This window comes from Eisenbergiella sp. OF01-20 (genome assembly GCF_003478085.1).
Taxonomy (GTDB): Bacteria; Bacillota; Clostridia; order Lachnospirales; family Lachnospiraceae; genus Eisenbergiella.
Window position 1 is genome coordinate 76,286 of record NZ_QUES01000010.1, and the last position, 100,388, is coordinate 176,673.

General features: G+C 49.9%; 104 protein-coding genes and 3 pseudogenes (1 of these 107 cut by a window edge). 75 read left to right on the forward strand and 32 right to left on the reverse strand.

Going from position 1 to position 100,388, the window contains the following annotated elements; genetic code table 11:
- The 4 genes from DXA36_RS13655 to DXA36_RS13670 all read left to right on the forward strand — a co-directional run.
- Positions 1-90: the 3' portion of a fluoroquinolone export ABC transporter permease subunit gene (locus tag DXA36_RS13655; RefSeq protein ID WP_118680100.1), read on the forward strand. The gene continues 597 nt to the left of window position 1, outside the view; only the last 90 of its 687 coding nucleotides appear in the window; the start codon falls outside the window, past its left edge; it ends in the stop codon at positions 88-90.
- Positions 87-815: an ABC transporter permease gene (locus tag DXA36_RS13660; RefSeq protein ID WP_118680102.1), complete on the forward strand. Its 729-nt coding sequence runs from the start codon at positions 87-89 to the stop codon at positions 813-815. Before DXA36_RS13655 ends, DXA36_RS13660 begins: the two co-directional genes overlap by 4 nt.
- A gap of 74 nt (positions 816-889) precedes the next feature.
- Positions 890-1,156, forward strand: coding sequence for a TfoX/Sxy family protein (locus DXA36_RS13665; protein ID WP_118680104.1), 267 nt, complete (start codon positions 890-892; stop codon positions 1,154-1,156).
- An 89-nt stretch (positions 1,157-1,245) separates the two neighbouring features.
- Entirely contained in the window at positions 1,246-2,121 is an 876-nt protein-coding gene (locus DXA36_RS13670; RefSeq protein ID WP_118680106.1) for a CAP domain-containing protein, read from the forward strand.
- Positions 2,122-2,335: 214 nt separating this feature from the next.
- On the opposite strand, the gene DXA36_RS13675 is transcribed toward DXA36_RS13670, so the two are convergent.
- Positions 2,336-2,842, reverse strand: coding sequence for a hypothetical protein (locus DXA36_RS13675; protein WP_118680108.1), 507 nt, complete (start codon positions 2,840-2,842; stop codon positions 2,336-2,338).
- Between the two features lie 287 nt (positions 2,843-3,129).
- On the opposite strand from DXA36_RS13675, the gene DXA36_RS13680 reads away from it, so the two are divergent.
- On the forward strand, positions 3,130-5,751 hold the full coding sequence (locus DXA36_RS13680) for a hypothetical protein (RefSeq protein ID WP_118680110.1): 2,622 nt from the start codon (positions 3,130-3,132) through the stop codon (positions 5,749-5,751).
- An 82-nt stretch (positions 5,752-5,833) separates the two neighbouring features.
- Here the strand turns inward: DXA36_RS13680 and DXA36_RS13685 are convergent, their stop codons facing one another.
- The gene (locus DXA36_RS13685; protein ID WP_182479069.1) at positions 5,834-6,715 is read right to left on the reverse strand and encodes a helix-turn-helix domain-containing protein; all 882 of its coding nucleotides are present in this window, start codon (positions 6,713-6,715) and stop codon (positions 5,834-5,836) included.
- Positions 6,716-6,946: 231 nt separating this feature from the next.
- Here DXA36_RS13685 and DXA36_RS13690 point away from each other — a divergent pair, with 231 nt between their 5' ends.
- The 9 genes from DXA36_RS13690 (at position 6,947) to DXA36_RS13730 (ending at position 15,980) form a co-directional block, all read left to right on the forward strand.
- Positions 6,947-7,732: a sugar phosphate isomerase/epimerase family protein gene (locus DXA36_RS13690; protein ID WP_118680114.1), complete on the forward strand. Its 786-nt coding sequence runs from the start codon at positions 6,947-6,949 to the stop codon at positions 7,730-7,732.
- 53 nt (positions 7,733-7,785) lie between these two features.
- A complete protein-coding gene (locus DXA36_RS13695) occupies positions 7,786-8,958 on the forward strand; it encodes a Gfo/Idh/MocA family protein (RefSeq protein ID WP_118680116.1) in 1,173 nt (390 codons plus the stop codon).
- A 123-nt stretch (positions 8,959-9,081) separates the two neighbouring features.
- The gene (locus tag DXA36_RS13700) at positions 9,082-10,107 is read left to right on the forward strand and encodes a Gfo/Idh/MocA family protein (protein ID WP_118680118.1); all 1,026 of its coding nucleotides are present in this window, start codon (positions 9,082-9,084) and stop codon (positions 10,105-10,107) included.
- Between the two features lie 32 nt (positions 10,108-10,139).
- On the forward strand, positions 10,140-10,994 hold the full coding sequence (locus DXA36_RS13705) for a sugar phosphate isomerase/epimerase family protein (protein WP_118680120.1): 855 nt from the start codon (positions 10,140-10,142) through the stop codon (positions 10,992-10,994).
- A 398-nt stretch (positions 10,995-11,392) separates the two neighbouring features.
- Positions 11,393-11,944: a TetR/AcrR family transcriptional regulator gene (locus DXA36_RS13710; protein ID WP_118680122.1), complete on the forward strand. Its 552-nt coding sequence runs from the start codon at positions 11,393-11,395 to the stop codon at positions 11,942-11,944.
- 11 nt (positions 11,945-11,955) lie between these two features.
- Entirely contained in the window at positions 11,956-12,621 is a 666-nt protein-coding gene (locus DXA36_RS13715; RefSeq protein WP_118680124.1) for a hypothetical protein, read from the forward strand.
- A 101-nt stretch (positions 12,622-12,722) separates the two neighbouring features.
- Positions 12,723-13,136, forward strand: a complete 414-nt coding sequence (locus tag DXA36_RS13720) for a DUF2871 family protein (protein WP_118680126.1) — start codon at positions 12,723-12,725, stop codon at positions 13,134-13,136.
- A gap of 149 nt (positions 13,137-13,285) precedes the next feature.
- On the forward strand, positions 13,286-14,959 hold the full coding sequence (locus tag DXA36_RS13725; RefSeq protein ID WP_118680128.1) for an alpha-glucosidase: 1,674 nt from the start codon (positions 13,286-13,288) through the stop codon (positions 14,957-14,959).
- Between the two features lie 133 nt (positions 14,960-15,092).
- Positions 15,093-15,980, forward strand: coding sequence for a fumarylacetoacetate hydrolase family protein (locus tag DXA36_RS13730; RefSeq protein ID WP_118680130.1), 888 nt, complete (start codon positions 15,093-15,095; stop codon positions 15,978-15,980).
- Between the two features lie 63 nt (positions 15,981-16,043).
- On the opposite strand, the gene DXA36_RS13735 is transcribed toward DXA36_RS13730, so the two are convergent.
- The gene (locus DXA36_RS13735) at positions 16,044-17,072 is read right to left on the reverse strand and encodes an AraC family transcriptional regulator (protein ID WP_118680132.1); all 1,029 of its coding nucleotides are present in this window, start codon (positions 17,070-17,072) and stop codon (positions 16,044-16,046) included.
- 195 nt (positions 17,073-17,267) lie between these two features.
- On the opposite strand from DXA36_RS13735, the gene DXA36_RS13740 reads away from it, so the two are divergent.
- The gene (locus DXA36_RS13740) at positions 17,268-20,390 is read left to right on the forward strand and encodes a glycosyl hydrolase (RefSeq protein WP_118680134.1); all 3,123 of its coding nucleotides are present in this window, start codon (positions 17,268-17,270) and stop codon (positions 20,388-20,390) included.
- A gap of 179 nt (positions 20,391-20,569) precedes the next feature.
- Here DXA36_RS13740 and DXA36_RS13745 read toward each other — a convergent pair whose 3' ends face one another.
- On the reverse strand, positions 20,570-20,815 hold the full coding sequence (locus tag DXA36_RS13745; protein ID WP_118680136.1) for a permease of phosphate ABC transporter: 246 nt from the start codon (positions 20,813-20,815) through the stop codon (positions 20,570-20,572).
- Positions 20,816-21,106: 291 nt separating this feature from the next.
- On the opposite strand from DXA36_RS13745, the gene DXA36_RS13750 reads away from it, so the two are divergent.
- The 13 genes from DXA36_RS13750 (at position 21,107) to DXA36_RS34025 (ending at position 32,792) form a co-directional block, all read left to right on the forward strand.
- The gene (locus DXA36_RS13750) at positions 21,107-23,032 is read left to right on the forward strand and encodes an NADH-quinone oxidoreductase subunit 5 family protein (RefSeq protein ID WP_118680138.1); all 1,926 of its coding nucleotides are present in this window, start codon (positions 21,107-21,109) and stop codon (positions 23,030-23,032) included.
- Entirely contained in the window at positions 23,032-23,898 is an 867-nt protein-coding gene (locus DXA36_RS13755; protein ID WP_118680140.1) for a respiratory chain complex I subunit 1 family protein, read from the forward strand. The genes DXA36_RS13750 and DXA36_RS13755 overlap by 1 nt, the downstream gene beginning before the upstream one ends.
- Before the next feature lie 24 nt (positions 23,899-23,922).
- Complete coding sequence (locus tag DXA36_RS13760; protein ID WP_118680142.1) at positions 23,923-24,396, forward strand: NADH-quinone oxidoreductase subunit B family protein; 474 nt, start codon at positions 23,923-23,925, stop codon at positions 24,394-24,396.
- Positions 24,393-24,731, forward strand: coding sequence for an NADH-quinone oxidoreductase subunit C (locus DXA36_RS13765; protein WP_118680144.1), 339 nt, complete (start codon positions 24,393-24,395; stop codon positions 24,729-24,731). Before DXA36_RS13760 ends, DXA36_RS13765 begins: the two co-directional genes overlap by 4 nt.
- Before the next feature lie 31 nt (positions 24,732-24,762).
- Positions 24,763-25,842, forward strand: a complete 1,080-nt coding sequence (locus tag DXA36_RS13770; protein ID WP_118680146.1) for a hydrogenase large subunit — start codon at positions 24,763-24,765, stop codon at positions 25,840-25,842.
- A gap of 22 nt (positions 25,843-25,864) precedes the next feature.
- The gene (locus DXA36_RS13775) at positions 25,865-26,308 is read left to right on the forward strand and encodes a 4Fe-4S binding protein (RefSeq protein ID WP_118680148.1); all 444 of its coding nucleotides are present in this window, start codon (positions 25,865-25,867) and stop codon (positions 26,306-26,308) included.
- Positions 26,305-28,725 (forward strand): carbamoyltransferase HypF, encoded by a 2,421-nt coding sequence (hypF, locus tag DXA36_RS13780; RefSeq protein WP_118680150.1) that lies wholly within the window; start codon positions 26,305-26,307, stop codon positions 28,723-28,725. The genes DXA36_RS13775 and hypF overlap by 4 nt, the downstream gene beginning before the upstream one ends.
- Positions 28,695-28,925 (forward strand): HypC/HybG/HupF family hydrogenase formation chaperone, encoded by a 231-nt coding sequence (locus tag DXA36_RS13785; RefSeq protein WP_118680152.1) that lies wholly within the window; start codon positions 28,695-28,697, stop codon positions 28,923-28,925. The genes hypF and DXA36_RS13785 overlap by 31 nt, the downstream gene beginning before the upstream one ends.
- Positions 28,909-29,958 (forward strand): hydrogenase formation protein HypD, encoded by a 1,050-nt coding sequence (gene hypD / locus DXA36_RS13790; protein ID WP_118680154.1) that lies wholly within the window; start codon positions 28,909-28,911, stop codon positions 29,956-29,958. Before DXA36_RS13785 ends, hypD begins: the two co-directional genes overlap by 17 nt.
- 16 nt (positions 29,959-29,974) lie before the next feature.
- On the forward strand, positions 29,975-30,961 hold the full coding sequence (hypE, locus tag DXA36_RS13795; RefSeq protein WP_118680155.1) for a hydrogenase expression/formation protein HypE: 987 nt from the start codon (positions 29,975-29,977) through the stop codon (positions 30,959-30,961).
- A 184-nt stretch (positions 30,962-31,145) separates the two neighbouring features.
- A complete protein-coding gene (locus tag DXA36_RS13800) occupies positions 31,146-32,072 on the forward strand; it encodes a 30S ribosomal protein S1 (RefSeq protein WP_118680156.1) in 927 nt (308 codons plus the stop codon).
- A 39-nt stretch (positions 32,073-32,111) separates the two neighbouring features.
- Positions 32,112-32,381 carry an acylphosphatase gene (locus tag DXA36_RS13805; protein ID WP_118680157.1) on the forward strand — a complete coding sequence of 90 codons (270 nt, stop codon included), beginning with the start codon at positions 32,112-32,114 and terminating at the stop codon, positions 32,379-32,381.
- A gap of 183 nt (positions 32,382-32,564) precedes the next feature.
- Positions 32,565-32,792: a Txe/YoeB family addiction module toxin gene (locus DXA36_RS34025; protein WP_118680158.1), complete on the forward strand. Its 228-nt coding sequence runs from the start codon at positions 32,565-32,567 to the stop codon at positions 32,790-32,792.
- A 21-nt stretch (positions 32,793-32,813) separates the two neighbouring features.
- On the opposite strand, the gene DXA36_RS34400 is transcribed toward DXA36_RS34025, so the two are convergent.
- Entirely contained in the window at positions 32,814-33,518 is a 705-nt protein-coding gene (locus tag DXA36_RS34400; RefSeq protein WP_330425032.1) for a hypothetical protein, read from the reverse strand.
- Between the two features lie 294 nt (positions 33,519-33,812).
- Here DXA36_RS34400 and DXA36_RS13825 point away from each other — a divergent pair, with 294 nt between their 5' ends.
- The 3 genes from DXA36_RS13825 (at position 33,813) to DXA36_RS13835 (ending at position 35,692) form a co-directional block, all read left to right on the forward strand.
- Entirely contained in the window at positions 33,813-34,523 is a 711-nt protein-coding gene (locus DXA36_RS13825) for a YcxB family protein (protein WP_118680159.1), read from the forward strand.
- A gap of 45 nt (positions 34,524-34,568) precedes the next feature.
- The gene (locus tag DXA36_RS13830; protein ID WP_118680160.1) at positions 34,569-34,865 is read left to right on the forward strand and encodes a hypothetical protein; all 297 of its coding nucleotides are present in this window, start codon (positions 34,569-34,571) and stop codon (positions 34,863-34,865) included.
- A 302-nt stretch (positions 34,866-35,167) separates the two neighbouring features.
- A complete protein-coding gene (locus DXA36_RS13835) occupies positions 35,168-35,692 on the forward strand; it encodes a class I SAM-dependent methyltransferase (protein ID WP_279221549.1) in 525 nt (174 codons plus the stop codon).
- Between the two features lie 38 nt (positions 35,693-35,730).
- Here the strand turns inward: DXA36_RS13835 and DXA36_RS13840 are convergent, their stop codons facing one another.
- Positions 35,731-36,336: an HD domain-containing protein gene (locus tag DXA36_RS13840; protein WP_118680162.1), complete on the reverse strand. Its 606-nt coding sequence runs from the start codon at positions 36,334-36,336 to the stop codon at positions 35,731-35,733.
- A 346-nt stretch (positions 36,337-36,682) separates the two neighbouring features.
- Between DXA36_RS13840 and DXA36_RS13845 the strand changes: the two genes are divergently transcribed.
- The 17 genes from DXA36_RS13845 (at position 36,683) to DXA36_RS33860 (ending at position 48,124) form a co-directional block, all read left to right on the forward strand.
- Positions 36,683-37,093 carry an ester cyclase gene (locus tag DXA36_RS13845; protein ID WP_118680163.1) on the forward strand — a complete coding sequence of 137 codons (411 nt, stop codon included), beginning with the start codon at positions 36,683-36,685 and terminating at the stop codon, positions 37,091-37,093.
- 122 nt (positions 37,094-37,215) lie between these two features.
- Positions 37,216-37,920, forward strand: a complete 705-nt coding sequence (locus DXA36_RS13850; protein ID WP_118680164.1) for a GNAT family N-acetyltransferase — start codon at positions 37,216-37,218, stop codon at positions 37,918-37,920.
- Positions 37,921-38,107: 187 nt separating this feature from the next.
- Positions 38,108-38,890 carry a uridine phosphorylase gene (gene udp, locus DXA36_RS13855; protein ID WP_118680205.1) on the forward strand — a complete coding sequence of 261 codons (783 nt, stop codon included), beginning with the start codon at positions 38,108-38,110 and terminating at the stop codon, positions 38,888-38,890.
- 145 nt (positions 38,891-39,035) lie between these two features.
- Entirely contained in the window at positions 39,036-39,746 is a 711-nt protein-coding gene (locus tag DXA36_RS13860; RefSeq protein ID WP_118680165.1) for an HAD family hydrolase, read from the forward strand.
- A 146-nt stretch (positions 39,747-39,892) separates the two neighbouring features.
- On the forward strand, positions 39,893-40,342 hold the full coding sequence (locus DXA36_RS13865; protein WP_118680166.1) for an SRPBCC family protein: 450 nt from the start codon (positions 39,893-39,895) through the stop codon (positions 40,340-40,342).
- A gap of 4 nt (positions 40,343-40,346) precedes the next feature.
- Positions 40,347-40,757, forward strand: a complete 411-nt coding sequence (locus tag DXA36_RS13870; protein WP_118680167.1) for a DUF3795 domain-containing protein — start codon at positions 40,347-40,349, stop codon at positions 40,755-40,757.
- 52 nt (positions 40,758-40,809) lie between these two features.
- Entirely contained in the window at positions 40,810-41,328 is a 519-nt protein-coding gene (locus tag DXA36_RS13875) for a flavodoxin family protein (protein ID WP_243114651.1), read from the forward strand.
- The gene (locus DXA36_RS13880) at positions 41,325-41,963 is read left to right on the forward strand and encodes an NAD(P)H-dependent oxidoreductase (protein WP_118680168.1); all 639 of its coding nucleotides are present in this window, start codon (positions 41,325-41,327) and stop codon (positions 41,961-41,963) included. The genes DXA36_RS13875 and DXA36_RS13880 overlap by 4 nt, the downstream gene beginning before the upstream one ends.
- Positions 41,964-41,986: 23 nt before the next feature.
- On the forward strand, positions 41,987-42,376 hold the full coding sequence (locus tag DXA36_RS13885; protein ID WP_118680207.1) for a nuclear transport factor 2 family protein: 390 nt from the start codon (positions 41,987-41,989) through the stop codon (positions 42,374-42,376).
- Between the two features lie 43 nt (positions 42,377-42,419).
- Positions 42,420-43,289 carry a DUF4261 domain-containing protein gene (locus tag DXA36_RS13890; RefSeq protein WP_118680169.1) on the forward strand — a complete coding sequence of 290 codons (870 nt, stop codon included), beginning with the start codon at positions 42,420-42,422 and terminating at the stop codon, positions 43,287-43,289.
- Positions 43,290-43,339: 50 nt separating this feature from the next.
- Positions 43,340-44,173 (forward strand): HAD family hydrolase, encoded by an 834-nt coding sequence (locus tag DXA36_RS13895; protein ID WP_118680170.1) that lies wholly within the window; start codon positions 43,340-43,342, stop codon positions 44,171-44,173.
- 4 nt (positions 44,174-44,177) lie between these two features.
- A complete protein-coding gene (locus DXA36_RS13900; RefSeq protein ID WP_118680171.1) occupies positions 44,178-44,807 on the forward strand; it encodes a CatA-like O-acetyltransferase in 630 nt (209 codons plus the stop codon).
- Positions 44,808-44,811: 4 nt separating this feature from the next.
- On the forward strand, positions 44,812-45,627 hold the full coding sequence (locus DXA36_RS13905) for a sugar nucleotide-binding protein (protein ID WP_182479071.1): 816 nt from the start codon (positions 44,812-44,814) through the stop codon (positions 45,625-45,627).
- Positions 45,628-45,702: 75 nt separating this feature from the next.
- Positions 45,703-46,173 carry a hypothetical protein gene (locus DXA36_RS13910; RefSeq protein WP_118680173.1) on the forward strand — a complete coding sequence of 157 codons (471 nt, stop codon included), beginning with the start codon at positions 45,703-45,705 and terminating at the stop codon, positions 46,171-46,173.
- Positions 46,174-46,192: 19 nt separating this feature from the next.
- Positions 46,193-46,915, forward strand: a complete 723-nt coding sequence (locus DXA36_RS13915; protein ID WP_118680174.1) for an SGNH/GDSL hydrolase family protein — start codon at positions 46,193-46,195, stop codon at positions 46,913-46,915.
- A 52-nt stretch (positions 46,916-46,967) separates the two neighbouring features.
- A complete protein-coding gene (locus DXA36_RS13920; protein WP_118680175.1) occupies positions 46,968-47,582 on the forward strand; it encodes an NAD(P)H-dependent oxidoreductase in 615 nt (204 codons plus the stop codon).
- A 275-nt stretch (positions 47,583-47,857) separates the two neighbouring features.
- Complete coding sequence (locus DXA36_RS33860) at positions 47,858-48,124, forward strand: oxaloacetate decarboxylase (protein ID WP_118680176.1); 267 nt, start codon at positions 47,858-47,860, stop codon at positions 48,122-48,124.
- 25 nt (positions 48,125-48,149) lie between these two features.
- Here DXA36_RS33860 and DXA36_RS13930 read toward each other — a convergent pair whose 3' ends face one another.
- Both DXA36_RS13930 and DXA36_RS13935 read right to left on the reverse strand, forming a co-directional pair.
- Positions 48,150-49,448: an acyl-CoA reductase gene (locus tag DXA36_RS13930; RefSeq protein ID WP_118680177.1), complete on the reverse strand. Its 1,299-nt coding sequence runs from the start codon at positions 49,446-49,448 to the stop codon at positions 48,150-48,152.
- Between the two features lie 24 nt (positions 49,449-49,472).
- A complete protein-coding gene (locus tag DXA36_RS13935; RefSeq protein WP_243114652.1) occupies positions 49,473-50,603 on the reverse strand; it encodes a LuxE/PaaK family acyltransferase in 1,131 nt (376 codons plus the stop codon).
- Between the two features lie 205 nt (positions 50,604-50,808).
- Here DXA36_RS13935 and DXA36_RS13940 point away from each other — a divergent pair, with 205 nt between their 5' ends.
- The 4 genes from DXA36_RS13940 to DXA36_RS13955 all read left to right on the forward strand — a co-directional run bounded on the left by DXA36_RS13940 (position 50,809) and on the right by DXA36_RS13955 (position 53,497).
- Entirely contained in the window at positions 50,809-51,270 is a 462-nt protein-coding gene (locus DXA36_RS13940; protein ID WP_118680178.1) for a GNAT family N-acetyltransferase, read from the forward strand.
- A 203-nt stretch (positions 51,271-51,473) separates the two neighbouring features.
- A complete protein-coding gene (locus DXA36_RS13945; RefSeq protein ID WP_118680179.1) occupies positions 51,474-51,839 on the forward strand; it encodes a VOC family protein in 366 nt (121 codons plus the stop codon).
- Entirely contained in the window at positions 51,836-52,627 is a 792-nt protein-coding gene (locus DXA36_RS13950) for a class I SAM-dependent methyltransferase (RefSeq protein WP_118680180.1), read from the forward strand. The genes DXA36_RS13945 and DXA36_RS13950 overlap by 4 nt, the downstream gene beginning before the upstream one ends.
- Before the next feature lie 93 nt (positions 52,628-52,720).
- Positions 52,721-53,497: a GNAT family N-acetyltransferase gene (locus DXA36_RS13955; protein ID WP_118680181.1), complete on the forward strand. Its 777-nt coding sequence runs from the start codon at positions 52,721-52,723 to the stop codon at positions 53,495-53,497.
- A gap of 50 nt (positions 53,498-53,547) precedes the next feature.
- Here DXA36_RS13955 and DXA36_RS13960 read toward each other — a convergent pair whose 3' ends face one another.
- A complete protein-coding gene (locus DXA36_RS13960) occupies positions 53,548-54,711 on the reverse strand; it encodes an SAM-dependent methyltransferase (RefSeq protein ID WP_118680182.1) in 1,164 nt (387 codons plus the stop codon).
- Positions 54,712-54,982: 271 nt separating this feature from the next.
- On the opposite strand from DXA36_RS13960, the gene DXA36_RS13965 reads away from it, so the two are divergent.
- Together DXA36_RS13965 and DXA36_RS13970 are read left to right on the forward strand one after the other, a co-directional pair.
- Positions 54,983-55,381 (forward strand): BlaI/MecI/CopY family transcriptional regulator, encoded by a 399-nt coding sequence (locus tag DXA36_RS13965; RefSeq protein ID WP_118680183.1) that lies wholly within the window; start codon positions 54,983-54,985, stop codon positions 55,379-55,381.
- Complete coding sequence (locus DXA36_RS13970; RefSeq protein ID WP_118680184.1) at positions 55,378-57,825, forward strand: M56 family metallopeptidase; 2,448 nt, start codon at positions 55,378-55,380, stop codon at positions 57,823-57,825. The genes DXA36_RS13965 and DXA36_RS13970 overlap by 4 nt, the downstream gene beginning before the upstream one ends.
- 141 nt (positions 57,826-57,966) lie before the next feature.
- Here the strand turns inward: DXA36_RS13970 and rpsT are convergent, their stop codons facing one another.
- Entirely contained in the window at positions 57,967-58,230 is a 264-nt protein-coding gene (gene rpsT / locus DXA36_RS13975; protein WP_009253119.1) for a 30S ribosomal protein S20, read from the reverse strand.
- Between the two features lie 246 nt (positions 58,231-58,476).
- Here rpsT and gpr point away from each other — a divergent pair, with 246 nt between their 5' ends.
- The 17 genes from gpr to DXA36_RS14055 all read left to right on the forward strand — a co-directional run bounded on the left by gpr (position 58,477) and on the right by DXA36_RS14055 (position 78,792).
- Complete coding sequence (gene gpr, locus DXA36_RS13980) at positions 58,477-59,388, forward strand: GPR endopeptidase (RefSeq protein ID WP_118680185.1); 912 nt, start codon at positions 58,477-58,479, stop codon at positions 59,386-59,388.
- Between the two features lie 41 nt (positions 59,389-59,429).
- Positions 59,430-60,749: a stage II sporulation protein P gene (locus DXA36_RS13985; RefSeq protein ID WP_118680186.1), complete on the forward strand. Its 1,320-nt coding sequence runs from the start codon at positions 59,430-59,432 to the stop codon at positions 60,747-60,749.
- 94 nt (positions 60,750-60,843) lie between these two features.
- Positions 60,844-62,658, forward strand: a complete 1,815-nt coding sequence (gene lepA, locus DXA36_RS13990; RefSeq protein WP_118680187.1) for a translation elongation factor 4 — start codon at positions 60,844-60,846, stop codon at positions 62,656-62,658.
- Positions 62,659-62,814: 156 nt separating this feature from the next.
- On the forward strand, positions 62,815-64,035 hold the full coding sequence (gene hemW, locus DXA36_RS13995; protein WP_118680188.1) for a radical SAM family heme chaperone HemW: 1,221 nt from the start codon (positions 62,815-62,817) through the stop codon (positions 64,033-64,035).
- A 75-nt stretch (positions 64,036-64,110) separates the two neighbouring features.
- Positions 64,111-64,764, forward strand: a complete 654-nt coding sequence (gene sigK, locus DXA36_RS14000; protein ID WP_118680189.1) for an RNA polymerase sporulation sigma factor SigK — start codon at positions 64,111-64,113, stop codon at positions 64,762-64,764.
- Positions 64,765-64,980: 216 nt separating this feature from the next.
- The gene (locus DXA36_RS14005; protein WP_118680190.1) at positions 64,981-66,534 is read left to right on the forward strand and encodes a YifB family Mg chelatase-like AAA ATPase; all 1,554 of its coding nucleotides are present in this window, start codon (positions 64,981-64,983) and stop codon (positions 66,532-66,534) included.
- Positions 66,527-67,654: a DNA-processing protein DprA gene (gene dprA, locus DXA36_RS14010; protein WP_118680191.1), complete on the forward strand. Its 1,128-nt coding sequence runs from the start codon at positions 66,527-66,529 to the stop codon at positions 67,652-67,654. The genes DXA36_RS14005 and dprA overlap by 8 nt, the downstream gene beginning before the upstream one ends.
- Before the next feature lie 225 nt (positions 67,655-67,879).
- Positions 67,880-69,964 (forward strand): type I DNA topoisomerase, encoded by a 2,085-nt coding sequence (topA, locus tag DXA36_RS14015; protein ID WP_118680192.1) that lies wholly within the window; start codon positions 67,880-67,882, stop codon positions 69,962-69,964.
- A 146-nt stretch (positions 69,965-70,110) separates the two neighbouring features.
- A complete protein-coding gene (codY, locus tag DXA36_RS14020) occupies positions 70,111-70,896 on the forward strand; it encodes a GTP-sensing pleiotropic transcriptional regulator CodY (RefSeq protein ID WP_118680193.1) in 786 nt (261 codons plus the stop codon).
- A 308-nt stretch (positions 70,897-71,204) separates the two neighbouring features.
- Positions 71,205-71,969 (forward strand): 30S ribosomal protein S2, encoded by a 765-nt coding sequence (gene rpsB / locus DXA36_RS14025; protein WP_118680194.1) that lies wholly within the window; start codon positions 71,205-71,207, stop codon positions 71,967-71,969.
- A 48-nt stretch (positions 71,970-72,017) separates the two neighbouring features.
- Positions 72,018-72,947, forward strand: a complete 930-nt coding sequence (tsf, locus tag DXA36_RS14030; protein ID WP_118680195.1) for a translation elongation factor Ts — start codon at positions 72,018-72,020, stop codon at positions 72,945-72,947.
- A 143-nt stretch (positions 72,948-73,090) separates the two neighbouring features.
- Positions 73,091-73,174, forward strand: coding sequence for a DUF6783 domain-containing protein (locus tag DXA36_RS34405; RefSeq protein ID WP_412249795.1), 84 nt, complete (start codon positions 73,091-73,093; stop codon positions 73,172-73,174).
- 118 nt (positions 73,175-73,292) lie between these two features.
- Positions 73,293-75,557 carry a glycoside hydrolase family 3 protein gene (locus DXA36_RS14035; RefSeq protein WP_118680196.1) on the forward strand — a complete coding sequence of 755 codons (2,265 nt, stop codon included), beginning with the start codon at positions 73,293-73,295 and terminating at the stop codon, positions 75,555-75,557.
- 158 nt (positions 75,558-75,715) lie between these two features.
- Positions 75,716-76,393, forward strand: a complete 678-nt coding sequence (gene sdaAB, locus DXA36_RS14040) for an L-serine ammonia-lyase, iron-sulfur-dependent subunit beta (protein WP_118680209.1) — start codon at positions 75,716-75,718, stop codon at positions 76,391-76,393.
- Positions 76,394-76,461: 68 nt separating this feature from the next.
- Positions 76,462-77,346 (forward strand): L-serine ammonia-lyase, iron-sulfur-dependent, subunit alpha, encoded by an 885-nt coding sequence (gene sdaAA / locus DXA36_RS14045; protein ID WP_118680197.1) that lies wholly within the window; start codon positions 76,462-76,464, stop codon positions 77,344-77,346.
- Positions 77,343-78,137 (forward strand): polysaccharide deacetylase family protein, encoded by a 795-nt coding sequence (locus DXA36_RS14050; RefSeq protein WP_118680198.1) that lies wholly within the window; start codon positions 77,343-77,345, stop codon positions 78,135-78,137. Before sdaAA ends, DXA36_RS14050 begins: the two co-directional genes overlap by 4 nt.
- Before the next feature lie 205 nt (positions 78,138-78,342).
- The gene (locus DXA36_RS14055; protein ID WP_330425033.1) at positions 78,343-78,792 is read left to right on the forward strand and encodes a DegV family protein; all 450 of its coding nucleotides are present in this window, start codon (positions 78,343-78,345) and stop codon (positions 78,790-78,792) included.
- Between the two features lie 58 nt (positions 78,793-78,850).
- Here DXA36_RS14055 and DXA36_RS14060 read toward each other — a convergent pair whose 3' ends face one another.
- The 7 genes from DXA36_RS14060 to DXA36_RS14100 all read right to left on the reverse strand — a co-directional run bounded on the left by DXA36_RS14060 (position 78,851) and on the right by DXA36_RS14100 (position 83,684).
- Positions 78,851-80,527, reverse strand: coding sequence for a recombinase family protein (locus tag DXA36_RS14060; RefSeq protein ID WP_002569190.1), 1,677 nt, complete (start codon positions 80,525-80,527; stop codon positions 78,851-78,853).
- A 100-nt stretch (positions 80,528-80,627) separates the two neighbouring features.
- Entirely contained in the window at positions 80,628-80,855 is a 228-nt protein-coding gene (locus DXA36_RS33865; protein ID WP_004613661.1) for a transposon-encoded TnpW family protein, read from the reverse strand.
- Between the two features lie 417 nt (positions 80,856-81,272).
- Positions 81,273-81,533, reverse strand: a complete 261-nt coding sequence (locus tag DXA36_RS14080) for a helix-turn-helix domain-containing protein (protein WP_002569189.1) — start codon at positions 81,531-81,533, stop codon at positions 81,273-81,275.
- A complete protein-coding gene (locus DXA36_RS14085; RefSeq protein ID WP_002569188.1) occupies positions 81,514-81,954 on the reverse strand; it encodes an RNA polymerase sigma factor in 441 nt (146 codons plus the stop codon). Before DXA36_RS14085 ends, DXA36_RS14080 begins: the two co-directional genes overlap by 20 nt.
- A 101-nt stretch (positions 81,955-82,055) precedes the next feature.
- Positions 82,056-82,241, reverse strand: coding sequence for a hypothetical protein (locus DXA36_RS14090; RefSeq protein WP_009243795.1), 186 nt, complete (start codon positions 82,239-82,241; stop codon positions 82,056-82,058).
- 250 nt (positions 82,242-82,491) lie between these two features.
- The gene (gene rlmN / locus DXA36_RS14095) at positions 82,492-83,481 is read right to left on the reverse strand and encodes a 23S rRNA (adenine(2503)-C(2))-methyltransferase RlmN (RefSeq protein ID WP_002569187.1); all 990 of its coding nucleotides are present in this window, start codon (positions 83,479-83,481) and stop codon (positions 82,492-82,494) included.
- Positions 83,482-83,504: 23 nt separating this feature from the next.
- On the reverse strand, positions 83,505-83,684 hold the full coding sequence (locus DXA36_RS14100; protein ID WP_002588768.1) for a cysteine-rich KTR domain-containing protein: 180 nt from the start codon (positions 83,682-83,684) through the stop codon (positions 83,505-83,507).
- A gap of 384 nt (positions 83,685-84,068) precedes the next feature.
- Here DXA36_RS14100 and DXA36_RS14105 point away from each other — a divergent pair, with 384 nt between their 5' ends.
- The 4 genes from DXA36_RS14105 to DXA36_RS14120 all read left to right on the forward strand — a co-directional run bounded on the left by DXA36_RS14105 (position 84,069) and on the right by DXA36_RS14120 (position 86,641).
- Positions 84,069-84,422, forward strand: a complete 354-nt coding sequence (locus tag DXA36_RS14105) for a helix-turn-helix transcriptional regulator (RefSeq protein ID WP_002569186.1) — start codon at positions 84,069-84,071, stop codon at positions 84,420-84,422.
- Between the two features lie 267 nt (positions 84,423-84,689).
- Positions 84,690-85,019 (forward strand): plasmid mobilization protein, encoded by a 330-nt coding sequence (locus DXA36_RS14110; RefSeq protein WP_002569185.1) that lies wholly within the window; start codon positions 84,690-84,692, stop codon positions 85,017-85,019.
- Positions 84,980-86,326 carry a relaxase/mobilization nuclease domain-containing protein gene (locus tag DXA36_RS14115; RefSeq protein WP_002569184.1) on the forward strand — a complete coding sequence of 449 codons (1,347 nt, stop codon included), beginning with the start codon at positions 84,980-84,982 and terminating at the stop codon, positions 86,324-86,326. The genes DXA36_RS14110 and DXA36_RS14115 overlap by 40 nt, the downstream gene beginning before the upstream one ends.
- 63 nt (positions 86,327-86,389) lie before the next feature.
- Positions 86,390-86,641 carry a helix-turn-helix domain-containing protein gene (locus DXA36_RS14120; RefSeq protein WP_002569183.1) on the forward strand — a complete coding sequence of 84 codons (252 nt, stop codon included), beginning with the start codon at positions 86,390-86,392 and terminating at the stop codon, positions 86,639-86,641.
- Positions 86,642-86,818: 177 nt separating this feature from the next.
- Here DXA36_RS14120 and DXA36_RS14125 read toward each other — a convergent pair whose 3' ends face one another.
- The 15 genes and pseudogenes from DXA36_RS14125 to DXA36_RS14195 form a co-directional block, all read right to left on the reverse strand.
- A complete protein-coding gene (locus tag DXA36_RS14125) occupies positions 86,819-87,184 on the reverse strand; it encodes a cysteine-rich VLP domain-containing protein (protein ID WP_002569182.1) in 366 nt (121 codons plus the stop codon).
- Positions 87,181-87,393: a transposon-transfer assisting family protein gene (locus DXA36_RS14130; protein ID WP_004607965.1), complete on the reverse strand. Its 213-nt coding sequence runs from the start codon at positions 87,391-87,393 to the stop codon at positions 87,181-87,183. The genes DXA36_RS14125 and DXA36_RS14130 overlap by 4 nt, the downstream gene beginning before the upstream one ends.
- Positions 87,390-88,094: pseudogene (locus DXA36_RS14135) on the reverse strand (hypothetical protein); the annotation flags it as partial. The gene DXA36_RS14130 and the pseudogene DXA36_RS14135, both read right to left, overlap by 4 nt.
- Positions 88,081-88,998, reverse strand: a pseudogene (locus DXA36_RS14140) (antirestriction protein ArdA); the annotation flags it as partial. The pseudogenes DXA36_RS14140 and DXA36_RS14135, both read right to left, overlap by 14 nt.
- A 212-nt stretch (positions 88,999-89,210) precedes the next feature.
- Positions 89,211-91,301 carry a DNA topoisomerase 3 gene (locus DXA36_RS14145; RefSeq protein WP_002569178.1) on the reverse strand — a complete coding sequence of 697 codons (2,091 nt, stop codon included), beginning with the start codon at positions 91,299-91,301 and terminating at the stop codon, positions 89,211-89,213.
- A 15-nt stretch (positions 91,302-91,316) separates the two neighbouring features.
- A complete protein-coding gene (locus DXA36_RS14150; RefSeq protein WP_002569177.1) occupies positions 91,317-91,505 on the reverse strand; it encodes a hypothetical protein in 189 nt (62 codons plus the stop codon).
- Positions 91,502-92,203 carry a DUF4366 domain-containing protein gene (locus DXA36_RS14155; protein ID WP_002569176.1) on the reverse strand — a complete coding sequence of 234 codons (702 nt, stop codon included), beginning with the start codon at positions 92,201-92,203 and terminating at the stop codon, positions 91,502-91,504. Before DXA36_RS14155 ends, DXA36_RS14150 begins: the two co-directional genes overlap by 4 nt.
- Positions 92,196-92,474 (reverse strand): DUF4315 family protein, encoded by a 279-nt coding sequence (locus tag DXA36_RS14160; protein WP_002569175.1) that lies wholly within the window; start codon positions 92,472-92,474, stop codon positions 92,196-92,198. The genes DXA36_RS14155 and DXA36_RS14160 overlap by 8 nt, the downstream gene beginning before the upstream one ends.
- Positions 92,475-92,508: 34 nt before the next feature.
- Positions 92,509-94,578 (reverse strand): C40 family peptidase, encoded by a 2,070-nt coding sequence (locus tag DXA36_RS14165; protein WP_002569174.1) that lies wholly within the window; start codon positions 94,576-94,578, stop codon positions 92,509-92,511.
- A 35-nt stretch (positions 94,579-94,613) separates the two neighbouring features.
- On the reverse strand, positions 94,614-95,573 hold the full coding sequence (locus tag DXA36_RS14170) for a DNA-methyltransferase (RefSeq protein WP_002569173.1): 960 nt from the start codon (positions 95,571-95,573) through the stop codon (positions 94,614-94,616).
- Entirely contained in the window at positions 95,570-98,008 is a 2,439-nt protein-coding gene (locus tag DXA36_RS14175; protein WP_002569172.1) for a VirB4-like conjugal transfer ATPase, CD1110 family, read from the reverse strand. Before DXA36_RS14175 ends, DXA36_RS14170 begins: the two co-directional genes overlap by 4 nt.
- Positions 97,959-98,360, reverse strand: a complete 402-nt coding sequence (locus DXA36_RS14180; protein ID WP_002569171.1) for a PrgI family protein — start codon at positions 98,358-98,360, stop codon at positions 97,959-97,961. The genes DXA36_RS14175 and DXA36_RS14180 overlap by 50 nt, the downstream gene beginning before the upstream one ends.
- Positions 98,361-98,537: 177 nt before the next feature.
- Positions 98,538-99,407, reverse strand: a complete 870-nt coding sequence (locus tag DXA36_RS14185) for a VirB6/TrbL-like conjugal transfer protein, CD1112 family (protein ID WP_002595174.1) — start codon at positions 99,405-99,407, stop codon at positions 98,538-98,540.
- A gap of 19 nt (positions 99,408-99,426) precedes the next feature.
- Positions 99,427-99,510: pseudogene (locus DXA36_RS14190) on the reverse strand (Maff2 family mobile element protein); the annotation flags it as partial.
- Between the two features lie 90 nt (positions 99,511-99,600).
- Positions 99,601-100,388: recombinase zinc beta ribbon domain-containing protein (locus DXA36_RS14195; RefSeq protein WP_118680210.1), on the reverse strand; the 788-nt coding region annotated here is incomplete at its 5' end.

Here is a 100,388-nt window from a genome sequence, read left to right on the forward strand (position 1 = left end):
GCGGCGGGAACGTCCCTGCTGCTTTGTGCATGGGCGGCCTGGCTTTGTATGGAGAAAATGTGGAAACGGTTGGGAGGAGTGAAATTATGAGGGCACAGAAAGCCGCTTTTTTACAGATGCTCAAAAGTATTGGGAGAGATGGGATGCTGCTTTGCGCCTGCCTTCTACCGATATTGTGCGGAATCCTTTTTAAAGGGGGTGTGCCGCTTCTGGAAGAAATGCTTTGCGGATATTTTAATAAGAAGGTAGTGCTTGTTCCTTATTACAGGCTGATTGATATCGGATATTCCCTGCTGGCCCCGGCAATGTTCTGCTTCGTATCTGCAATGGTGGTGCTGGAGGAGCGGGACGAAGGGCTTGCTTCCTATTCTGCGATAACACCTCTTGGAAAAAAAGGGTATCTGCTATCCAGGCTGGGAATTCCCGCCGTATGCGCTACAGTGCTTACCGGCCTTTTGCTCCTTCCGTTTTCTGTAAGCAGGCTGCAGATAGGGATAATTGCAGGCCTGGCGGTATCCGGCGGAGGCTTCGGCCTGGTATATGCGCTGTTGATTATCCGGTTTTCCGAAAACAGGCTGGAGGGGATGGCGGCGGCAAAACTGGCCTCCCTGACCATGCTGCCGGCTTTTTGTCCCTTTTTTATCCGGGGAGGGGCGGAATATTTCCTGTGGCTGTTCCCCGCATGGTGGGGCGGTGCGGCGGTGGCCCGGAACCAGCCGCTGCTGGGTGCGGCCGGTGTCTTATGCGGGCTGGCCTGGATCTGGGGTCTGGGAAAAAAGAGAGATAAGGCCGGCGGAAGCTTTTCTTCCCTGTAAAGAAGGAGTATACTGGAAGGGAAGAAATTGACAGATCGCATAGCTGCGTTGCAGCAAAAACGGAGGGACAGCGTATGGGAGAACTCAGCAAGCTTCCGAATATTGGAAAAACTGTGGAAGAACAGTTAAACCAGGTGGGGATTTATACCAGCCGGCAGCTGGCCGGCCTGGGAAGCAGGCGGGCCTGGCTGATGATACAGAATATTGATGAATCCGCATGTATCCACAGGCTTCTGGCTTTGGAAGGGGCCATCCGGAATGTGAAAAAAACGGAACTGCCGGAGGATGTGAAAAAAGAATTGAAAGAATTTTATCAGGAACATAAGCTGCCGCTTCCATAACTTTCCACGATCAGAATGCTGTTTTTTATATTATTATAGGTTTGTAACATAAATGTAATAAATTTGTAATAATTGTAAAGGAGACAGCAATGAAAAAACTTACATTACTTACAGCAGGAGCAATTACCGTATCCGCATTGGGAATGGCGGCCGGCATCGGGCCGAATACAGTTCTTACCGCTGAAGCTGCCGGAAGCAGCCAGGGGAATTATAAAAATGTAGTGGTGGTCAATGGGAACTCCATTGGTGAAATAAAAGATAAGCTGGAAAATATGGGGAACTCTTTTGGGTCCATTCAGTGGGGAGACTGTCCGGTAGTAATACCTCCCTGCGATACCCTGCCGGATGACAACCAGGGAGGCGGAAAGCCTGACACCGGCCTGCCTGATACGGACAAACCGGATACAGACAAGCCCGGCACAGACAAACCGGATACGGATAATCCCGGTACAGACAAGCCTGACACGGACAAACCGGATACGGATAAGCCGGATGCAGACAAACCTGGCCAGAAGCCGGATGAGAATAATCCGGATCAGAACAATCCGGGCGGTTCGGAAGAGAATAAACCGGGAGACAATGACAGTCAGCTTTCCTTTGCGGCCCAGGTAGCAAAGCTGGTGAATGAGGAGCGTGCCAAAGTTGGACTTTCCGCCCTTCAGGTAAACCAGAACGTTCAGGCCGCAGCCCAGGTCAGAGCGGTGGAAATCAAGACCTCCTTTGCCCATACAAGACCGGACGGAAGCAATTTCAGCACCGCGTTAAAGGAGCAGGGCGTCAGCTATAATGGTTCCGGAGAAAATATAGCATGGGGACAGAAAACGCCGGAGCAGGTTATGGAAAGCTGGATGAACAGCGCCGGGCACAGGGCCAATATCTTAAATGAAAAGTTCACATCCATTGGAGTGGGCTATTACCAGGATGGGAACGGCGTGAATTATTGGACACAGCTCTTTACCTATTAAAAGAATTTGGCGGTTGCGCTCCGCGAGCTATGCCTATATTCATAACAACGGATGCCATGCTCCGCGGGCCATCCTTAAGTTTAAGAAGAATCAGCCTCAGAGGTATCTGAGGCTGATTCTTTCTGTATAGAGGAAACGTAACAGTTCAGACTTGTCTGAACTGTTATAAGGATACAGAAAACGTTGCAGTACGGTATGGCAGCAGGTTTGTGCCTCAGAGAATGGGCCTGCGGCTGCGGCCGATCTCATCTCCCAGGGGGAGATCTTCATACCCCGGACGTGAATAGGTCTGTCCCGGCGCAGAGGTGCTTGGGCAGGAAACAGGACGGAAAGAAAAATAAGCATGGAGGAAGCACAGGATTCCGCCCAGAAGCAGTACAAGAAAGAAAAAACAAATGGCTATGCCGAGCGCAAACAGCACTCCGTTAAAGACAGGGCTTAAGGATGTAAGAAATGCGGCCAGAATCAGGCAGGTGCCGCCGGTGGTGGCAAGATTGCCGCAGCAGGAATAAGCCTCCCTCAGCCGCGGTTCGTTTTTAGCAGACAGTGAGCCTATCAGCAGGGAAACAAGCATAGCACCGGCGAACAGGATAAGCAGGATGAAAAACGGGGATGAAGTATCCAGTGACAGCAGACCATTTGCAAACAGCGTAAAAATGGTAAAAGCCAGCAGCATACCGATAACAATGGTGATGATGCAGAACTTAGTGGCATTTTTCATAGGTATCCCTCCTTTCGTTAGAGATATATTGACGGGAAATGAAAGCTCCTAAGATTATGATATGCCGGAGACGAAAAGGTGTGGCTTGTGGATGTGGGAATAACTCAAACTTTACAGATAGCGGGGAGGATAGAAAACGACGCCAAAAAAAGGGGAAAAAGGAAAAATTTTACAAAAGGCATGTTTTGCAATGAAAAGTAACGGTTTTTGTAACATGCGGAATAGTAAAATTAATTCAATGGTTCAATCCCGGATAATGGAAAAGGGAAATGAGGAAGGAGTAGTTCATGAGACATTCTAATAGGAGCGGACGGGGAAAGAAAGTACTGGCGGCATTTTTAGTGGCGGCAATGATAACCGGAAATACATTGACCGTTTTGGCTGAGGATGTAAGCGGTAATACTGTAGAAACCGTTGAAGAAAAGACGGAAGAGACAAGCGGAGAAAACACAAGCGGGGAAAACACAGACAAAGAGAATACAGATAAAGAGAATGCCGGGGAGGCTTCGGAAGAGGAAAGCCACACCCGTGAGAGCGAGGAAGGATCCACAGAGAGTAAAGAGGGAGAGACGGAAGCTGTCTCTGAAACAGAGTCCACGGACGAAACACAGACAGAGTCCGGTCTGGAGCAGGATACAGAAACAGAGGATCCTGAGACGGAGGTCGAAACAGAGACCGAAACAGGAACGGGCAGTGTCTCCGGTAACAGTGTTTCCGGCAACGATATTACGGAAGAAGCAGGTTTTGCATTAACATATACATATGATGAAAAGGCTGTTTCTGTAGAAGGCCCGGTACGTGTGGAAAAAGAGGAAACCTTTTCCTTCCGGGTAACCGTAAAGGAAGGCTATACCCTGCTTGAGGTGACCTGCGGCGGGGAAGTGCTGTCAGCAGAGGAACCGGAAGCTGAAGAACCATATATTTTTCCTTATACCTGTGATATGGTTACAGAGGATACGGAAATTGTAATAAGGACGGAAAAACAAGCCGGGGAAGAGCAGATTTTTGAGAAAAAGGATGTTGCTGTGGGAAACGGCAGGGCAACAATTACCATAAAAGCAGCGGCGGATGATGAAAACCTGAAGGGCGCTGAGCTGGTGGCTGATAAGGAAGCTGCGGATACCGGTCTGCTGGAAGAATATGCACAGAAAAATGGAATGACATATCTGAGCCATATGGATTTCGGCCTTCATTTTGAAAAGAAAGGGGAGGACGGGACGGCAGAAGTGGTACAGCCCTCCAAGCAGGTAAAGGTTATCATTACATTTACGGAAGCGCCCGCCTTTGACGGCGGCGTACAGAAGGCAGAGCTGCTTCATGTATCCGCCGGAGACGGAAAGCAGGAAAAGGTGGAAAAAGCGGCGGATCTTTATGAAATGCCGAAGGCAGAATACAGGAGTGCAAGGAGCGCGGAAACAAACGCAGTGCAGAAAGAAATATCCTTTGAAACCGATAGTTTCAGCCCGTTCCCGATTGTCCTTCTTTCCTCCGGGAATATCTATACCCCTCTTTCCTGGGCAAATAAAGGGACCTACAGCTATACCTCCGGTAACAGTAAGTGGAAGGCTAATCCGGTAGATATTACAGAATCCACTACAGACGGGATTCTTGTTGATGTATCGCATGTATCAGATGAAGGCTATATAAAATATACGATACCGGATGGTTTTAATAAAAAAGAGATCAATATAAATGCAATTAATGACTTAAATACACTTCTTAACGGGACATATATGCCAGGATGCAAGGTGAACTTCAAGATCAAGTTGGTAAATAATTCCGGTACAGATTATTCTTATGTAAATAATTCATTTTATATTGCATCTGAAAGTTTGGCCGCACAATATGAAGAAACGGATGAAAAATATAGCTATACCTGGAATTATGCTACATCAAAACCGGATATTGTAATAGGATGGGTAGACGGGGCAATAGGGTTTGACGGTTCTCCATTACTTGTACTCAGTAATACGGCTTGGTCGCCAAACCGTACGTCTAATAAAGCTCTCCTTTTTCTTTTGAGTGAATATGCAGAAGAAAGGGACCTGGAAAAGTTTAATGATAAAGGTGCACCTCTTAAAGATTTACCGTATAGTGTGGCTAATAGTAGGTATTTGACGGATGGTTATTTAGATGGGGTGCTGAAGAGAGCAGGATATGAAGGGATAAAAGAATTAAACCATTACTATTTAGATTATTATAACCGGCACTATGGTACAAATGCGGCGTCTCTTGAGGAACTTCCTTTAGAAGCATTGGTATCAGGCTCTAATAAGGCGGGGATTTTTGGTGGGAACCGCTTCAAAATGCGGGAGACAAATCCGGAGGTTGCGGAATGCGGCTATAATTTCTTCTATAATTATTGTCTTAGTTTGCTTCCGGATGGAGTTTCTCAAGCAGAGAGCAGAAATTATTCGATTGGTAATTGGATGCGTGGGGAAACCGGATATGAAGAGACGGTCAGGGCGTCATTTGCTGGTTTTAACAACGGTACGGAAGTGGAACTGCTTGGTCTGAATATGATGATAGATGGGCCATATACAGCTAATGTGTATATGGATATGAATTTTGGCTGGTCGCTCGGCTTAAAATTAACCAGTAATGAACAGACGACCCCTCCCACACCGCCTACCCCTCCCACTCCGGAGGAACCTACACCCGGTAATCCGACACCGACACCGGATACACCTGCCCCCGTGGCAACGACCGCAGTGCTGGGGATAAGCGCAGCGCCTGATGTAGCGGTGCTGGGAGAGGCATTTCCCCCTCAGTCAGGGGTGCTTGGGGAAAGCAAAGGCCCCGGAACCGGGGACAGTTCGCCTGTCATCGCCTGGAGTCTGGCCGCCCTGGGAGCGGCTGTCTGTCTGGCCGGCTTTGCCGTAAAGAAAAAGAAGAAAAAGCAGAAATAAAATAAATAAGCAGAAAAGAAAGCCGTCTCGGTAAGAGGCGGCTTTCTGTTACATATGGAGGAATCCGGGAGAGGGAACGTTGTTAAATCCGTAAATTTACATCTTCAAACACTTTGCCGGCATTGCTTCCGAGAGATGGCAGCACACCCCGGTCCTGCAGGGGGGAATGCCCCAGTATTTTGGTATAAGCCCGGTAAAAGGAAGAGTAATCCCCGAAGCCTGCTTCTGCCGCAGCCTGCTGTGCGCTGCTTCCCTCAATCAGAAGCTGCTGGGCCAGGGTCACCCTTTTATGAAGAAGATAATCAAATACCGTGGTTCCGGTAGCCTTCCGGAAAACCTTATTCATATGATGCTTGCTGAGAAAAAATCGTTCCGAAAGCTGATCCAGTGTGATTGTTTCCTTCAGATGCCGGTTCAGGTACAGCAGGATACCGGTGATGGGATCCGGGGATGGCGGCCGCAGACCGGTTCCCGTAGCATCGGACATGGAAACGATGCGCGCAAGCAATGCCTCCACACATACCGGCAGCAGCTGTTCCTGCAGGGCGGTATCCTTCAGGGCACAGTCCTCCAGCGCGTCAAAATAAGCGGGTATTCCAAATTGCTCCACCTGTTCATAATAAATTTTTTTCCCTGTCTGTTTTTCGAATGCCGGAAAGGCGGACAGAAGGAAAACACGCCGTTCCACGGACAGGATATCCGGATGGAAATGAATGGAAAAACGTTTGTAAGGCCTGCTGCCATTGATTTTTACCCCATGGAATACATTGGGGGACAAAAGCAGGAGGCTGTTGGGAGTAGGCTTATATTGCATGCCTTCCACGAGATAATCCACATCCCCGTCCAGAAAAAAATAAACCTCATAAAAATTATGGCAGTGCAGGGCGTATTCCTCCGTGGGGGTTTCACTTTCGTTATAGCCGAAGCGCACCTGCTCCTTATTGACATAGGCTTGTCTGTTCATGATGTCCGGTACTCCTTGCCGATTTCTTTTGTATTCCTTTCCCTCACAGAAACAGCATAGCTCAGCACCGCTATATTTGCAATAAGAAAGTACTTCTGTGCAATGGCTTTTTTTCCCTGCTCCGGCTATAGTAATGGAAGCGTAGCATTCCATGGAAGCAGGGCTATCTGCTTTCAGGGCGGAAAAAGCCTAAATCAGTATCATAAAACCGAAAAGAGAGGGATAAAAGACATGAGGACAGGAGCGCAGGCTTATACGGTAAGGGCCTATACCCAGAATGAGAAGGATTTTTCCTTTACCATGAAGAAAATTGCAGATATGGGCTATCAAACAGTGCAGATTTCCGCAATAGGGAAGGATATCAGGCCGGAACGGGTCAGGGAGATCTGTGATGAGGCAGGGCTGGAGATTGTCCTGACACACAGTGATGCCAACCGCATCCTTTACGATACGGAAAACCTGATCCGGGAGCACGATATCCTGGGCTGCAAGTACATAGGCCTAGGCGCCATGCCGGACAAATACCGCACCAAGGAGTGGATCACCCACTTTATGGACGACTACCGGGAGCCTGCAAAGAAAATAGCGGCTGCAGGAAAGCTTCTCATGTATCATAACCATAATTTTGAATTCCAGAAGCTGCCGGGCTGCCCGGAAAATGGGGCGGACAGGCCGAAACGGATCATGGAATTTTTGATGGAAGGGTTTGGCGCCGAAGAAATGGGCTTTACGCTGGATACCTATTGGGTTGCTGCCGCTGGCTGTGATGTGTGCCAGTGGATCACGCTGCTGAAAGACAGGATCCCCTGTGTCCATCTGAAGGATATGTCGGTGGAAGGTTTCAGCCAGCTGATGGCGCCGGTAATGGAAGGAAATCTGAATTTCCCCGCCATACTGAAGGCACTGGAAAATACAAGCTGCCAATATATCCTGGTGGAGCAGGATACCTGCCAGGGAAGCCCATTTGACTGTCTGAAAACAAGCTACGATAACCTGGCGGCAGCGGGCTACCGGTAAAAAGGGGCCATCCGCAGGAAAGCAGCGGAAATAAAGGAGATTAGGAGCTTTTTATGGAAAAGGTGAGATTAGGAATTATAGGAATCGGTAATATGGGAAGCGGCCACTGCGGCACGATTCTGGAAGGAAAGGTGCCGGATATGGAGCTTGCGGCCGTGGCGGATCTGCGGGAAAGCAGAAGAGACTGGGCCAGGGAAAACCTTCCTGAACGCGTGCGTATATTTGAAAATGGAGATGAACTGATAGCTTCCGGCTGCTGTGATGCGGTTCTGGTGGCTACGCCCCATTATGATCATCCCAGGCTTGTTATGGAAGCCTTTGCCCACGGGCTTCATGCCCTCTGTGAGAAGCCTGCCGGGGTTTATACCAGACAGGTCAGGGAAATGAATGAAGCGGCATCCCGGTCGGATAAGGTGTTCGCCATGATGTTCAACCAACGTACCAACCACGTATACCGTAAAATGTATGATATTGTACATAGCGGTGAATATGGCAAAATAAAGAGAGTCAACTGGATCGTAACCGACTGGTACCGGACCCAGGCATATTATAACTCAGGCGGCTGGCGTGCTACCTGGGCAGGGGAAGGCGGCGGGGTGCTGCTCAACCAGTGCCCGCACAACCTGGATCTTTTACAGTGGATTTGCGGAATGCCTTCCAGGGTGCAGGCTTTCTGCCATATCGGAAAGTGGCATGACGTGGAAATTGAAGATGATGTTACAGCATATCTGGAGTTCCCCGGCGGAGCGACCGGCGTATTTGTGACAACCACGGGAGATGCGCCCGGCACCAACCGTTTTGAAGTGACACTGGAAAGAGGCAGGCTGGTATGTGAAGAGGAAAAGCTTACCTTCTATGAACTGGATGTGAACGAAAGAGAGTACTGCTTTACCGCGACGGAAGGTTTCGCAAAACCCTCCGGCCATTACACAGAGCTTGCTACCGACGGGGAAAATCCGCAGCATGCGGGAGTCCTCCGGGCTTTTGCCGCCAATATATTAAGAGGGGAGCCTCTTGTGGCGAGAGGGGAAGAAGGTATAAACGGGCTCACCCTGTCCAATGCCATGCATTTGTCCAGCTGGCTCGGAAAGATGGTGGAAATTCCTTTTGATGAAGATCTGTTCCTGGAAAAACTGAACGAGCTGCGCGCCAATTCCCGGATAAAGGATAACGTGCAGGAGGTAACCTTCAGTACGGCAGGAAGTTACGGTTCAAAAGTAAAGTAAATTCCATGCCCGGTCCGCCGGGCAACGCCATGAATGAAAGCAGCCGGGCCGAATGGCCATCAATACTGTGGAAGCCGGGCTTCCGCAGTCAAAGCCTGAAATCAAGGGCAGGAGGGGCATCGTATGAAAGCAGCGATTGTTGGATGCGGCAGCATAGCATCCGTACATGCCGCAAGCATAAGCCAGCTGACGGGCAGCGAACTGGTAGCATTTGCGGATAATAAAAAGAATAGGGCGGCGGATTTTGCCGCCCGCTATGGAGGGAAGGCATACGGCAGCCTGGAGGATATGCTGGAACAGGAAAAACCGGATGTCCTGCATATCTGTACGCCGCATTATCTTCATGTGCCGATGGCGGTTTACGGACTTTCTCACGGAGTCCATGTCTTTATGGAGAAGCCTCCCGTTATTTCCCGGCAGCAGCTGGGAGAGCTGGAACAGGCCTCTGCACAGTCGGACAAAAAGCTGGGTTTTTGTTTCCAGAACCGTTATAATCCAAGCGTCATAGAGGTGAAGGAACTGCTTGCCTCCGGAAAAGCCGGAAAAATACGGGGGGCAAGAGGAATCGTTACCTGGAGCCGGGGAAAAGAATATTATACCGAAAGCGGCTGGCGGGGGAGTCTTGCCACCGAGGGCGGCGGGGCGCTGATCAACCAGTCCGTACATACCATGGATTTGCTGGCTTATTTTCTGGGAACGCCGCTGTGGGTGGAAGCCGGGATACAGAACCATCATCTGAAGGGGATTATTGAGGTGGAGGATACGATGGAGGCTTATATCCGCTTTGCGGACAGTTCCGCGTGCTTCTATGCCACCACGGCTTATTGCGATGATGTGCCGCCTCTGATAGAAATTGCCTGCGAAGACAGGACAATCCGTATAGAAGACCTGGAGGTGACCTATTATTTCATGGACGGACATGTGGAAAAGCCCGTTGTGGGTAAAAAAGGAGACGGGCATTCCACGGAATGCTTGGGAAAGAGCTACTGGGGCTGCGGCCATAAGGACTGTATCGCCGATTTTTACCGGTGTATCAGGGAAGGACAGCGGTTTCCACAGGATCTGGATGGAATGAAGGAAACCATCCTTCTCATGCTGGGAGCCTATGAATCGGCAAGAGGTGCAGGTGTGGTGGAGATCGTCAGATAAGCGACGGAGTAAAGGAAGGATTGGGATTGGATATGGAAAGGAAGATTTTAACGAATTGTCCTGTCAGCTGTTTTGCGGACGAGATTGATCCGTCAGTGGATAAACAGACGGCCCTGCTTAAGGAGCTTGGGATCGGCTGGATTGAATTCCGCAGCGGTGACGGCAAAGGGGTGGCGGATTATACGGAAAAAGAAGCGGAAGCATTGATGCGCCGGCTGTCTGCGGATGGCATCCGTATATCCGCAGTGGGTTCCCCGATAGGGAAAATAGATATTACGGCGGATTTTGCGCCTCACTTTGAAATCTACCGGCACGTTGTGGAACTGGCAGGTATTTGGGATACCTCATTTATCCGTATGTTCAGTTTTTTTATCCCCCAGGGACAGGAGCCGGGCAGCTTCCGGGATGAGGTAATGCGCAGGATGGACCGCATGGTGGAATATGCGGCCCGAAGAAATGTGGTACTCCTTCACGAGAATGAAAAGGATATATACGGGGATACGGCGGAAAGATGTCTGGAACTGATGAAGGCTTTTTACGGTGAACATTTCCGCTGTACCTTTGACTTCGCTAACTTTGTACAGTGCGGGCAAAATACGCTGGAAGCTTATGACATGCTGCGCCCTTATATTTCCTATATCCATATTAAGGACGCCCTCTGGGAAAGCGGGGATGTGGTTCCGGCAGGAGAAGGGGATGGAAATGTGGCGGAAATCCTTTCGAGGCTGGATCGAGAAGGATATGCCGGCTTCCTGAGTTTGGAGCCGCATCTGGCTGATTTTGCAGGACTGAAGGCTCTGGAAAAGGAAGCAAAGGAAAGAGGACGTACAGACGGAGAGTCGGCATTCTGTACCGCTTATCAGGCTCTTACCAAGCTTTTGGGCTGAGACGGCTTCTGATAATGACAGGGATATGACAGGGAAAGGCATCTGCGCCTATGGTAGGTAAACCATAGGCGTTTTTTTCGGGTTATAGCCGCTCCTTTCGATTATCTGTGTCGGTAGTTGTCCCGGACGGAAGGAAGGAGGGAATTATGTTACTGTTCACTCAGTACTGTGCATTTACTGCACAGTACGTGAGAAAGTGATTCAAGAGTGCATAAATCTCATCGCCGCAGGCGATTTTAAATGGATTTATGCAGGTTGCTGGTCACGGAGTGAACAGTAACGGAAATATAACCTGAAAGGGAACGTGTTCAGAAATAGATTGACATCAGAGAATGGAGACTCTATAATATAAATGAACATGTTCACTTAAGGCGATCGCGGAAAGAAAGGATGCCAATATGCGAAGGAAGGATGATACCCTGCGGGATACTTTGCTTGCGTATGCGCGTGAGCTTGCGGATACAGACGGGCCGGAAGCGGTCAATATCCGTTCTATCGCCGGGAAAGCCGGGGTAGCGACAGGTACCGTATACAATTACTTCGCGGGCAAGGACGAAATCCTGCTTGCACTTACGGAAGAATACTGGAAAAATACGCTTTTGGAGATGAAGGAGAAGATAAAGGCAGATAACTTCTGCAAACAGATGGAAGAAATCTATTCCTTTCTGCGCAAGCGTATCGACAGTTCGGCCGGGATGCTCATGCATAGTCTGGGAAACGTAGAAGATGCCGGGCTAATGAGGATGGAATCCATGAAAGCCGTGTTGGAGAAGGGGATTGTCCAAAGACTGGAAGCGGATGATAAGGTGCGTGCGGATATCTGGAATGAAGCCTTTACCAAAGAACGATATGCACGCTTCATCATGATGAATATGATATTGCTTCTGAAGGCGGATATGCAGGATTTTTTATTTTTTCTGGAAATCGTTAAAAAAACCATCTATGAATAAGGAGATTTATTATGGCACAGGCAATTGCAGAGACCGTTTTTGATTGTCTTTATCTAAGCTTTGCTCTGATAGCAGGGCTTACCATGCTGATTAAGGGAAAAGGGCCGTTGGTGAAAAAGGCGGGCCTGATGTCCGCACTGCTCGGAGCTGGGGACGCGTTCCACCTCATTCCCCGTTCCTATGCGCTATGGACTACCGGGCTGGAAGCGAATGCGGCGGCACTTGGTGTGGGGAAACTCATCACCTCGATTACTATGACTGTCTTTTACTTGATTCTGTACTATATCTGGCGGGAACGTTATCAGATAGAGGGCAGAAAAGGGCTTACCGGCACGATGTGGGCGCTTTCTCTTCTCCGGGCCGCCCTTTGCCTCCTTCCCCAGAACCGGTGGCTGGAATACCGCCAGCCTTTGCTATTTGGTATCTTACGTAACATCCCTTTTGCTGTTATGGGCGTTATTATCATTGTTATTTTTGCCAGGGAAGCCGGGAAAGGGAAGGATCCGGTATTCCGTTTTATGCCGCTGGCCGTGGCGCTTTCTTTTGGTTTTTATCTGCCAGTGGTCCTTTTTTCCGGCGTGGCGCCGGCTGTAGGGATGCTGATGATTCCTAAAACATTAGCGTATGTGTGGATTGTATTTATGGGCTGGCAGCTTTACCGGCAGGAAAAAAAATAAGCTATCCAAACTTCACAGGTGCCAAATGGCCCTCCGTCCGCTGCCAGAGGGCCATTTGGCACCTGCGAAGTTGGATAAGCTATACGAAAGAAGGGGCGGATATGAGTAAAAAATATGCGGATACGGCACTTATTTATGCACTTACTGCATTGGTTTCCGGTGTGTTTTACCGGGAGTTCACTAAATTCAACGGTTTTACAGGCAGGACGAACCTGGCTTTTATGCATACCCATTATTTCCTTTTGGGGATGTTTTTCTTCCTGGCCCTCCTGCTGCTGGAGAAAAATTTCCTGTTTTCGGATGGAAAACGGACGAAAAGGGCGCTGCTTTTATACCATGTCGGATTGAATATTACCGGTGCAGGCTTTCTTTTAAGAGGGCTGACACAGGTATGGGGCATGGCATTAAGCAGGGGAATGGATGCTTCCATAGCAGGGATAGCAGGAATTGGACACATTCTTCTTGGTATCGGGCTGGTACTTCTTTTGCTGCAAATCAGGAAGAAGGCAGCATAATCAGGCGGCTGAAAGGTTTGCGGCAAAGCTGATTCTGGGAAAGATAAGATATAAATCCTGGAATTGTGTTAGTTTTTCATATTTTTATGCAAGAAATCCCTTCGTTTCCATGCTATTCTTTAAAAAGCAGGAAATGGAGGGATTTTACGATGGTTAGAAAATGGTGGCATGACAAAGTGGCATATCAGATTTACCCCAAGAGCTTTCTGGATACGGACGGTGACGGCATCGGGGATCTGCGCGGCGTGATCCGCAAGCTGGATTATCTGAAAGGGCTGGGAGTGGACATTATATGGCTTTCCCCTGTGTACCGGTCCCCTTTTGTGGATCAGGGCTATGATATATCGGATTATTATGCAATTGCGCCGGAATTCGGTACAATGGAGGATTTCGATGAACTGCTGGCGGAAGCGAAAAAAAGGGACATGTATCTTATTATGGACCTGGTGATTAACCATTGCTCCGACCAGCATGAATGGTTCCGCAGGGCGTTGGCGGATCCGGATGGCGAATATGCGGATTATTTCTATTTTCGAAAGGGAAAGGACGGGAAGGCTCCCAGCAATTACCGTTCCTATTTTGGAGGGAGTACCTGGGAGCCGGTGCCGGGAACGGATCAATATTATCTGCATATGTTCGCAAAGGAACAGCCGGATTTGAACTGGAATAACCCCAGGCTTAAGAAAGAACTTTTTGATATGGTGAACTGGTGGCTGGAAAAAGGAGTTGCCGGCTTCCGGATAGATGCGATAATCAATATTAAAAAAGACACGGCATTTCCGGATTATCCCGCGGACGGCACAGACGGCCTTGTGAGCTGCACCAGGATGGTGGAAGAGGTTGACGGCGTCGGGGAGCTTCTGGAAGAACTGAAAAAGGAAACCTTTGAAAAATACGGGGCCTTCACGGTTGCGGAAGTATTTAATATGAAGGAAGACGAACTGCGGGAATTTATCGGGGATAACGGCCATTTTTCCACGATGTTCGATTTCTCGGCAGCCGTGCTTTCCGGCGGGGAAAAAGGCTGGCATACAGCCGGAGAGATATCCTTTGAGGAATGGCGGTCGGCCCTCTTTGCATCGCAGATGGAAGGGCAGAAGGTCGGTTTTAAGGCCAATATTATAGAAAACCATGACGAACCCAGAGGGGCGTCCCGCTATCTGCCGGATCATGCCCGGAATACGCGGGGGATCCAGATGCTGGGGACCACCAGCGTGCTGCTTCGGGGAATTCCCTTCCTTTATCAGGGACAGGAGCTGGGAATGACAAACTGTCTGTTCGACAGCATAGAAGAATATGATGATATCAGTACGAAGGATCAGTATAAGGTGGCGCTGGAGGCGGGGCTTACGGAAGCGGATGCCCTGAAGGCGGTAGCGCGCTTCAGCAGGGACAACAGCCGGACCCCCATGCAGTGGAGCGATGAAGAAAACGCAGGCTTTACCTGCGGTAAGCCATGGCTGAAGGTGAATCCCAACTATACGCAGGTCAACGCCGCCAGGGAAGAGAAAGACAAGGATTCGGTGCTTCATTATTACAGACAGCTGCTTGCTTTACGCAAATCGGATGCTTACAGAGAGACCTTTACGTACGGCGAATTCCGTCCGGCTTTTGAGGAGGAGAAAGATATCTTTGCTTTTTACCGTATTACGCCGGAGCAGAAAATTCTGGTTGCGGCTAATTATGGAACCGTTGAGCGGAAATTGGTGCTGCCTTCCGGGATAAAGAAGCAGTTGTTATGCAACAATGGCAGGATAAATGCGGCGGGCAGCAGGATAGGTCTGGGCAGCTGTGATGCTATTGTTTTGGAACTGGATTGTTAGTTACTGTTCCCTCCGTGACCAATAACGATTGATAACCGCTTGTCAAACTGCTCCCTTCCTTTTCGTTGACACCGTCCTGTCCGGGAAGTAAACTGGAAAAAGGAATGGAATATTTTTCCGGAGAGGAGCCGCAATGAAATTTATTCGATATGAAAAGGCCGGAAAGGCCGAAATAGGCATTTTCAATAAGGAAGAAAATGGGATCCTGCCCTTGTCCCGGATTTTTCCGGGTTTTGGGATCTCTATCATGCAGCAGGTAATAGAAGGCGTGGGAGAGAACGAAGAGCATCAGCTGCGGCAGGCATATTGCGGGGAGACGGACTGCCCTGTACTCCCTGTGGGAGAGGTGAAGCTGCTGGCGCCGATAGAAAGGCCCGTCCATGATATTCTTTGTGTGGGAGTGAACTATCAGGATCACAGGGAAGAAGCAGCGGAGGCCCTGTCTGCTTTCCAGGCAGGTCCGGAAACCGTTTATTTTACCAAACGCGCGATCCGTATTCTGGGAAGCGGGGAGGCCATAAAAGCGAGGCCGGATTTGGACGAGCAGCTGGATTATGAGGTGGAGCTGGCTGTGATTATCGGAAAGGAAGGAAAGGATATACCCGCCGATAAGGCGGAGGAATATATTTTCGGCTACTCTGTCTTTAACGATATCTCCTCCAGAAGGATTCAGAACCGCCACGGACAGTGGTTCAAGGGCAAAAGCCTGGATACTTATACCGCAATGGGCCCGGTGGTTCTGCATAAGTCCGCCCTGCCTTTTCCCGTGGAGGCAGATGTGAAAAGCTTTGTGAACGGGGAAAAACGGCAGGATTCCAATACCCGGTTTTTCCTTGCGGATATTCCCCAAATAATCGAAGATTTGTCAAAGGGCATGACTTTGGAACCGGGGGATATCATCGCCACAGGAACGCCTGCGGGGGTGGGAATGGGAAGCAATCCGCCCCGCTTTATGAAAAAAGGGGACGAGGTGGTCTGCGAGATACCGCAGATAGGAAGGCTTGTTAACCGGGTGGAGTGAAAAACAGGGACACAGGCATCCGAAAGGAAGGTGCGATATCGCATGCAGCAGGGAGAGCGGGCATTACCAGAAAAATGCCTGCTCCCCCTGTTTCATTTCATCCAGGTGCCCGTAAGCTTTCCTGTATTTGCCGGGAGTGATGCCGGTCAGCCGTTTGAATACCTTGGTAAAATAAAATTTATCCTGAAAGCCGGTGCCGGAGGCGATTTGTTCCAGCGGACTGTCCGTGTGGGCGAGCAGGTGTTTGGCATTGCGGATCCGGATGCCGGTCAGGTATTCCCGCACGGTGAAGCCGGTCTGTTCCCGGAAAAGCCGACCGAAATATTTAGGGGAAAGGCCGGAGTGGGCGGCTAAAAGGGGGAGGGAAATATCCTCCGTATAGTATTCCTGGATATAATTGACGGCCTCACTGATGGTTTTCTGATGGAACAGCCCGCAGGAATCCCTGGACGGTGAGGTGAGGCCGCAGACTTCGGCGGCCAGCTGGAGGAAAAGGGCGCGTTCCCGCAGCCTTGCGCCGATGCCCAGCTGGGAATAGCTTTGGTACAGTTCTTTAAAGAGGGGGGCTGTGGTATCGTAATCCAGCCCGGTGATCAGGGGAGGAAACAGGGCGGGATCCACTTCCGGGTTCGGCCGCTCCAGCAGCCGTTCTTCCTTTATGGGAGGAAGTGTATTTTGGGACAGGTTATTTGTCTCAAAGGTTTTCCCGGACAGGGGATCGGGTGCTTCTGCGTGGGCAGGCAGGTTTTCCTTGTGCAGATATACCTGCTCCGCGCGGAAATCATACCGGGCTTCCGGGGAAATCCAGTCGAAGTGGACGCAGTGTACCCGGAAGGTTTTCCCTTCCGGTACAATCATTGTGTTGTGAAGGCGGGGGCATATATAGAACAGCTCCCCTTTTTTAACCGTGTAGGTTTCCCCTGCGTATAGAAAACATGCCTCCCCGCTGAGGCAGTAAATAAATTCATGATCATAAATGATACGTTCCGGGAGAAGCGTACCTCCGTCGAAAATCTTATAATTCACATATCTAACATAAGGGGCGATCCGGTCCAGGGCGATTATATTTTTGGTTTCCTTTTCTGTTCCCATAGCTGTCCTTGTCCTTTCAGGAGAAAATAATGGCTTTTATTTTTTATGTAATTTAGTGTTCCAAATTACAATTTTGTTCCTTCTTCCCATTTACTTTTTCTGTATATTTCCTATGATAATCTTACAGAATCTGAAAGCAGAATGCAATGTGAAATTGCCGCTTTATGGGAAGAAAAGGAGAAGGGAAGGAAAGAAATGTATCAGAAAAGCAAAGAAAAAAGCCTGAGCAGGGAATTGTTCCAAAATCCAACAAATGAATACCGCGGGGCACCGTTCTGGGCATGGAACCAGGCGTTATCCCCGGAAGTGCTGGTAAGGCATATTGATTATTTTAAAGAAATGGGAATCGGGGGATTCCATATGCATTGCCGTACCGGTCTGGATACGCCTTATATGGGAGAAGAATATAAGGAATGTGTCCGTGCCTGTGTGGATAAGGCGAAGGCGGAGGGCATGTATGCCTATCTGTATGATGAGGATCGCTGGCCCTCCGGGGCAGCGGGCGGAAAGGTGACGAAGGACGTGGAATACCGCAGCCGGTATCTGGTGTTCACACCGGTTTCCAACGAAGACCGCCAAAATAAGGATTTGGGTTTTGATTCCTCCAGCAAGGCTGCCGTTCAGGGGAACGGAACGCTTCTGGCCCGTTATGACATCACCCTGGAAAACGGCTGCCTGAAGGAATACCGCCGTCTGGCGGACGGGGAACAGGGAGAGAACATATGGTTCCTGTATGAGGAAATCGCACGGGAAAGCCCATGGTATAACAACGAAACCTACGTGGATACGCTTAATCCCAAAGCTATTGAGCGGTTTATTGAAGAAACCCACGAGCAGTATCTGGGCTGTGTGGGAGAGGAATTCGGAAAGACCGTTCCGTCTATTTTTACGGATGAACCGCAGTTTTCCCATAAGACCACACTGAGCTTTGCGGAATCCGGGGAGGATGTGATCCTTCCCTATACGGACAGCCTGCCGGAAGGCTATAAAGCAGCTTATGGAGAGGATTTCTTTGATACCATACCAGAGCTTATCTGGGAGATCCCGGAGGAAAAGGTATCGGCGCCCCGTTACCATTATCATGATTTTGTGGCGGAACAGTTTTCCTCCTCCTTCGCGGATACCATTGGAAACTGGTGCAACGATCATGGGATTATGCTCACCGGCCATATGATGGAAGAACCTACGCTCACTTCCCAGACAAACGCTCTGGGTGAGGCAATGCGTTCTTACAGAAGCTTCCAGATGCCGGGGATTGACATGCTCTGTGACTGGAGGGAATATACCACGGCAAAGCAGGCGCAGTCCGCGTCCCATCAGTATGGATGCCCGGGTGTTCTCAGTGAGCTTTACGGGGTGACCAACTGGGATTTTGATTTCCGCGGGCATAAGCTGGCGGGAGACTGGCAGGCCGCACTGGGCGTTACCCTGCGCGTGCATCACCTTTCCTGGGACAGTATGAACGGAGAAGCCAAACGGGATTATCCGGCCTCTATTTTCTACCAGTCCCCCTGGTACAGGGAATATGGAATGATAGAGGATCACTTTGCCAGAGTGAATACCGCGCTGACAAGGGGAAAAGCACATGTGCGCATTGCGGTGGTTCATCCGATTGAAAGCTATTGGCTCCATTACGGGCCGAAGGAGCAGACCGCTTTGATTAGAGAGGAGCTGGAGAGCCGGTTCTCCAATGTGACGGAGTGGCTTCTTTTCTCCCAGCTGGATTTCGATTTCGTTGCGGAATCCCTTCTGCCCGCGCAGTATCAGGCGCTGGAGGATGGTAAATTCCATGTGGGAGATATGGAGTATGATGCGGTGGTGGTTCCCGGCAATGAAACGCTGAGAAATACCACGGTTTCCTGTCTGGAGGAATTCCGGAAGAACGGCGGGGATGTCCTCTTTATGGGAGAAGCCCCTTCCCTTGTGGATGCAAGGCCGTCGGAAGCAGGAAAGGAGCTTTACGGGAAATGCCGTCATATCGGCTTTTCCAGGAGCGCACTGGTGAAAGCGCTGGATCCTTACCGGGATGTGGAGCTGCGCACGGAAGCAGGGAATCTTTCGGAACAGCTGATTTACCAGATGCGTGACGACGGGGATACCCGCTGGCTGTTTGTCTGCAACGGCAGAAAAATGAAGAATCCGGATATTCCCAAAAAAGAAAGGATTACTTTCCGGCTGAAAGGAAACTGGAAGGTGGAAGAGTACGATACCATGACAGGGGAAATATATCCGGCAGCCACGGAAAGTAACGGCCACGTCACCAGCTTTTTACATAACATGTATGATCATTCCAGCGTTCTGCTTAAACTGTCGCCGGCCGAAGGGTGCAAAGAAGCTGCGGAAAACGCCGCAGAAGAGGAATATACGCAGGAAGAAGGGACTCATCTGTCCTCCCGCATGCCTTACCGGCTTTCCGAGCCTAACGTGCTGCTTCTGGACATGGCGGAGTACCGTTTTGACGGAGGCGGATGGCAGGAAAGGGAAGAAATCCTGCGCCTGGATAATGTCTGCCGGGAAACTGCCGGCTATCCTCTGCGTATGGAAGCCTTTGCCCAGCCCTGGACCAGTGAAAAATCCGCGCCGGAGCATATCCTGGAGCTTCGCTTTACCATTGATTCGGAAATAGAGGTGGAGGATGCCTTCCTGGCTCTTGAGGAACCGGATGCCACTTCCATATGGCTGAACGGAACCGAGGTGGAGAAAAAGGACGCGGGCTATTTTGTGGATGAGTGTATCCGTAAAACGGCACTGCCCCACATTCCGGCGGGACGTTCGGAACTTATCCTGAAGATCGCATACTCCAGAAATACCAATGTGGAATGGTACTATCTGCTGGGAAGCTTCGGTGTCAGGGTGACAGGAAGCAGAGCGGTGCTGACCCCTCTGCCGGAGCAGATCGCATTCGGCGATTATGTGGATCAGGGCTTCCCCTTCTATGCCGGGAATATGATTTATGAAACGGAATTTACGGCGGAAGAGGCTGGGGAGTATATCCTTGCCGCAGAAAAATTCAGGGCGCCCCTTCTTAAGGTTATGATTGACGGAAAGCAGGCGGGAAGGATTGACCTGGCTCCTTATCAGGTACCGCTGGGCCGTCTGGAAAAAGGAAAGCATAACATCACCATTATTTCTTATGGCAACCGGGTGAATGCCTTTGGTACGGTGCATGCCTGCAATGAATATGAGCATTGGGTGGGGCCGAATGCCTGGAGAACGTTCGGGGCCGGCTTCAGCCATGAATATCAGCTGAAACGCATGGGCGTGCTGTCGGCACCCAGGATTATCCCGGTAAAACAGGCGGATGCCCTGCATAAATAAGGAAACGGTTCCGGCCGCAGATCCTAAAACCGGCCCTGCAAAGTCATTCTGCAGGGCCGGTTTTGTGACTGTGAAAGCTTCGCTTCCACAGTATGGATGGCCATTCGGCCCGGCTGTTTTCATGCATGGTGTTGCCCGGGGAACCGGGCATGGAAGTTTACTTTTACGGTTACCGGTTGTTATTCACATTCACAAGCTTCCCCGTCATCCTTGCGGCATACAATCCGAAGGAATTTTGTCATCAAAGGGATATAGGTTGCAGTGAAAATGACGGCGGCGATCAGGAAGGGGACTTTCTTTTTCTTCCTGGGGATGGAAAGACCGATCATGACGCCGATGGCACACAGGCAGAATTTAACCAGCGCCAGATCCTTCCAGTCCGATTCTTTTACATATTGATTGGCACAGCTGAACAGACATTTCATACGGAAACCTCCTTTATACAGTAAGGGAATCATGCGGTGAACGGCAGTTTCCCTGCCGGCCGTAACAGCAAGGGTAAGTAGTGCTGCCTATATTATACCACACAAAAACAGCATTTGGATTTTCTTTCTACATTTTTTTCCTACTTGTCACTTGACACTTTCGGACAAGAGAAGTAGGATGGATAAGGACTGATTCAAACTTTGTTAGATGAGCAATACGTCCGGCACACGTACTACCCACCTATGAGCCTGAGTAAAAGTCCAATAAGGCGAAAGCGGGGGAAATTCCATATGGGAATGATAGGTTTTTTGATTCTGTTTCCTTTCTTTGCTGCGCTCGTTATGTCATGCATGAGAAAGAGCGGACTGGTCAGAAGATGCGTCCAGTTTACTCTCTGCGGGATCTTAGTAGCGGCAGTTATTATCTTTGCGGTGACCAGCCTGATATCTGGCGAAACCGTTTCCTACCTGCCTCACACGCACGGTATCGATATGCTGATGCTGGCGGTGGAATGGGCTTTGGTAGTTCTTGTATTTTATTACAGCTTTAAATTTAAAAAGTATTATTGTGCATTGCTGTCTCTTGCACAGACGGGGTTGATGACCTGGCTGGAGCTTACCGGCCGTACGGAAATTCCCGGAAACCATATTTATGCGGACAAGCTGACGATTGCCATGAGCTTAATCATCGGAATTGTGGGCTGTCTGATCTGTGTGTATGCCCTGGGTTATATGAAGGACTACAACAGGCACCATCTGGATTACAAGGACAGAAGGTACTTCTTTTTCGGAATGCTGTTTCTGTTCCTGGGAGCTATGATGGGACTGATTTTCTCCAGCAATCTGATCTGGATTTATTTCTTCTGGGAGATTACCAGTATCTGCTCCTTCCTGCTGATTGGCTACAACCAGACGGATGAGGCCATGGAGAATTCCTTTAAGGCCCTGTGGATGAACCTGCTGGGCGGCCTGGGTTTTGCCGTGGCCATTGCTTATGCGGCAATTTCCCTTCAGGTCATCAATATCCAGGATCTGGTTGCCCTTGCTGTCAGCGCGGATGCGAAGGCAGGGCTTGCCCTGATACCGGTGGTATTCCTGGCTTTTGCGGGGCTGACCAAGAGCGCCCAGCTTCCTTTTTCCGGCTGGCTTCTCGGAGCGATGGTGGCGCCTACGCCTACCAGCGCACTGCTGCATTCCGCGACCATGGTTAAGGCCGGCGTGTATCTGCTGATCCGCCTTGCACCTGCCATGGAAGGCAATCTGGCAGGTATGATGGTGACCACCATAGGCGGCTTTACCTTCCTGGTAACCTCCATGCTGGCGATTTCCCAGGATGACGGGAAAAAGGTTCTGGCATATTCCACGATCTCCAATCTGGGGCTGATTACAGCCTGTGCCGGCGTGGGAATGCATGAAGCGGTATGGGCGGCCATCCTCCTGATGATGTTCCATGCCGTATCCAAATCCCTGATGTTCCTTTCCGTAGGCGCGGTGGAAAACTGTACAGGGAGCAGAAATATTGAAGATATGCACGGGCTGATTGTAAAGCTGCCCGGACTGGCTTACGTAATGATTATCGGTATCGCGGGTATGTTCCTTGCACCCTTCGGCATGCTGATTTCCAAGTGGGCGGCACTGAAGGCCTATGTGGATTCCGGAAGTATCCTGCTGGTTATTTTCCTGGTATTCGGCAGTGCTACCACCTTGTTCTACTGGACCAAGTGGCTGGGAACACTGGTGGCGGTCCATCATCATTCGGAGCAGCTTACCAACGTGACCAAGAAGAGCGAATGGACTTCCCTGATATCCCTGAGTGTGCTCATGGTAGCTCTGTGCCTTTCCTTCCCGCTGGTATCCACATACCTGATTGAGCCTTTCCTGATGGATATGTATCACCAGTATGTGCCTAACCTCATCGGAACCGGCAACCTGTATATTATGATTATGATGCTCTGTACCATCCTGGTGCTGCCGGTGGCGGTGCGTATACTGACCCTGGGCAAGAAAAACAAGCTGGTTATGTCCTATATGGGCGGAGCCAATGCAGGGGATGACAGGAATTTTACGGACTCCTTCGGGGAAGAAAAGCACATGTATCTGGCTAACTGGTACATGCCGGATTATTTCGGGGAAAACAAGCTTCTCCTGCCGTCCCTGGTGCTTGCTTCGGGAGCACTGATTATTCTTATGATTATGACGATAGGAGGTGCGCTCTGATGTCCGTATATTTCTTACTCGCTGTTTTGTATATTATCTGCGCACCTTTTCTGGGCGGCCTTCTGGAAGGCATCGACCGTAAGGTGGCGGCCCGCATGCAGGGAAGGAAAGGGCCTTCCGTGCTGCAGCCTTTTTATGATATCAACAAGCTGTTCGCCAAACAGTCCGTTGTGGTGAACAGCGTGCAGGATTTCCTGGTGTGCGGATTCCTGGTATTCGTGGTCTTTACGGGTGCTTTGTTTTTCTGGGGCGGCGATATCCTGCTGGTATTCTTTGCCCTGACCCTGGCCGGGATATTCTTCATCATGTCAGCCTGTTCGGCCAATGCGCCTTACAGCTCCATGGGAGCGCAGAGGGAACTGATGCAGATGATGGCTTATGAACCTATGGTTCTGCTTACCGCCATCGGATTTTATATAGCCACAGGAAGCTTTTCCGTAAAGGAGATCGCACAGAGCGATATTTCCGCAATCTGTCTCCTGCCCGGATTTTTTATCGGCTTCCTTTATATCCTGACTATCAAATTCCGGAAATCACCTTATGATATCAGTACCTCCCACCATGCCCATCAGGAAATGGTAAGAGGGCTGACAACTGAACTTTCCGGAAATATCCTGGCTCTGGTTACGTTATCCCACTGGTATGAAAATGTATTCCTGCTGGGAGTCGTGGGGCTTTTTATCGTCAATTCCAGCTGGTGGAGCATTCCGGCGGCTATTTTGGTCTGCCTGCTGGCGTTCCTTGTGGAAACCCTGATTGACAACACGTTCCCCAGGGTAAAATGGCAGATTATGCTGAAGTGGACCTGGATTGTAACGCTGGCGGCAGGCGGGATTAACCTGATGATCGTCATGCTGATGAAATAAAGGACCGGAAAGGAAGGAGCAAAAATGAAAATATCAAAATCACCCTGGCTGCTGCATTACGACGGCTCCAGCTGCAACGGATGTGATATAGAAGTGCTGGCCTGCCTGACTCCGGTCTATGATGTGGAGCGGTTCGGGGTCATTAATACAGGAAATCCCAAGCATGCGGATATTTTCCTGATTACCGGCGGTATCAATGAGCAGAACAAGCCCGTGGTACAGCAGCTTTATTCCCAGATGCCTTCTCCGAAGGTGGTGGTGGCGGTGGGGATATGCGCCTGCAACGGCGGTATTTTCAAGGAATGTTATAATATTATCGGCGGTGTGGATACCATTATCCCGGTGGACATATATGTACCCGGCTGTGCGGCCCGCCCGGAAGCGATCATAGACGGCGTGGTTAAAGCCGTCGCTCTCCTGGATAAGAAAAGAGAGGAACGCGCTTCACAGAAACAAACGGACGGCGGACAGGGAAGACCGGAAGGAGGAGCAAAATGATTGACGGCGAAATCATGCAGGTGGAACCGGAAAATCTGGTAACCGAGGTCCTGAAGCTGAAGCACAGGGATTACCGGATCATTCAGATTTGTGCGGCAAAAGCGGGGGACAGGACAGAGATTACCTATTCCTTCGGTAAAGAATATAAGATGGTAGGGCTTCGGATCAGCATTCTGCCGGATACGGAGATTGTGAGCATCAGCGATATTTACGGGCCGGCTTTTCTATATGAAAATGAAATCCATGACCTGTTCGGCATCCCCATTAAGATGATCACAATGGACTACCATGGAAACCTGTACCGTATCAAGAAGGAAGCACCCTTTAAAGAGTAATGTAATTGCATTTATACAAGGAGAATATACTATGTCCACACGCAGCACGATTCCATTTGGACCCCAGCATCCGGTACTTCCGGAGCCGATTCATCTGGATTTGGTTTTAGAGGATGAAAAGATTGTGGAAGCGGTCCCTTCCATTGGTTTTGTACACAGAGGACTGGAAAAACTGGTTGAAAAAAAAGAATTTACCGAGTATGTATATGTTGCGGAGCGTATCTGCGGAATCTGCAGCTTCATGCATGGCATGGGCTATTGTGAGGCTGTGGAACACATTATGAATATTGAAATCCCGCCCAGGGCCCATTATCTGCGCACTATATGGTGTGAAATGTCCAGAATTCACAGCCATTTGCTGTGGCTGGGGCTTCTGGCGGATGCCTTCGGTTTTGAAAGCCTTTTTATGCAGTCCTGGAAAATCAGGGAAAAGGTACTGGATATGTTCGAAGCCTCCACAGGCGGAAGGGTTATTTTTTCCGTGAATAAAATAGGCGGACAGCGCAAGGATATGGAAGCTTCCATGCTGCGCCGGTTTGTGGCGGATTTTACGGATATCGAGAAGGAACTGAAGGTGGTGGCAAGGACTTTTCTGGAGGATACGGCCGTGAACAGCCGCCTTCGTGACGTAGGTTTTCTCACCGCCCAGCAGGCGCATGATCTGGGTGCGGTGGGGCCGTTTATGCGTGCCAGCGGTATCGCCCTGGACAACAGGAAGCTGGGGTATGCGGCCTATGCCGATTTGAACTTTGAACCGATTACCAGCAATATCGGGGACTGTTATGCCCGATGCGATGTACGTATCCGGGAAATTTTCCAGTCCATTGATTTAATCCGTCAGGCAATATCCCGGATTCCCGGAGGGGAAGTGGCAGTTCCTTTTAAGGGCTTCCCGGACGGGGAATATTTCATGAGAGAGGAACAGCCCAGGGGAGAGGCCATTTACTATGTAAAAGCCAACGGGACTAAATTCATAGACCGTTTCCGGGTCCGCACCCCTACCTTTGCCAATCTGCCCGCTTTGCTGGAAACGCTGAAGGGCTGTCAGCTGGCCGATGTGCCGATCCTGATTCTGACAATCGATCCCTGTATCAGTTGTACGGAACGCTGAGAAAGACAAGGGGAGTGATACTATGAAGCATATGAACACAATGAAATTTACCGGCGTGGTGTTAAAGAACCTGTTCAGTAAGCCGGTAACCAGACCGTATCCCGAGCAGCCGAGAGAATACCCGGAGAGGACGAGGGGACATGTGGAAATCGATATCGATACCTGTGTGCTCTGCAGTCTTTGTGCCCGGAAATGTCCTACGGGAGCGATTACCGTGGATCGGGCGGCCAAGCTGTGGGAAATCGAACGGTTCGGCTGTATCCAGTGCGGCTGCTGCGTGGAGACCTGTCCGAAAAAATGCCTGTCCATGAAGCAGTCCTATACCCAGCCGGATGGGAATAAGAAAACGGACAGCTTCTTAAAGACCAATATGCCGGATCCGCCGGTAAAGCCTGCCGTGAAACCGGCGGCCCAGCCCGCGGCAAAACCGGAAGCGGTAAGCACCGGAGGACAGGAGAAGGCATGAGATATGAAATTACCATTCTGGGTGTGGTCCAGGGGGTCGGCTACCGGCCTTTTGTGGCAGCCCTGGCTGAACAACTTCATATCAGAGGAAGTGTCCGCAACAGCGGCGGAGTGGTAAGGATAGATGCGTTTGGAGATGCGGAGGCGATGGATAACTTTATCTGTCGCCTTCGTTCATGTGCCCCGCCTGCAGCCAGGGTTGACCGGGTACAGGCGGTACCGGTAAACGAGGATGAAACCGCCCCGGGGGATTTTGGCATTGTGGAAAGCGAAGCGGAGAACGGAGCGGATTTTCCGCTTCTTCCTGCGGATCTTCCTCTTTGCGAGGCATGTCTTGCGGAAATGAGAAATCCGGATAACCGCAGATACCGTTATCCGTTTATAAGCTGCGTGAACTGCGGTCCCCGTTACAGCATTACCGAAGAGGTCCCCTATGACAGAGCGCATATCACCATGAGGGAATTTGACATGTGTCCTTCCTGCAGGGAGGAATATACGGGGATGAATTTTCAAACATGCTCCAGCCCGGAAATGCGGCGGAGACATGCACAGACCATATCCTGCCACGCCTGCGGGCCGCAGCTTCGGTGGATGGCCCCGGATGGGGAAGGTGGTTTTGCCTGTAGAGAAAAGGAGGCGGCATTGGAGGCGGCGCAGGAAACCCTGCGTGCAGGAGGCGTTATTGCGTTGAAGGGAATCGGAGGCTACCAGTTTGCCTGCCGCCCGGACAGGGGAGCTTGCGTGGAGAGGCTCCGGCGGCTGAAGCACAGGGATAAAAAACCGTTTGCCGTCATGTTTCCATCCCTGGAGAGTATCCGCGAGGTCTGTCTGGTTTCGAAGCAGGAGAAGGAATTGCTCTGTTCTTCCGCCCGCCCGATTGTGCTGCTGTGTGTCAAAAAGAGGGGATATGGCTTTTCCTGTGAAGTGAGCGGCGAAAGCCGTTTCCTGGGAGCTTTTCTTCCTTATACGGGTCTGCACCAACTGCTTACACAGGCAGTGGGTCCGCTGGTGATGACCAGCGGTAATGTGACGGATGAGCCTATCCTGACGGCGGATGAGGAAATGGAGAAGCTTTTGCGGCAAAGCCCTTCCCTGCTTGCGGGGATTGCCTGGAATGACAGAAGGATTGTGACACCTTTGGACGATTCCCTTATGCGTATGACAGGCGGACGGCCCCAGCTATTGCGACGCAGCAGAGGTTTTGTCCCCGATCCTGTCGGCCTTCCGTCGGCGTGTCCCATGCCGGTGCTTGCCATGGGAGGGGATCTGAAGGCGGCTTTTTGCCTGGCCTGCCGGACAAGGGGATATATGAGCCAGTATTTCGGGGATTTGGAAAGCTATCAGGTGCTTCGTACCTATCTTCATGCTCTGGATCACATGGAGAAGCTGTTTGGAATCGTTCCCCGTGCCATAGCCTGTGATCTTCATCCGGGATATGCAAGCTCCCGGGAAGCGTCCCGGCTTGCCGGAGAAAAAGGGCTGCCTTTGTTTGCATTCCAGCATCATCATGCCCATGGGGCCTCCGTCATGGCGGAGCATGGCCTGCGCCGCTGTATTGCCGTGGTTTTTGACGGTACGGGATATGGGACGGACGGTACGGTATGGGGAGGTGAATTCCTGTTATGCGAGGGAAGTGCGTTCCTGAGAGCCGGCCACCTGGAGGAAACAGAACTTATCGGAGGGGATGCCTCGGCAAAGGATGCGGGCCTGACGGCCCTGTGTCATCTGGAGCATGCAGGCTGCGGTTTGTCTGGTGAAAAGAAGGAAGGGGAAGAGCCGCAGCTGAGGCGGAAAATCGTCAGTGCGGCGCTATCAGGCCATATTAATACGGAGAGGAGCACCAGTATGGGCCGGCTTTTTGATGCGGTATGCGCCCTGCTGGGAATCCGGGAGACAAACAGCTATGAGGGGGAATGTGCCATAGCCCTTGAAAATGCGGCGGCCCGGGCCATGGAGCGCGGGATGGCCCCTGTGGAGCTGTCTTTTCCTCTCCGGGAGGAGGGAAATGTTCTCCTTGCGGACAGGACGCCGCTGATACGTAAAATTTTCCGGGAGACAAAAGGAATGCAGGCGTGGTATAAAGAGAAGGACAGGACGGAAAAAACAGAAGCGCTTGCCCTCGGCTTTCATGAAGCGGTCGCCCAAATGGTGCTGGACATATGCCGCCGGTTACGGGAGCGGTTTCAGGAGAACAGGATCGCTTTAAGCGGCGGCGTTTTTGCCAATGTGATCCTGCAGGAGCGCTGCAGGAACCTTCTGGAGGAGGAAGGGTTTCTGGTGTATGTGAACGAAAAGGTGCCGGGAAATGACGGAGGGATTGCGCTGGGACAGGCCTTGCTGGCAGCGTGGAAGCTATTGGAGGACAAAAACTCACAGGAGGAAAAGGTATGTGCGTGGCATTGCCCGGAAGGGTTTTAGAGATAGATGGCTCCACTGCAGTGGTGGATTTTCAGGGAAACAGAGTGCGTGCGGAGGCCGGGCTGGTTACGGTGAAGCCCGGAGACAGTGTGCTGGTACATGCGGGCTGTATCCTGCAGGTACTTTCCGAGGAAGAAGGAAAGCAGCTTACGGCGCTTTTTGAAGAATTGGAGGAAGCGGTTGGTGAAGGAAATTCTTGAATATCTGCAAAGCTACCGGGGAAGGCCGCTGACGCTCATGGAAGTCTGCGGCACCCATACGGCGGAGATCAACCGGAACGGGATACCGGGCCTGCTGCCCTCCGGGATCCGGCTGGTTTCCGGCCCTGGCTGCCCGGTCTGCGTTACAGTGACCGAATATATCGACCGGCTTATCGCACTGGGAAAGGAGCCGGGAAATATCGTGGTTACCTTTGGGGACATGCTCCGGGTGCCGGGAAGCCGGCAGAGCCTGAGCGAGGCCAGGGCGGAGGGCTGTCTTGTGAAAATGGTTTATTCCCCCCTGGATATGCTTAAGCTGGCGGAGGCGGATCGGGAGCATACCTATATCTTTGCGGCGGTCGGCTTTGAAACTACCGCACCGGTGTATGCCATGCTGCTGAAAAAAGCCCGGGGAAACGGGATTGAAAATATCCGGCTCCTTACCTCACTGAAGGTTATGCCTCCGGTCATTGACTGGATATGCGGAGAAAAAAGAGACAGCGGGATTGACGGTTTCCTTGCACCGGGACATGTGAGTGTGATTACCGGCAGCAGGGCCTTTGAAGGCCTGGCGGAAAAGTATGGAATCCCTTTTGTCGTTGCCGGATTTGAAGGGGGACAGATACTGGCGGCCATCGGGGCGCTGGTTAAGCTGCGCGGAACGGGAAAAACGGTCAATATGTATACCAGTGCGGTTACCAGGGAAGGGAACCGGAAGGCACAGGCGGCTGTGGAGGAATATTTTGAACCTGCAGATGCTTCCTGGCGGGGAATGGGCGTGATACCCGGATCCGGCATGGTGCTGCGGAAGGAATATGAAGCGTTTGATGCCGGAAGCAGGGCGCTTATGGAAGACAAGGAAAGAAATAAGGGCTGCTGCTGTGCCCGGGTGCTCACCGGGAAGATCCGTCCCTGCCAGTGTCCGCTGTTTGGCAAAGTATGCACCCCCCAGACCCCTCAGGGAGCCTGTATGGTTTCTTCGGAAGGCAGCTGTTATAACAGTATAAACAGCCTTTTTGCGGAAAACGGATAGGAGAGAAGGAAACGGAATGAAAATAACAATGGCTCATGGCAGCGGCGGAAGGGCAACCTCCCAGCTGATTGCCGGTATTTTTGAGAAACATTTTAATAATGAAATCCTGTCGCGTATGGAGGATTCCGCCGTGGTGCCCGGAAACGGCAGGCTGGCAATGACAACGGACAGCTTTGTGGTGAATCCTCTCTTTTTTCCCGGCGGGGATATCGGAAAGTTATCCGTATGCGGCACAGTGAATGATCTGCTCATGAGCGGTGCCTGCCCGAAATACCTTACCTGCGGCTTTATCCTGGAAGAGGGTGCAGACAGCGGTGAACTGGAACAGATAGCCGCATCCATGGCGCAGACGGCCCGGGAGGCAGGGGTGACGATCGTGGCGGGGGATACCAAGGTGATCGAAGGGAAAGGCGGTATTTATATTAATACCGCCGGTGTCGGCTTCGTCCCGGAGGGCCTGCAGATTCGTGCATCCTTCTGCGAAGAAGGGGATGCCGTACTCGTATCCGGCTGCCTGGGGGATCACCATGCCGCCATACTCAGCGCGCGGATGGAAATCACCAACAGTATCGTAAGCGACTGCGCCCCTCTGGGAGAAATGGTGCGTTCCATGCAGGAAGCAGGTGTACGCATTAAGGCCATGCGGGATGTAACCAGGGGCGGGCTTGCTACGGTACTGCATGAATTTGCCGTAGCTTCCGACTGCTGCGTGGAACTTACCCAGGACAGCCTGCCGGTATCGGACCAGGTAAAAGGCTTCTGCGGCCTGCTGGGCCTGGATCCCCTCTATATGGGAAATGAAGGGAAAATGACCGCCGTTGTGGCAGAGGAAGATGCCGGGCTTGCCCTGGAATGCATGAAAAAAAGCAAATACGGAGAGGCGGCTGCTATCATAGGGACGATCTCCGGCAGAGAAAAGGGCAAGGTCCTGCTGACCACTCCCCTTGGCGGGATCCGGGTAGTTACGGAACTGATAGGAGAAGGCCTTCCGAGAATCTGTTAAGCCTGCGGGGACGGCAGGCAGGAAAATCTCCGTCAGGGGTCGACAAGAAGGTTAGTTTTATTTATAATGGAGAAAACGTAGCTGTTTGGCAACAGTTCAGACTTGTCTGAACTGTTACGCTGTTTGTCAGGTCAGCGCAGAGAAGGTAAAGGGACTGGACAGTTACGGAAAAATACCAGAAAGGATGGACAAGACTGTGGAAGAAAAAAAGGAAACGATGGAAGATTATGCAAAGGAGCTGGAAGCATCCTTCCGTTCTATTAAAGAAGGTGACATCCTTACCGGCACCGTTATTGCGGTAAATGAAGAGGAGGTAATTCTGGATCTGCAGTATTACGCCCAGGGCGTCATAAAGGCGGAGGACATGAGCGGCGATCCCGGTTTTTCTATCCTGGAGGATGTAAAGGTGGGCGACCAGGTAGAGGCTACTGTGGTAAAGACCGATGACGGGGACGGTAATATCAAGCTTTCCAAAAAAGAAGCGGTTCAGGTGCTGGCCTGGGATATTCTGAAGGGTTACATGGAAGAAAATAAAATTATCCATGCAAAAATCAGTGAGATCGTTAAAGCCGGTGCTGTTGCTTATGTGGAAGGAATACGCGGTTTCATTCCCGCTTCCCAGCTGTCCCTGAGCTATGTCGAGGATTTGGAGCCATGGCTTGGCAGAGAACTGGAAGTTCGGGTAATTACGGTGGATGAGGAGAAGAACAAGCTGGTTCTTTCTGCCAAAGTCATTGAAAAGGAACGGGCGGAGGAGGAAATCAACCATAAGATTTCCATGCTGGCTCCGGGCAGCGTCCTGGAAGGCACGGTAGAAAGCCTGATGCCTTACGGCGCGTTTATCAGCTTGCCGGATGGCTTGAGCGGTCTTGTCCATATTTCCCAGATCAGCCAGAAGAGAATCAAAAAGCCTTCGGAAGTCCTGGCTGTGGGAGATAAAGTAAAGGTTAAGGTCTTGAATACCAATAATAATAAAATCAGCCTGAGCATGAAGGCTGTGGAGGAAAATACAGAAGCCGATGAAATAGAAGCCCATCAGGCAGCTGAGTACAGCTCCAAAGAGGAAGCCACCACTTCCCTTGGCGATTTGTTTAAGAAGCTGAAGCTTTAAAAACGGATGGATTTGCACAAGGTAAGGAAAGGAAGACCCATGGAAATCAGAAAACATATGATTTTTTCCGGGGAGGTACAGGGAGTGGGCTTTCGCTACACGGCCTATATGGCGGCCAGGGAACTGGGGCTGACCGGCTGGGTGGCCAATCGGGCAGATGGCAGGGTGGAAATGGAGATTCAGGGGACACAGAATGAGATTCTGTTTCTTGTGGAAAAGATTAAGCACGGTAAGTGGATTGAAATCCGGGGAATAGAGGAGGAACAGATCCCCCTTAAGAAAGAAGAACAGTTCCGCATTGCCAACTAGTTATCTGTACAAAAGGAAAGGGTTAGCAGTCTGTGTGGCTGGGAGATGTTATTAGCAAACTGGCATATACTAGTTTAGAAAGGTGCTTGAAGTACTGAAAGCAATATGTTATCGGAGGAATCCTATAATAATCTGATGGAAAATATTTATGTCATGGGTAATAAGTCTAATTAGGATTGGTTAATGGAATCCAAAGGAAAGCCGGAGCTGTTAAGCGGAAATTTGGCTGGTATTTGGAGCAGACGAATTAATGAAAAGGATAGACTGGTTTATAAGAGTGATGAAGGCAGCGTATATGTTTTATCCTGCAGATACCATTATAGTGATAAAAAGTTAAGAAATAAAAAGAAGCATCAACAGAGAAAAATAAAAAGTGTTGATGCTTCTTTTTATGAAATCAGATATAGATAAAGATATAGAGAATCTTTGTCTTTATAGTATAGCGACAGGGTAAATGGATACGGCCCCGGAGATATCAATGTTACGGACCCCGTCAGGGTAAGTCAGGGAAAGGGAAAAATCCAGAGGTTCATAAAGCGCCTCATTGGTTAAAAAGGCAGCACAGGTGGAAGCATTCCTGTTATTGCCCGCAGTTCCCATGGAGGAATAAAGGAGTCGCGGCGAGCCATTCAGGTAAGGAAGAAGCTGATAAAAATTACCTGCCTCCGGTGTTGCCAGGAAAACATAAGTAATCATATATGCGTAGCCGGGGAGCAGCCGGATCGTTTCGTCCGCAGGCAGGCTGGTAAGCCCTCCCGCCCCCCAAATAGGATAAAAAGGAAGAAAGCTGTTACTGGGAGGAGAAGCGGTAACGCCATATTGGGCATAGGCTATATTCTGCCAGCCGGGCGGTCCCTGTTCGCCCCTTGGCCCTGGTATTCCCTGCGGTCCGGGAAGCCCCTGCAGCCCTTGTTCTCCCTGCGGTCCGGTGAGGCCCTGCGGCCCCGGTTCCCCCTGCGGCCCGGGAAAACCCTGCGGCCCTTGTTCTCCCTGCGGCCCGGGAAGCCCCTGGGGTCCCTGTTCTCCCCGAGGCCCGGCAATCCCCTGCGGCCCTTGTTCCCCCTGCGGCCCGGTGAGGCCCTGCGGCCCCTGCTCCCCTCTAAGCCCGGGGGGTCCCTGCGGCCCCTGTTCACCCATAGGGCCTCTTTCTCCCGGGATCCCCTGTGGCCCCTGCGGCCCGGGAGGCCCCTGGGGTCCCGCGGGACATTGGGAACATCCGCAGGGATTACAGGAATTACAGAAGGAAGAATTATTTCTATAATAATTTGAAGAATTCATTTTTCATTCACATCCGCTTATGGTATTCTATACTATAGTATGTGAAAAATCCCGAAATGACAAAAACGGGAAACGTAAAAGCCAGAGAGGGAAGAATGGCTGTAAAAAGAAAGGGACCAAAGAGCCGTAAGGCCGGCAGAATGAGAGGTTAAAATGGAAGAACAAAAGAAAGACATGATAGAAACAGAAGATAACGAAACTTCGGCAGCGGTAACACAAGAAGCCGGCGGGGAAGAAATGTCTGAGGGAAATCCAACCGAAACAGTTTTGGAAGAGGAGCAGGGGACGCAGGAGCCGAAGCAGGAACAGCGGACAATTCCGCCGGTACACCAGGCAGGAACCGGATACCGAATCGGAGGCCAGCTGCTTTTCAGAAATGAATTTACGATTACTAAGGAAGTGTACCTGGAATTTGTGAAAGCCTTTATGGGCCAATACCGGAAGCTGTATTACATTATGGGCGGAATCAGTATTTTTCTGGGTCTGTTCAGCATTCTGGGAGGAGCCTTCAGTTCAGGAATCGTATTCCTTCTTGTGGGTATTGTATGTCTGGTGATGCCGTTTTTCCTTTACAAATCCTCAAGAGATAAGAAATATGCCAAACAGGTGGCGAATAACGGCGGAAAACCGCTGGAGAGAAAAATAAGCTTCTATTCCGATGCCCTTGAAATTTTTTCAAATAACGGGGCTCATTCCGTATTTGAATATTCGAATATTACCAAGATTATCAGCTCTAAAAATTTGTATGTCCTGGTAATTCAGAAAAAGTTATCCCTCCTTGTTCCCAAGGACAGTTTTGTTATGGGAAATCTGGAGGAATGGAAAGTGTTCATGATGCTTCAGGGAGACTGGAAAATCAAATAGGAGCCGGCCGGGAACAGGCGGCAGGAAATTAAGGAGGGTAGAGAAATGTTAGATAAGCAGGAGTTAGAACAAATTAAAATAATTATGGAAGAGGTATTAACAGAAACGGTTCCAGGAATCGTCGAAGAAAAGGTTTCTCAATCGGAAAATATAATTCTAGATGAAATCGACAGGGTTCAGGAAATTCTCCAGCAACATATAAAGGCAGTGGAAAAAAATCTGGAAGAATTGCAGCAGTACTATCGGATAACAAAACTCGAAAATGATAACACAACGTTGCTTTTAAAAATGGTGGATGAATTATCCAGGAGAGTTTCCGAACTTGAAAATAGAACGGCATAAAGGTTCTAAAACCTGGAGCAGGTATGAATCAGGGGAATCTATACGTCATGACAAAGTAACTAGTATTTGCAAAACACGAAATTGGCATCTATTACCCGGCCAAGATGAATTAACACTATACTTGATTATGGAAGATTGTATTTTGGTTTCTGTTTTACCAAAGCTCATCCTTACTACTTTGAGCACTGGTGGGAAGAGCAGTTATATTGTGCTTCATAAAAGAGTTCACAGTCTTTCTGCGGACGGTTACAGACAGAAAATAATGGAGGAAAAATGATACAGTCAGAAGGCTGGGATCGTGGCTGGGCCGCCATGCGATTTGTTTTGCAAGGAAAGGATTTGAGGTCAGCGCCGTCGATATATCCGGCTATGGAATCAGTCACCTGCTTTCCTGGGCGGAAGCAGAAAATCTTCCGGTAAAAGCAGTTACCGGGGACATGCTTCATCTGCCTTATCCGGATAATTGCTTTGATTGTATATTTGCCTATCATGTAATTTCCCATTCGGATACACAGGGAGTGGAAACGATAATCAGCGAAATAGAACGGGTACTGAAAAGGGACGGAGAAATTTTCCTGTCCTTTTGTTCAAAGGAATCCACAGATTATCTGGAGAAAGGGGCGGAAAAAATTGACGGCAATACTGTGGTCTGCCGTAAAGAACCGGAGGCGGGAGTCGCTCATTTTTACGCAGATACGGCGGATATAATCAGGCTTCTGCACAATTTTACCATAACCAAAATAAGGCACACGGAATATTTCCCACTGGATTTGCAGACAAAGCAGACCATCAAGTACTATTATGTCAATGCAGTCTTTTCCCCATAGAATAAAACCTATAGAACGAAGCCTTTGAAAGCCTGATACTAAATCAGGCTTTCAAAGGAATTTTCCATCACATTAGGCAAAAGAGAATAAAGATTGCAGTGGCACAATTCATCAAAATAATTCTTCAGATTCATAAAAGCCTTCCATTTATCCACTGTAAATGAGGGAAGGCCATGTCTTAAGGCAACATCTATCAGCCTTTTTTCCATAATGCAGGCTCCGTTCGGCAGCGATATGGCATCGCACAGTTGGATTAGCCGGTCATAATCGTCATAGACAACGGAAGTGATATAATGGTCCAGAAATGTCATTTCTTCCTCTGAGCAGTCATATTTCCCGATAAAGGTATGGATATCCTGTATAGGAAAGGAATGAGTAAGACATATCCTGGCGATTTCCGGCTGACGGATCTGCATCATATAATTGTAACCGTCAAGTATATGCATAATCGCCTTGAAGCCTTCTCTGCGTCCGATGTCATGCATGAGACCAAGGGAATAAGCCGTATCGCTGTCCAGGCCATCCGTTTTGTCCGCAATAAGCCGGGCGTTCACGGCGACAGATATACTGTGCTTTACCCAGGGACCGGGCATTAAGCCCTCAGCCAGTTCCAATTCTTTTTCCGCTTCTTTGGGAGATAACATAATTCCTCCATTCCGAATACCAATGCTGCTGTATTTTGTTATAACAGTTTTATAGGTATGTCTGTAATAAATCCGATCTGTCCTTATATAAATGTTTTTCCACTAAATAATAACACAAAGGTGTTGTTTTGCCTATATGCAATAGTAATCCTGCAAAACCTGTCGGGTGGGAAGAAAGCCTGTACGAAGAAAAAGACTTTTCACAAAAAGACTTTGTGCCGGAGCTTCATTGACAGAAGAATCATAATTCATTACTATTAGGAAAGGTAAGGCATTATAGGGGCAAAGCGTTAACGATAAGCTTCCATAGCCAGTGCGGTAAATTGCGATAAGGAGAAGTATAAGAATGGATAAGAAAGAAATAGTGTCCTATTTCTATGAAACCGTGGTTTCAAAAAATCTGCTGGAGGAGATTCCGAATTTTATAGCAGATAATTGTGTTGTTAAGGTTGGGGAAACATTAATCCCTGTAGGCCTTGATGGCATGAAACAGCATCTTATTGATGTAAAGAAAACCTATCCCGACTATAAAATGAAAATTATTAAACAGTATGAAGACGGGGAGTATGTGATTTCCGAATTTATTATGGAAGGAACACAGGAAGGAGAGTGGATTGGTATAAAACCTACATATAAAAAACTGTCTTTTACCGGCGTTGATATCGATAGAATAGTGAATGGAAAAATTGTTGAGCATGGAGGGGCGGTCAATACCTTTGATACACTGTATGAGGAACATTTAATCCGCCCGGTATAAGTGTTCTGTTTACCTATAGGATTCATATTGACTGCACTCTTTTCAGCAACTATGTTTTTCTTAGAAAACTTACATAAAATGATTTCAACCATGCACTATCAGCGGACAGGGAGGGGAAAGCCATGAATAGAAAGGAAAAAGTAGCATTTGCCAAACGGCAGTTATCTGAAATCTGGAAATGCGATCCCTCTGCTTTCGATGCAGAGGAAAACATCTTTTTAAAAACGGAGGATACATTTTTCGAAATAATTACATTCGGAAAAAATGCGGTTATGCGGGGAAACCGGGAAATCCTTAAATGGTGTTCTGAAAAGTTTTCGGCTGTGCCGGCACGTGATATTATGGACGGGGATAATCTGTATATACTGGAAACAAAACTCCGTTCGTACGGCAGAAAATTAGGCGGCGAGCATGTGAGGTATCTGCACCTTTACCCCGAAAAATCGGCAATAAGGCCTGATGCTTATACTTACAAGTGGTACAGAGGCTGTGAAGTAAAAGAATTATATAAATACAGGCAGTTCGCTAACGCGCTTAATTTTGAGAGAGACACCATAGCTCTTGCAGCATATAAGGACGGCAATTTGGTGGCTATGGCCGGCGCTGACGATTATATGAACGAATTGTGGCAAATCGGCATTGATGTGCTGCCTGAATTTCGGCATCAGGGACTGGGACTGTATCTTGTAAAAGAACTGGCGGCTGAAATAGAGAAACTCTGGAAAGTACCGTTCTATACGACCTGGAGTCCCAACATTGCCTCCACGCGAGTTGCGCTGGGTGCGGGATTTTATCCGGTATGGATGGGGTATCCGTCGGAGAAATGATAGCCTGTATCCTCCAATTCCTGAGGCCATATAATAAGTTATAAAAGTGATGCTGACCAATTTTTGTCCATTGCAATACCAAGAAAAAATTAAGATTCTTTTCCATACAAAAGACTATAATCCGCCCTCATTTTTTGGTATACTTGTATCAATAGCCAGAAAAAAGCGGAAAGGGGATCAGGAAAGCATGAAGTATACGGAAAATGGGATACAGTATCATTTACAGATAAAGTACAACGATGTAGGAAAATATGTTATTTTGCCGGGGGATCCGAAACGCTGTGAGAAGATCGCCCGGTATTTCGATTCTCCGCGTCTGGTTGCGGACAGCAGGGAATTCGTAACCTATACCGGCTCGCTGGACGGCGAACGGGTGAGTGTGACCTCCACCGGTATCGGCGGCCCGTCCGCTTCCATCGCCATGGAAGAGCTGGTGAAGGCCGGTGCCGATACCTTTGTCAGGGTGGGGACCTGCGGGGGGATGGATATCGATGTGAAGAGCGGTGATCTGGTCATTGCCACAGGAGCCATAAGGAATGAAGGCACCAGCAGGGAATATGCGCCCATCGAGTTTCCGGCGGTTGCGGATATTGATGTGGTGAATGCTCTGATAGCCGCTGCGAAGGAAAGCGGTCATGACTGGCATAAGGGAATCGTGCAGTGCAAGGATTCCTTTTACGGACAGCATGAACCGGATATCATGCCGGTCAGCTATGAACTGGAGAACAAATGGCAGGCATGGCTCCGGCTGGGATGCAAAGCGTCAGAAATGGAATCGGCGGCGCTGTTTGTTGTGGCGGATTATCTGAAAGTACGCTGCGGCTCCGTATTTCTGGTGGTTGCAAATCAGGAGAGGGAAAAAGCCGGATTGACCAATCCTGTGGAGCATGATACCGATGCCGCGATCCGCACCGGAGTGGAAGCCCTGCGGAAGCTGATTGCCGATGATAAAACTACAGGTAAAAAATAATAACGGGAAAGCCCGGCAGAGACCTGAAGGAATATCAGAATTTGTCCGGGACGATCGTGGGGAATGCATTTTTCACTGAAAAGAGAATGCTGCTCCACGATTGTTTTTTACCCGGCCGGAAAATGGCAGTTACGGAAAGGAAAAAATGAAAGATTATACGTACCTTATATTTGATGTGGACGGAACCCTGTTAAACTTTGAAAAATCCGAGAGAAGGGCTTTTGATAAGACAATGGAGACGTGCGGTATTCCGGCCGGGGAGGAGCTTTACAGGAAATATACCAGGTTTTGTGATGCCCTCTGGGAGGAATACGATCTGGAAAACACCGGATCTGCCTATATCCAGAAGAATTACCACGATTTGTACCGGCAATATGCGGACAGGCGTTTTGCCGGTTTGGAGAAGGAACTAAGCACAGGAAAAACACCGGAAGAGATGAACCGGATTTTTTCACAGAGGTATATAGAAGAAAGCGTACCAGAACCGGGTGCGTCGGAGGTTTGCAGGTACCTGTCCCGGAATTATAAGCTGGTGCTCGCCACAAATGGGCTGGAAGCAATCCAGAAACCCAGGACTTCCATGTTCCATGAATACATAAGCCATATTTTTACCTCAGAGGGTGTGGGTGCCATAAAGCCTTCTCCGGACTTTTTTGCCTGCATCTGTAATACCCTGGGGGTCACAAGCCCTGCTTCGTGCCTGATGGTGGGGGATTCCCTGACCAATGATATTGCCGGGGCTGCTGCGGCAGGCATGAAAACCTGCTGGTACCATCCGGGGAAAAGTGCAGCGGGCTGCGGAGCAAATCCGGATTACGGGATATCCGGCCTGGCTGAATTAATTCATATCCTGTAGCAGGTACGGCATTATAGGACAATCTGTGCTGACAATACCAGCTCCGGGGGAAAACGGAAATTAGGCGGTTAGTTAGGGAACGGATATGATAATGCATCCACAGACATCTGAAAAGAATATAACGGGCGGAACAAAAGGAGATAAAAATGGTAACAGTAAACAGAAAAGAAGAGTTCGGAACAGATATCGGGACTGTATGGGAAATAGTGACCAGCCTGGACGACTATGCCTGGAGGAGCGATCTTGACAGGATAGAAATAAGGGAACCCTCCCAAAACGATCCCGCGGTTCCCTGCAGCCGGACACCTGTGGGACGAAGCTTCCGGGAATACACAAAGGACGGATTCTCCACCACATTCACCATAACGGCTTTTGAGCCATTAAAAAGATATGAATTTGACATGGAAAATGAAAATATGCAGGGGCACTGGATCGGAACTTTCGAAAAAACAGCCGCAGGCACAAGGGCGGATTTTACAGAAAAGGTAACGGCTAAAAAACTGTGGATGAAGCCGTTTACAGGATTTTATCTGGCAAACCAGCAGAAGCGGTATATGGAAGATCTGCGAAGAAAACTGGAAGGGATACAAGAGTAACGCTATGAAAATGCCGGCAGAAGGAATCGAAGAAATTATGTTTGCCCCCTGTGGGATGAACTGCATGGTGTGTTACAAGCACTGCTATCATAAAAAACCGTGCGACGGATGCCTGAAAACCGATAAAGGAAAGCCTGAGCATTGTAGAAAATGCCGGATTAAGGACTGCGTCCGTCAAAAGGAGCTTTCCTTTTGCTTCGAATGCGGGGAATATCCCTGTAAACAGATAAAAAATCTGGAAAAAAGTTATCTCACCCGGTATGGGGCGAGCCTTATGGAAAACAGCCGATGCGTGAAGGATAATGGGCTTCCGGTGTTTATGGCGGAACAGAAGGAACGCTTTACCTGTCCGGTATGCGGGGGAATTATTTCCCTTCACGACAGGGAATGCAGCGAGTGCGGCAATAAAATATAATGAGTTGATAAGCATAAGGCCGTTTTGGAAAAGCGGCAGGAAGGGTGATTCCATGAAAAAAGAGATGCAGCAATCCGATATGAGGCTGGTAATTCATGATTTACCTGCCGATGTACTGCCTGTAATACAGGATAACCGTACAAAAGAAATCAGGGATGACGGCTCCATCCGATCCTGTATCGGCTGTTTTGGCTGCTGGCTGAAAACGCCGGGAAAATGTATACTTAAGGATACATACAGCGACATGGGCCGCCTGCTGGCTGCCAGCGGGGAAATTCTGCTGATAAGCCGCTGCTGTTTCGGAGGCCCCGGCCCCTTTGTTAAAAATGTGCTGGACAGAAGTATTTCCTATATTTTACCCTATTTTGTAATAAAAAACGGGGAAATGCATCATCGGCAGAGGTATCCGAAAACGTTGGCGTTAAAGGCTGTTTTTTACGGGGAAGATCTGACCATACAGGAAAAAGATACCGCCAGGGAATGGGTGGCTGCCATGGCGGATAATTTGTATTGTGAGGTACAGCAGGTTACCTTCTGTATCACACCGGAAGAAGCAGGAGGTTTCCTATGAAGATAGCATTGATCAACGGAAGTCCGAAACGCACAAACAGCGCCTCAGGAGTGATCGTATCCCAGCTGAAGGGATGGCTGGAAAAGAAGGGGCCGTCCCTTTGTGACCTGCATTTTTGCACACCCCATCCGCAGAAAGAACAGCTGCAGGCAGCAGCGGAAAGTGATGTCCTGCTTTTCGCTTTTCCCTTATATGTGGATGGGATCCCTTCCCATATGGTGAGTGCCCTTCTGGATTTGGAGCCTTTTATCCGGGAGCAAAAGAAAAAACGGATGGTTTATGCCGTCCTTAACTGCGGTTTTTATGAAGGCTGCCAGAATGCTCCGGCTATCCGGATGATGGAAAACTGGTGCCGCCGCAACAATCTGGACTGGGGATATGGAATCGGGGCAGGAGGCGGGGGCATGTTGTCTGCGCTTTCGGGTATTCCTGCGGGACGCGGTCCTGCTGCCTCTCTTGGCAAAGCGCTTTCCCGGCTGGCAGAGGACAGCGCCGCACAGAGAAGCGGGGAAACGGTCTATGTCCAAATGAATTTTCCGAGGTTTGCCTATAAAGCCGCTGCTGAATTCGGCTGGAGACAGGCAGTGAAGAAAAATGGAATGAAGGCAAAGGATATTTTAAAACAGTGGCTGTAAGCGGAAGGGAAGAAGAACATAAAATGGAGGAAAACAAGAGGGAAGAATTCCTGAAACAGTACTGGACAGCCGTTCTGGGACAGCAGGCGGATCAACTGCCCCTGTTTTTTAAAGAGGACGCCTGTATCCGATGGCACAACACCAGGGAACAATTTACCGTAGCGGAATTTATCCGTGCCAACTGCGAATATCCCGGAGAATGGGCAGGGGAGGCGGAACGGCTGGAAACCGTGGGAGAATGCAGCATTATGGCGGTTCATGTACATACCAAAGACGGCTCCCTGTCTTTTCATGTAGTGTCTTTCATACGGATGAAGGATGACCTGATAAGTGAATTGGATGAATACTGGGGAGATGACGGCCCTGTCCCCGGATGGAGAAAAGAAAAACAAATAGGAATTCTGTTTCCGTAAAAGTGCGGACAGCGCAGTGCAGCAGGAGAGAAAGGAAAAATGGATGGAAAATAATAAAAATATCTTTGTGGAAAAGTGGCATTCGGTTTATTTTTTTATTCCCTTATTTGAAAATCCGGTGGTGATGCCTGCCGCGGAGGATGTATGCAGTAAGCTTTCTGAAAAATTCGGAAGGGTTACCCCGCTGTCGGAGGAACAGAAAATGCCCGGAGAGCCTGCCGGGCTTAAATCCTTTGTGTTATGGGATCATCCGGTCCATTACAGCAAGGAGAACCAGGATGTGCCGTCCCAGTTGGTGCTGTACGGCGGGGATGTATTTGACAGGAGCCAGTTTGATGAATCTATAAAAGCCCAGTTCTGGGCGTGTCCCGACAGGGAAGCATTTCTGGAACGATGCCGTTATTCCATAATGGCAAGCAATATGCTGGCGGCAGGGCTTCCTCCTCTGGAGCAGTATGGAATCCTTGCTTCCTATGCGGATGCGCTTCTGGAGCTGTTTCCCGACTGCATCGGAATTTACTGGCCCCACAGCCGGAATCTGGTGCCGAGAGAAATCTATACGGCGTCCTCCTGGAACCGGAAAGAACTCCATTTTCTTGACGGCGGCCTGAATGTCCGGTTTTTCACAGTGGGCGGCACGGATGAATTCCTGTTTGATACCCTTGGGCTGACACCCATAGGCCTTCCCGATCTTCAGATCCATTGCCGGAATCTGGAACCAGATGAGGTGGTGGTTTTTCTCAGGAATCTTGCCGCTTATCTGTTTGAGTACGGGGATGTGATTGAAGACGGCAATACGGTGGAAGGCATACACCATGAAAAATGGGTGTGCCAAAGAGAGGACGCCATGGCCGGACCTATGCGCGTTGTCCTTGATGTGAACCCGGGAGAATTTGCCGCAGGAAACAGGTAAAAACATGCTATCCATATGGATGAATAACCCCCTGTTGGAGGATACAAAATATGGCTGTTAAAATGATAGTAACGGATCTGGATGGCACCTTTCTGCGATCGGATAAAAGCGTGTCCGCCTATTCACAGAAGGTCATAAGACAATGCAGACAGAAAGGAATCATTTTTGTGATTGCCACCGCACGGCCGGTGAGGGCGGTGGAAAGCCTTCTTCCCGTCCTTTCCTGCGATGCCGCCATTTATCACAACGGCGCCGTTATAAAGAAGGGGGAGAAACAGATGGATGGATTCGGAATTCCCAATCCGCGGAACTTTATCTCTTCCCTTTTGGACGCATATCCCGGCCTACCTGTATGCGCGGAGATACAGGATCAGCTTTATGCTAATTACGATCCGGGAAAAATATGGGAGAATATTCCATATAAATACACAGATTTTACAGATTTGCCGGAGGCGGACGCGGATAAAATCCTGTTGGAAACCACATCGGTGGAGGAAATGGAAAAATTCAAGCCATTTCTCACCTCCGATCTTTATATGCAGCTTTCCGAAAACACTATTGCTATGATAATGAACAAACAGGCCTGTAAAGAAAATGGCATACGCTCCCTTGCCGCTGACTATCAGATCCGCATGGATGAGGTTGCGGCCTTCGGCGATGATTACAATGATATCCTTATGCTCCGGGAATGCGGAAAAGGGATTGCCGTAGCCAATGCTATCCCGGAGGTATTGGAAGCGGCGGATGAAATCTGTGAAGATAACGATAATGACGGCGTAGCCCGTTGGCTGGACAGGAATATCCTGCGAAATGTTCCTGTGCAGAAACAATTGCAGTGTATGAAGGAAGATTTGCCGATTCATTCAAAAAGGAGAAGGGGATAAGAAAATGTCAGCCTATAAAGTAATTGATGTAAAGAACTGGAAAAGAGCGGTCCACTGTGAGATTTTCAGGAACAGCATGCAGCCCCAATATGGTGTCAGTTTGGAACTGGATATAACAAATTTTCTGAGAGTTATCCAAGCAAAAGGTTATTCCTTTACCTTTTCCTTTGTTTACATCGTTTCTAAATGTGCAAATGAATGCGAGGAATTCCGGTATCGTTTTCAGGACGGGGAAGTGGTGCTTTATGAACGGATAGATACCTCCTTTACTTATATGGATGCGGACGGGGAGCTTTTTAAGGTGGTGAATGTGCCTATGAAAGATTCCCTTGACGAATACGTAAAGGCGGCGGGAGAGACAGCCGGCAGCCAGCAGGCATACTTTACAGGACCCATGGGAAACGATATATTCCAGTTCTCCGGTATGCCATGGATTTCTTTCACCCATATATCCCATACCTATTCCGGGAATAAAGAAGCGGCAACACCCCTGTTTGACTGGGGAAAATATTTCGAACGGGACGGGAAAATTATCCTTCCCTTTTCCGTACAGGTCCATCATTCTTTTGTGGATGGTATCCATATTGCAAAATTTGCAGACCTTTTACAGGCCTGCCTGGATGAAATGGAGTAAAAAAATGGGAAATATCCTGGTATTGGGAGCCAGCGGTTTCGTCGGTTCTGCGGTAAAGAAAAGACTGGAGCAAAGCCATACGGTCTATGGCACCTATTATACGAGAAACGAAGCATTGCCGGAAGCCGGCAGAATGGAATATTTAGATATCGGAGATAATTCAGCGCCGGGGCTTTTTCTGCAAAAGATAAAGCCGGATTGGGTTATAGCGTCCTTGCGGGGAGAGTTTTCCGGACAGATGGCGTTTCATAAACGGCTGGCCCGGGAAATGCAGAAGCTTCCGGAGAGCCGTTTATGTTATCTGTCCACTGCCAATGTATTTGACAAGGAAGGGGACAGGCCCCATTATGAAGAGGATGTACCGAAGGCGGAAAGCGGATACGGACAGTTCAAAGCAGACTGCGAATCTATGCTTTTTCAGGAATTGGAGGAACGCTGTACGATCCTCCGTCTGCCTATGGTATGGGGCAGGGATTGTCCGAGAGTGCGCAGTTTGTATACAGATATGGCAGACGGAGGGAAAATACGTACCTGGACCAATCTGTATGTCAATATTGCCACGGATGTGCAGATAGCAGAATTCGTCTCTTTTATTGTGGATACAGGGGCAAAAGGGATTTTTCATGCGGGTACTGTCGATTGGATAGCATATCATGAGCTGATACGCCGGATAGGGGAGCGTATTGGTCTGCGGAATCCCCGCTTAACAATGGAAACAGAAGAGAAAGCGGAATATATGGTTTTGTTATCCCACAGAGAGAATGTCCTGGATGCGTTGAAGCCTACAGTGGCACAGGTGATTGACAGTATCACCCGATAAGGCTGCAAGGCTCACCGACCAGACTTCCAACCAACCAGAACTGCGGTGCTGCCTGATGGGGAATAAGGAGTACGTATGAAAAAAGCCGGAAGAATTATAGGAATCGCCATGATAAGTTTATTGCTGGGAGTAATCCTTTTTTATTTCCTTCTTACATTTCTGATCGCACCCGCAGTAAACGACCAAACGGCGGAAACTCTTTATGAGGAAATGCTTCAGATTCCCCTGCCTGAAGGAGCTGATTTTTGCGACAGCCGTTACCTGGCGGGAAATCTGGTGGGGAACGGGAATAAAATGCAGTATTTTGCTGCAATTCTGCTGCGGACAGATAAGACAGGGGAAGAACTGGAGGCCTACTATGCACCTTACCGGGAGGATGAATGGCACTTCCTGGTGGAAATCCAGCAGGGGGCTGCTATCTCGCCTCTGGAAGGCAGGGAGGAATTTTCATTCCCAGAGGAAACAAGAGGGGAAGAGTACTATATTGTTTATTCCTGGGGCAGAAGTGATTTTCCATTCCAGGACTGGGATTTGCGGGCCCACTAAAAGCTAGGGAGGTACGTGAATGGATAAAACAGCAATAAGACAACGGATTAAAGAGGGTGCGCGGATTACTATTATAGGGGACAGTCTGGCGGCGGGAGCAGGCAGCTCATGCAGTTACAAAACAGAAGAAGTGATTATGTGTGACGGATCGGATGTATTTGTAAGGCGGACGGCTCCAAACAGCTGGTGGGGGCGGTTTCAAAATTACCTTACCGACAAATATCCGGGCTGTACGGTAGTAAATAACGGCTGTGGAGGCGCTTTTTCCTGCCAGTTAAGAAAGGGGTTATCTTCTGTTTTTGACGAAGACAAGGACGATATTGTTTTCTTGTTTTTAGGCGCAAACGACCGTAAAAGGGTCGGAGGGATGGAAGAACTCTGCTGCAACCTTACCTGGATGATACGATATTTTAAGGAAAAAAAGAAACCGGTTGTGGTGTTTACCCCAAACCCGTCTACCGTTGAAAATGAAGCCTATCCGAATAGGTTATATCATATGGAAGATGTCTCTAATGTTATTATTGATGTGGCAGAAAAGGAACAGGTTCTTCTGATCGACAATTACAACTATATTATGGATTATCTTTTTGTTACGGGGAAAAAGATTGAGGATATTATCTTCGGAAACGGCTGTCCAAACGATGGCTGCCATCCGGCGGATGCCATACAGGAGATGATGTACCGTAATCTCATGCGCTGTCTGGGATTTTCAGTAAAGATAGATGGGGCGATTTGGAAATAAAAAAATAAAGAAACGGGATATGGCAGACATTATGAGACGGAAGGAGCGGAATATGAAAATATCAGTGATACTGGGACACCCTTATGAAAAAAGCTTAAATGCCGCAATTGCAGGAGCTGTGACGGAGGCCTTGCAGGAAAAAGGCCATGAGATCCGGTTTCATGATCTGTATCAGGAAAAATTCAACCCTGTAATATCCGGCGGGGAACTGGTTACGGATGTCCCGGAGGATGAGCTCACCATGCTCCATCAAAAGGAAATCAGGGAAGCGGACGGCATTGTCATTATCCATCCCAACTGGTGGGGACAGCCTCCTGCTATGCTGAAAGGGTGGGTTGACCGTGTCCTGCGGGAAGAAGTGGCATATACCTTTCCGGTGGGGGACAACGGCGGCGGACTGCCCATAGGGCTGCTGAAAGCCCGGGCGGCATTGGTATTTAATACCTCCAACACACCGGAAAGAAGGGAAGAAGAAGCATTCGGGGATCCGCTGCAGCGATTGTGGAGAGACTGTATCTTTGCATTCTGCGGCGTACATACCTTTGACAGGAAAATGTTCCGGGTAGTGGCCGACAGCAGTGAAGAGGAGCGGAGCAGATGGCTGGAGGAAGTGAAAGTACTGGTCAGCCGGTATTTTCCCGAAGACAGATATAGGGGAGGGATATAAAGGCAGACAAAAGGAATTCTTACATATTTATATATAAGAAAACTATCCTGGTAAAATGGCTGTCAGGTGTCTGCGGAGGATAGGAGCCGGAAGCCGTGGAGGTAGGTTACCAAAACCCACCGGGTACAGATACTGGTGGCTGTTCTGGGACAGGACTGCCCGGTAATGGAGCGGGAGCGGCAAAAGCAGCCTGTCACATACAGCAAAGAGGCGCGCTGGATGGCAAGACAATTAAAATCGGGTATAAGCCCGGCAGATAAAAGAAGGAGCGGAAGATGAAAAAAGGAACTACATGGTTATTCCGGGTATTACTGGCGTTCAGTGTGCTTGGACTTATCGTAAGCGGAATCGGCTGTTGGAAGAAAGCGGCCGCCGTTTCCATAATCGGCGGGGCTGACGGTCCCACCAGTATTTTTATTGCAGGAAAAATCAACAGCACACCGGTTTATGTTGTCACGGCATTATTTATCCTGGCAGCAGCAGTAACAGGGCTGATAATTCGAAAGCAGAATAAGAAAAAGGGCGGCGGCCCGGAGAAATAAACGAAAGGATCTGCAGCTGACAGGATTATGTTTCTTCTATATTTACGATCCGTGTGTATCTTCTGAGAGGGTACTGGCCGTCATGGGCTTCTCCGCAGAACTCCTCCGACATGGTCCCTGCCCGGGTAATGCGCACCACACCGGAACGGGCCAGCAGACGGGTAAGAGCCTCGCGCTCTTCGTCAGGACAGATCAGCCCGGCAGTCTGCAAATATCCTTTTTTTCTGCGCAGGACAGTAATGATATTTTCCTTTGGCAGCCTTTTTACATAGCAGTTTCCAAACATATAAGAAAGCGCCAGTTCGCTGTCCCGGCAGGCGGTGAGACAGCAGCCGGTTCCCCGGAATTCTTCCGGCGCTGCTTCTGCTGTGCCTCTAAGGATTTTTTCCAGCGTGTCATGGTATTTCATAAGTGTTATTTCCGCAGCACCGCCCAGGTCGGTAGGCGGATCCCTCAGGACAGCCTCATCCAGGATGGGCAGAAATTCCCTGCAGAAATCATACAGATCGTCAAGGCTATGTGTGTCTAAATAGATAGTCTGGCAGGAACTGCATAAAAGCTGTCTGGTGGATGCTATATGAAGGGCCAGCTCTTTCAGCTCATGCCCTTTATTTTGGCAGCCGGATAGATAGGCAAATCCCAGCTTATGTCCCCATTCGATTAATCTGGTCCCCACCGGAGCGAACTGTCTGACCGCAGAAACCGCCGCGTCTCCTCCCCAGACCACGATACCGTCCGCCATAACCGCCATTTTTTTCAGCGCAGCCAAATCGGCAGAAGGGGTATCGAATACATAGATGAAGTCGGAGAGTGCAGGCTCGATTTCAAGCAGGCTTGTAATAAGCATTAGAGTGAGGCCGTTGTCTGCCTGAGGGAGCTTAACTATATTTATATTTCCGGTCAGCAGCCCTTCCGCGAGGCTGAAGGCCGGCAGGCCGTCTATATTTCCTGCGGCGATGTGTAGCAGTGTCCCAAGCGGCATGGCGCGCACACAGATGCTTTTCTGGTTATGGGGCGGTTTGGTACGATAAGGCGTAAAGAATCCCTCCCCCAATTCCGTGCTCAGCTTATACTCTATATATTCGCGGCTGAGCATCACGGCGGCAAGCTCCTTGTACCGAACGGCCCCGTCAGGGGAAAGATCCGCGATTCTCTCATCAAACGCCCCGGCTGCGATACGTTTGCTGAGAAAATCAACAGCGGCGACAACCGTTTCCGCAGACAGTGTTTTCTCCGCTAACGTATGATTGATTTCTTCTTCCATGGCGGACAGGATACGATCCTGTTCCTTGGAATCATAAAGTTTTCCTTTTGCCAGTATCATAGTGTTATCTCCGATTTGCCAGAATTATAAAGTTCTCTCTGCTATGAGATCCGCCGCTCCGGCGGCGCAGGTTTTAATATCCTTCAGCCCCACGCGACCGATTACTTCCAGATAAGGAGAGGCAATCTTACAGCCGCATTTGCTGCCATCGTGCAGCACACCCAAATCATCCGTCATGACGCTGAGAATGGGGGTGGCTTTTATCATGGGCGTTATCAGATTGATAAGCCCTGTCTTTCCCGGTTCGAGTGGACGGAGGGTATGAACATCCCTGATAATGACTCGGCTGTAAGCAGGTACATGGAAGTGATGGTTCGGGCAGTCACAATAAAAGATAGGATGCTCCGCCGCACCGAAAAATTCCACAATATCTTCCTCGCCGATTCCCAGAACCTTATCGGCCAGCTCATAAAATGTTTTCTTATCCACCTGCTGGGTATAAAACTGTTTCCAGCCGCCTCCCAGCATGATTTTGGAACCTTTTTTCAGTTTTATGCGGATCCCTCGTTCCTCCATCATCTGAAGTGCAAAATAGGTATAGGAAGGGAATCCCATAAAACGCAGAGGAAAACAGGAATGCCCATACTTTTGTATAGCGCTGATCATGGCTTCCAGATCCGGGACATACGTGCCGTTTTGGTAGGTCAGAGCAAAAGAACGGCTTAAAGCAGGCGCAAACAGAGTCGCCCCGAAGGCTGTTTTGGTAACTGCCGTCCGGTTTCCTTTATGAGGTTTATAACCGAAAACAACATAGTGACAGGGCATTAAGGAAAAAAGGCCTCGGAGCCTGCCGATTTTCAAGACCATTTTCAGAGCGCATAATAAACCGCCTGCATCATAACCGATTTCACTGAAAACGCCTTTGGTTCCGGAGGAGGTAGCCCGTATAAGCATTTTCCGGGTGGGAACGGAAAATAATTTATGGTGCTTGAAAAGTAAGGTTGGTAATACGGGGATTTCAGCAATGTCCTCAAAACGGCAAAGCGATTCCGGGCTTATGCCGTAGAAATCCAGGATAGCACGGTATTCTTTGCAGTTATCATATTGGAACCGACAGTTCTCCTTTACCGCACGGAAGAAAAGTCCGTTTGTTGTTTCCGTATCGAATGGATTTCGGGTACGGAATAATTTGGATCGATATTTTATAGGAAGCACCTCCTTTATGGGAACGGTTTATGCCAATGGGGTATTGGTGTATTTTACCATATAGTCCGACGGTTATCTAGCTAGTACTGTCATAATAAATATTATGTATCGCAATAACAGTAATAATTACCGGCTGCCAGAGTATTGTTTTCCGATTCACTTCACGCTATACTTAGAACAATTTAATAAATAAGAGACAGAGGAGGAAGCTTTTATGGGTATTAATATCGCTGTGGAAAAGGACATTTCCGACATTGCCGGACTTTACAGACAGCTTTTTTCAGAAATGGCAAAAATTCAGCCGGCATTTATCTGCCCCGGTTCCCAGGATGAGGCCTTTATACGAAGCAATATTGAAAGTGAAGATGCAGATATCCTCATTTACAGAGAGGGAGAAGAAATAGTAGGATTTCTTATGATTCAAAAGAAATCCACTCCTCCTTATGAATGCTATATTCCACACCAGTTTGCCCATATCATGGATTTGGTTGTGGATCAAAGGCACCGGGGAAAAGGCATCGGCACTCTCTTGCTGCAGGAGGCGGAAACCTGGGCAAAAAAAAGAAAACTGGAATATATGGATCTTGGGGTTCTCACAGGCAATACCGCCGCTGAGGGACTTTACAAAAGAATGGGATACAGGGATATGCAGAAAACCATGAGGCATATGCTTTGACGGCATTTAAATGCATACAGGATTGTCAGGATGGATCTCTATATATTTCAGTTCCAGCAGCCGATCTGTAATGATCATAGGAAAAGTGAGTAAGGATAAAGGAGTCTGCAATACCTGCTGCCTTTAAGTATCGGATTGCGGCCGGGGCTTCTTTCCTGTATGATAAGAACAGAGAGAAAGACTGACGAGAAAAGAGGGAGCCTATGAATTGTACTATCCGTTCTTTATACCTGTGTGTACGTGATATGGAGAGAGCTGTCCGGTTTTATGAAGATTTTCTGGAAAGGCCGGTGACCTGCAAGGATGAGCTGTACAGTGTTTTTGATATAAGCGGTTTCCGATTGGGACTTTTTGCCTATGAAAAGGCAGGAGAAAACCACATCTTCGGCAGTAACTGCCTGCCGAGCCTGGAGGTGGACAGCCTGGAGATTCTGAAGAAAAAGCTGGAAGGCCGGAAAGTGGTTTTTGCATGCAGGAAAATCGGAACAAACTGGGTGTCGGAGTTTGCGGACAGCGAGGGGAACCCTATCGAACTGACCGCACCCGTAAGGGAGGGGGATGCATTATGATTAGCGATAAACGGATAGACGGGGGAAAAAGCTTTGACTGGGGGAGGACCTCCGGAGATTACGCAAAATACAGGGATATTTATCCGCCGGAATTTTATAAGAAAATTTTGGATGCAGGGCTTTGTACCAAAGGGCAGCAGGTTCTGGATGTGGGGACGGGAACCGGTGTGCTTCCCCGGTACCTCTATCCTTATGGAGCCGAATTTACGGGAATGGATATTTCAGAGAACCAGATAGCAACAGCTGTAAAGCTGGCAGAGGAAGCTGGTATGGATATCCGGTTTCTGAGCGGGCCTGCGGAACAGATGGATTTTCCGGAAGGAAGCTTTGATGTGGTAACTGCCTGCCAGTGTTATTTTTATTTTGACCATTCGCGTATGGCACCGGCGCTTAAAAGGGTACTGAAGCCGTCCGGGCGTTTTGTTATTCTGTATATGGCCTGGCTGCCTTTGGAGGATCCCATAGCCGGGGCCAGCGAGGAATTGGTGCTCGCCTATAATCCGTCCTGGACGGGAAAAGGGGAAACACGGCATTTAATTACGGTGCCTGAGGCGTATCTCGATTATTTTACAGTGGAAAGCAACGAAATCTATGATCTGCAGATTCCCTTTACGAGGGAGAGCTGGGATGGGCGTATCCGGGCCTGCCGCGGAATAGGGGCCTCCCTTTCGGCCGAAGAAGTGGAGGCTTTTACAGAAGAACACCGCCGCCTGCTGGAGACAGCAGCCCCGGAGGAGTTCATGATCCGGCATTATGCTGGGATGGCTGTTTTGAAGAAAAAGGGTTAGGTAGTACACCAGTAGCAATCGTGCGGTAATGGAGTATAATGGCTATACGCTGGCCCGCCTCAGGGGTGACAGGCCATAGCGGAGGGAGAAGAGATGACCGGGGAAGATATCATGCGTGCAGCCTGGAAACAGTCTGCTATAGATGCCAACTGCCGACCGGAGGATTTTTGCAGCGGACATAACCGGGTGGTAGTATCCGAAGCGAACGGGAAGGCAAGAAAATACCTGGAGCTTCCGGCTTATTGTATGCTGGTTTCCTACGGCAGCAATATTGTGGCTTCGGTGGATTCATCCATAGCCGGAGAAGTGGAAGAATACTTGGAACGGTTTCGGATTGGCCACTGCTTCGGAACCCCCAATATCTATCTTCTTAATGAACTGTTTGCCAGGGATAACAGGCAAATCTGTTTTATGGCGGAATATTTTCTGCCTGATAGGGAACGGCTCCGGGCGCTTCCCTGCGGCTATGAGATAAAAATCCTTAATCCGCAGGATTTGCATCCGTTCTATCAGCCGCAGTGGGACAATGCACTGAGCCGCAGCCGGAAAGAGCTGGATGTTTTGGCTGCAGGCGCTTTTTACGGGACTAAGCTGGTGGGTCTGGCTGGCTGTTCGGCGGACTGTGATTCCATGTGGCAGATAGGTGTGGATGTGCTGCCGCAATACAGAAGGCAGGGGATTGCGTCGGCCCTTACCAGCCGTCTGGCATTGGAATGCCTGGACAGAGGAAAGATTCCTTTTTATTGTGCTGCCTGGGCAAACCTGCAATCGGTGCGAAATGCGATCCGCAGCGGGTTCGGGCCTGCCTGGGTGGAAGTGGATGCCAGGCCCGCCGCTTTTATAAAAGAAATAAACGGAGAGGCCCTTTGAAGGCATCTCCGTTTGTTAACAGACGGTCAGCGGGATAAGACAGAAGCATATCAGTACCATCTTATCATAGGAAGCTCATTGTTTATCCCTTTCGTCATAAGTATCTGATGCAGATCGATAATGCCGTTATGGAAGGTTGCCGCGCAGGAAGCCAGATACAGGTGCCACATCCGCACAAATTTTTCATCGAACATCGCTTTAACCTGATCCAGGTTAGCCAGATAATTATCCCGCCAGCATAGAAGGGTGCGGTTATAGTGGAGCCTCAGGTTTTCCACATCCAATGTATGGAACTGTTCTTCTGCCATATAGGAAAGCATTTCCCGCAGGCTGGGTATCATGCCGCCGGGGAAAATATACCTTTTGATCCAGGCGTCCCCGGGATACTCCTTCAGCGCACTTATAAAGTGGAGGAGGAACAGTCCGCCGGGTTTCATGACCTGATTGACACAATGGAGAAATACCGGGTAGTTTTCCCGTCCCACATGTTCTGCCATACCTACGCTTACCACCCGGTCGAAGGTCAGATGGGATTTAGGGAGATCACGGTAGTCCATAAGTTTTACCGTCAGATAATCCTCCAGCCCTTCCCTGATAATCCGTTCCTGGCATTCTTTGTACTGTTCCTGGCTTAAGGTGATTCCTGTGCCCTTTATCTTATACTTTTTGGCGGCTTCTATCAGCAGAAAACCCCATCCGCAGCCCACATCCAGCAGAGTCATGCCTTCCTTCAGATACAGCTTCTTCAGAATGTAATCCACTTTGTTTACCTGGGCCTGATACAGCGTGTCATTTTCATGCAGGAAATACCCGCAGGAATAACTCATGGTTTCATCCAGCCACAGCTTATAGAAGTCATTTCCGATATCATAATGGCTGCTTACCTCTTTCTGCTGGTTTTTCTTCGCTGTGGAGGTAAATATCAGTTTTTTCAGCGCGTTGTGATCCGTGGAGAACTTTCCCATCTGACCCAGAAAATGATCCAGGGCGTAGTACAGGTCTCCTTCAATTTCCAAATCATTGTTCATGTATGCCTCCCCTAAAGCCAGAGAAGTGCTTGTCGCTAAATCGGAAAGCGGAATGTCTTTATGAAACGTAACTGCAAAGGCAGGTTTCCCTTCTCCGATGAGATGTTCCTTTCCATCCATTTTCACCAAAAACGGATAATCTTCAAATTTTTTCAGAAACTGCAGCGTTACTTGTTCTTCCAGCATATTGGTTCCTCCTTGACATAATTTCTTTGTTGTTGTTTCGTCCCTCGGCCGCCACTTCAATAATGCACGGTACTGCGAAACCGTTTTGTTTCTTTTTCCTATAGTATTCCCAGGGTTTCCCATGTATAACGCCTTTTCTTTTTTTGAAAGGCAGTAAGGTGCAGGGAAATAATGTTTTCAGACAAATGTAAAAAAATATTTGACAATCAGGAAGGTTTGTTATATTCTTAAATTAGACAATTGACTAATTTAAAACGGAGGGGGAATTGCCATGAAAAAACTGCCGGATGCGGAGCTGGAACTGATGATGATTATATGGGATGCGGGGGAACCGGTTACCAGAATGGAAATCGAAGAAAAGATGGATGAGGGCAGGGAAGTGCTTCCCAGCACGATCCTGTCCCTGTTATCCCGTCTGGAGGAACGAGGTTTTGTCGAACGGGAGAAGAGAGGAAAAATCAATTATTACAGCGCACGGGTGGAAAAAGATCCCTATTTGAAGGAAACCGGACGCAACATATTAAAAAGAATGTTCGGGGGCTCTATATCCAATTTTGCCACAGCTCTTTATGACGGAGAGGAATTGAGCGATGAAGATATCGCCTGCCTGCAGGACTTTATAGACAGTAAAACCAGGAAACATACACCATCCGGAGGAAATAAAAGATGAGTGCCTTTCTATCCGGCGTTTTAAAGATAACCCTGATTACCGACCTGACCATCGGGCTGGTCTGGCTTCTTTCGCTTTGTTTAAGGGGCGGATCCGGTTACCGGTGGAGAAAAATGGTCTGGCTGTTTCTTGGGCTGCGCTTATTAATACCGGCAACCATATCCTTTGCAGAGATATCGGGTCAGCTGCCCCTGATCCGGGTGGAACTGAACGGGCCTGTAAACAACCGGCAGGTTGATTCAGCTGCGGCTATAGCAAATGGTTTGAAGGAACAAGAGGAGGCAGGTGCGGTGCCGGATTCCGGGGAGGGTGCCGGAAGCCCGCAGGATTCCATGGCGGCAGGGGAGGAAGCGGATCCGGAGATTCCTGCTGCCGCAGAGAAGGGAGAACGCTTGAAAGCGGATTTGGAAACCGGTCTGCCGGAGTCCGGTATGTTCAAAAGCCGGCTGCCCTTGTCTGTTCTTCTTGTGTGCTTTTGGCTGGCAGGCATTCTGGCGGCGGCCAGATTCCATATCTCCCAGTATCTGCATACCAGAAAATGTCTTTTGGAAACGGCTCGTCCCTGCAGGGATAAAGAGACAGAGTGCCTTGCAGAGAAGCTTTTCCGGGAATATGGCATCAACAGGACACTCCCCCTGCTGATCAGTGATACCGTCGATACCCCAATGGTAACCGGATACATCAAACCGGTGCTTCTGCTTGATGAGGCTTCCTGCCGGGCACCGGAACGGGAAGCGATGCTGCGTCATGAACTGTGTCATTACAAATATGGTGACTTATGGTACAAGCTTCTGATGGTGGCTGTCTGTGATCTGTATTGGTTTAATCCGGTTCTCCGGTTCATGAAACGGATGGCCTTTTGTGATGTGGAGTGCGTTTGTGACAGCCGGGCGACCAGAAAGATGGGGCCGGAGGAAAAAAAGCGTTATGCTTATATGTTGGTAACACGTACCCGGGGAAAAAGTACGGCATATTCCGCCCGTTTCTCAGCGGGGAGAAAAACAATGAAGGAAAGGCTTGATAACCTTTTTACCGACAAAAAGAATAAGACCGGCTATGCGGCAGCCCTTGTACTGCTGGCGGCAGTTTCCGTTTTTTCCATGTCGCTGGTATTTGCCGGAAGGGACGGCAGCGGCGGTACGAGCGGTGCCGGAGAAGAAATGGCCGCAGGTGAAGAGAAAGGCGGGAAGGGAAATGACGGGGAGGAAGAACCCGCCGTGAAGCCCGTGAAAACCTTCCGGGTCGACTCTGTTGCGGATCTGTATCTGGAGGAGCCTTTTCAGCCGGAGCTGTACTATACGACCAATCGCGTTACGTTGGACAACCATTTTTATATCGATGAGGATAAGGTGCTCTGGGGATATGGCCGGAATAGTTTCGGGCAGCTGGGAATCGGAAAAAAGGATACGGATGACACATATTACGGGGAGCCTGTCAGAATTGCGGAACATGTGGTTTCCGTAGATCAATCTGTCAACGGTTATTTTACCATCTATCTGACGGAAGACGGAAACCTGTATGGAATGGGATCTAATCTGATGGGAGTTTTAAGAAAACCGTTGGACGGGGAGCAGGTGCTTTATGATTATAGCCGCTATGTTCCGGTTTTGGAACCGACTCTGCTCATGGAGCAGGTAGCTTTTGCCCGGGCGGGAATGTATTCTATTGTAGCCTTAAAGGAGGACGGAAGTGTCTGGTGGTGGGGAGAATACAAGGCTTTATCCGCCACTGCCTATGGAAGCCCGAATTCGGATGGCTATTGGGCTTATGAGGAATGGCCTGAAAATCCCCGTAAAATGATGTATACCAGCCCCCGCCTGATGCTGGAGGACTGTATCTATGCCACGACGGGAAACTGGACCGGGGCGGCCATAACCAGAGACGGGGAATTATATACATGGGGCTTTAATATATGGGGCCAGTGCGGCACACCGGTGACAGCGGATGATTATGTCCGGACGCCCCAAAAAGTACTCGGCAATGTTAAAATGGTTTGGCCGGAGCGAATGGCATTCCGTGACAGCCGTACCGCCATACCGGAGTTTGCTTCTTACAATACCAGCTACAATGATAACCTGTTCGTACAGCTGAAGGACGGCACCCTTTTGGCCTGCGGCCTGGATTTGGGAACAAAAACTAAAACTATTGAGCTGGACGGGGATATGCTGCAGCCTGTCACAAAAAACTATTCGGACAGCTTTGTCCCTATTGCCGTCTGTTCCCTGACCGATGCGGATATCCGTTCCATCCTGGCGCAGTGCGAAAAGGGAAGCACGGTGGAAGAAGCGGAACAAATACTGGAGGAGCATCAACTGTTCTGGCTGGAATGCTTTGAAGAAGGGGGAAGGTATCCTCTCTATCTGGAGGTGGAAGAGGGGAGATACTATCTTTACATTGATGACAACGGGAGAGTGACGCATTTTTCCGATCAGGAGGACGTTTAGTTCCCCGCGGCCGCTTCCATGAATCTTTACTTTGGAGTGCGCAGCCTTCCCGGATTCATGGAATTTTCTGAAAATAAAAAAATCCTCATCCTACATGACGGTATAGGATGGGGATTTTAGCATATACTCCGTATATCTGAATTATGCCATCTGGTTTACAGCTTTAGAAAGACGGGACACCTTTCTGGATGCTGTATTTTTGTGATATACACCTTTGGTTGTTGCCTTATCAATAGTAGATGTGGCAGCGAGAAGAGCAGACTGTGCTGCGCTCTTATCACCAGCTTCAATAGCTGTGTATACCTTCTTGATAGAAGTTTTCACACCAGACTTGATAGCTTTGTTTCTGTCAGCTTTGGTTCTGTTAACCAGAATTCTCTTCTTAGCAGATTTGATGTTAGCCAAGATTTTCACCTCCATTTTCAAGTGAATTTTTCTTATTCCTTATGAAAATGTTTCATTAAACCCGGACACGGTCGTTCTAAGGAAACATACGAATATATTCTATCGGACAGCTTCTTATATGTCAATACATAATTTATTTATTTTTGCAAAAAATAGGCATATGCGCGGTCCGGCCCCCGGAAAGTCAGCGGGCAAGAATAAGCCGGACGCATAAGTTAAAGTAAAGGGAAGAGCGGGAGAGTACAGATGAGTTGTTTTCAGGTAAGAACGGACCTGGCATTGGAAGCCAGGGAAAGCATTACGGAAGCGGACGGAGAACTGCGCGGTGTCCGGGTGGAAGAATTCTCAAACCCCAAAAGTGAAGTGCAGATCACCCGTGTCATCATTGATACGAAAAACGGCGCAAAGGCCATGGGCAAACCGATGGGCACCTATGTTACGCTGGAAGCCCCGGCGTTGATGGAGCCGGATGAGGACTATCACAGAGAGGTTTCGGAGGAACTGGCCAAACAGCTGAGAAAGCTGATCCCGGATATCGAGAAGGAGCAATCTATCCTGGTGGTAGGACTTGGAAACCGGGATGTTACGGCGGATGCGCTGGGACCGGAGGTTGTGGATAATCTTTTTATCAGCAGACATGTGATAATGGAGTACGGAAAAGCTGCTTACGGCCGCGAAAAAATGCATCAGATCAGCAGTATCGTGCCGGGAGTCATGGCAATGACGGGAATGGAAACTGCAGAAATTGTCAAAGGTGTGGTGGAACAGACCAGGCCGGACGTCCTGATTGTTGTGGATGCCCTGGCGGCCCGGAGCACAAAGCGCCTGAACCGGACCATCCAGATTTCCGATGCGGGGATCCATCCGGGCTCCGGCGTGGGCAACCATAGGAACGCCATGAATAAAGAAACCCTGGGAGTTCCTGTGATTGCCATCGGCGTGCCCACGGTAGTGGATGCTGCAACTATTGTGGGAGATGCTATCGAAAGCATGATACAGGAGAGCGGGGAGGAAGGCTGTTTCTTCAACAGGGAGCACCCCAAGGCACTGTCCGAACTGAATAACATGTATGTGACCAGCAAGGATATTGATGAAACTGTGAAACGCCTTAGCTTTACTATTTCGGAGGCAATAAATATAGCTTTGGATATTGCCTGAGAATCTGCATAAATGAGAAGTGCAGGTGCATATATTCTTCTATGAATAAAAAATGGAATGGAAGAAAAATTTTTCATAAATGTGTGCTTGTGCTTCTTATTATTGCACTGGCGGATTTCCTGTTTTCCAGCCGCAGCGCCGCCGGGGACTCTGATGGGGAGCATTTCTCCTGGAAGGAGGTGCTCACAGCCAGAGCGCAGGAAGGGGTGCTGAATGTCTGGCTTCCTTCCTTTGCCTTTGCGGATAAGGGCAGCATGTCGGGTAAAGGGTGGTTTGACCAGATATTGGGCCAGCAGATCCCCCTTTATGCTTATGCGGGAAGCCAGGATGAGGAGGACCTGCAGACGGAGAGCGGGAGTACCTATGAAAAAATCCTGCTGCTGGAAGGGGCGAGCGAGTATACGGAAAGCGAAGATGGGGATGCGCTGGAGGTACCGGAAACCTCGGAGGGCAAGATCCGCCTGGATGATAATATGACGCAGCTGTTGCAGGAAGAAAATCAGACAGGCCAGGGGGAAAATGCGGAAACACAGGAACCCCAGGCACCGGCGGAGGATCCGTTCGGTTTCATCAAGGCGGCGGGGAGAGTCCAGGAATATAACTGGAGCTATTATCAGGATTTTGATGCCCTGATCAAGGAATTCTACGCGGTGGATGCCACGACGGAAGCCAGCTCCAAACGCCTGAACCTGGATGCGCTGCTGGGAAAAACCATGGCGATTACCAAAAATCCGGATGTGCCCCAGATATTGATTTACCATACCCACTCCCAGGAGGATTTTGTGGATTCCGTTCCCGGGGATACGTCCACGACGATCATGGGGGCAGGGGAGCTGCTGGCGCAGATCCTGCGGGAAGAATACGGCTATAACGTCATCCACCATCTGGGCGAGTATGATGTGGAGTCCAGGGATTATGCCTACTCCAATTCCCTTCCTGCCATCGAACAGGTGCTGGCGGAAAATCCCACAATCGAGGTGGTGATTGACCTGCACCGGGATGAGGTGCTGGAGGGAAGAAAGCTTGTGACGGATCTGAACGGGAAACCTACGGCCCAGTTCATGTTTTTTAACGGCCTTTCTTATACGAAGGCGCATGGTGATGTGGAATACCTGCAGAATCCGTACATAGACGACAACCTGGCATTTTCTTTCCAGATGCAGGTAATAGCCAACGAATATTATCCGGGCCTGACCAGAAGGATATATCTGAAGGGTTACCGTTATAACATGCATCTGCGGCCCCGTTCCCTGCTGATCGAATTAGGCGCCCAGACCAATACCGTGGAGGAAATAAAAAATGCCTGTGCGCCCATAGCCCATATCCTGGATCTGGAATTATCCGGTAAGGGTTTGTATTGACCGTTACCCCTGATTTTGCTATACTTGGTGCTGGAACGTCACATATACACTTGACATGTCCGTTGCATATATGCAAAAGACTTGGAGGAATTTTATGTCTATAGATCAGAGCAAAATCAGGAATTTCTGTATTATCGCCCATATCGACCACGGCAAATCCACGCTGGCGGACCGGATCATAGAACAGACCGGCCTTCTGACCAGCAGGGAAATGCAGGAACAGGTGCTGGATAATATGGATCTGGAAAGGGAGAGGGGCATCACCATCAAATCCCAGGCGGTCCGTACCGTATACAAGGCCAGGAACGGGGAGGAGTACATTTTTAACCTGATTGATACCCCCGGCCATGTGGATTTTAACTATGAGGTCAGCCGATCTCTTGCCGCCTGTGACGGAGCGGTGCTTGTCGTGGACGCCGCCCAGGGAATTGAAGCCCAGACCCTCGCCAACGTATATATGGCATTGGATCATGATCTGGACGTTTTCCCTGTTATCAATAAAATAGACCTTCCCAGCGCGGAGCCGGACCGGGTAAAAGAAGAAATTGAGGATGTCATCGGGCTGGAAGCCCATGACGCCCCTTTGATTTCCGCCAAAAACGGCATAGGCATAGATGAGGTGCTGGAGCAGATCGTTACCAAGATCCCTGCTCCCGGCGGAAGTGCGGACAACCCTCTTCAGGCGCTTATTTTTGATTCCCTGTATGATCCTTATAAAGGGGTTATTATTTTTTGCCGCATCATGGAAGGAAAGGTGAGCAAAGGGACCCTCATCCGTATGATGGCAACCGGAGCCCAGGAGGAAGTCGTGGAGGTGGGTTATTTTGGCGCGGGGCAGTTCATTCCCTGTGAAGAGCTTTCCGCAGGAATGGTCGGCTATCTTACCGCTTCCATTAAGAATGTCAAGGATACCGCAGTAGGTGATACGGTGACGGATGCCCGCAGGCCCTGTGCAAACCCCCTTCCCGGCTATAAGAAGGTAAATCCCATGGTATACTGCGGCATGTATCCTGCGGACGGGGCAAAGTATCCGGATCTGCGGGATGCGCTGGAAAAACTGCGGCTGAATGACGCATCCCTCTTTTATGAACCGGAAACCTCCGCAGCCCTTGGCTTCGGCTTCCGCTGCGGCTTTTTGGGACTTCTTCATCTGGAAGTGATTGAAGAGAGACTGGAACGGGAATATAACCTGGATCTCGTAACAACGGCTCCGGGCGTAGTATATAAAGTGCATAAGACAAACGGAGAGATCATGGAGCTGACGAATCCTTCCAATCTGCCGGATCCTTCCATAATAGAATATATGGAAGAACCTATAGTCAGCTCGGAAATCATGGTGACCAGTGAATACATCGGTTCTATTATGGAGCTGTGCCAGGAGCGCAGGGGCCGTTATCTGAGCATGGAATATATGGAAGAAAAGAGGGCCCTTCTGAAATATGAGCTTCCCCTGAACGAAATCATTTACGACTTCTTCGATGCCCTCAAATCCCGTTCCAAAGGCTATGCCTCCTTTGATTATGAGCTGAAAGGCTACGAACAGTCGGAGCTTGTGAAGCTGGACATCCTGATCAACCGGGAGGAAGTGGATGCCCTGTCGTTCATTGTACACAGGGACAGCGCTTATGAGCGGGGACGCAGAATGTGTGAGAAGCTGAAAGAGGAAATCCCCCGGCATCTGTTTGAAATCCCTATCCAGGCTGCCGTGGGTGGGAAGATTATCGCCAGGGAAACCGTGAAGGCCATGCGCAAGGACGTGCTTGCCAAGTGCTACGGCGGCGATATCACCCGTAAGAAAAAGCTTCTGGAAAAACAGAAGGAAGGCAAGAAGCGCATGCGCCAGGTAGGCAATGTGGAGATTCCCCAGGAAGCCTTCATGAGCGTGCTGAAGCTGGACGATAAGAAATAGCCGGAAAACCCATGCAGATGGTGGTTCTTTTGTCTGCATGGGCTTTTTCACAGTTTAGAAACTTTTAATAATACAACCCCTTTTCAGGAAGGTCATTTTCTGCTATGCTGGAAAACAGACGAAGGGGTTTTCTTAACCGGAAAAGGAATAAGAAACATGCAGCAAACAGCTAGGTGCAGCAAACGTCCCCTTGGTATCTATTTACACATTCCCTTTTGCATCCGCAAATGTCTTTATTGTGATTTTCTGTCGGCTCCCGGTGATGAACAGACGAAAATAGAATATGTGGAAGCGCTGCTTCATGAAATCCGTGCGCAGGCGCCTCTTTATGACGGCCATGAGGTGAAAACCGTTTTTTTTGGCGGAGGTACGCCCTCCCTTCTTTCCGGGGAACAGATCCGGCGTATTATGGATTGCCTGCATACGGTATTTTCTTTTTCTGCAGAAGAAGGCGGGGCGGAAGTTACCATGGAAGCCAATCCGGGTACGCTGACGCCGGAAAAGCTGGCGGATTATCGCCGCGCAGGGATAAACCGGCTGAGCATCGGCCTGCAGTCCGCATCTGATGAGGAACTCAAAGCCCTGGGGCGTATCCATACCTGGAAGGATTTTCTGTGCAGCTATGAGCTGGCAAGGAAAGAAGGTTTTGCCAATATCAATATTGATCTCATGAGCGCGCTGCCCGGACAGACGCCGGGAGGATGGATGGAAACATTGGAAAAAACCGTGCGGCTGAAACCGGAACATATTTCTGCCTACAGTCTTATTATAGAAGAGGGAACCCCCTTTTATGAAATGTACGGTGAAGCGGCGGCACCCCGTGGCTGCAAAGCGCTTCCCACAGAAGAGGAGGACCGGCTGATGTACGGACAGACCAAAGTATTTCTGGCGGAAGCCGGATATGGCCGCTATGAGATTTCCAATTATTCTCTTCCCGGATTTGCCTGCCGTCATAATATTTCTTACTGGGAAAGGACCGATTATGCCGGATTTGGCCTGGGAGCGGCTTCTCTTTTGGAAAATGTGCGGTGGAGCAATACACCGGATCTCAGACAATATATGGAAGCTTCCGGTACGGCAGGACTGGTGACGCCTTTGAAGCAGGCGGTTCAACATCTTTCCCGGCAGGAACAGATGGAAGAGTTCATGTTTTTGGGACTGCGTATGACGGAAGGGGTATCCTCCCGCCGCTTTTACCGGGAATTTCACATCCCCCTTGAAGAAGTTTACAGGGAAGCCCTCCGTAAGCTGATGTCTGAGGGGCTTCTTGTCTGCGGGAGCGGGGCGGCTGCGGACGGGGAAGACAGCCGGTACCGGCTGACAGAATGGGGGATCGATGTGAGCAACTATGCCCTTTCTGAATTTCTTTTCGCCTAAAGGTTTCGAAAAGTACTGGCACTATAACTCTCTTCGCCACATAGAATAGTATTAAATTGACTATGGGGGCTCCTTTTGAAAACCTTTCTGAAACCACTGTCGAAAGAGGAGGAAAGCGCGTGTCTGGAAGCGCTGCGGGGGAGTGACGGCGTAAAAGCCAGGGAAGCCAAGCAGGTACTAATAGAGCGAAATCTGCGGCTGGTAGCCCATATCGCAAAAAAGTATCAGAACGTGGATGAAGATATGGAGGACCTGATTTCCATTGGGACGATAGGTCTGATCAAAGCAGTGGAATCCTTTGACGCATCCAAAAACAGCAAGCTGGCCACCTATGCGGCCAGGTGCATAGATAACGAGCTCCTGATGATGCTCAGAAGCAAAAAAAAGACATCCCGTGAGGTTTCGCTTTATGATCCTATCGGTACCGACCGGGAAGGAAACGAGATCAGCCTGCTGGATGTAACGCCGCAGGAACAGCCGGATATTGTGGACCAGATGGAACTGGAAAGAAGTCTGGGCAAGCTTTCGGGTCTGATCAATTCCCTGCTGACCGACAGGGAAAAAGAAATTATATGCCTGCGTTACGGGCTGTACGGAGGAGAAGAGGTCACACAGCGTGAAATCGGGAAAAAGCTGAACATTTCCAGGAGCTATGTTTCCCGTATTGAAAAAAGAGCACTGACCAAACTGCGGGAAGGTTTTGAAAAAATGGAAGTTCATTACCTGTAACCGGTATACATAAGAAAATTGCAGTATGCAGTCCAGCCTTCCTTTCCCTCCCTTGCCTGAGCCTTTTGCCAGGACTGCAGCACTGCCGCCGGGAAAAGACCCGGGCAGGGGGGAAACGGCGGCGCCCGCATTCTTTATTTCTGTTATTCTCTATAATTTAAGTATTCTCAATAATCCAATTCGATCGAAATCCCATTCCTGATAAGGAGAAACAAAATGTACAGTACAATTTATACCGGAGGGCTTCATGGTATGGAAAGCTATCTGGCCCGGGTGGAAGTGGATGTATCCAGGGGACTGCCCGGCTTTGAGATGGTGGGCCTTCTGGGCAGCGAGGTGAAAGAGGCCAGGGAGCGCATCCGTGTGGCGCTGAAGAATGCACAGGTGGTGCTTCCGCCTGTCCGCATCACCGTGAATATATCTCCCGCCAGCCTCCATAAAGAAGGAACCGCCTACGATCTTCCTGTGGCGGCGGGGATTCTTGTGGCGCTGGGGATCCTGCCCCAGGAGTATGTAAAGGACACGCTGATGGCAGGAGAGCTGGGGCTGAATGGGGATATTAAGCCGGTACGGGGAATCCTTCCCATGGTTCTGGAAGCTAAGCGGCAGGGCCTGAACCGGTGTATTGTCCCTCTGGAAAACGTCAAAGAAGCGGGGCTGGTGGAAGGGATCCGGGTCACAGGAGCCAGTCATCTGGAGGAATTGCTGGACAGCCTCTTACAGACCGGAGGGAAAGGAACCTCGGAAAAGGCGGCGGAGCAGGAAAAAAACGAGGCGCCTAAACGAAGGGACGGCCCCGATTTCGGGGAAATCCAGGGACAGGAAAGTGCCAAGAGAGCGGCAGTGGTGGCGGCGGCCGGGTTTCATCATCTGCTGATGATAGGGCCTCCCGGAACGGGAAAAACCATGATTGCCCGCAGTATGCCCTCCATATTGCCTCCGCTTTCTGCCCGGGAGCAGCTGGAGGTAACCAAGGTGTACAGTGTGGCGGGTATGCTGGAGGAGGGAAGCGGGCTGGTTACGGAAAGGCCTTTTGTAAATCCGCATCATACCATCACTTCCCACGCCCTTACCGGCGGCGGACGGATTCCCCGTCCGGGAGTGATCAGCCTGGCTCACAGAGGGATCCTGTTTCTGGACGAACTCACCGAATTTAAAAGGGACACACTGGATCTGCTGAGACAGCCCATGGAAGAACACCGGGTACAGATCGCCCGAAGCAGCGGTACCTACAGCTATCCGGCGGACTTTATGTTGGTGGCGGCAATGAATCCCTGCCCCTGCGGTTATTATCCGGATCGGAACCAGTGCCGCTGTACCCCGGGAGAGGTACAGCGGTATCTGAGCCGGATATCCGGCCCTATTCTGGATCGGATGGATATCTGTACGGAGGTGCCCCGGATGGAATTTGCCGGCTTGACGGGGGAGGGAAAAGAAAAGGGAAAGAGCAGCAGACAGCTTGCCGGCCTGGTGATGGAAGCAAGGGCCAGACAGGAGGCACGGTATAAGGAATGCCCTATCCGGTTCAATTCCCAGCTGGGGGCGGGCGCTATCCGCAGGTTCTGCCGTCTGGGCCTTACCGAACAGCAATATATGGAGCGGTTATTCAATACGCTGGGGTTAAGTGCCAGGGCATACCACAGGATATTAAGGCTGGCACGAACCCTGGCCGATTTGGACGGAGAGGACAGGATCGGAACCATCCATTTAAGTGAGGCGGCCTGCTACCGCATGGCTGGCGGAAAATATTGGGGGAATAACAATGAATAATGAGGAAATGGAAAAAGAAAGGGAATTTTCTTATTGGCTATGTAATATAGAAGAAATAGGAAGGATTACCGTTTCACGCCTTATGCAGAAGGCAGGAAGTGCCGAAAAGGTATATAGGATGCAAGAGGATGTTTTGGCCGGTATCCTTACGCCGTCCCAGCTTGCCGGTTTTATGAAGGCCAGGCAGGAAAAAAAGGTAAAACAGGATTATCAGAAGCTGTGCCTGAAAGGAATGCGTTTTATCCCCTTTTCCGATCCGGAATATCCGCGCAGGCTGCGCGCTATCCCGGATCCCCCCAATGGAATCTATGTCCGGGGCGGACTGCCGGAAGAAGAAAAACCGGCGGTTGCTGTGATAGGGGCCAGGATGTGTTCCGAATACGGCAGATACGCGGCGGCGCAATATGCGGCAGCCCTGTCGGGAGCCGGTGTGAATGTTATCAGCGGCCTTGCCAGAGGGATTGACGGCATCAGCCAGGAAGCAGCTCTGCGGGCGGGGGGTAAGACCTATGCCGTTCTGGGCTGCGGAGCGGATATCTGTTATCCCGTGGAAAACAGGAAAATTTATGACAAGATACCCGGGCAGGGGGGAATCCTGTCCGAATTCCCTCCGGGAACCTCTCCCAAATCCATTTTTTTTCCTATGAGGAACCGGATAATCAGCGGTCTTTCCGATATGGTGCTTGTAGTGGAAGCCAGAAAGAAAAGCGGTACCCTGATTACCGTAGATATGGCGCTGGAGCAGGGAAAAGAGGTATTCGTAGTGCCCGGGAGAGTAACGGATGCCCTCAGCAGCGGCTGTAATGAGCTGATCAGGCAGGGGGCGGGCGTGGCCGGAAGCCCGGCCGTACTGCTGGAGGAACTGGCCAGAAGCCGGAGCATACTCCTTCAGAAAACGGCGGATCCCGATAAGGTTGCCTCCGAAAAGCAGGCGGAGGATGACGTGGAAGGCTTTTTGGATTTCACACCCCGCACAGCGGATACCATATATGGGGAAATGAAGAAAAGAGGCCTTTCCTTGACACTTCCCCAGTTCCTGCAAAGGCTGCTGGAGCTGCAGATGGAGGGGCGCATCAGGCAGGAGGGTGGATATTTTTTCCTGTCCGGCGAAAAGTTCTGAATTAATAAAGAAAACATTAGTTTTTTATAAAATTCCTTGCCACGGCAGAAAATATGGTGTATAGTGATTCACGATTGCTGGCTGTTTTGATTACGGTCAGGAATCGACGGACAAAGGTTGAGTATGTCAGGTAATTCGTATCTGTCCGGCTGCCCAGCATGGGAGATGACGGGTATGAACAGTTTTGCGCAGTCGGCGCAAAGGAGAAGGAGATAAAAGGTCTGTATGGCAAAATATCTTGTAATAGTGGAATCACCCGCAAAGGTAAAAACAATTAAGAAGTTCCTTGGCCCGAATTATGAGGTGGCGGCCAGTAACGGACATGTACGTGATCTGCCAAAAAGCCAGCTTGGAATTGATGTCGACCATGATTATGAACCGAAATATATAACTATCCGCGGTAAGGGGGACATCCTGGCGAATCTTCGTAAGGAAGTAAAAAAAGCGGAAAAAGTATATCTGGCAACGGACCCTGACCGTGAGGGGGAGGCGATTTCCTGGCATCTGACCAATGCGCTGAACCTGGAAAAAAACGGGAAGAAGATTTACCGGATAACCTTTAATGAAATAACGAAAAACGCGGTGAAGGAGTCTCTGAAGCATCCCAGGGAAATCGATATGGGACTTGTGGACGCCCAGCAGGCCAGGCGGGAGCTTGACCGTATGGTGGGATACCGTATATCCCCGCTGCTGTGGGCGAAGGTGAAAAGAGGCTTGAGCGCCGGGCGCGTTCAGTCGGTGGCCCTTCGTATGATCTGTGACAGAGAGGATGAAATCAATGCCTTTATACCGGAGGAATACTGGACGCTGGATGCTTCTTTTAAGCTTCCGGGTGAAAGGAAGCTGCTTACCGCCAAATACTACGGCACTACGAGCCAGAAGCAGAATCTGACCTGTGCGGCCGATGTGGAAAAGGTAAAGAAGGATCTGGAAGGTGCGTCCTATCAGGTGTCGGATGTGAAGAAGGGGGAGCGGGTAAAAAAAGCCCCTCTGCCGTTTACCACCTCCACGCTTCAGCAGGAAGCGAGTAAAGTCCTGAATTTTTCGACCCAGAAAACCATGCGCCTTGCACAGCAGTTATATGAAGGAATAGATATCAAAGGAAACGGTACGGTCGGTGTCATCACCTATCTGCGTACGGATTCCACCAGAGTATCCGAAGAAGCGGAGCATCAGGCGGCTTTATACATTGAAAAGGCTTATGGGCCGGACTATACCGGTGCCAAAACCCAGGAGAAAAAAAGCGGGCAGAAAATACAGGATGCCCACGAAGCAATCCGCCCCACGGATATATCCCGGATTCCGTTGGAACTGAAAGAATCCCTTTCCAGGGATCAGTTCAGGCTGTACCAGCTTATCTGGAAACGTTTCGTAGCCAGCCGTATGACACCGGCTGTTTATGAGACAACATCGGTAAAGATTGATGCCGGCGAACACCGTTTTACCGTAGCGGCAAGTAAAATCAGGTTCGACGGTTTTATGAGCGTATACACCCAGGAAGAGGATGAGAAGGCGGAAAGCAATACTCTTGTTAAGGGAATTGATAAGAATACAAAGCTTACCTTTGACAGCTTCCGGGAGGATCAGCATTTCACACAGCCCCCGGCCCATTATACGGAAGCCTCCCTGGTGAGGGCACTGGAAGAACAGGGCATCGGACGCCCCAGCACCTATGCGCCTACCATTACCACCATAATGGCGAGAAGGTATGTGGTGAAGGAAAACAAGAACCTTTATGTTTCCGAACTGGGAGAAGTGGTGAACAGCATGATGAAGGAAGCCTTTCCCACAATTGTGGATGTGAACTTCACCGCTAATATGGAAGCCCTTCTGGACGGTGTGGAAGAAGGAAATGTGAACTGGAAAACCGTGGTGTCCAATTTTTATCCGGATTTGAATGAAGCGGTGCAGCAGGCGGAAAAAGAACTGGAACAGGTACAGATAGCCGATGAAGAATCGGATGAAGAATGCGAACTGTGCGGCAGGAGGATGGTCATAAAATATGGTCCCCACGGACGCTTCCTGGCATGTCCCGGTTTCCCGGACTGCCGCAATACCAAACCTTATTTTGAAAAAGTGGGAGTGGCTTGTCCCAAGTGCGGCAAGGATATCGTGCTGAAAAAGACAAAGAAGGGAAGGAAGTACTATGGCTGTATCGGAAATCCGGATTGTGATTTTATGGTATGGCAGAAGCCTTCAGCTTCAAAGTGCCCTCAGTGCGGTTCCCTGATGCTGGAAAAGGGAAATAAGCTGGTCTGCTATAACGAAGAATGTGGTTATGTGATGGAAAAGAAATCGGAAGAAGTATAAGAACTGCTCAGTATGGCTGTATGTGTCTGTGTCGTCCGGTAAACAAGTGCTGCAACGGTCAGAGTGACAAAATGCGTTGCGTCTGACGGGGGTCTGTGCTACAATAGTGTCATAAGTTTGGGCATTCTGCCGGAGGAAAAACTAACATGAGTAGCGTTCAACTACTGGACAGAACACGGAAAATAGGAAAGTTGCTTCACAATAACAATTCCAGTAAGGTAGCTTTTAACGATATATGTAAAGTTATGAGGGAAATACTCAGTTCCAATGTGCTGGTGATCAGCCGTAAGGGTAAGGTGCTGGGGATTGCCATTTCGGATAATAAAGAGGTTATTGCAGAGCTGCTTAAAGATGAAGTGGGGAGTTTTATTGATCCCCTGTTGAATGAAAGGCTCCTGTCAGTCCTTTCTACCAAGGAAAATGTCAATCTGGCAGCCTTGGGGTTTGAGAATCCGGCTATTATGAAGCTTGCGGCAGTGGTATCCCCCATTGAGATTGCCGGGGAACGTCTCGGCACACTTTTCCTTTACCGCCGGGGAGATACGTATGATATAGACGATATTATTCTATGTGAGTATGGAACCACTGTTGTGGGACTTGAGATGCTGCGGTCCGTAAGCGAAGAAAGCGCTGAGGAAAGCAGGAAGATGGCGGTTGTTAAGTCAGCTATCGGTACGCTCTCTTATTCCGAGATACAGGCCATTATCCATATCTTCAAAGAACTGGGCGGCATGGAAGGCGTACTCGTGGCAAGTAAAATCGCGGACAGGGCGGGAATCACCCGTTCGGTAATTGTAAATGCCCTGAGAAAATTTGAGAGTGCCGGCATCATTGAATCCCGTTCTTCGGGTATGAAAGGTACTTATATCAAAGTAAGAAATAATGTGGTTTTCGAAGAAGTGAGAAAGCTGGAAGAAAACATGAAATCCTGAACTGCATACAAACGTAACAGTTCAGACGGGTTTGTATTGTTACGTAAAAACGGCAGAACCCGGATGAATTTGGTAAATCCCCCTTGCAGAGGGGGATTTTTTGTGTTATAATTCAAACGTTGTGACTAAAAAACACGCATGTGGAATTCCGGGCCGGTGCTTCTTTAACGCGGAAGTGGCTGGGGGATAATGGAAGGAAAAAGCCTTCCATGGAAACAGGATAATCTGCGGAATCAGCGTATTCCATAGAGATAAATTGTTCCATTGTGAAGCATGCGGAAGAATTCAACCAAACGGAGGTAAGAAACATGAGCGTTATTTCTATGAAGCAGTTGCTGGAAGCCGGTGTTCATTTCGGACATCAGACAAGAAGATGGAACCCTAAAATGGCTCCTTATATCTTCACAGAGAGAAATGGTATCCATATCATCGATCTCCAGAAGTCTGTTGGAAAGATTGACGAAGCCTACAATGCAGTTTCCGAAATCGCAGCACAGGGCGGCACAATCCTTTTCGTGGGAACCAAGAAGCAGGCTCAGGATGCAGTTAAGGCAGAAGCAGAGCGCTGCGGTATGTATTATGTAAATGAAAGATGGCTGGGTGGTATGCTTACCAACTTCAAGACCATCAGAAGCAGAATCGAAAGACTGAAACAGATTGAAACCATGGCCGAAGACGGAACCTTCGATGTTCTTCCCAAGAAGGAAGTTATCCAGATTAAGAAAGAATGGGAAAAACTGGAAAAGAACCTTGGCGGCATTAAGAATATGACCAGAATCCCGGATGCTATTTTTGTTGTGGATCCCAAGAAGGAAAGAATCTGCGTACAGGAAGCACATATCCTGGGGATTACCCTGATCGGTATCGGTGATACCAACTGTGATCCGGAAGAACTGGATTTCATCATCCCCGGTAATGATGATGCTATCAGAGCGGTTAAATTAATCACATCCAAGATGGCAGATGCTGTTATCGAAGCTAACCAGGGCGAAGCTGTTTACGATGAAGAAGCTCTGGCTACGGAAGCAACTGATATTGAAGAAGTAGCAGTGGAAGCAGTAGCAGCAGAATAATCATAACAGGTTTGATTGAAAGCAAAGTATTTCATGGAGGAAAATAGAATGGCTATCACAGCAGCAATGGTAAAAGAATTAAGAGAGCTTTCCGGCGCAGGTATGATGGACTGCAAGAAAGCATTAAATGAAACAAACGGCGATATGGAAGCAGCTATGGAGTTCCTTAGAAAGAACGGACAGGCTAAGGCGGAGAAGAAGGCCGGCAGAATCGCAGCAGAAGGACTTTGCCGTATCGCAGTAAAAGGAGATACCGCAGCGGCAGTTGTTGAGGTTAATTCCGAAACAGACTTCGTTGCAAAGAATGAAACCTTCCAGGAATTTGTAGAAGCGGTTGCGCAGCAGGCTGTAAATTCCGATTCCGCAGATATTGATGCATTTATGGCTGAAGCGTGGGATGCCGATCCTGCCAAGACTGTTAAGGAAGCATTGGTGGAGAAGATCGCTACTATCGGAGAAAACCTGAACATCAGAAGGTTTGAGAAGGTAACCGCGGATCATGGCTGTGTTGTTTCCTATATTCATGGCGGCGGAAGAATCGGCGTTATCGTGGAAGCCGATACGGATGTTGTGAATGACAGCGTGAAAGAATGTCTCTCCAACGTGGCAATGCAGGTTGCTGCTCTGGCACCCAAGTATGTGGCGACAGCGGATGTTCCGGAAGAATATAAAGAGCATGAGAAAGAAATCCTCATGGCGCAGGCACAGAACGATCCCAAGAATGCAAACAAGCCTGCCAACATCATCGAGAAGATGATTTCAGGCCGTCTTGCAAAGGAACTGAAAGAAGTATGTCTGCTTGAGCAGGCTTACGTAAAAGACGGTGATTTAACCGTTGCCAAGTATGTAGAGCAGGTTGGCAAGGAAAACGGCGCAAAACTTTCCATCAAGAAATTCGTCCGTTTTGAAACAGGCGAGGGCCTTGAAAAGAAGGTTGATGATTTTGCAGCAGAGGTTGCCGCACAGGCAGGTCTGTAAGAAGTATTTTCAGCATTTTCTGTATCCGGAGTGATTTGTTCCGGAATTAGATAAACAAAACAAAGGCATCATTACTTATTGAATATAAGTGATGATGCTTTTTTTCCGGCAACTATTTCCCGGGCCTAGAGTGTGTTTGAAAATTGCTTTCTGCAACTTGTGACGTACCTCTTGCAGAAAGCAATTTTCAAACACACTCTGGCATCCCGCAGAGGACTCCTGTATAATAAATGGATAGAAGACGTTTGTCCCGAAAAGAGAAAATGGTGTAACGCAGTCTTTGATGGGCAGGGTGCGGATATGCGGCGGCCTGCATGGAGAAAAAAGAACAGGAGAAGATAAGGGATGGGAAAAATGTGGGAAGAAAAGCAGATGGACGGATACCGCCTGATTCGGAATCAGGGAGGCAGGGAACTGGGAGTTGCTGACGGAAGCCGGGTGAAGCTGCTGACTGTAGACGGCTGGGCCTTTAAGGATTTTCTGGGGACCGGTGAACTGGTGCCTTACGAGGACTGGAGGCTTGGCGCCAGGGAGCGGGCCGAGGATCTTGCAGCCAGGCTGCCGGTGGAGGATATTGCGGGACTTATGCTTTACAGCGCCCACCAGATCATTCCGGCCGGAAGCGGCCCCGGGCCTTTTACTGCTACTTATGGCGGAAAAAGCTTTGAAGAAAGCAAGGAGAAGCCATGGGCGCTTACCGATCAGCAGAAAAAGTTCCTGACGGAGGATAAGGTGCGCCATGTGCTGATTATGGGACTGAAGGATACGGAAACAGCGGTCCGCTGGAACAACGGGATGCAGGCGCTGGCAGAGAATACAGGATTTGGTATCCCTGCCAATAACAGCTCGGATCCCAGACATGGAAGCGGGAGCGGGGCGGAATTTATGGGGATAACAGGAGAACCCATATCCAAATGGGCGAACGGTATCGGTCTTACCGCTTCCTTTGATCCGGAAAGCGTAAAGGAGTTCGGAAAAATAGGATCCCGGGAATACCGTGCGCTGGGAATCGCCACGGCCCTTTCCCCTCAGATTGATTTGGCTACGGAGCCGCGCTGGATGCGTTTCCCGGATACCTTCGGAGAACATACCGAACTGACCTGTGCCATGACAAAAGCTTACTGTGACGGTTTTCAGACGACGGAGGGAAGTCCCGACGGCTGGGGCAGGGACAGTGTGAATACCATGGTGAAGCATTTCCCCGGAGGAGGTCCCTGTGAAGCCGGCCGGGATGCCCATTATGCGTATGGAAAGTATGCGGTATACCCGGGACAGAATTTTGAGGAGCATCTGAAGCCCTTTACGCAGGGAGCCTTCTGCCTGGAAGAAGGGACCGGATGCGCCAGCGCAGTGATGCCTTACTATACCATTTCTTATGGACAGGACAAAAAGAACGGGGAAAATGTGGGCAATTCCTTCAGCCGTTACCTTATCGGCGATTTGCTCAGAAAACAGCTGGGGTATGAGGGCGTAGTCTGCACGGACTGGGGAATCACTCATGACACAGGGGCGGCGGAAGAAGAATTTGCCGGGAAATGCTGGGGTGTGGAAGGACTTACCGAGGCACAGAGACATTTAAAGGCGTTGGAAGCCGGTGTGGATCAGTTCGGCGGCAACAATGATGTTCAGCCGGTGCTGGAAGCGTATCGCATGGGCTGCGAATTATATGGGGAAGAGGCCATGCGGAAACGCTTTGAACGTTCTGCGGTAAGGCTCCTGCAGAATATATTCCGTACCGGACTGTTCGAAAATCCGTATCTGGATTTGGAGGAGTCCCTGCATACGGTGGGAAACCCTGAATTTGTCAGAAAAGGATACAAATCCCAGCTTCGTTCGATAGTCCTTTTGAAAAACAAAGGAGGGGTGCTTCCTTTACAGGAAAAATGTAAGGTGTATATTCCGGACAGACATATCCGCCCCTACCGGAATTTTATGAGCGGCCTGACGCCGGATTCCCATATCACGCCTCCGGGAAAGGCCGCGGCTGCGGCCAGGTTTACCGTTGTGGAAACGCCGGAAGAAGCGGATGCTGCCATCTGCTTTGTGGAATCCCCCATTTCCGTAGGCTACAGCCCGGAGGACAGGCAGGCCGGCGGTAACGGCTATGTGCCCGTCACCCTGCAGTACCGCCCGTATACGGCAGAAAAGACAAGAAAGGAGAGCCTGGCAGGAGGCGATCCTTTAGAAGATTTCACAAACCGTTCCTACTATGGGAAAACAAATACGGCGGCCAATGAAGAGGATCTGGATATTGTAATACGGACGAAGGAGCGGATGAAGGATAAACCGGTGATAGTCGCCATGACGGTAAAGAATCCGGTGGTGCTGTCGGAAATGGAGCCGTATGCGGATGCCATCCTTGTGGAGTTCGGCGTGTCTGCGGAGGCGGTGCTGGAGGTGGCGGCGGGCTGTTATGAACCGCAGGGGCTTCTTCCGATGCAGATGCCCGCGGATATGGATACCGTTGAAGAACAGGCCGAGGATTGCGCCTTTGATATGCGGGTATATACGGATGAAGAAGGCCATTCCTATGATTTTGCCTACGGCATGAATTATTCCGGTGTCATCGCAGATGAAAGGACGGCCAGATACGGCAGGGAAAAGCAGTGAGGGCAGAGAAAGTAATGCTGGACATACAGCCGATGAAAACAGTATAATATAAGCAGTATTTACCAATAATAAAAGACAGAGAAGCCCTGCAGCTTATCACAGGTTTGCAGGGCTTTTTATGCCTTGCCAAAATACGGAATCAGGCGGAGGAGTTTACAGTGAAGCATTATAGTGTTTTTGACATGATCGGGCCGGTTATGGTCGGACCGTCCAGCAGCCATACAGCAGGTGCGGCCAGGCTGGGTCTGCTGGCCAGACATCTGTGCGGGGAAGACATAAAGAAGGCGGTTTTCTTCATGCATGGGTCATTTGCGGAAACCTATGCGGGGCATGGGACGGACAAGGCCCTTCTGGCAGGGATCCAGGGGATACGTTATGACGATGAGCGGCTGAAAAGCGCATATGAGCTGGCAGCGGAGAAAGGGATCCGGGCGGAGTTTATTCCGGCGGATCTGGGGGAGGTACATCCCAATACGGTACACATGGAACTGACCACTGTGAGCGGGACTATGTTCACTATGACCGGAAGCAGTATCGGCGGGGGAAGCGTCTGCATTATGGAGATTAACGGTGTGGAAGTGCAGTTTTCCGGCGAACGGCCTATCCTTGCCACCAGACATACGGACGAGCCGGGTGTGATCGCCGGGATTACGGCTATCCTGTATGCTTACCGGATTAATATAGGCAATATGCAGGTGAACCGGACCGAGGACGGGCAGACGGCCTGTATGTATATGGAACTGGACGGAGAACTGCCGGAACACCTTAAAAATGCGCTGGAACGGGTATACGGCGTAAAGCAGGTGCTGCTGCTGAATCCGGGTGACGTGGGATAAGAAACTGCCGCGGCAGTTCCTTGGCGGGAAAAGGTTTCCCGCCAAAACGAAAGGAGAATGGCACAGTTATGTTTCTATTGGACACGGAAGAATTAACGAAAGAATTAAAGACAGAGGGGCTGGCCCTGTGGGAATATGCCCTGAACCAGGAGACGGAACGAAGCGGAAGAAGCCGTGAGGAGCTCAGGGAGCAGATGGCGCAGTCTCTGGCAGTAATGGAACGTTCCGCTTCCACGGCAAGAAAAGAACCGGTGCAGTCAGTAAGCGGCCTGACAGGAGGAAATGCCTATCGGTATGATCAGTACCGCAGAGAAGGGAAAAGCCTGCTGGGGGATGCCGCCTCCCTTGCTGTGGGAATGGCGCTTTCCTGTTCGGAAATCAATGCTTCCATGCAATGTATTGTGGCCTGCCCCACGGCAGGATCCTGTGGGATTGTACCTGCCGTATTGTTATCCTGTGCCGAAAGCAGAGGGCTTGACAGACAGTGTCTTGTTAACGCGCTGTTTACCGCATCGGCGGTGGGAATCATTGTGGGAAGCCGGGCTACGGTATCGGGAGCCGAAGGCGGATGCCAGGCGGAATGCGGGGCGGCTGCCGCCATGGGAGCGGCTGCTGTGACGGAAATGCTGGGAGGAACGCCGGAAATGGCATTCCATGCGGCGGCTATGGCACTCAAGAATGTGCTGGGCCTTACCTGTGATCCGGTTGCGGGGCTGGTGGAAATTCCCTGTATCAAACGGAATGCTTCCGGAGCGATGAATGCCCTGCTTTCCGCGGACCTGGCTTTAGCGGGAGTGAAGAGTTATATTCCTTTTGACGAAGTGGTGGACGCTATGTATGCTATTGGAAAGGCGATGCCCCAGTCAGTCAGAGAAACCTCCAAAGGAGGGCTGGCGGTTACGCCAACCGGTATACGGATGAAAAAAGAGACAAGGGGAGGAGAAGAAAAATGAGAATAAAAGCCAATTTATTTCCCGGAGGGGTAAGACGTGCATTGACTATGAGCTACGATGACGGACAGATTTTTGATGTCCGTCTTGCGGAGCTTTTTGATAAACACCATATCCGTGGCACCTTTCACATCAACAGCGGAAACCTGGGCGGGGACAGATATGTGAAGGAAAGCGAGTTCGCCCGGGTCTATCGCAATCATGAAGTATCCGTACATACCGTAACCCATCCTTTTCCCACACAGATACCGGATGCGGCCCTGATTAAGGAAATCCTGGAGGATAAACGGAAGCTGGAAGAGCTGTGCGGATATCCGGTAAGAGGGATGTCCTATCCTTTTGGGGACTATTCGGAGCATGTGATTACGGTTGCCCGAAGCTGCGGCATGGAATACAGCCGGACTGTGGAGGCGACAGGGAGCTTTGCCATACCGGAAGATTTCATGAAATGGCATCCCACAGCACATCATAACGACGATTTAAAAGGCCTGTGGAAGCAGTTTATGGAGAGAGATTTTGAACAGATGCTGTTATTCTATATCTGGGGTCACAGCTTTGAATTCGACGGCGCCGGTAATTGGGAGGTTATGGAGGAATTCTGCCGGACGGCAGGCGGCCGGGAAACGATTTGGTATGCCACCAACATAGAAATCAAAGATTATATCACTGCTTCAAGAGGTCTGGTATACAGTGCGGATATGACGATGATCTATAATCCCTCCGGCCTGGATGTGTGGGTGAGCGTTGACGGAGAACCGGTATGTATCCCCGCCGGGCATCTGTGGAAAGGCTGACCGGCAGAACGGCTGCAATTCTTTCAGAGTGGATCGGATCTGCCTGAATGGCTGCATTCCTATCTGTTTAAATAGCAGGAATTTACAATAAATCTTTACTCCTTAGCGAAATAGTGGTAAAACTTTATATGTACGGTTACGAATTCTTTTCTGGAATAAAGAATTGAATAAAATGAAATTAAGTTAAAATAAGAAAGCGAAAAGTATGGACAGTCATTTTCAGATTATCAGCGACGGCTCCTGTGATCTCCCTCCCGAACTGGCCAGGGAAAAGAAGATACGGGTGGTGCCATTTTATGTATCCTTTGATGAGAAGACATATCAGAAGGAAGTGGAAGAAGTAGGCGTGAGGGAGTTCTACCAGAAGATGGTGGATAATCCGGGGGTATATCCCAAATCCTCCCTGCCGGGCATACAGGATTATTACGATGCCTTTGAACCTTATGTGAAGGAAGATATTCCTGTTTTCTGCATCTGTATCACCACAAAGTTCAGCGGATCTATGCAGTCCGCCCTGACAGCAAAGGATCTGATACTGGAAAAGTATCCCCACAGCCGGATACAGGTGACGGATGCTACGGTAAATACGGTTCTGCAGGGGCTTCTGGTTCTGGAAGCGGCAGCTTTGCAGGAAAGCGGGGCCGGATTTTGTTGAGGTAAGATAACGATACCTTTTTTGCAGAGGGTGTTATCTTACCTCTTTTTGATGTATGTTAGATAGCATAACTCTTTACGTCGGCTCCTATCTGTCTGAAATAGGAGATACTTTCGGTAGGCTTGTCACCTGTATCAACTCTGCCGACAAAGCTATAAAAGATTTCGATTTTGCGGGTGTTCGTTTCCTTATCCAGTTCGTGAATAAGAATACGGTCAATAAATTCATGGACGTTTTCGTAGGTCAGTTCTTCAATCGCTGTGTATCTGCGTACCAGTGCGACAAACCTTTTTACGTCCGCGCTGCGCTCGGTGGCGTTGTCGATTTCCTGTGACAGCTCCGCAATCCTCCGGGTCAGCGTCTTTTTTTCTTCATCATAGCCGGAAGTCAGAAAAGCAAATTGTTCATCTGAAAGTTTCCCTAAAGCGTTGTCCTCGTAGAGCTTGCGGAATAAGATGTTCAGCTCGTTAATACGGTTCTGCGCCTTGTCAAGCTCTTTCCGCTGCTGTGTCAGCGTCTTTTGTACTGCCTTTGCGCTGCACTCGTTGGCTGTTTCGATAAACTCCTGTTCATGCTCTTTCACATAAGACGTTACTCGCTGCAAGTCTGCAAGGACAAGTTCTTTCAATACGCTTTTGCGGATATAATGCGTAGTGCAGAGCATATCATTTCTTGCCCGGTTGCGGTAGTTGCCGCAAGTGTAGGCGTGTTTCCGTTCAAGCGTCCCGGCTCCGCGTACTGCATACATTTTGTAGCCGCAGTCCCCGCAAAAGAGCAGCCCGGAAAACAGGTCAATTTCATCAACCTTTGTCGGGCGTTGCCGGGTGGCAATCCGCTTCTGTGCAAGTTCAAAGGTTTCTTCATCAATCAAAGGTTCGTGAGTGTTGGGGAAGAAATACCTTTTTTCCTCCGGGTTCTTTTTCGTCTTTTTCGACTTATAAGATACCTTGTAGGTTTTCCCGGTTATGGTATGCCCTAAATATTCTTTCCTTGTCAGAATGTCGTACAGCGTCTTATCCGGCCAGTTGTACCATGCGTTGAGCTGTGGGCGGGGGTGGCGTTTGCTCCCTGTCCTGCGGTAGCGCAGTTCCCCGACGGTCAGTATTTCATTGTCCCGCAGCCAGTTCTGGATTTCACACATACGGTCGCCCCGTACATACATTGCAAAAATCTGTTTTACGACGTGCGCCGTTTCCGGGTCGGGTATCAGATGATTGCGGTTATCCGGGTCGATAAGGTAGCCGTAAGGAGCTTCGCCGTTGACGCGCTCGCCTTTCTGCGCCTTTGCCTGTTTGACAGCCCGGATTTTCTTTGAGGTGTCGCGGGCGTAAAACTCGTTGAACCAGTTCCGCAGAGGGGTAAACTCGTTATCTTCCCTTGCTGTGTCTACACCGTCGTTAATGGCAATGTAGCGCACTTCATATTCGGGAAAGACAATCTCTATCAGCTCCCCGGTTTTCAGATAATTACGTCCCAGACGGGAAAGGTCTTTTGTTATGACGGTCGCCACGTTCCCGGCTTCAACCTCATGCAGCATGGCTTGAAGCCCCTCACGCTCAAAGCTCACGCCGGAAAATCCGTCGTCTACGAAAAAGCGCGTGTTGAAAAAGTGGTGTTCGTCAGCATACTTTTGTAAAATCAGTTTTTGGTTCTGTATGCTCTCGCTTTCCCCGGCTTGCATATCTTCCTGGCTCAATCTGCAATATAAAGCGGTAATCTTGTCTGTCTGTAACATTTTGTCCTCCTTTCCGACGACAGACAAGCATGGTATTTGTACTGTCTATATTATACCACATACCGCTGCCTGTGTCATGTATAAAATGTGAAGAAACGCCCTATTTCCGGGCGTTTGCGGGGTTCAGTTCCATGTCTTTGCGAATGAGTTTTTTTATCTTTTTATCCAGTGTGTCCGTTGCGCGTTCACTTGCGGACGAACATACAAGGTAAGTAACTTTTCCTATTTTATGCTCCGTTGTGGTAACGGGCGTTTGGTTTTGCGTCAAAGAAAATCCCCCTTTCTTTCGCAAACATATAATATAGTCTATGAATAGCAGCAAGTCCACTATTCAATAAAACAAAGGCTTTAATCGGACGGTTATTAGCATAACCTCATGGGAATTTCACCCCGGCATGGTTCTCATGCCGCCCTACCCATTGCCTGCGACGCTCTTAACGCTCGGACTGTGGCTGTAAGGAAGTATCATTGTATATTCTGCGTGTCGTCGCCCGCAAGCCGCTACACTTGCTTTCCGGCGCGGTGTTGGTCGCTCGGCTGTCCGGGCGGGGATAACCTCACCCGGATAGCGTCATGGCGCACCCGCCGTATGGCTCGGCGCAAAAGGAACGTATCCGATTTGCCCTATGCTGCGCCGCCGTTATCTTGCGCCGCTTTCTTTGTCAAGGTTCAGAATGGCTTTGCTGCCGCGTCAGCAGCGGAACGGAAAAGGGGGAGAGAGAAAGCGTCCCGCCGCCGCTGCGGTTTATTCCTCTGCCTTAAAGGTGAGGACAGCCATCATCAGTTTTGCTTGCAGCCGTTCCCGAATGTCGTGGTCTACGCCAAAATAGACGTTCCCGCGCTCGTCGTACAGCTTCCGCATGGAGAGGCGGGCTATGTAGCCGCTGAAATGCTGCAAGACAATCTTCATGGCGTCCGGGTCGCCCTTTGTCGCTGCCACAATGACAGGATAAGGAACAAGGGCATTTTCCGGGTAGCCGGGTTCGTTACCATTCGTCCCATTCATCAGCATTTTCCTCCAGATATTTTCTTAATTTCTCAAAAGAGCTTGTCCGCCTGTACTGTATCGTGCTTCTCGACGTGTTGAACAGCTCCGCAATCTCGGTATCGTTCATTCCCTCGAAGTAATACAGCAATATGGCTTTGCGCTTTTCTTCCGGCAAAGTACGGATTGCTTCAAGAAGCAGCTTTGGCGTGATTTTCTTCCCGGCTTTCTCAAAGACGGTTTCGGCGGCTTCACGTTTGAAATATTCATCAAACGTATGAAGCTGCCGCGCTTCGTCTAAGGTCATGTCGGAAAAGGTCACTTCCTTTGCCTTGTGTCTGCGAAGTTCTCTATGGGTGTCGCAAGCTTCATTGTGCAATACCGTATTACAAAACTTCTGAAAAGCACACTGTTTGTAAAACTCCCTGCTATTAGGTTCCACATTCTCACCTCCTTTCTCGTTGGAAAGTTGGTGGTGCTTCCCCCCTTTTCGCGGGGCAATACGGCGTTTTTCAAAAACGCCGAAGATTTTTTGAAATTTCTTCAAAAATTTTTTGAACGTACAAAATGCGCCCGTCCGAAAAGCCCGGACGGGCGCATAGGCATTGTAAGCAGTATCCAGATGATTAGACAGTTCATATATATAAGCGTAGTTTCCCCCGGTGGTGGGCGGGCTTTTTTTGATAAGTCAATAACTGTCGGATTTTGTCGATATGCTTTTTGCTTCATGGCGGCTACCTCCTTTAGCCGCCGATTTCAACAGTGATACCGCGTCATTTCATTAGAAGATAAAAAGAAACGGCGGCTTTGATTTTTCAAAGCTGCTGCGGAAATCAAAGAACGACAAGCAACAGTTCTGATTTTGCTCCAATATGGTTATTAGGGGCACAAATTAAAATCAAAAAAGAGCCGATAACAGCAGTATTTCAAACTGCATATTATCGGCTCTGCGTCTGTGCGTCTGGCTCTTTTAATTAAATTATTTCTGTTGTTTTTTGGCTTTATTATATGTATTAGCTAACTGTCCACAAGCTGCTTTAATCTCTCTACCATGAGAAACTCTCATGGTAACTTCAAGTCCTGTTTGCTCTAATTGATGTTTGAACGCAACCATTTCTTGTTTTTGTGGTGCTCTAATTTTTGAATTACTCGTCGGGTTGTATTGCAGCACGTTAATCATAACATTTTTGCCCTTAAACCATTTTGCAAGTTGCCTTATATCTGAGGAACGGTCATTTATACCTGGTAAAAGCAAATACGCAAATACCACTTTTCGATTATGCCTTTGAGAATAGGACAATGCTTGCTTAACAACATCTTCAATAGCGTACATGTGCATATGAGGAATGATACAGTTTCTCGCAGCCTGTGTTGCTGCATGTAAAGATATTGTCAACTGAATTTTTAGATGTTCTTCGCGCAATTTTTTTAATTGATTAACTGGACCAACTGTTGATACGGTAATGCCGTCGGTTGGAAAGTTAAGTCCATTTCTATCTCGAAGAATATGGATTGCTGCAATCAAGTTGTCGTAATTGAATAAAGGTTCTCCCATTCCCATAAAAACGATACGATTTACTTTTTGACGTATCAATACAACCTGCTGCACAATTTCAGACGGTGTTAGATTACGAACAAAACCATTGCGTCCGGACTCACAAAAAATACAGCCAACAGAACAACCAACTTGCGTACTTACGCAAACAGTCCCACCATCTCGCCGTTTAATAAAAACCGTTTCAATATACCTGTTATCTTTCAATTCATAAACATACTTTTCAGTATCGCTACTTTTATAGACTTTTTTTGTTGATATTGATAGATTTTCTTTGTGAAATGGCTGTTTATACAATTCCGTATATAAGGCTCTTGCTTTATCCTCTCCAATTACTTCCGACATTTCTTTGTAAGTAAATCCGTATGGGTCATTCAATATTTCCGTAGGTGTACTTTTAGGTAAGTGTTTCATTTAAATATCCTTCCTTTTCAAAATTAAAAAGTTTGTTTTTCAGAGTTTTTGATTATGATTTCTAGTTTTTCAACATCAACGATATGCGTTAATTTACATTTAGGGCAGAAAAGAGGAAAATTTCTTAATACCGTATTATAAAATACTTGAACCCTCGTCTTTCCGTTACAAATTGGACATTTTATCCAATATTTTTCAAGCATAATATTTCTCCTTTTGCGCAAAAAAATGCAGGTCAATTCTCAACATGAGCATTGACCTGCATTTATACATATAATACTACAACAAAATTAAGGCATAGTTTTTATACTATGTCTATACGTCGTTAGTTTTGTTGTATAGCATACGCAAAATAAGCATGACAAAAAAGCCCATATTGAAAATGGGAAAAATCTTTTTTGATTTCAATGCTTATCGAATACGCATGCTATGTAACATAAACATTCCCCCCCTTTTATATAATATTATATACAAAAGCAGCTTGTTGTCAACATATATATATATGAATTATTTTGGCTAACTGATAGAACTACGTAGACATATCCAAGAAGAAAGGGGAACAGTAAAATGTAATAGGGTGAATAACTATGGCAAAAAGACCAGTACCACGATACGACTTTAAGGCTTTTGGGGCAGCGATAAAGGCAGCGCGTGAGGGATGCAAGGAGAGCCGCAAGAAAGTAGGCGACGAAATGTTTATCTCGCCGCGCTACCTTGCGAACATTGAGAACAAGGGGCAGCACCCAAGTTTACAGATATTCTTTGAGCTGATACAGCGTTACCATATATCCGTAGACCAATTCCTTTTAGAAACGCCGCCGGAGAAGAACACGCAGCGGCGGCAGCTTGACGCGCTTCTTGACGGTATGAGCGATACAGGCATACGGATTGTAACCGCAACGGCAAAGGAGATTTCCGAAGTCGAAAAAGAGGGCGAATAGGAATGTCCGACTTAAAACTGAACAGGATTTAGAAAGCGTTGTAATCTTTTTTGAGGTTGCAGCGTTTTTCTTTTGCGTAAGTTTGGCAAAATCGCTTTTTCTCCGTAGTAGGTGATAAGAGCCTAAAGGATAAAAACATTCGTAGCAAGCATAGGAAGCGGGTACCACTTCCGTATTTTCGCCCTCCCGCGCTGCGGCGCGTCGGTTGAAAATTGCTTGTTGGGAAGTGTCCCAAACCCTCGGAACGGAAAGGAAAGGAGCGAACACATGGACGGACGCAAAAGGACAGTGCAAATCAAATTCAGAGTGACGGAAGCGGAACGGGATTTAATACTGGAAAAAATGAAGCTCGTACCCACCCGGAACATGGCGGCGTATCTGCGGAAGATTGCCATTGACGGGTATATCATTCAGATAGACCACGCCGATATAAAGGCTATGACCGCAGAGATACAGAAAATCGGTGTCAACGTCAACCAGATAGCACGCCGCGTAAACGCGACGGGGAACGCATACCAAGAGGACATAGAGGAAATAAAGGGGGTGCTTGCGGAGATATGGCGGTTACAAAGATTAAGCCTATTAAAAGCACTCTAAGCAAAGCCCTTGACTATATCGAAAACCCGGACAAGACGGACGGGAAAATGCTTGTGTCCTCTTTCGGTTGCTCCTATGAAACGGCAGATATTGAGTTTGAATATACCCTGTCGCAAGCACTCCAAAAGGGGAACAATTTAGCCTTTCATCTGATACAGTCCTTTGAGCCGGGGGAAGTCGATTATCAGAAAGCCCATGAAATCGGAAAGCAGCTTGCCGACGCGGTAACAAAGGGGCAGCATGAGTATGTACTCACGACGCACATTGACAAAGGACACGTCCATAACCATATCATTTTTTGCGCGGTGAACTTTGTAGACCACCATAAATACAATTCCAACAAAAGGAGCTATTACGGCATACGGAACATGAGCGACAAGCTGTGCCGGGAAAATGGCTTGTCCGTTGTCGTCCCCGGCAAGGGCAGCAAGGGAAAGAGCTATGCGGAGTACCAGGCAGAAAAGACGGGTACAAGTTGGAAAGGCAAGCTGAAAACCACTGTTGACGCGCTTATCCCCCAAGTTTCCAGTTTTGAGGAATTGCTAACGCGGTTACAGGCGGCGGGCTATGAGATAAAGCCGGGGAAATATGTATCATGCCGCGCCCCCGGACAGGAACGCTTCACCCGCCTTAAAACCCTCGGCGCAGACTATACAGAGGAAGCCGTAAGGGAACGGATAGCGGGCAGACGGACAAAGGTGGCGAAAGCTCCCAGAGAGCAGCGCGGCGTGTCGCTGCTTATCGACATTGAGAACAGTATCAAGGCAGCGCAGAGTAAGGGCTATGAACAGTGGGCGAAAATCCACAATCTGAAACAGGCAGCTAAAACAATGAATTTCTTGACGGAACATAAGATTGAGCAGTACGCGGATTTAGTCAGCCGGATTGAGGAAATGGCAGCGGAAAGCGGACAGGCGGCAGACGCATTGAAGAACGCCGAAAAGCGGCTTGCGGAAATGGCGGTGCTTATCAAGAATGTTTCCACCTATCAAAAGACAAAGCCTGTCTATGACGCATACCGCAAGGCAAGGAACAGGGAGAAGTACCGCGCCGGACAGGAACAGGCAATTATCCTCCATGAAGCCGCCGTAAGGTCACTGAAAGCGGCGGGCATTGCGAAGCTCCCGAACCTCGCCGCGCTGCAATCGGAGTATGAAGCCCTCCAAGCGCAGAAAGAAGCCCTTTACGCCGACTATGGAAAATTGAAAAAGAAAGTCCGGGAATATGATATTATCAAGCAGAACATTGACAGCATTTTACAGGCAGACAGACAGCCGGAACGGGAAAAGGAAACAGAACGCGGATAAGGATAGCAAAATCCCCGCCGCTGTGCTATGATAGGGCTATCAAAAAGCAGAGGAGCGTTGAGCATGGAAAACCAGAAAATGCCGGAATATGAAACCATACGCGCCGCCGTTGCCGGGGAGAAATGGGCGGTGGAGAAAGTCGTGGATTGCTACAAGGACGAAATCGACAGGCTATCGACGGTAGCGGTCAGACAGCCAGACGGAAGCACGAAACAGGAAATCAACGAAGATATGCGCCAGTCTATCACAAAGAAGCTGATAGAAGCCCTCCCGCAGTTCCCGCTTGAAGAAATGGAAAAGGGAAATGTCAGATAGGCAAAAAAAGAACAGGGCGCGGAAGCCAGTATATGACTTCCGCGCCCTGTCTTTTTATGGGTGCTGTTTTCGTGAATGTTACGCAGTAGAACGCCATTTTCGGGGGTAAAGGTATAAAGTATCGCCTATCCGATTTTCACGCCCGGAAAGCCCTGTAAATCAAGGGATTTTCCGCACCTACTGCGTAACAGGGGTGCGTCTTTTCCTCATGCGCTCGGCAGCTTGTCTGCGGGTGATACGCTTCCGGCAGACGGGGCAGTATTTGACACTGTTAGAGGTTGACGCAAAGAACGCGCCGCACTCGGTACACTTCTTCTTGTCCCCTGTCTGGTAAAGCTCCGCATAGAGTAGCCTGTCGGCGGGAAGCACCGCAGCCCGGAACCACTTGCAGAGAAGCGAATAGGAAATGAGCTGCGGACAAACGCACTCGTCCCCGTCGTCCAGTAAGATACAGTTCCCGTTATCATAATTGCAGCACGTCCGGCGCACAAGGGCGTTGACTTTCCGGCTCTGGGGCGGCGTCAGCCGCTTAACCCCGTTCATACTTCATCAGCGGCGTAAATGGGAAGCTCTGCAAATTCCGCTTCGGTCAAAGCGTCCACTTTGGAAAGGGTGCGCTTTGCAAGCTCCCGCATATCCGCGTCCATGTAGGGCAGCGCGGCGTTGACATTCTCAATCAAAGCCCGCTTGCCGCCCTCGTTGTAAATGCTCAAAAGGTTTGTTTCTTCAACAGTCAGTCTAATCATGCTCATACCTCCATATCGTGATTTTTTGTTTTTGCCGCCGCCTTTTTCGGGGCGGTCTTTGCCTTGTCTGCTTTAAGCTGCGCCCGGATAGAGGGGCGGGGCTTCCTTATCTTCCTGTCCCGGTTCTCCCCCTTGTCAATCAGCGCATACGTCCCATGTCTGCCCTCGATTTTGGAAAAGGCAAGGGTCTTGTAGGGCAGCATGGAGAAAAGGCGGTCAGTGTCCTTTGTGGCTGCAAGCTGCATGAACGCCGGGGAAAGCTCTACCATGAAATGGGTCTTGTTGGGGCTGTTCGGCGTGTCGTGCCGCTTCATTTCCCGTACAATGCGCCGCGCTTCCGTTTCAATCAGCCCGTCCCGCAATGCGGCGATATGCGCCTTGAAATCCCCCGGCGGAAGCTGCTCCCGGCTGCGCCGTTCTTCCTGTAAGAGCGATTGCAGCGCGTCCGGGTCGTTGGGTACGGCTTCAAAGCGTTCAAACTTTCCAAGCTCATAATCGGGATTGCCGTTGAAAAACTGTCCGGCGGGTATCTCCCGTTCCCCATGCTCATAAATCAGCTTCACCGTATCGGCGGGCAGCTCCTTTTCCTTGACGCGCTCATAATGTTTAGCGTAGTCCAGTTCGTACAGATTGCCCTTGATTTTCCCGCGCTCCGTCCCCGTTAGCTCGATTGCATAGGCAAGGACGCGGTCGCTCGTCTGCTCCATACCCGTTGATGAAAAAATCCTGCGGATTGTCTGCGGTAATGCCGACGCTTTCCATAGCCGCATGAAGCTGCTCTGTTGTGGTCGGCATGGGAAGCCACACGCCGCCCGGTTTGCCTGTTTCAAAGCGGCTGCGGCTGTCGATAAGAATTGAAAACTGCTCGTTTATGGTTTCACGCTCCTTTCTCTGTTCGGTGTCCTGTGGCGGCTCTGCTGTGGTGGGGGCTGCTTTTTCAGCGGTAGGCTGCGCCCGTTCCTCGCCCTCGATAGCATAGCCCGGTAAAAGCTGCCCGTTTACTTTGAAATGCTCTGCATACTCTGGCGGGATAGGCGGCGATACCTCGGTGAATAAATGCTGATAGGCTTTGATACGCCCATTCAGATATTTTTCCATAGCTGCCTTGTCTGCAAAGACTTTCCTTTCCTGTCCGGCGATTTTTGCCTGTCCGTAATTGTGGGGGCTGTTGGTGTAAATACTCCATGAAAGCGTCCACGAATAGGGAATGGATTTCTCTTTTTCCCTGTCATACCGGGTATTCTCGGATATGTGGTAGCGCATTTGGTAGACGCGGTTGCTGATGTGCTTCCCGTAGTCCGTAGCTTCCCACTGGTTCGCGGTATGCGTAGCTTCGGGTGTCCTCACATACTCAATGGCTTTGTCAATGGCAAGGGTCTTTCCCGCCTGTTCGTCCCATGCCGCCGCCTGTTCTTGCAAGGCTTCAAAAGCTGCCTGTTCAGCCGCCGCGTATTCTTCCCGCAATGCCTGTAACTGTTCTAAGGGCAGGGCGGTAAGCCCGGAAAGGTCAGCGGTCTGTTCCTCAAAATAAATATTTCGCTCTATCCGCATACTGTCAGCCGGGTCTAACTTGTCACGCTCAAACATGGAGTAACCTTTTTTCTTTTCCATTCATTCGCTCCTTTCTGAAATGGCGGCGCACCGCCGCGCTTTTGGGGTTCGCCCCGTACTACGGTGGGCTGTGCGTTATGCCAACAATTTTTTCATTTTTTTAGAGGGTTTGGGAAACTTCCCAACAAGCAAAATCCCCGTCCGGCGCGTCAGCGGCAGGACAGGGATTTACGGAAGTGGGTACCCGCTTCCTATGCTTGCTATTCAAGTTTTTAGTTCTTCTGTACTTCGATACGGTAGTTGACGTATTTCCCGCCAGTGTCAGCCAGAACGATAGTTCCGTCATAGGTCTTGCCTGTTTTCGGGGAATAGAGCTTCTTCACATTCACTTTGCCGGATTTAAGGAGCGCGGCGGCAATCTTCGCGGAAAAAGCGGTCTTGCGTTCCTCGAAAAAGCGGTCATTCTTCCACATGACAAAGGCACATTCTTTGTTGCTGCAATAATAGTTTTTCTTCCCCTCATGGACGGGGGAACCGCAACGGGGGCATTTGCCGACAGAGGGCTTTTCCTCCCGGAACAAATCCTTTTTCCCGTCCAGTGCTGCGGCGTGTGTCTGCACAAGCTCCCGCGCCATAGCTTCAATGCCGGACAGAAATTCGCCGGGGTCTGCGGCTCCCTTTGCTATCTGCGTCAGATTGTTTTCCCATTCTGCGGTAAGCTGCGGGGAAGTGAGCATATCCGGCAAGACTGATATAAGGGCGGCTCCGTTCTGCGTGGGGATAAGCTGCTTCCCCTTGCGCTCTGCAAAGCCGCCCTTTACCAGTTTTTCAATGACGGCGGCGCGGGTGGCGGGAGTGCCAAGCCCCCGGCGTTCCGCGTCCGGGTCGGTGTCCCCGTTCCCGGCTCGCTCCATAGCAGAGAGAAGCGACGCTTCGCTGTGGGGCTTCGGCGGCGTTGTGGTATGCTCCGTTACTTTTGCGGCGGGGTTAGGAAAGTTCTGTCCCTCGGAAAGCTCCGGCAGCGTCACGCCCTCATTTTCCCCGTCCTCTGCTTCGGGCTTATCTTTCAGCGTCGCCCGGTATCTGCGTTCAAGCTCTTTCCAACCCTCCGCAAGTACGGTCTTTCCCCTTGCGGTGAAGTCTGTCCCGGCGCATGAGAAAACCGCCGTAACCGCTTCATAAATATGCGGCTCGGCGGTGGCAAAAAGCAGACGCGCCCCCGCAAGGGTAAGGATATTCTTCTCGCTTTCCGGCAGCGCGTCCGGGTCAGCCTTTGCAAGCTCCATAGTGGGAATGATTGCGTGGTGGTCTGATACTTTCTTGCTGTCTAATACCTTTGCAATCTCCGGCGTGAAGTCCGCGCCCGCCATAAAGGGGAGCTTTTCGCAAAGCAGCGCGATAATGTCCGCTGCGGTGCCGCCCATGTCGTCAGTAAGAAAGCTGCTGTCCGTCCTCGGATAAGTAAGGAGCCGCTTTTCATAAAGGGATTGTGCAAGGTCAAGGGTCTGCTTTGCGGTGTAACCGAAAATGCGGTTCGTTTCCCGCTGCAAAGAGGTAAGGTCAAAGAGCTTTGGCGGGGCTGCGGTTTTCTTCTCTCTGGTAAGGGAAACGCATACCGCCTTTCCCGCTTCGCAAGCCCCTTTCAGCGCGTCGGCTTCTGCCTTGTCCGAAATCCTTTCGCTTGCCGCGTCCGCGCCGGATAAATCAAGGCGAACATGATAATATTTTTCTTTCTGGAAATGGGAGATAGCCGCGTCCCGGTCGGTGAGCATTTTTAAGGTCGGGGTCTGGACGCGCCCCACGTTCAAGGTCTTTCCATACAGGCAGGAGAAAAGCCGGGTGGCGTTAATGCCGATAAGCCAGTCAGCCTTTGCGCGGCAGAGGGCGGACGCAAAGAGCGCGCCATAGTCCCGCCCGTCTTTGAGGGAAGCAAAGCCCGCCTTAATCGCCCCGTCCTCCATTGAAGAAATCCACAAGCGGCGCATGGGCTTCTTGCAGCCCGCCACTTCGTAGACAAAGCGGAAAATCAATTCACCCTCGCGCCCCGCGTCACACGCATTTACCACTTCGGAAACGTCGGCGCGGTGCATAAGCTCTTTAATGGTTTTGAATTGCTTCCCCTTGTCCGGGTCAACGGCGTACTGCCATTCCTCCGGCAGAATGGGTAAGCTGTCAAAACTCCATTTTTTATATTGCTCCCCGTAGGCGGCAGCTTCCGCAAGCTGTACCAAATGCCCGACGCACCATGAAATGAGGTAGCCGCCGCCCTCGATATACCCGTCCTGTTTCCCCTTAATGCCAAGCGCGGCGGCGATAGTCTGCGCCACGCTCGGCTTTTCTGCAATCACAAGTCTAAATGCCATGAAAAAATCCTCCTTTCAGCGTTCCGGCGCGGTGTGCTTCTTCTCCTGTGCCTGTTTCAGACAATAGCCGATACAGGGGGATTGCGCCTTATAAGGGCAACGCATACACGCCGGGGATTTTGGAACGGGCGGCGCACTGTCACGCCGCCCGGTGGGTCTTTGTACCATCATTTTTTCTAAAGGGTTTTCGGTAAAAAGCGTCATGCTTCCTCGTCCTCCTGTTCTTCATCAGAAAGCCCGTCCCCCTCGTCCTCGTCGTAATCGTCAAAATCGAAATCTTCAAGGTCGGTGTCGCCCTTGACGTTCTGCTTTGGCTTCATAAACTTAAAATAATAGAACGCGCCCCCGCCGCCAAGAAGTGCCACGACAAGGAAAAGCACAAGCCCGCCTGTATTGCCTTTCTCTTTGGGCTGCTCTGTTGGTTTCTCGGTTTCCGGCTCCGCTTCCTTGCCGCTGCAAGCGGTCATGTTGTCCTTGCAGACAGGGCAGCTCACATTTACCTTTCCGGCTTCGCATTTATCGGTGCAACTGCAAACGGCGGGCGGGGCTGCTTCGGTGCTTCCGTCCTCCATGAGTGCCATAAGGTCGGCTTCGTCCACTTGATTAAGGAAATGTACGGTGTCCTCGCCCTCGTCGTCCCGGTCGATAAGGATATAAAAGTAATTGCCGTTTTTGGTCGTCACTGTGATAAGCTGCTTGTTGCCGCCGAAATCGTCTACAAGGGTCGCGTTCCCGTCCGGGGTAAGGGGTTCTTCCTTTTCGGGTTCCTCATAGACAACGCCGCTGTCGTCGGTCGCGTCCTGTCCCTCCGGGGTCTGTGCAAAGGCGGTGACGGAAAAGCCGCCCGTCAGCATGAGGGCGGCGCAGAGTGCGGTCAAGGTTCTAAGGATTTTCTTATTCATTCTCGGTGTCCTCCATTTCTTCGGTGTCGTGGTCTGCGGGTTCTGCGGGGTAGCCCGGCGCGGCTTCCATGCCCGGAATACCGCCGCCGGAAAGCATAGCGGAAAGCTCATGCGGGGAAAGGCGCATGGAGCGCACAAGCTGTACGATTTGCAGGTTTTCCGCTTCGGTTTTCTGCGCTTCAAGCCCCCTTAATCTGTTCTGGTACTCGGTGATTTTCTCGCGGGTCTTTGCAATCTCTTTGTCGATACGTTCAATTTTGTTCATAGCCATCAATAAATTTCTCCTTTCTTTGCTCAAAAATATGTTAATTCCAGTTCATCAGCCCATAGCCTTTGATACAGGAGTAATTGACGGGGTAGCTCTTTATCTTGCAGGCGTCGCCGGAATTGCCCTCGACGGTATAGACGCGCTCCCCGTCCGTTCCGATAACAAGCCCCACATGGTCTGCGCTCCCGTCCCCGTCCCAGTCGAAAAAGATAGCGTCGCCGGGGGCGATATTCTCATAGCCCCTCGCGCCCCATTGCCCGCGTGACTGGAACCAGGGTACGCCCTGTGACTGGCACCCGGCAAAGCGCGGCTCGCTCTTTCCGGCTTGATTGTAGCACCATGAAACGAAACAGGCGCACCATTCCACGCGGCTGTTAAATCCGTACCAGCTCCAAAAGGGTCGCCCGCCCACGTTGCCGACTTGCCGCTTCGCAAGGTCTACAACGGCGGTGTTGCCGGGGCGTGTGCCGTTTACAAGCTGTACGCCGCTTAAATCCTCGGACGCGCCCATATCGGGGGAGCCGCCGCCGAAAATCAGCGGTTTGTTTCCGCTTGTTTCCAGATAGACGCGGTACATTTCAAGCTGCTGTGGCGTTAGAAGTTCCTCCGCAATCTCGGAAATGGGCTTGTTCGTCAGCTTCACGTTGAGGATATGGTACTCGTAGGGTACTTCCTCGGTGGTCGTTTCCCCTGTTTCCGGGTCTGTGCTTGTTTCTGTGCGGTAGCGGATTTCCGTTTCTTCTGTCAGCGTCAAAGTGTACTGCATGGCAAAGACGCGATTTAGCTCTGCCTGTGCGCTCTGCGGGGTGTAGGTCTGTAAAAGGGCGGTGAGGTAGGACGCTAACTCATGGGGGTTATGCCCGATACTGTCAAGGTCATAGCGGTATTCGTCATAGCCGGGGTGGGTGCTTTCGATATTGTCAATCTGCTGCTGAAGCTCGTTTTCCTTTGCGGCGTAATTGTTCTCCGTCGCCACAAGGTCGCTGTCCTCCGACGTGTAGGAAGTCCCAAGTATGCCGTTCATCAAGCCGGAGAACATGGAACCGCAAGAGGAAAGCCCCGCCGATACCATGATGAATAAGAGTAGCGCGGCAACGGCGATACATACGCCCGCCGGGTGCCGCCCTACAAAAGCGATTGCCTTTTTTGTTTCCTCGGCGGTCTTTTTTGCCGCCTTGCGGGTGTTCTCTGCGGCTTTCTGCGCCGTTTTTGCGCCGCCTTTCCTTGCCGACTTTGCATACTGCCGCTTGATTTGCTGCTTCTGCATGAAGCGGGAAAGGGGATTGCCCGCAATCTGCGGATTGTCATGCAGGGCTTTATGGTACTGAAAATCCACATTCGCCTTGAACGCCGCTTTCTCTGCCTTTGCCGCCGCCCGGTAGGGTTTGAGCTTGTGGCTGTGGTAGCCCTCCTTGACTTTCCGCGCCCCGTACTTTGCGCCGCGCTCTGCCAGTTCTTCGGATTTGTGCGCCCCCTCAACGCCGGAATTGTCCTTTTCAACGGAATGTATCTTGTTGTGGACGAAAATACCCGCTTCCTGTGCGGGGCGGGATAGCGGGTTATTGTGGGGCTTATTCTTTCCTATGGGCTTTTCCTGTTCCTCAAAATGTAGGCGGGTCTTGCCTTTCCCGGTGGCTTCATCAAAGGTGCGCTCCCGTACAAGTTTCTTTTCTTTGGGGATAGCCGCCTTTGCCGCGTCCAGACGGTCGGCTGCTTTGTCCGATTTTCGGATATACCTTTCAAGCTCCGGCGTTGCCCGTTCCTCGTCGGTAAACTGCAAGCGGGAAGATTTTTCTTTTGCTGTGGCTTCTGCCTGTGCTTTCCTCGCCGCCTTTTTGCTCGCCTTTCTGGTACGCGCCCCGTCGATACGTTCCAAGACGCGCTCGGCTGCTGCGGTGTCCTGTTCCCGTTCTGCCCCCGGCGCATGGGGAAGCGGCGGCGTGTCGGTTAAGGGCGGGGAAGTTGCGCCGCCCGGTAGGGGCTGCGCTGCCTGTTCCGGCTGCGGTGGGGCTTCGGTCTTTGCAAAGTCCGCGTCCCTTATCCGCTTGCTGATACGTTTCTTTTTCCCGGTAGCGGCGTTTACCTCGACAGCCCCCTCGCGGGTCATTTTCTGCGTGACTTTTTCACGCGCCTTATATTGTTTTATGTGTCTGTCCCTCCAATCCGCGCCCTTGCAAGGGCGCAATACTCGGCGTTTATCTCAATGCCTATATAATGCCTGTCAAGCTGCTTTGCGGCTGCCCCCGTCGTGCCGCTGCCGAAAAAGGGGTCAAGCACAACGCCGCCTTTCGGACAGCCCGCCTTGATACAGGTTTCGGCAAGTTTTGGCGGGAACGCGGCGAAATGCCCGCCCTTGTAGGGAACGGTATTGATAAGCCACACGTCCCGCCTGTTCCGCATGGTCGGCATGAGGGCTTCGTCGTAGTAGCTGCCGCTTCGCGCCCGGTTAAGCCCCTGTACGTTCCCCTGTCCGGGTACTTCGTCCGCATATTTCTGTCCCGCGCTGCGCCCGGTGCGGTACCGCGCCGCCGTTGTGGGGGCTAACGGCTCGGCTATGGCGGCTGCGTCATAAAAATACTTCTTTGACTTCGTAAGCAGAAAGATATGTTCATAGCAGCGGGTAGGGCGGTCTTTCACGCTCTCCGGCATGGGGTTTTCTTTCTGCCAGATAATGTCGCTCCGTAAATACCACCCGTCAGCGCGTAGGGCAAAGGCTAAAAGCCAAGGGATACCGATTAAGTCCTTTTGTTTGCAGCCGGAAACGCGGTTGTTTCTTGCAATCTGCTGTCCGTTTCTGCCTTTCGGGTTCTTCGGGTCTGCATGGTAGCCTTTATTTCCTGTGCCGCAGTAGGTGTCCGCGATATTCAGCCAGAGCGTACCGTCAGAACGCAGTACCCGGCGCAGCTCGCGGAAAACCTCGGTCAGCCTGTCAATGTACTGCTCCGGCGTGTCCTCCCGCCCAATCTGCATATCAAGCCCGTAATCCCTAAGCGCATAGTAGGGCGGGCTTGTGACGCAACAGTGTACGCTTTCCTCTGGAAGCTCCCGCAAGGCATAGAGCGCGTCCCGGTTGATGATTGTGTCAGTTTTCAGCCCGTTCATGCTTCGCCCACTTCCTCCGGCTTCGTCGTCATTACCCGGTAAAGCTCGGTGTCTTTCGGGAAGCGGTCTACAAAGGGCAGCACCACGTTCCCGTAGAAGATAAGCCCCTCGCCCGCTTCGGTGTGGGTGACATACTTCATCTGCTGCGGGGAGATGTTGAGCTGCTTTGCAAGGATAGCCCGGTCGCCCGCCGCCTGATTGAGCATGAGGACAAAATCAGAGTTTTCAAAGATATTCTCCACTTCGCGGGAAGCAAGCAAATCTTTGACGTTCTGCGTGATTGCTGTGGGTATGCCGCCCCATTTTCTGAAACGCTTCCAGATTTCAACGGAATAGGCGGCGGTCTGTTCCTCTTTCAAGAGAAGATGAAATTCGTCCATAAAATACCGGGTGGATTTCCTTTCTGCCCGGTTGACGGTGACGCGGTTCCATACCTGGTCCTGCACAATGAGCATACCTAATTTTTTGAGCTGCTTCCCAAGCTGCTTGATGTCAAAGCAGACAAGGCGGTTTGAAAGCTCTACATTCGTCCTGTGGTTAAAGACGTTAAGGCTCCCGGAAACATAAAGCTCCAACGCCGCCGCGATACGCGCCGCTTCCGGCTCCGGCTGCTTCAAAAGCTCGTTGTAGAGGTCGCCCAAGATAGGCATTTTCTCCGGGTCGGGGTCTGCAAGGAAAGGGCGGTACACGTTCCTAACAGCGCGGTCAATGACGGTCTTATCGACGGGCTGCAAGCCCTCCTTGCCGCCTATGACAAGCTCGCAGAGGGAGAGGATAAAGTCGGATTTCAGCGCAAGGGGGCTGTCGTCCTCGCTGTAATTGAGGTTAATATCCATAGGGTTCACATACTGGGGCTTCCCGTCAATGCCCTTGCCCGTAGGCGATAACCGTATCACTTGCCCGTCAAGCCGCTGCACAAGGGAAAAATACTCTGCTTCCGGGTCGCAGATAATTATGTCGTCGTCGGTAATGAGGAAAGCGTTTGTCATTTCCCGTTTGGCGGCAAAGGATTTCCCGCTTCCCGGCGTACCCAAGATTAAGCCGTTGGGGTTCTTTAGCTGCTTGCGGTCGCAGAGTATCATGTTGTTAGACAGGGCGTTTAAGCCGTAATACAAAGCCGCGCCCGTCTGAAAAAGCTCCTGCGTGATAAAGGGGATAAAGATAGCGGTGCTTGACGTGGTAAGCCCTCTTTGAATGGGGATAAGGTTCTCCCCAAGCGGTACAGAGGACATAAGCCCCGCTTCCTGTTGGTAGTCAAGGCGGGTTAAGGCGCAGTTGTTCTTCTGTGCAATGCCCGCCGCCGCGAATACGTCATTTTCCAGTTTCCTTTTTGTGTCTGCCATGTTCACCACAAGGAACGTCAAGAGGAACATTCTTTCATTCCGGCTCTGCAAGTCCTGTAAGAGGTTCTTCGCTTCGCTGCCGAAAGTGGCAAGGTCGGACGGGATTATATCCATGTCGTAGCCGCTGCGTACCGCTTTTTTCTGTTCTTCGATTTTCATTTTGTCAAGGTCGGTGATTTTCCGCTTGATTGTCTTTATGGCTTCGGTCTGGTCGATACTGTGGATATGCAGATTGACGATAACGCCCGTTTCCAAGTCCAGAATGTCAGATAAGATACGGTCGTTTAATTCCGGCGCAAGGATTTCAAGGAATGAAACCGCGCCGATTTTGCGCCCCATGCGGAAATACCGCCCCTCGCCAAAACGGAAAGAGGACGGGGCGATAAAGTCCTTTGTGGAAAGCCCGGACGGGGCAAGCCATGAAAAATCAAAGGCAAACTGCCCGCCCTCCGGGTGGAAAATGCCATGCAGCATTTTAAGGCGTTCATAGCCTGTCATGGGGCGGGCAGACACGCCCAAGAGCTTAAAGTTGTTGAGTACGTCCGTTTCGATACGGGCAAGGCGGGATTTCGCCGCGCCCAGACTGTCGGCTTCAATGGCAAAGGTGATATATTTTGCTTTGACAAGCCCGTTGTTGCCCTTTGCAAGCTGGTTTTTCAGCATATCCCGGTATTCTGTGCGGATAGAATTGAAAGCGTCCTCCTGTGCCGGGATATTGACCGCCTTTTCCGCTTCGCCGCGCTGCGTCCCCTGATTGATGAAAGAGAGCTGCACCGAAACGGAAGCGTCAAAGTAGTTGAGGAAGTCGCACCAGTTCTCAAAAATGGCGGTCTTGTCGTCTGCCTGTGCAAGCTGATAGTTAATATCTTCAAAGGCGACGGTCTTTGAGTATTTCCGTCCCGTAACCTTGCAGATACCGTCCGGGTACATCTGGATATAAGGGATTGTCTGCTGCGCGGTGTGCGCTTTCCCGTCGCCCTTTGCCTGTCTGATGATTTCCGCAATCTGCTTTTTCTCGGCGCGGGTGAGCTTGCGGGGCGGGTTAGGCTTTGCGCTTCCCGCCGCGCTGTTTCTTCGTGTTTCCTTTTGCAATCGCTGATACCTCCTTTTCAAGTTTTCTCTGCCGTTCTAAGACGGAATAAAAGTTGTCTGTCCTGTATGGTCGTTCTTTGGGGGCTATGAATTTCGTCTGAATGATGTTCTTCACCACCACTTCAAGGGGCTGTCCATGCTTCTCATACATGGCAAAGAGGAAACAGGGCAGCATGACGGCAATCATAGCCATAGACGCAAGGCTTGTGCCTGTGCTGTCTTTGAGCAGAAAGAAAAGCGGCAAGCCGAACAGGAGAGCCGCCGCAAAACATACAATCTGCCGTTTGGTAAGGTTGAACGCTACTTTTGTCTTGACTTTGGATAAGTCTTTGGGTACGGGTACATACGCCAAGTGAAAACCTCCTTTCTCTGGGTTTGGTGTTGCTGTAACTTCCCATAAGGGTAATCAAGGCAAAGGTCAATCTATGCCCTTTGCCCGCCCGTATTATATGGGGGTTATCCGCGTCAAGGTCGGGTCGTATTTTCGCCGCTTCGCTCTGAAAATCTCCACCCTGCCCTTGACACGCCGCTAATGCGCGGAGAATATCGACTTCGCCAGTGCGCCGGATTTGAACAGGGAGAAACAGAGGATAACGGTATAGGCTGCAAGGGAGAATATCGCGCTGTGCAGATTGTCCGCTATTATCATGTTGTTTACCAGAACCGCGTAAATGCCGACGCATATCATAATGAGGAAGCCTTGAAAACCGATAGCGAACAGGGATTTGAGGTAGTTGTTTCCTATCTGCCCCCATTCCCGGTTCGTCATTGTTGCAAACGGGATAGGCGATACCGAACAGTAAAGGTAAATCTCTATCATGCGCCCGTAGAGGATAACGGTTATCAGTACGGACATGATTTTCATGCACAAGCTCACAAGGCTTGTTTCCATGACAAGTAAGAGCAGTTCGGGGATTTCCATAGCGTCAAGCCCGTCCTGCATGGAAGCAAGGGCGGCGGCAACATCAATCTCTGTGCTGCCGCCGATTACCCCCGCCGCGCCGGAAACAACGTGCTGCGCCATATCGAACACCGCCATAGTGATGTCAAAGGTGTGCGTCACAAGGTAGACTGCCACAAACGCCTTGAACACCCACTTGAAGAACATGGAAGTGTCAACGTCGTGCATATTGTTCTTTTCCGTTACCATGCTGATAAGCTCATAGCATAGGACGTAGGTAATGACAAGCCCCGCAATGGGTACGATTACATTCTCACTAAGGGTCTGTATCATGGAGAATATATTTGCGTTCCACCCTTGCGGGGTCTGCCCTACCTCTGCGGCGATAGTGCCGACTTTCTCGTTTACGTCCCCGAACATAGTTGACAGATTACCGTTTATGGCTCCTATGAGGATTTCCTTTATCCATTCGTTAATCGCGTCAAGTATGCTCTGCATAAGCCTTTACCCGCGCTTCTTAACCGAACAAGCCGGAAAGCAGCGGTACAAGGGTCATGCCGATAAGGGCAACGCCGCCGCCCGCCATAAGCTGTTTTATCCCCAATTAGGTGTAAAACTCTGCTCGATGGCGGGCGGCGGCGTACAAAAAATTTATATGGTGTTGTTAAGAGAACCGTCCCGGCGGGACAGGTCAGGCAGTGACCTGTTCCACCTCCGGGATGGGTTTGAGATTAAAATGAATTTCGATAGAAATGTGTCTTGTTTTATCTTCGTCAATGCGCTCATGCACGACGATTTCTTTGATTAAGCGGTTAAGGGTAGCTGCGTCCAACTCTGTGATGTTGGCGTATTCCTGAATGGCTTCCACCCATTGTTTTGCGTCATTGGCAAGCTGGGCTTCATCGGACAGCCGCTTCCTGCCCTCGGACACTTTTGCTTTAAGCTCCGTCTGCTCGGTCTGTGTCTTTTCCAGCATGGTGTTGAAGTTCTGCTCACTGATACGCCCGGCAATCATATCCTCATACAGCCGCATGATCATTTTGTCCAGAACCTCAATCCGTTCCTCGTCCCTTGTAAGGGAGCGTTCCATTGCTTCCCGCTGTTCCCGCTGCTCTGCTTCACAGGTATTGGTCAGGCGGTCGGCAACCGCTTCCCCGTCCATCAGGGCAGCTCTGGCACATTCCCGGATTTTCCGCAGCACATGGCTGTAAAGGGTGTCATAGTCAATCCGGTGCTGGGTGCAGTGGTTCTTTCCAAAGGCATTGTAGGTCTTGCAGGAATAAATCCGCTGGGGATGTTTTGCGTTTGTGTAGCGTACCGTCAGCGACTTCCCACACTCGCCGCATTTTAGCAGTCCGGCAAACAGGCTGATTTCATTGCTCTGCCCCGGACGCTGGCGGGATTTCAGCTTGTTCTGCACAATGTTAAAGCTCATGCGGTCAATCAGCGGTTCATGCTGTCCCTCCACCACAATCCAGT

What these genes read in the sequence shown, in the direction of transcription:
- DXA36_RS13660 (WP_118680102.1), top strand. Translation starts at nt 87, where the DNA reads ATGAGGGCACAGAAAGCCGCTTTTTTACAGATGCTCAAAAGTATTGGG.
- DXA36_RS13665 (WP_118680104.1), top strand. Translation starts at nt 890, where the DNA reads ATGGGAGAACTCAGCAAGCTTCCGAATATTGGAAAAACTGTGGAAGAA.
- DXA36_RS13670 (WP_118680106.1), top strand. Translation starts at nt 1,246, where the DNA reads ATGAAAAAACTTACATTACTTACAGCAGGAGCAATTACCGTATCCGCA.
- DXA36_RS13675 (WP_118680108.1), bottom strand. Translation starts at nt 2,842, where the DNA reads ATGAAAAATGCCACTAAGTTCTGCATCATCACCATTGTTATCGGTATG.
- DXA36_RS13680 (WP_118680110.1), top strand. Translation starts at nt 3,130, where the DNA reads ATGAGACATTCTAATAGGAGCGGACGGGGAAAGAAAGTACTGGCGGCA.
- DXA36_RS13685 (WP_182479069.1), bottom strand. Translation starts at nt 6,715, where the DNA reads ATGAACAGACAAGCCTATGTCAATAAGGAGCAGGTGCGCTTCGGCTAT.
- DXA36_RS13690 (WP_118680114.1), top strand. Translation starts at nt 6,947, where the DNA reads ATGAGGACAGGAGCGCAGGCTTATACGGTAAGGGCCTATACCCAGAAT.
- DXA36_RS13695 (WP_118680116.1), top strand. Translation starts at nt 7,786, where the DNA reads ATGGAAAAGGTGAGATTAGGAATTATAGGAATCGGTAATATGGGAAGC.
- DXA36_RS13700 (WP_118680118.1), top strand. Translation starts at nt 9,082, where the DNA reads ATGAAAGCAGCGATTGTTGGATGCGGCAGCATAGCATCCGTACATGCC.
- DXA36_RS13705 (WP_118680120.1), top strand. Translation starts at nt 10,140, where the DNA reads ATGGAAAGGAAGATTTTAACGAATTGTCCTGTCAGCTGTTTTGCGGAC.
- DXA36_RS13710 (WP_118680122.1), top strand. Translation starts at nt 11,393, where the DNA reads ATGCGAAGGAAGGATGATACCCTGCGGGATACTTTGCTTGCGTATGCG.
- DXA36_RS13715 (WP_118680124.1), top strand. Translation starts at nt 11,956, where the DNA reads ATGGCACAGGCAATTGCAGAGACCGTTTTTGATTGTCTTTATCTAAGC.
- DXA36_RS13720 (WP_118680126.1), top strand. Translation starts at nt 12,723, where the DNA reads ATGAGTAAAAAATATGCGGATACGGCACTTATTTATGCACTTACTGCA.
- DXA36_RS13725 (WP_118680128.1), top strand. Translation starts at nt 13,286, where the DNA reads ATGGTTAGAAAATGGTGGCATGACAAAGTGGCATATCAGATTTACCCC.
- DXA36_RS13730 (WP_118680130.1), top strand. Translation starts at nt 15,093, where the DNA reads ATGAAATTTATTCGATATGAAAAGGCCGGAAAGGCCGAAATAGGCATT.
- DXA36_RS13735 (WP_118680132.1), bottom strand. Translation starts at nt 17,072, where the DNA reads ATGGGAACAGAAAAGGAAACCAAAAATATAATCGCCCTGGACCGGATC.
- DXA36_RS13740 (WP_118680134.1), top strand. Translation starts at nt 17,268, where the DNA reads ATGTATCAGAAAAGCAAAGAAAAAAGCCTGAGCAGGGAATTGTTCCAA.
- DXA36_RS13745 (WP_118680136.1), bottom strand. Translation starts at nt 20,815, where the DNA reads ATGAAATGTCTGTTCAGCTGTGCCAATCAATATGTAAAAGAATCGGAC.
- DXA36_RS13750 (WP_118680138.1), top strand. Translation starts at nt 21,107, where the DNA reads ATGGGAATGATAGGTTTTTTGATTCTGTTTCCTTTCTTTGCTGCGCTC.
- DXA36_RS13755 (WP_118680140.1), top strand. Translation starts at nt 23,032, where the DNA reads ATGTCCGTATATTTCTTACTCGCTGTTTTGTATATTATCTGCGCACCT.
- DXA36_RS13760 (WP_118680142.1), top strand. Translation starts at nt 23,923, where the DNA reads ATGAAAATATCAAAATCACCCTGGCTGCTGCATTACGACGGCTCCAGC.
- DXA36_RS13765 (WP_118680144.1), top strand. Translation starts at nt 24,393, where the DNA reads ATGATTGACGGCGAAATCATGCAGGTGGAACCGGAAAATCTGGTAACC.
- DXA36_RS13770 (WP_118680146.1), top strand. Translation starts at nt 24,763, where the DNA reads ATGTCCACACGCAGCACGATTCCATTTGGACCCCAGCATCCGGTACTT.
- DXA36_RS13775 (WP_118680148.1), top strand. Translation starts at nt 25,865, where the DNA reads ATGAAGCATATGAACACAATGAAATTTACCGGCGTGGTGTTAAAGAAC.
- hypF (WP_118680150.1), top strand. Translation starts at nt 26,305, where the DNA reads ATGAGATATGAAATTACCATTCTGGGTGTGGTCCAGGGGGTCGGCTAC.
- DXA36_RS13785 (WP_118680152.1), top strand. Translation starts at nt 28,695, where the DNA reads ATGTGCGTGGCATTGCCCGGAAGGGTTTTAGAGATAGATGGCTCCACT.
- hypE (WP_118680155.1), top strand. Translation starts at nt 29,975, where the DNA reads ATGAAAATAACAATGGCTCATGGCAGCGGCGGAAGGGCAACCTCCCAG.
- DXA36_RS13800 (WP_118680156.1), top strand. Translation starts at nt 31,146, where the DNA reads ATGGACAAGACTGTGGAAGAAAAAAAGGAAACGATGGAAGATTATGCA.
- DXA36_RS13805 (WP_118680157.1), top strand. Translation starts at nt 32,112, where the DNA reads ATGGAAATCAGAAAACATATGATTTTTTCCGGGGAGGTACAGGGAGTG.
- DXA36_RS34025 (WP_118680158.1), top strand. Translation starts at nt 32,565, where the DNA reads ATGGAATCCAAAGGAAAGCCGGAGCTGTTAAGCGGAAATTTGGCTGGT.
- DXA36_RS34400 (WP_330425032.1), bottom strand. Translation starts at nt 33,518, where the DNA reads ATGGGTGAACAGGGGCCGCAGGGACCCCCCGGGCTTAGAGGGGAGCAG.
- DXA36_RS13825 (WP_118680159.1), top strand. Translation starts at nt 33,813, where the DNA reads ATGGAAGAACAAAAGAAAGACATGATAGAAACAGAAGATAACGAAACT.
- DXA36_RS13830 (WP_118680160.1), top strand. Translation starts at nt 34,569, where the DNA reads ATGTTAGATAAGCAGGAGTTAGAACAAATTAAAATAATTATGGAAGAG.
- DXA36_RS13840 (WP_118680162.1), bottom strand. Translation starts at nt 36,336, where the DNA reads ATGTTATCTCCCAAAGAAGCGGAAAAAGAATTGGAACTGGCTGAGGGC.
- DXA36_RS13845 (WP_118680163.1), top strand. Translation starts at nt 36,683, where the DNA reads ATGGATAAGAAAGAAATAGTGTCCTATTTCTATGAAACCGTGGTTTCA.
- DXA36_RS13850 (WP_118680164.1), top strand. Translation starts at nt 37,216, where the DNA reads ATGAATAGAAAGGAAAAAGTAGCATTTGCCAAACGGCAGTTATCTGAA.
- udp (WP_118680205.1), top strand. Translation starts at nt 38,108, where the DNA reads ATGAAGTATACGGAAAATGGGATACAGTATCATTTACAGATAAAGTAC.
- DXA36_RS13860 (WP_118680165.1), top strand. Translation starts at nt 39,036, where the DNA reads ATGAAAGATTATACGTACCTTATATTTGATGTGGACGGAACCCTGTTA.
- DXA36_RS13865 (WP_118680166.1), top strand. Translation starts at nt 39,893, where the DNA reads ATGGTAACAGTAAACAGAAAAGAAGAGTTCGGAACAGATATCGGGACT.
- DXA36_RS13870 (WP_118680167.1), top strand. Translation starts at nt 40,347, where the DNA reads ATGAAAATGCCGGCAGAAGGAATCGAAGAAATTATGTTTGCCCCCTGT.
- DXA36_RS13875 (WP_243114651.1), top strand. Translation starts at nt 40,810, where the DNA reads ATGAAAAAAGAGATGCAGCAATCCGATATGAGGCTGGTAATTCATGAT.
- DXA36_RS13880 (WP_118680168.1), top strand. Translation starts at nt 41,325, where the DNA reads ATGAAGATAGCATTGATCAACGGAAGTCCGAAACGCACAAACAGCGCC.
- DXA36_RS13885 (WP_118680207.1), top strand. Translation starts at nt 41,987, where the DNA reads ATGGAGGAAAACAAGAGGGAAGAATTCCTGAAACAGTACTGGACAGCC.
- DXA36_RS13890 (WP_118680169.1), top strand. Translation starts at nt 42,420, where the DNA reads ATGGAAAATAATAAAAATATCTTTGTGGAAAAGTGGCATTCGGTTTAT.
- DXA36_RS13895 (WP_118680170.1), top strand. Translation starts at nt 43,340, where the DNA reads ATGGCTGTTAAAATGATAGTAACGGATCTGGATGGCACCTTTCTGCGA.
- DXA36_RS13900 (WP_118680171.1), top strand. Translation starts at nt 44,178, where the DNA reads ATGTCAGCCTATAAAGTAATTGATGTAAAGAACTGGAAAAGAGCGGTC.
- DXA36_RS13905 (WP_182479071.1), top strand. Translation starts at nt 44,812, where the DNA reads ATGGGAAATATCCTGGTATTGGGAGCCAGCGGTTTCGTCGGTTCTGCG.
- DXA36_RS13910 (WP_118680173.1), top strand. Translation starts at nt 45,703, where the DNA reads ATGAAAAAAGCCGGAAGAATTATAGGAATCGCCATGATAAGTTTATTG.
- DXA36_RS13915 (WP_118680174.1), top strand. Translation starts at nt 46,193, where the DNA reads ATGGATAAAACAGCAATAAGACAACGGATTAAAGAGGGTGCGCGGATT.
- DXA36_RS13920 (WP_118680175.1), top strand. Translation starts at nt 46,968, where the DNA reads ATGAAAATATCAGTGATACTGGGACACCCTTATGAAAAAAGCTTAAAT.
- DXA36_RS33860 (WP_118680176.1), top strand. Translation starts at nt 47,858, where the DNA reads ATGAAAAAAGGAACTACATGGTTATTCCGGGTATTACTGGCGTTCAGT.
- DXA36_RS13930 (WP_118680177.1), bottom strand. Translation starts at nt 49,448, where the DNA reads ATGATACTGGCAAAAGGAAAACTTTATGATTCCAAGGAACAGGATCGT.
- DXA36_RS13940 (WP_118680178.1), top strand. Translation starts at nt 50,809, where the DNA reads ATGGGTATTAATATCGCTGTGGAAAAGGACATTTCCGACATTGCCGGA.
- DXA36_RS13945 (WP_118680179.1), top strand. Translation starts at nt 51,474, where the DNA reads ATGAATTGTACTATCCGTTCTTTATACCTGTGTGTACGTGATATGGAG.
- DXA36_RS13950 (WP_118680180.1), top strand. Translation starts at nt 51,836, where the DNA reads ATGATTAGCGATAAACGGATAGACGGGGGAAAAAGCTTTGACTGGGGG.
- DXA36_RS13955 (WP_118680181.1), top strand. Translation starts at nt 52,721, where the DNA reads ATGACCGGGGAAGATATCATGCGTGCAGCCTGGAAACAGTCTGCTATA.
- DXA36_RS13960 (WP_118680182.1), bottom strand. Translation starts at nt 54,711, where the DNA reads ATGCTGGAAGAACAAGTAACGCTGCAGTTTCTGAAAAAATTTGAAGAT.
- DXA36_RS13965 (WP_118680183.1), top strand. Translation starts at nt 54,983, where the DNA reads ATGAAAAAACTGCCGGATGCGGAGCTGGAACTGATGATGATTATATGG.
- DXA36_RS13970 (WP_118680184.1), top strand. Translation starts at nt 55,378, where the DNA reads ATGAGTGCCTTTCTATCCGGCGTTTTAAAGATAACCCTGATTACCGAC.
- gpr (WP_118680185.1), top strand. Translation starts at nt 58,477, where the DNA reads ATGAGTTGTTTTCAGGTAAGAACGGACCTGGCATTGGAAGCCAGGGAA.
- DXA36_RS13985 (WP_118680186.1), top strand. Translation starts at nt 59,430, where the DNA reads ATGAATAAAAAATGGAATGGAAGAAAAATTTTTCATAAATGTGTGCTT.
- lepA (WP_118680187.1), top strand. Translation starts at nt 60,844, where the DNA reads ATGTCTATAGATCAGAGCAAAATCAGGAATTTCTGTATTATCGCCCAT.
- hemW (WP_118680188.1), top strand. Translation starts at nt 62,815, where the DNA reads ATGCAGCAAACAGCTAGGTGCAGCAAACGTCCCCTTGGTATCTATTTA.
- DXA36_RS14005 (WP_118680190.1), top strand. Translation starts at nt 64,981, where the DNA reads ATGTACAGTACAATTTATACCGGAGGGCTTCATGGTATGGAAAGCTAT.
- dprA (WP_118680191.1), top strand. Translation starts at nt 66,527, where the DNA reads ATGAATAATGAGGAAATGGAAAAAGAAAGGGAATTTTCTTATTGGCTA.
- topA (WP_118680192.1), top strand. Translation starts at nt 67,880, where the DNA reads ATGGCAAAATATCTTGTAATAGTGGAATCACCCGCAAAGGTAAAAACA.
- codY (WP_118680193.1), top strand. Translation starts at nt 70,111, where the DNA reads ATGAGTAGCGTTCAACTACTGGACAGAACACGGAAAATAGGAAAGTTG.
- rpsB (WP_118680194.1), top strand. Translation starts at nt 71,205, where the DNA reads ATGAGCGTTATTTCTATGAAGCAGTTGCTGGAAGCCGGTGTTCATTTC.
- tsf (WP_118680195.1), top strand. Translation starts at nt 72,018, where the DNA reads ATGGCTATCACAGCAGCAATGGTAAAAGAATTAAGAGAGCTTTCCGGC.
- DXA36_RS14035 (WP_118680196.1), top strand. Translation starts at nt 73,293, where the DNA reads ATGGGAAAAATGTGGGAAGAAAAGCAGATGGACGGATACCGCCTGATT.
- sdaAA (WP_118680197.1), top strand. Translation starts at nt 76,462, where the DNA reads ATGTTTCTATTGGACACGGAAGAATTAACGAAAGAATTAAAGACAGAG.
- DXA36_RS14050 (WP_118680198.1), top strand. Translation starts at nt 77,343, where the DNA reads ATGAGAATAAAAGCCAATTTATTTCCCGGAGGGGTAAGACGTGCATTG.
- DXA36_RS14055 (WP_330425033.1), top strand. Translation starts at nt 78,343, where the DNA reads ATGGACAGTCATTTTCAGATTATCAGCGACGGCTCCTGTGATCTCCCT.
- DXA36_RS14060 (WP_002569190.1), bottom strand. Translation starts at nt 80,527, where the DNA reads ATGTTACAGACAGACAAGATTACCGCTTTATATTGCAGATTGAGCCAG.
- DXA36_RS14080 (WP_002569189.1), bottom strand. Translation starts at nt 81,533, where the DNA reads ATGAATGGGACGAATGGTAACGAACCCGGCTACCCGGAAAATGCCCTT.
- DXA36_RS14090 (WP_009243795.1), bottom strand. Translation starts at nt 82,241, where the DNA reads ATGAAGCAAAAAGCATATCGACAAAATCCGACAGTTATTGACTTATCA.
- rlmN (WP_002569187.1), bottom strand. Translation starts at nt 83,481, where the DNA reads ATGAAACACTTACCTAAAAGTACACCTACGGAAATATTGAATGACCCA.
- DXA36_RS14100 (WP_002588768.1), bottom strand. Translation starts at nt 83,684, where the DNA reads ATGCTTGAAAAATATTGGATAAAATGTCCAATTTGTAACGGAAAGACG.
- DXA36_RS14105 (WP_002569186.1), top strand. Translation starts at nt 84,069, where the DNA reads ATGGCAAAAAGACCAGTACCACGATACGACTTTAAGGCTTTTGGGGCA.
- DXA36_RS14110 (WP_002569185.1), top strand. Translation starts at nt 84,690, where the DNA reads ATGGACGGACGCAAAAGGACAGTGCAAATCAAATTCAGAGTGACGGAA.
- DXA36_RS14115 (WP_002569184.1), top strand. Translation starts at nt 84,980, where the DNA reads ATGGCGGTTACAAAGATTAAGCCTATTAAAAGCACTCTAAGCAAAGCC.
- DXA36_RS14120 (WP_002569183.1), top strand. Translation starts at nt 86,390, where the DNA reads ATGGAAAACCAGAAAATGCCGGAATATGAAACCATACGCGCCGCCGTT.
- DXA36_RS14125 (WP_002569182.1), bottom strand. Translation starts at nt 87,184, where the DNA reads ATGAACGGGGTTAAGCGGCTGACGCCGCCCCAGAGCCGGAAAGTCAAC.
- DXA36_RS14130 (WP_004607965.1), bottom strand. Translation starts at nt 87,393, where the DNA reads ATGAGCATGATTAGACTGACTGTTGAAGAAACAAACCTTTTGAGCATT.
- DXA36_RS14145 (WP_002569178.1), bottom strand. Translation starts at nt 91,301, where the DNA reads ATGGCATTTAGACTTGTGATTGCAGAAAAGCCGAGCGTGGCGCAGACT.
- DXA36_RS14150 (WP_002569177.1), bottom strand. Translation starts at nt 91,505, where the DNA reads ATGACGCTTTTTACCGAAAACCCTTTAGAAAAAATGATGGTACAAAGA.
- DXA36_RS14155 (WP_002569176.1), bottom strand. Translation starts at nt 92,203, where the DNA reads ATGAATAAGAAAATCCTTAGAACCTTGACCGCACTCTGCGCCGCCCTC.
- DXA36_RS14160 (WP_002569175.1), bottom strand. Translation starts at nt 92,474, where the DNA reads ATGGCTATGAACAAAATTGAACGTATCGACAAAGAGATTGCAAAGACC.
- DXA36_RS14165 (WP_002569174.1), bottom strand. Translation starts at nt 94,578, where the DNA reads ATGACCCGCGAGGGGGCTGTCGAGGTAAACGCCGCTACCGGGAAAAAG.
- DXA36_RS14170 (WP_002569173.1), bottom strand. Translation starts at nt 95,573, where the DNA reads ATGAACGGGCTGAAAACTGACACAATCATCAACCGGGACGCGCTCTAT.
- DXA36_RS14185 (WP_002595174.1), bottom strand. Translation starts at nt 99,407, where the DNA reads ATGCAGAGCATACTTGACGCGATTAACGAATGGATAAAGGAAATCCTC.